We start from the raw sequence: 114714 nt of genomic DNA on the forward strand, positions 1-114714 counted from the left end.
GCCTCGTTGCGCAGCATGTCGGCCTGGCTTTCCATATTGTCGGCGCGATTGTCGGCGGCGTCCTCCACGCGGTCGGCCAGCTTGTCGGTGCCCTTGCTGTTGCACGCCGACAGCGACACCAGCGCGGTGGCCAGCAGCAGGCCGATACGGATCTTCATCGTCAGTCTCCCTGTTCGTTTCGGTCGCAATAACCGGGGTCGCCGCAATTCCGTTCCGCTTCGGTAACGGCGACACATGGCCCCGACCGTCCGAAATTCCTTGAACCCCGCCCCCCGGACCGGCAAATGGACGGCCATGAAGCGCAAGACTGGCCAGGACCGTTCGATCACCACCAAGTGGCGCCCCGCGACGCAGGCCGTGCGCGGCGGCACCGCGCGGTCGGAATATGGCGAGACGTCGGAGGCGCTCTTCCTGACCTCGGGCTATTGCTACGACCGGGCGGGCGATGCGGCGGCGCGGTTCGCGGGCGAGCAGGAGGGGATGACCTATTCCCGCCTCCAGAATCCGACCGTCCAGATGCTTGAAGAGCGCATCGCCCTGCTCGAAGGCGCCGAGGCCTGCCGGACCATGGCGTCGGGCATGGCGGCGATGACCGCGGTGCTGCTCTGCCAGTTGCAGGCGGGCGACCATCTGGTCGGCGGTCGCGCGGCGTTCGGATCGTGCCGCTGGTTGACCGACACGCTGCTGCCCAAGTTCGGCATCGCCACCACCGTCGTCGATGCGCGCGACCCGCAGGCGTTCCTGGACGCGGTGCGCCCCGAAACGAAGGTCTTCTTCTTCGAGACGCCCGCCAACCCGACCATGGACGTGGCCGATCTTCAGGCGATCTGCGACATCGCGCGCGAGCGCGGGATCACCACGGTCGTCGACAATGCCTTCGCCACCCCCGCGCTCCAGCGTCCGATGGAGTTCGGCGCGGACGTGACCGCCTATTCCGCCACCAAGATGATGGACGGGCAGGGGCGCGTGCTGGCGGGCGCGGTGTGCGGGACCGAGGACTTCATCACCAACACGCTGCTGCCCTTCACCCGCAACACCGGCCCGACCCTGTCGGCGTTCAACGCCTGGGTGGTTCTGAAGGGGCTGGAGACGCTCGACCTGCGTATCCACCGCCAGTCGGAATCGGCGCTGAAGGTCGCGACCTTCCTGGAGGGGCGTGTCCCCCGCGTCCTGTGCCCGGCGCTGCCCAGCCACCCGCAGCATGAACTCGCCATGCGCCAGATGAAGGCGGGCGGCAGCATCTTCGCGCTCGAACTGGATGGCGGACGCGAACAGGCGCACGGCCTGCTCGACGCGCTGGAACTGATCGACATCTCGAACAATATCGGCGACTCGCGCTCGCTGATGACCCATCCCGCATCGACCACCCATGCGGGTGTCGCCGAGGACAAGCGGGTGGAAATGGGCATCGGCGAGGGGATGCTGCGCCTCAATGTCGGGCTGGAGGACGTAGACGACCTGATCGACGATCTCGACCAGGCGCTGCGCGTCGTGGGTCTGTGAAGGCGCTCTTCTCCCACGCATTGACCACCGGGCCGGTGACGGTCCGCGTGTCGGTCAGCTATCTGCCCGAACAGTCGGAGCCCGAGCGTGGGCGCTGGTTCTGGGCCTATCATGTCCGTATCGAGAATGACGGCGAGCAGCCGGTGCAGCTGCTCACCCGCCGCTGGATCATCACCGACGGGCGCGGCGCGCGCCATTCGGTCGAGGGCGAGGGCGTGGTCGGCGAGCAGCCGGTGATCCAGCCGGGTGGGGCCTATGACTATGTCTCAGGCTGCCCGCTGGCGACGACCAGCGGCGCGATGCAGGGCAGTTACCGGATGGTCGGCGCGGACGGCGTGACCTTCGACGCCGCCATCCCGCATTTCGCGCTGATCGCGCCGGCGGTGGAATCGTGAAGCGCACGCACCTGCCGCTGAACGGCCTGCGCGTGCTGGACGCCGCCGCGCGCCATCTGAGCTTCACCCGCGCCGCCGACGAGCTGGCCGTGACTCCGGCGGCGGTCGGTCAGCAGATCCGCGCGCTGGAGGATACGCTGGGCGTCGTCCTGTTCCGTAGGACCACGCGCGGGCTGGAGCTGACCCCGGAAGCCGAGGCGGGGCTTGCGCCGCTCCGTGCGGGTTTTCTGCAATTCGAAGACGCCGTGCGCGCGATGCAGGCGGGCCAGTCGTCCAAGTCACTGACCATCGCCGCCCCGCGCGACGTGACCGAGAAGTGGCTGATGCCGCGCCTGGCCGCGATCGCCGCCAGCGATCCCGACCTGCGCTTCTCGCTGATCGCATCGGACGAGGGGCTGGACTTCACCGAGGCCAATCTGGACCTCGCCATCCGCTGGGGTGATGGGCCCGGCGGTCTGGAGGGCGAGGCGATCGAGTCGGATGGGATGATCGCGATCGGTGCTCCTGGCGGGCCTGCCGATGCACCGCTGATCGCCTGGCCCGGCGCGCCGGAAGACGGCACGCCGCTTGTCCGCGTGACCGATGCGGGGCTGGCCATCGACGCGGTCGCGGCGGGGCTGGGTAGGGCGGTGGTGCCGCAACTGCTGGCCGAGCGCGACCTGGCCGAGGGGCGCGTGGTCGCCACGGGCGAGGCCGTGCCGTCGCGTATGGGCTATTGGCTGGTCGCCCCGCTGCCGCAATGGCGCCAGCAAAAGGTCAAGGCGCTGGTCGAGGCGCTGGGGGGCTAACCTCCAATATATCCCCCGTACCCCGGCGAAGGCCGGGGCCCAGTTGCGGTGCGGCCAGGGGAGTGGCGTGCGCCCCATAGAAGGCGAAAGCGAGTGGGTGGCGATGCCGCCCACGCAACGTATCGCGCCTTCTTACCCGACATCGAAGCTGGGCCCCGGCCTTCGCCGGGGAACGAAGAGTCTTCCCATTCCTCCACTGTAAGGGGAGGGGGATCATCCGAAGGATGGTGGAGGGGTGTCGCCCTCTCGATAGCGGGACACCCCTCCGTCAGGGCTTCGCCCTGCCACCTCCCCTTACAGGGGAGGTGGCAGGATTACGCCGCCGGTGCCGCGTCGAAGGGCACCGGGAATTTCTTCGCACAAAACGCGCAGTCCACCTGGATCAGCCCCTCGGCATCCGCCATCTCGCGCCGTTCCTCGACCGAGAATTTGGTGATGACGCTGGCGATATACTCCGCCGAGCAGCGGCAGCCGCGCACGATGGCGGGGCTTTCCGACACGCGGACATTCTGCTCCTCGTTGAACAGCCGCCACACCAACGTCTCCAGCGGCAGGGCGGCGTCGGCCAGTTCCTCGACCTGCATCGTCTGGCCGAGCGCCTGGACATGCTCCCATTCGGGATGGTCGAGCTTGACGTGCAGCCGCTCGCGGCCTTCCTCGCCCTCGGGCAGATGCTGGAGGAACAGGCCGCCCGCGACCGTGCGACCGTCCGGCCCCTTGGTGATCCCGACGCGCAGCAGGCTGGGGATCTGTTCCGACTGGATGAAATAGCTCTCGGCGGCGGCCGACAGCGTCTCGCCGTCGAGCGGCACGATACCCTGGTAACGCTCGCCGGTCACCGCCAGGTCGAAGGTGATCGCCAGATAGCCCTGGCCGAACAGCGCGAACAGCGTCGGGTCGGCGGGCAGCTCGGCCAGCCGGTCCTCGTCATACTGGATATAGCCACGCAACTCGCCACCGCGATAGTCGCAGACGAGCAGCCGGATCACGCCGCTGTCGCTGCGCGTCTGGATGGTCAGCTGGCCGTTCGTGTCCTTCAGGGTCGCGCCCATCAGCGCGGTCAGGGTCAGCGCTTCGGTCAGCAGCCGCTCGATCGCGGGGGGATAGGCGTGCGCCGCCAGGATCTCGTCCAGCACCGGGCCCAGCCGCACCAGTCGTCCGCGCGCATGTTGCTCGGGGATGGTGAACGCGATCGCGCGGTCGAGGTCGGGCAGGGTGATGTCGGTCATGCTCGTGCCTTTACGCACCGGATGATGTCCGGGCGATATGGTGCCGGTGCGGCAGGGGAAAGAGAAAAGGCCGACGAACCCGCCGGCCTTTCCATAGATAGGATGAGTCGTGCGGCGATCAACCGAGCCACTTTCACACTTGGCCGAAGCACCAACGCAGCACCGATTTCTGCGCATGGAGACGGTTTTCCGCCTCCGGCCAGATCAGCGACTGCGGGCCGTCGATCACTTGCCCGGTGACTTCCTCGTCGCGGTGGGCGGGGAGGCAGTGGAGGAACTTCGCATCCGGCTTGGCCAGCGCCATCAGTTCGGCATTGACCTGGAACGGCATCATCGCCGCCAGCTTTTCCTCGGCATGGGCCTGGCCCATCGAGATCCAGGTGTCGGTGACGACGATGTCCGCACCCTCGACCGCCGCACGCGGATCGGTGGTGCAGGTCGCGCGGCCCCGACCCAGCTCCAGCGTGCCTGGTTCCGGGTGATAGCCATCCGGGCAGGCGGCGACCACGTCGAAGCCGAGCAGCCCGCCCGCCTCGACGATCGAGTGCAGGACGTTGTTGCCGTCGCCCAGCCATGCGACCTTCAGGCCCGACAGGGTCTTGCCCGCCTCTGTCACGGTCAGCAGGTCGGCCATGATCTGGCACGGGTGCGACAGGTCGGTCAGGCCGTTGATGACCGGCACGCTGGCATAATGCGCCATCTCCTCGACCTTGGCATGGTCGTCGGTGCGGATCATGATCGCGTCAGTATAGCCCGACAGGATGCGCGCGGTGTCGGCGATCGTCTCGCCGCGACCCAGCTGCATGGTCCCGGCATCGAGCACGATCGAGGTGCCGCCGAGCTGGCGGATCGCCATGTCGAAGCTGACGCGGGTGCGGGTCGAGTTCTTCTCGAACACCATGGCGAGGACATGCCCGGCCAGCGGGGCATCGGCATCGACGCGGCCCTTGGTGAAACCCGCGCGCGCGGCCTTGCGGGCCTGTGCGTCGGTCAGAATGGCGGTCACACCCTCGGGACCGGCGTCGGCGAGGTTCAGGAAGTGGCGGATCGTCATGGGTCGGTACTCCGTCCCCCGGCGGTTTCATGCCGCCGGGGTGGCAGGGATTAATCGTCGGCGGCGGGGACATAGACGCGCGCGGCGTCCGACAGCTTCGTCGCGAACTCGGTGATGTGGCTCTCGTCGATGGTAAGCGGCGGCAGGATGCGGATCACATTCTCGCCCGCCGCGACCAGCAGCAGCCCGTGATTGTCGCGGCAATGCGCCACGAAACGACGGCTGTCGCTCTTCATCTTCAGACCCTGCATCAGGCCATGACCGCGCACTTCCTCGAACAGATGATCGAAGTTCGGGATCATCTGCTCCAGCGTCGAGCGCAGCCGCTGGCCCATCGCCTCGACATGTTCGAGGAAGCCCGGCTCCTGGATCACGTCGAGCACCGCTTCACCGGCGGCCATGGACAGCGGATTGCCGCCATAGGTCGACCCGTGCGTGCCGATCACCATGCCCTTGGCCGCTTCCTCGGAGGCGAGGCACGCGCCGAGCGGGAAGCCGCCGCCGATGCCCTTGGCCACGGCCATGATGTCGGGCGTCACGCCGTACAGTTCATGCGCGAAGAACTTGCCGGTGCGACCGTAACCGCACTGCACCTCGTCCAGCACCAGCAGCAGGCCATGCTCGTCGCACGCCTTGCGCAAGCCTTGGAGGAACTCCATGCTGGCGGGACGCAGACCGCCTTCGCCCTGGATCGGCTCGACAAGGAAACCGGCGGTGTTCTCGTCGATCAGCGCCAGCGCGGCCTCCAGATCGTCGAACGGCGCGTAAGCGAAGCCTGGCAGCAGCGGCTCGAACCCATCCCGCATCTTGGGCTGGTTGGTCGCCGAGATCGCGCCCAGCGTCCGGCCATGGAACGCGTTGTTGAACGTGATCAGCGTATGCTTCTGCGGATTGCCATTGGCGAAGTGATAGCGGCGCGCGGTCTTGATCGCGCACTCGACTGCTTCCGCGCCCGAATTGGTGAAGAACACCGTATCGGCAAAGGTCGAATCGACCAGCCGCTGGGCGAAATGCTCACCCTGCGGGCTGCCGTACAGGTTCGACACATGCATCAGCGTCGCGGCCTGTTTCGCGATCGCCTCGACCAGTTTGGGATGGCCATGGCCCAGCGCGTTCACCGCGATACCGGCGGCAAAGTCCAGATACTGCTCGCCATTTTCGCCGTACAGATAGACGCCTTCGCCTCGGACCGGACGCACCCCGCACCGTGGGTAAACGGGCATCAGGGCGGTGATGGTCACGGGACGTCTCCTTCAAACAGCAAAGGGCGGCTCTAGGGCCGCCCTTCCTCATCATACGGGCTATTGCTCGCCTGCGTCAACGCATTGGCCGACGTCAACTCGTGGTGTCGGCCGTCAGATCGAAGGTGTTGAGCTCCCAACTCGATGCGCGGCTGCGAACCCGCGAGCCTTTATAGGCGGCAAGGGGCGAAACGATGCTGAAACGTTCCAGACGCTGGCCCTTTCTGGGGTCGTGATCGTTGCGCGGCGTATAACGACGCAGTGCCAGTTTCTGGCTGATCACCTCGACCCATTGGGCCGGAAGCTTGTCGCTGATATTTTCGGGGGCGATGTCGACCACATGTCCATCCGGGGTGATCCGGTAGCTGAAATCAATGAAATTGGCTTTGGCCTGTCCGGGGGCGGAGCCGAAATGCAGTTCTTCCTGGCGGATCGACGGGGAGAAGACCAGCATCTGACGACCGTTCTGCCCCGGTTCCATTTCCGCGATCACGCGGTCCGCGACGGCGGCGCGGTCCTTCTCATCGGCCAGTTGGATCTGGATCGCCCGCGCGGCATTGCGATAGGGGAGCATCTCGGGCTCGGAACGCTTGAGAATTCGCTCCGCCATGTCGCGCGCGCGGGTCCGATATTCGGGGTAGAGCGAACCGAGTGCGCTCTGCAGAACCGCGGCGCGGAGATAGGCCTGGCCTACCAGATTGAAGTCGCCGACTTTGTCGGCCTCGCGTGCCACCCAGTCATAATGTTGGAACGCCCCTTCTGCACGCCCCTCCCGGGCCAGTTCGTCGCCCACCTCCAGCCGCTGGGCCAGAATGGCGGGATCGTTCGCCGGCAGTCCTGCGCGCAGGGCATAGACCGCATCGGCCGCATCGACGCGGGGGTTGATCGGAACCCCGTTCAGGCGGGCCAGGCGGCTGGTGGCGCGGTGGAGGTCGGCAACCTCCTTGGGCAGCACCGCGTCATAGCGGCCATTGCGGCCACGCGACGATAGCAGCGTGCGGTAGCTGGCCTGATAATCGCCGCTCAGAAACTGCATCTCTGCATAGGCCAGTGAGCGGGCGATGTCTTCCTTGGGCGGGCAATGATACGCCAGGCACTCGGCAAGCGCCTTCTTGGTCGCCGCCAGACTGTCCGCCGTGACGACGACGGTCGGTCCATTTTCGACCGGGATGGGCAAGCTAAGTTGCGATTGCAGAAGCAGTGTCAGCAGGATCATCAGCCGAATTCCTTCTCCCAGCGCGCCGACATGAGTCGGCCGCGTGATGAACGCCGGATGGGAGAAGAATATTCGTCCTAATATGACCGATCCTGCAAGTTACAAAATGTGAATCGTCGTGTCGGTCGTCACGCGTCGATCACCTCTTCGTCCAGTCGTGCCGCATTCTCCTGGATGAAGGCGAAGCGATGCGCCGGATTGTTGCCCATCAGCCGGTCGACCAGGTCCTTCACGCCGGCGCGTTCCTCATATTCCTGGGGCAGGGTGATACGGATCAGGCTGCGGGTCGCGGGGTCCATGGTGGTTTCGCGCAGCTGGCCGGGGTTCATCTCGCCCAGGCCCTTGAAGCGCGCGACGTCGACCTTCTTGCCCTTGAACGCGGTGCGCTCCAGCTCGGCACGATGGGCGTCGTCGCGGGCGTAGAGCGACTTGGCGCCGACCGTCAGGCGATAGAGCGGGGGCTGGGCGAGATAGAGATGCCCGCGACGGACCAAGTCGGGCATTTCCTGGAAGAAGAAAGTCATCAGCAGCGTGGCGATATGCGCGCCGTCCACGTCTGCGTCGGTCATGATGACGATCTTTTCGTAGCGCAACTGGGTCGGGTCGCAATCCTTGCGCGTACCGCAGCCCATCGCCAGCGTCAGGTCGGCGATCTCCTGATTCTGCAGGATCTTGGCCGAGGTGGCCGAGGCGACGTTCAGGATCTTGCCGCGGATCGGCAGGATCGCCTGGGTCTTGCGGTCGCGTGCCTGCTTGGCCGAGCCACCGGCCGAGTCGCCCTCGACGATGAACAGCTCGGTGCCCTCGGGGCTGTCCGCCGAACAGTCGGTCAGCTTGCCGGGCAGGCGCAGCTTGCGCGCAGAGGTGGCGGTCTTGCGCTTGACCTCGCGCTCGGCCTTGCGGCGCAGGCGCTCGTCCATCCGGTCGAGGACATAGCCGAGCAGCGCTTTGCCGCGATCCATGTTCGCCGACAGATAATGGTCGAAATGGTCGCGCACCGCCTTTTCGACCAGCCCGGCGGCTTCGGGGCTGGTCAGCCGGTCCTTGGTCTGGCTCTGGAATTGCGGTTCGCGGATGAAGACCGAGAGCATCAGTTCGGAGCCGACCATGACGTCGTCGGCGGTGATGTCCTTGGCCTTTTTCTGGTTTACCAGTTCGCCGAACGCGCGAAGCCCCCGGACCAGCGCCTGGCGCAGTCCCTGTTCGTGCGTGCCGCCATCGGGGGTCGGGATGGTGTTGCAATACCAGCTATAGCTGCCGTCGCTCCACAGCGGCCAGGCGACCGCCCATTCGACCCGGCCTTGCTCGGCCGGAAAGTCCTGATTGCCGGAGAAGAAATCGGCCGTCGCGCATTCGCGCCCGCCAATCTGTTCCTTCAGGTGATCGGCCAGGCCGCCGGGGAACTGGAACACCGCTTCGGCGGGCGTGTCATCGGAGATCAGCTCGGGCGCGCAGTGCCAGCGGATTTCGACGCCTGCGAACAGATAGGCCTTGGAGCGGACGAGCTTGTGCAGCCGGGCGGGCTTGAAGTGCAGCTCCGGTCCGAAAATCTCGGTATCGGGCGTGAAGGCGACGCTGGTGCCGCGCCGATTGGGGGCGGCGCCCACGGTTTCCAGCGGACCGAGCGTCGCGCCCTGCGCGAAACGCTGGCGATAGAGCACGCGCTCGCGCGCCACCTCGACCACCGTGTCCGACGACAATGCGTTGACCACCGAGATGCCGACGCCGTGCAGACCGCCCGAGGTCGCATAAGCCTTGCCGGTGAACTTGCCGCCCGAGTGAAGTGTGGAGAGAATGACCTCCAGCGCCGATTTGTCGGGGAATTTGGGGTGGGGGTCGACCGGGATGCCGCGGCCATTGTCGACGATGGTCAGGCGGTTGCCCGGCTCCAGCTTCACCTCGATCCGGGTGGCATGGCCCGCCACCGCCTCGTCCATCGCATTGTCGAGCACTTCGGCCGCGAGATGGTGCAGCGCGCGCTCGTCGGTGCCGCCGATATACATGCCCGGCCGGCGGCGAACCGGCTCCAGCCCTTCCAGCACCTCGATGGAGGAGGCGTCATAGGCGGGCTGGGGACGGGCACTGCCCGCGAACAGATCATTGGACATAACGGGAACTATAGGCGCTGCGGCGCGCTTGCGCCAGCTTCGTGGCGCGTGGCAGGATTGCAACAAAACTTTGCCGAAAATTTAACCTGGGATATTTCCACGGGCCCGGTCCGTTAGCCCGTTACCTTTATGCCAAGGGTACGGGAGTGATAATGATGAAATTCTGGAAGGCGGGGGCCATGGCCTCGGCGCTGATCGCCGCGCCGGCGATGGCGCAGGACACTGGTTATGCGGGTGCGGACGATGCGCCGTTCTCGGGGGCCTATATCGGCGGCAGCTTCGGCTATGACGTGCAGCCCAACGATGTCGGCTCGCGTTTCCTGTTCGATCGCAACCTGGACGGGCGGTTCGGCGATGTCGTGACGACCTCGACCGGCGCCAACGCCTTCTCGCCGGGTTTCTGCAACGGCCGCGCGCGCAGCACCCTGTCGCCGCAGAACGCCGCGACCGGATGCGGCAACGACAAAGACGGCATCGCCTATTATGGCCGGGTCGGGCTGGACCATCAGGCGGGCAACATCGTCTATGGCGTGGTCGGCGAGTTCGGCAAGTCGGAGATCACCGACAGCGTCTCCGCCTTCTCGACGACGCCCGCCTGGTACACCATGACCCGCAGCATCGATTGGGAAGGCTCGGTGCGCGGACGCCTGGGCTATGCGGCGAACACGACGCTGTTCTACGGCACGTTCGGCGGCGGCTATGCGCGGATCAAGCGCGAATTCGCGACCTCGAACGGCGCCAATGCCTTTGCGATCAACGGCAAGCGCGAACAGTTCGGCTTCCTCGGCGGCGGCGGCATCGAACAGAAGATCGGCCGCAACTTCTCGATCGGCATGGAATATATGTACCACCAGTATCGCGACGACGATACGCGCGTGCGGGTGACCCAAGGGTCCGCGCCTGCGACCAATCCGTTCGTGCTGGCGCCCAATACGACGGGCACGGATATTCGCCGGTCGGACGACAAGTTCCGCTGGCACTCCTTGCGCGCCACGGCGGCGTTCCGGTTCTGAGGTGACGCGTCCCGTCGCTCAGGGAGAGCGGCGGGGCGTGCACTTCGACTTCGCTCAGTGCGAACGGCTGTAGGGGAACCTGTCCCACCCTCCGTTCAGCCTGAGCGCAGTCGAAGGCCAAGGGATTCCGCTTGCCACGAAAAAGCCTGCCGGTCCCAAAACCGGCGGGCTTTTCCAATCCAACCCGAATCAGCGGACGCGCGGGCCGCCGAACGGCAGCGGCGGCGGCGGGCGACGGTCGCGGCGGGGCAGCTGCGCCTGATAGGCGTGGCCGCAATGCGCGACGCAGTAGGGGAAACCCGGATTCACCTTGTCGCCGCAAAAGTGGAAGTCCGGCTCGCCCGGATGGCCGATCGGCCATTTGCAGATGCGGTCGTTCAGGTCGAGCAGCGAGGTCTTGCCCGCCATCTCCGGGCTGGGCTTGGCCGGGACCAGGCGACGCGGCGGGGCGGGCGAGGGCGGGGGCTGCTGCTCGCCGGGCGACTGGCGGACGAAGCCGCCGGGGCCGACCGACCGCAGGATCGGCTGCGGCTCGCGCACCGGTGCGGCTTCGGCCTCGACCTCGGGTTCGTCATCGATCTCGGGCGCCGCGCGAACGGGCTCGGGAGCCGGTTCCGGCGCGGGGGGCGGCGGAGGCGGCGGTGCGGCCATGACCGGTTCGGCGGCGGCGGGTGCCGGGTCATTGGCCTTTACGGGCGACGGACGCGCCTGCAGCCCCAGCCTGTGCGCCTTGCCGATCACCGCGTTGCGGCTGACCCCGCCCAGTGCTTCGGCGATCTGGCTGGCGGTCTGCCCCGCCTCCCACATCGTCCTGAGCGTATCGATCCGCTCATCGGTCCACGACATTCGAAACCTTTCCTCATTCCAGTCATCGCACCGGCCAGTTATCGTACCGGGTTGCGGGCGGCCACGGCAACGGTTACGCGCTATGGCGATGAGCAGCCAGCCCCCTATCGGCGAAATTCCCTCGGCGGTGCGCGCCGCCCCCGGTGAGCCCGTAATCCGGAACATCAACTGGGGCGGCCTCAAGACCCTCTATATCAAGGAGGTGCGCCGGTTCTTCAAGGTGCAGCTCCAGACGATCTGGGCGCCGTCGGTCACGACGCTTCTTTATCTCATCATTTTCACCACCGCTCTGGGCGGGCGCCACGCCGTGCCCGTGGCCGGAATGCAGGTGCCGTTCGCCGATTTCATCGCGCCGGGCCTGATCGTGATGGGCATGATGAACAATGCCTTCGCCAATGCCAGCTTCTCGCTGCTGGTCGGCAAGATCCAGGGCACGATCGTCGATTATCTGATGCCGCCGCTGTCGACCGCGGAGCTGCTGGCGGCGCTGGTCGGCGGCGCGGTGACGCGCGCGGTGTTGGTCGGGGTGACCGTCTGGGCCGCGATGGCGATCTGGCCTGGGGTGCATGTGACTCCCCACGCGCTGTTCGCCGTGCTGTGGTTCGGCCTGCTGGGGTCGGTATTCCTGGCGTTGCTCGGCGTGCTGACCTCGATCTGGGCAGAAAAGTTCGACCACGCCGCCGCTGTCACCAATTTCGTCGTCGTGCCGCTGTCGCTGCTGTCGGGCACCTTCTATTCGGTCGATGGCCTAGCCCCGGCCTTCCGCGCGATCAGCCATGCCAACCCGTTCTTCTATGTCATTTCGGGCTTCCGCTATGGTTTCCTGGGCCTGGCCGACTCACCGGTGACGCTGGGCGGGTTCGTCGTGCTGGGCATCGACGTGGTGATGGCGATCCTCTGCTATGTCCTGCTGCGCAAGGGCTGGAAACTGAAAAATTGAGGCGGGTTTAACCCGGTCTTTACCAAGCTCGGACGATATCCGGCATTCTGCTTTAGCAGCGGAATCTCCCTCGACCGGTTATCAGCATGGCCGGTCAGGTCCTTGGGCGGGGCCGCTCATGCGGTCCTGCCCATTCTTTGCCGCGCATTCCCGGTCCGAATCATTCCCGGCCCGAATCATTCCCGGCCCGAATCATCCCGGCATTGCAACCGCGCGCCAATCGGCGTAGCGCGGGGGCCATCATGACATCTTCTGCTCCCATGGCGGTCGTGCTCGTTTCGGGCGGGCTGGACTCGATGATTTCCGCCGCCTCGGCCAAGGCCGCTGGCTATCGCATCCTCGCCCTCTCGGTGGACTATAACCAGCGCCACCAGATCGAACTCGCCGCCGCCCGGCGAGTCGCGCATGAGCTGGGCGCCGAACGGCACATCGTGCTGCCGCTCGACCTGTCCGCGTTCGGTGGCTCCGCGCTGACCGCCGATATCGACGTGCCCAAGGACGGCGTGCAGCCCGGCATTCCGGTCACCTATGTGCCCGCGCGCAACACCATTTTCCTCAGCCTGGCGCTGGGCTGGGCCGAGGCGGCGGGCGCGCGCGACTTGTTCATCGGGGTCAACGCACTCGACTATTCGGGCTATCCCGATTGCCGCCCGGAGTTCATCGCCGCCTTCGAGGGCTTGGCCGAGATTGCAACCAAGGCGGGCGTCGAGGGCCAGCCCTTCAAGATCCATGCGCCGCTCCAGCACATGACCAAGGCCGACATCGTGCGCGAAGGCGCGCGACTCGGCGTCGATATGGGGCTGAGCTGGTCCTGCTATGACCCCGCGCCCGGCGGTCTGCATTGCGGGCGCTGCGACAGCTGCCGCCTGCGCTCCAAGGGGTTCGAGGAAGCGGGCATTCCCGACCCCACCGCCTATGCGGTCAAGCCGCAGGACTGAGGCCATGAGCTACGCCGTCAAGGAGATGTTCCTGACGCTTCAGGGTGAGGGCGTACAGGCCGGGCGGCGTGCCGTGTTCGTGCGCTTTGCCGGGTGCAATCTCTGGTCGGGCCGCGAGCAGGACCGGGCAACCGCGATCTGCCGCTTCTGCGACACCGATTTCGTCGGGGTCGACGGCCTGGGTGGCGGGCGCTTTGCGGATGCGGCGGCGCTGGTCGCGGCGGTCGAAGGCTTTTGGGGCGTCGAGCGCGCCGAGCGCTTCGTGGTGCTGACCGGGGGCGAGCCGATGCTCCAAGTCGATGACGCGCTGGTCGATGCTTTGCATGACGCCGGGTTCTTCATCGCGATCGAGAGCAACGGGACGCTTCCGGCGCATCCGCGACTCGACTGGGTGTGCATCAGCCCCAAGGCGGGGTCGGAGGTCGTCCAGCGTTCGGGGCAGGAGTTGAAGCTGGTCTGGCCGCAGGCGGGAATCGACCCGGCCGAGGTGGAGGACTGGGACTTCGCCAACCACCTGCTCCAGCCGCTCGATGATCCGCGCGCGGAAAAAAATCGCGAGGCGTGCATCGCGGTGGTGATGGAGCGGCCGCGCTGGCGGCTGACGCTCCAGACGCACAAGATGCTGGGCTTGCGGTAATCCTCATTCCTCCCCTGTAAGGGGAGGTGGCAGGACATCAGGCCTGACGGAGGGGTGTCACCCTCTCGATAGCGGGACACCCCTCCACCAGCTTCGCTGGTCCCCCTCCCCTTACAGGGGAGGAACTTTTTTAGTGAACGAACCGCGCCACCACGTCGCGATAGCTGCGCGAGACCTTCACCTGCGCGCCCGATTCCAGCAACAGGAAGCATTCGCCATTGGTGTGTGGCTTCACCTGCTTGACCAAATCCAGGTTCACGATGGTCGAGCGGTGCACGCGCTGGAACCGGCGGGGATCGAGTCGCTTTTCCAGGTCCTTCATCGTCTCGCGCAGGACCAGCGAATTGTCGCCGGTGTTGATGACCATATAGTCGCCCGCCGCCTCGATCATCTCGATCGTGTCGACATCGACGCGGAAGATCTGGCCGCGATCCTTGATATTGATGAGCTTTTCGAAGCGGTTGGCGGCGACCTCACCACCCTCGTTCAGGTCGGTGACCGCGTCGGGCGCGTGTTCGGCGAGCACTTCCTTCAGCTTCTCGACCTCGCCCGCGCCGCGCTTTTCGGTCAGTCGCTGGCGCACGCGGTCCAGCGTGTCGGCCAGGCGCGCTTCCTCGACCGGCTTCATCAGATAATCGACCGCCTGTGCCTCGAACGCCCGCAAGGCGTGGTCGGAATAGGCGGTGACGAAGACGAACAAGGGCGGCTCGACCTCCATCAGGCCCTGGATCACCGAAAAGCCGTCGAAACCCGGCATCTGGACGTCGAGGAAGACGAGGTCGGGCTTGTGCGTCTTGATCGCGCGGATCGCCTCGCGCCCGTTCGAGCAGCGCTCGATGATCTCGACGTCTTCGTGCGCCTGGAGACGGATCTCCAGTCCCTGGATCGCCAGGGGCTCGTCGTCGACGAGGATGGTGCGGATGGTCATGCGGCCTCTCTGTTCACATTCTCAAGCTGGAAGGGGATCTCGATTTCCACCGAGAAGCCTCCAGCCGGCGCGGAGCGGGATTCGAAACGATGGTCCGGGCCATAAGCCTGGGCCAGCCGTTCGCGGATATTGGACAGTCCGACGCCGGTCGAAACGCTTGAGGAATGCCGGACCTCGTGCAAGCCGGGGCCGGTATCGGATACGGCGATCCGCACCCGTTGCCCGACCAGTCGCACATCGACGCGGATTTCCGCGCCTTCCTCCTGCGGCGTGACGGCGTATTTGATGGCGTTCTCGACCAACGGTTGCAGCAGCAGCGAGGGCAGTCGCGCGCGCTCGGCCCGGGGGTCGATCTCGAAGCTCGGGCGCAGGCGATCCTCAAATCGCATCTTTTCGATTTCGAGATAGAGTTTCAGGGTTTCAACCTCTTGCGCCACGGTCACATGCGCCGTGGGCTCGTTCGCCAGGGTATAGCGCAGGAAGGCTGACAGCCGGCTTAACATCGCATTCGCCCGCTCGGTCTGTTTCAGCAGCACCAGGGTCGAGATGGAATTGAGCGTGTTGAACAGGAAATGCGGGTTGAGCTGATAGCGCAGCATCGCCAGCTGCGCGGTCGAGGCCTGAAGCTCCAGCGCGCGCATCTCGTCGATCTGGCTCTCGACGATCAGATAATAGTTGATCGCGAAATACAGCGCCGACCAGCCCGCCAGCACCTCGAAGGTGATGAACAGATTGCCCAGCAGCAGCGAGACGGTGACCCCCGGCTGGGTCGTGGTGATGAACGAGAAGGAAAAGGCGTTGAGCGCGGCGTACAGGAACGTCGCCGCTGCCAGCGTCGCCAGCGTCAGGAACACGCCCATCAGACGCGGGATGCGGCGATAATAGCCGTAGAGCGTCGAGAGCAGCAGGGTGATGCAATAGCCCAGGATCGCCTCGATGATGATCGGGATGATCTTCTCGAGCGAAAAGCCGTTCGACACGCCCACCACCGAGCGCTGGACGAGATAGCCTGACCAGCCGACGGCCTGCAGCGTCCAGAAGGCACGCGCCTTGTTCTCGAAAAACGGCCGTACCGAGGGTTTGTCGGTGGCGGCGGAGGACGCGTGAGAGGGCGCGACGGGCGAGTTCATGGCCATGGCCGGGCGACATCTACACGCCCTGCGACCGGAGGGCAAAAAAGAAGGGCCGCCCTTCCCGAAGGAGGGGCGGCCCCGTCTCGTCCGTGACCGGCCGGGTGGCCGGGCCCGATCTTAGAACTGGGTGTTGAGCGACACGATCAGCGCGCGGGGCGAACCGATCTGCACGAAGGGCAGCGACGACACGACGTTCGCCGTCTGGCCCGCCTGACCCATGCCGCCGACATAGAAGGTGTTGAACACATTCTGCAGGTTCAGCTGGACATAGGTCTTGTTGGTGCCGATGCCGGTCCAGCCGAGCGCGATGCGCGCGTCCAGATCGACGGTCGTGTAACCCGGGGCATAGGCGCCATAGGTCTGGTACTGGATGCCGCGCGTACCGCTGAAGGAGGCGGGCACGTTGGACACCGTCGGGCAGACATTGTTCAGAAGCGCCACGGTGCAGGCGAACTGCGGCAGGTTCTGGTCGTTCAGGTAACGACGGCCGGTCCGCTTGGCCTGCACGCCGAAGTCGACCGGACCCAGGGTCGCCTGGACGCGGCCACCGAAGGTGTAGACCGGCGCACCCGATTCCCGCTTGCCGGCGGTCAGCGCATAGACCGGCGCGCCGGCGGCGGTGCAGTTGGTGGTGGTGTTCGCCGCCGTCAGCGTGGTCGGGCAGCGGCCCAGCACGACGTTGTTCTTGATCTCCGACTTCAGGTACGAACCGAAGACATAGAACGTGACCTCGTCGATCGGACGATAGGTGATCGAGCCGTCGATGCCGTACTTATCGACGCGGCCCAGGTTGCGATAGATCGTCTGCTGGGTGTCGACGTCATAGGCCGAGGCCAGACGGTTGGTGAACTTGGTGTACCACAGGCCCAGCTGCGCCTGCAGGCGGCTGGTCGTGTAGCGGGCGCCCATGTCGAAGTTGTCCGAAAATTCGGGCTTCGGGTTCGCCGCATCGGTCGCGGAGGGATAGTACAGGGTCTGGTACAGATTGTCGGTGCCCGGAACCTGGAAACCGCGCGAGTAATTGCCGAAGATCGAGGCGCGGCTGTCGAAGCGATAGGTGAAGCCCGCGCTCGGCAGCACGCGGTTATACTTCAGGATGCGCTGCTGCGGCACCGCATAGCCGGTCACCGTGTTGGTGGCGGCGTTGTACGAATAGGGGTTCGCAGCGGCATAGGCGGCGTTCGCGGCGGTGTTGCCACGACCCAGACAGTCGACATTGCCGCCGCCCGAGGTGGTGAAGCAGAAGTTGTTCAGGTCGCGCTTGAACCACGGCGCACGGACGCCCGCCTGCACGGTCAGCGCGTCGTCGAAGAACTTGCCGGTATATTCGCCCGACACCTGGTCCAGGATCGCGAAGGACTGGCGATCGCGCTTCTGCACGGCGAAGCCGTTGGCGGCCAGGATCGGATCATTGATCGGGAAGACGTCGAACGGCTTGCCGTTCAGCTGGAGATAGCCCAGCTCGCCGGTCTGACGGTGACGCGCATATTCGTGCGTGTAGGCGACGCGGATGCTCTGGCCCGGCATGAAGTCGTAACGCAGTGACGAGATCACGCCGTAACGATGGGTGACGGTCTGGCTGGGGGCAAGCAGGGTCACGCCGCCATTGGTGGTGGTGCCCGCAACGGTGGTGGTGCGATCCAGCACATCGCCGTCGCCGTTCAGGTCACGGCCGAAATAATAGTTGTTGCCGATATAGCCGTAGAAGCTCTGGCCGTTGCGGTTGACGAAGGCGCCTTCCTGGCCGCGCACGGTGCCGCCGCCATTGGCCTTGGTGTACTGATAATAGGGGTCGGCCGACAGGACGAGGTTATCGGCCAGCGTGAAGCGCGAGTTGATGCGGATGTTGGCGGTGTTCGACGGGTTGTACCGCTCGTCGAAGCTGGTGCCGCAGCTGTTGGGCACGTCCACGGTTCCGGTCGACGGTGTGTCGATCTGGCAGCGCGCGACGTTATAGGGCAGCTCGTCGCGGCTGTTGGGGAAGCGGTTGCTCGAACCGGTGCCCGCGGTGCGGACCGCGCCGGTCACCAGCGTCGGCGCTGCGGCGTTCGGGCCGGTGCCGCCGGTCGAGGAGAAGACGTTGGTGTCGCTGCGCAGCGGCGCCGAACCGAAGAAATTGTTGCGGTTCTGGTTGTAATGGCCCGACACGGCGATGAAGTCGCCATTGCTGCCGATCGGCTGATAGACCTTGGCGTTATACTGCTGCTTGGCGATCTTGCCGTAGTTGTTGAACACCACGTCGTTGGTCGCGCTGCTGCCCGCGACCCAGGCCTTGGTGCCCCAGGGCGTGAAGACGCCGGTGTTGACCACGCCGAACACGCGGAAGAAGCTGTAGTCGCCGACCGAGCCGACCATGCGCGCCCCGAAATTGTCGGTCGGCATCAGGCTGCGATAGTTGACGGTCGAACCGGTCGCGCCGGGGGTCGGCGAGTCGACGTCGGTGGTGCCCAGGTTGACGTTGACCTGCTCGATCAGCTCGGGGTCGAGCTGCTGGTTCGAATAGATCGCATAGTTGCCGGTGTCGTTCAGCGGAATGCCGTCGAAGGTCTGGCTGATGCGGGTCGAGTCGAAACCACGGATGGTCAGCGTGCCGCCGGCCGAACCGAACGGGTCGTTGTTCTGGAAGCTGACGCCCGGCAGGTTGTTGATGATCTCGTTGACGCTCTGGCCCGGCGTCTGGCGGCTGATGAACTGCTGCGTCAGCACGGCCTTGTTACGGGTCGTGTCGACGGTCTTCACGCCACCGATGCTGTCATTGCGATTGCCGGTGACGACGACGTCTTCGGCATCGACCGAGCCGGTCGACTGGGCCGAGGCGGCTGCCGGAATGGCGAGCGCAAGGATAGCCGCGCCCAGGAAAAGCGAATTACGCATAGATAATAGGTCCCCTTTTCGCGCGCGAAGCGGCGCGGTCCGGCCGATGTTCCGGCTCGGTTGAGCGTGCCCCTGCGCTACGAACATTGCCATTATGTTACAAAGTTCACGCTTGCGACAGAGGGGCCTTCACTCCGTTGGCGGGCGTTGCAGTTTGGCAACGGTAATCGCGCAGTAACGCCGCTACCTCGCTCTTTTGCAGGAGAAATCCCGACGAATGCCATTGAAGGGGAGGTGGCGTGCGGCGCCGTGCGGACGGGGGAGGCGCGGGCCGAACCGATGACGGAGGCGTCACGATCCGGCCATGCTCAGCTGGCCGCGACCAGATCGTTCCACGCGGCCTCGTCGATGACGCGGATGCCCAGATCCTGCGCCTTCTTGAGCTTGGAGCCCGCACCCGGCCCGGCGATGACCAGGTCGGTCTTGGCCGACACCGATCCCGATACGCGCGCGCCCAGCGCCTCGGCCTGCGCCTTGGCCTCGTCGCGCGACAGGGTTTCGAGGGTGCCGGTGAAGACCAGCGTCATGCCCGTCACCTCCGATTCGCGGGTCTGGTGGACCGTGTCGGCGGGCGTCACTTCGCTCAACAGGTCGTCGACGACCGCGCGGTTATGTTCCTCGGCGAAGAAGTCGAGCAGCGCGTCGGCGACCTCGGGCCCGATCTGCGGCGTGTCGATCGCGGCGACGATGGCGCGCTGGCGGCGCAGTTCGAACTTGCGATCGGGCTCGCCCAGCGCGGGCACCGTCTCGGCCCGGACCTTCAGCGCGGCGTCGATCATCGCGCGGAAACCCGCCATCGACACGAAGCGACGCGCCAGGTCGCGGGCGGTGATCTCGCCGACATGCCGGATACCGAGCGCGAACAGGAAACGGTCGAGCGATATGTCCCGCCGCGCGTCGATGGCCGCCAGCAGCTTGTCGACCACCAGTTCCGACATGCGCTCGCGCTGGATCAGCGCCTCGCGATGCTGGTGGAGCCGGAAGATGTCGGCGGGCGAGGCGATCAGGCCGTCGCGGAAGAACTCCTCGACGCGCACCAGGCCCAGGCCGGTGATGTCGAAGGCATGGCGCGAGACGAAATGGATCAGGCGCTCGACCCGCTGCGCCGGGCAGATCAGCCCGCCGGTGCAGCGGATGACGACCTCGCCCTCCTCGCGGGTCGCCAGGCTGCCGCATTCGGGGCAGTGGTCGGGGAAGACGAAGGCGTCCCGCAGCGTCTCGCGGGTCAGGTTCTCGACGATCTGCGGGATGACGTCGCCTGCGCGCTGCAGGACGACCCGGTCGCCGGGGCGGACGCCCAGCCGTTCGATCTCGTCGGCATTGTGCAACGTCGCATTGGTCACGACGACGCCGCCCACCGTCACGGCCTCCAGCCGGGCGACGGGAGTGAGCGCGCCGGTGCGGCCGACCTGGATGTCGATCCGCTCCAGTGTGGTCTGCGCACGCTCGGCCGGAAATTTGTGCGCAATCGCCCAGCGCGGGGTGCGCCCGACAATGCCGAGGCGGGCCTGCCAGTCGAGCCGGTCGACCTTGTAGACGACGCCGTCGATGTCGAAGGGCAGGTCGGCGCGCTGCGCCTCGATGGTGCGATAGATGGTCAGCGCCGCGGCCGCATCGGGCACGCGGGCAAAGGCGTCGGCGATGGGAAAGCCCCAGCGGCGCCACGTCTCGACCATGTCGAACTGGGTCTCGACCGGCACCGCGCTCGCCTCGCCCCAGCCATGCGCCAGGAAGCGCAGGGGACGCCCGGCGGTGATCGCGGGGTTCTTCTGGCGTAGCGATCCGGCGGCGGCGTTGCGCGGATTGGCAAACTGGCGCGCTTCCTTGCCGGTTTCGGCCGCTTCCTGTGCCAGCCGGGCGTTGAGCGCGGCGAAATCGACCTTGCTCATATAGACTTCGCCGCGCACCTCGAAGATGTTCGGCGCGTCGGCGGGCAGGGTCTGGGGAATGTCGGCGATGGTGCGGACATTCTCGGTCACGTCCTCACCGATCGCGCCATCGCCACGGGTCAGCGCCTGCACCAGCCGCCCGTCGACATAGCGCAGCGAGCAGGACAGGCCGTCGATCTTGGGTTCGGCGGTCATGGTGACGGGTTCGTCCTCGGGCAGCTTGAGATAGCGGCGGACGCGGCCGACAAACTCCTCGACCTCCTCATCGGTAAAGGCATTGTCCAGGCTGGTCATCGGCCGGGCATGGGCGACCTTGGCCAGATGCCCGGCGGGGGTGGCGCCGACCTGGACATTGGGGGAATCGGGGCGGATCAGATGCGGGAACGCCGCCTCGATCGCGTTGTTGCGGCGAACGAGCGCGTCATAGTCGGCGTCCGAAATCTCGGGCGCATCCTCGGTATGATAGAGGCGGTTGTGATGGGCGATCTCGACGGCCAGGCGGCCGAGTTCGGCCCCCGCTTCGAGGTCGGTCTGGGGCAGGGGGAGCTGTGGCGTCACGCCGCCCCTGCTAGTCCAGCCGCGCCGCGCGGATCAAGCCGCACGGATCAAGATCTCGGGCATCGCGACGCGGTCATGCGTCGCGACGGACCGGTCAGGATGTCGGGGTGGTCCGGGGCTCGCTGCGCCCGGGGGCAAAGGACTTCGGCGCCGTGCCGGGCAGGGCCGCACCCTCGCCGCCCAGTTCCAGCAACTGGCAGCGCGCCTGGTCGATCTGGATCGCGACCCGCGTAAGATCGAGCTTATCCGCCAGCGCCAGACACGAATCCAGACCTGCGAGCAGCGCGGTCAAATCGTTTGCATTTGGCGGCGATGGCAGGGCGGTCAGTCGACTGAGCATGCAACTACGTCCTTGGGAGGAGCGAGAACGTCTTTAACGTCGGCCTCCTATCACAGACGCGTGTCAGATATGAAATTAATTTCTGTAATTGTCAGTGGGTTTCCAGCAGACGTCCGGCCTGGGCCCGGGCTTCGTCGGTGATCGTGGCGCCCGACAGCATCCGGGCGATCTCCTCGCGCCGTTCGGCGTCGCTCAAGCGCCGGACGCCGGTGCGGGTGACCGTGCCGTCATGGCTCTTGGCGATCAGCAGATGCGCGGCCCCCCGCGCCGCGACCTGCGGGCTGTGGGTGACGACGAGCAGCTGGGTCCGTCCCGCCAGCCGGTGCAGGCGGTCGCCGATCGCCGAGGCCACCGCGCCGCCCACGCCGCGGTCGATCTCGTCGAAGATCATCGTGGTCGCGCCGCCTTCTTCCGCCAGTGCGACCTTCAGCGCGAGGATGAAGCGCGACAATTCGCCGCCGCTGGCGATCTTCATCAGCGGGGCGAAGGGCGCGCCGGGATTGGTCGAAATCTCGAACTCGACCCGGTCCTTGCCCGCCGCCGACCAGCCGCCGGCGTCCAGCGGGGCCACCACGGTGCGGAAACGGGCGGCGTCCAGTTTCAACGGCGCGAGTTCGCTCTTCACCGCCTGGTCCAGCCGCTCGGCAGCGGCGGTGCGCGCCTTGGACACCTGGGTTGCGGCCTTGTCATAGGTGGCCTGCGCCGTGGCGACTGCCGCCTCCAGCCGCCCGATGCCTTCCTCGCCCGCGTCGAGCCGTTCGAGGCGGCCGCGCAGCTGCTCGGTCAGGTCGGCGAGGTCGTCGGGCTGGACGCGGTGCTTGCGGGCCATGCCGCGCAGCTCGAACAGGCGCGCCTCGTCCTCCTCCAGCGCGCGCGGGTCATAGGCCAGTTCGCGCTGCGCCTCGATCAGCCGCTCTTCGGCCAGCGACGCCTCGATGACCGCGCGGTCGATCGCGGCCAGCGCCTCGGCGAGCGCGGGGTGATCCTCGCCGATCCGCTCCAGCACCCGCGCCGCCTGGCGAAGCCCCGCCAGCGCGCCGTCCGAGCCCTGAAGATGCTCGTCGATCGCGCCCAACTCGCCCGCGATCTTCTCCGAGCGCTGCATGGTGCGGCGGCGATCGGCCAGCGCCTCTTCCTCGCCGGGTTCGGGGGCGAGCTTGGTCAGCTCGGCAACCGCATGCTCCAGCCATTCGCGGTCGCGCGCCGCCGTCTCGATCTCGTCGCGCGCCGTGGCCAGCGCGGCTTCCGCCTCGCGCAAACGGGCCCAGGCGGTGGCGACGGCGCCGGTGTCGATCCGTCCGAAGCTGTCGAGCATCATCCGATGGCCGCGCGGGTTCAGCAGGCCGCGATCGTCATGCTGGCCGTGAATCTCGACCAGATGGGGGGCGATCTCGCGGAGCAGCGCGGCGGAGGCGGGCTGGCTGTTGACGAAGCCTCGGCTGCCGCCATCGGCCTTGACCTGACGGCGGACGATCAGGGGTTCGCCCGGCTCGACCTCGATCCCCGCTTCGTCCAGGATCGTCGTCAGGCGGCTGTCGGTGGCGGGGGGCTCGAAGCTGGCGGTGACGACGGCCTGCCCTGCGCCGTGGCGGACCAGCCCGCTGTCGCCGCGCTCGCCCAGCGCCAGGCCCAGCGCGTCGAGCAGGATGGATTTGCCTGCCCCCGTCTCGCCCGTCAGGACACCCAGGCCCCGGCCGAAATCGAGGTCCAGCGCCTCGATCAGGACGACATCACGAATGGACAGCGCGGTCAGCATGGCGCGCGATATAAAGCGAAACGCCGCGCGATGTTATCCCCCGCGGCAAAAATGATCCCGATTTGTTCGGGTGGGCGACGCTGATCGGCATTCACTCCATTCCTCCCCTGCAAGGGGAGGTGGCAGGCCGAAGGCCTGACGGAGGGGTGTCATGCTATCGAGAGGGGGACACCCCTCCGACGCGCTGCGCGCGCCACCTCCCCTTGCAGGGGAGGAATAGCGGTGTGTCGCTCCGACCTTAACGGCTGCGGCTTCAACCCGTGGGCGAGCTATTGTTGCCGGTCGGGGTCGGGCGGCCCGGCGCGGCGGCGCTGGGGGTGGCGGTGTTGCCGCTGCCCGGCAGGCCGATATTGACCGAACCCGGCGTGCCGGTCGGCACCACGGGCTGGCCCGGCTGGATCGCGGGGATCGGCTCGACCGGATATTCGCGCATCAGCTTATAGGCGCGGTTATACCAGTCGCTGCCGGGGAAGTTCGCGCCCAGCACGGCGGCGGACCGCTCGGCCTCGGGACGGACGCCTAGCGCCAGATAGGTCTCGGTCAGCCGCAGCAGCGCCTCGGGCGTGTGGCTGGTCGTCTGATATTTGTCGACCACGGTGCGGAACCGCATCGAGGCCGCCAGCCACTGGTGGCGATCCTCATAGAAGCGGCCGATCTCCATTTCCTTGCCCGCCAGGTGATCGTTGACCAGATCGACCTTCAACCGCGCATCGGCGGCATAGCGGCTGTTGGGATAGCGGCGCATCAGCTCGCCCAGCGCATCGAGCGCCTGACGGGTGATCTTCTGGTCGCGGGTGACGTCCTGGATCTGCTCGTAATAGCCGAGCGCGATCAGATAATAGGCATAGGGCGCGTCGCGATTGCCCGGATGGACCGAGATGAAACGCTGCGCCGACTGGATCGACTGGGTATAGTCGCGGCCCAGATAATAGCTGAACGCGCTCATCAGCTGCGCACGGCGGGCCCAGATCGAATAGGGGTGCTGACGCTCCACCTCGTCGAAGAGCAGCGCGGCCTCCTTGTAACGGTGCTGGTCCAGCCGGTTTTTGGCGGTGGTGTACAGCGTGCCGACGTCGCGCGCGACGTAAGGCAGGTCGGTGCGGGTACGGTTGCGGGCGCAACCCGCGATCGGAAGGGCCACAGCGGCGATCAGCGCCAGCGACAGCGCACGGGAACGGGGGTTACGCATCGCGCATGTCCTTAGCGCAGCCGAACGGCGGGGAACAGTCCCCGCGCGCATAAGCCTGCAAGACGCCAGTCACGCGTTGCGAAGCCGGAACGGCTTGCCTTCGACCGCTGCATCGCGGCATGAAAAGCACCAAGGATCACCGGGCGGAACGGCCCGGCGTACCGACGGTTTCACCGTCGCCCGATTGGAAGGAATACAGGTCGATGCCCGCCACGATGCTCCATACCCACCGCGTCGAAAAGCCCTGGGGCCGTCATACGCTCTATCCCGGTTTCGAGGATGTGGCGCCCGGCGGCGCGCCCGTTGGCGAGGTCTGGTTCCAGGAGCCGGGCGACACCTCGCCCGACCTGCTGATCAAATATCTGTTCACCAGCGAGAAGCTGTCGGTGCAGGTCCATCCCGATGACGAACAGGCCCATGCCCGCGGCCTGCCGCGTGGCAAGGACGAATGCTGGACGATCCTGACCGCCGAGCCCGATTCGACCATCGCGCTGGGCCCCAAGGCGCCGATCACCAAGGAACAGCTGCGCGCCGACGCGCTGGACGGCTCGGTCGAGGCGGACCTGGACTGGGTGCCCGTGAAGGAGGGTGACTTTTATTACGCCCCCTCGGGCACCATCCATGCGATCGGCGCGGGCCTGACCGTGATCGAGGTGCAGCAGAATAGCGAGACGACCTATCGCCTCTACGACTATGGCAGCGACCGCGAACTGCATCTGGAGGACGGGGTCGATGTCGCGCACCTGACGCCGTACCAGCCGATCGTCTCGCCCGGCCCGGCGGGCGAAGGGCGCGACATCCTGGTCGAGGGACCGAAATTCGTGCTGGAGCGCTGGGCGGCGGGCGATCATGCGGTCGCCATGCCCGAGGGGCGGACGGGCTGGCTGATCCCGATCACCGGGTCTGGCGAGGTGGCGGGCGTCGCCTTCAAGGCCGGACAGTGCCTGACCGTGACCGGCGCCGAGACGATCAGCCTGTCGTCGGACGGCGACGCGTTGTTCGCCTATGCGGGAACCCAGCGGCTGTAAGCCAATTTCTCAACCCTCTCCCCTGGATAGGGGAGAGGGAGGGTTGCGGAATGTCGATCCGCCTCAGAACATCCCCGGCACGTCGCGCTGCGCCGCCGAAGGCGCCAGAGGCTGGAGCAGTTTGCGCGGGGCTGCGTCAGCCGACTGAGCACTGGCCGAGGCGCTGATTGGCGTGCAGCTCTTGCCCTGCAGGAAGTTCAGCGCGGCGCGGGTCGAGGCTTCCTGCGGATCGCCCATCTTGCGGGTCAGGTCGTCGCCCGCCTGGCAGCTGGCGGGCACGACGCTCGCCAGACCGTTATAATAGCCGCCCTGCCGGTTGGCGTTCTGCAAGGATATGGCGATCACGCGCAGGCGATCGTCGCACTGCGCATTGTCCAGCGCGATCTGGCCCACCGGCTTGCCATAGGTATTGGCGCCGATCAGCCCGGTATTGCTGCCCATATAGGGCAGGGTACGGTTGAGCACGAGTTCGCTGGCCGATGCGGTGCCGCCGGTACCGATAAAGGCGATTCGCGTCGGCGTGATCGATTCGGCCTGGGGCGCGAAATAGGTCGTCGTGTTGTTCGCCGCCTTGCTCTCGCGGAAGCTGGTATAGCCCATCACGTCCGAAGTCTGACGCGCCCCGCCCAGCAGGTTGTTGAACAGGTCGGCGATGCTGATCGCGCCGCCGCCATTATAGCGCAGGTCGACGATCACCTGGGTGATCCCCTGCTGCTTGAAGGTCGAGAAGGCGGCGCGCAGTTGTGGATCGGCGGTGCTGATGAAGGTGCGCAGGTTGATATAGCCATAGCGCTGGCCGTTGTCGGAGATGATCTGCGCCCCGTAATTGGGCGACACCGGCTGCAGCGTATAGGTCGACTTTGTCAGCGATACGGTCCGCACATTGCCCGACGGATCGGAGACGCTGAAATAGCGCACCGTGCCCGCCGTATCGGGGCCCAGCGCGTTGGACAGGCCGTTATTGGGATCGGCGCTGACGATCGCCTGGATCGTCTGGATATTCGACGCGGTGGTGCCGATGCCCAGGATCGTCGTGCCGCGGTCGACCCCGGCGGCCAGCGCCGAACCGCTTTCGAACGACTCGGCGATCTGCAGCTTGGTCTGCGTCGAATCGGTCGTCAGGCGAAAGCCGAAGCCCGCCGACGCGCCCGAATTATAATAGGCATTCTCCTCCGCGATGGAGGTGATGTAGGTGAAATAGCGATCCTTGCGCTGCGCCCGTGCGGTCGCGGTCAGCGCGTCGATATAGTCGCTGACCGTCGTATAGGGCGAAGGGTCGAGCGCATTGGGCAGCGTGTCGGGGAAAAGATACCATTCGTTCATCTGGGCCGCGACCCAGTTCTGGCGGCTGCGCAGCGAACAGGCCGATGTCGTCGTGCCGCTCGGGGAACTGCCGCCGCCGCCGGTCGATCCGCTCGTAATGCTGCCCCCATCGCCGCCGCCGCACCCGGCCAGCGTCGCGCTCAGGGCCAAAATCGTACCCAGCCGTCCGAAACGAATCATCGAAACCCCCAACCCCTGATGGCCGACGATCGAATAGCCGGCCGCGACGACTGTGTCAGGCGTGATCTGTCGCGCGGATGAACGAAAAACTACTTTGCCGACATTTGAGTAGACATTTGCCTTGTCTTGATCGGCCAAGATATGGCCAGATGACGTCGAACGATCGAAATCTTAACGGAATTGTTGCGGAAACGGCGTCAATCGGACCGGGCGTATCGTGTCCGGCGGGAGTATGGGACGTCATGCTGAACATACTGACCCTGTCGAGCCTGTTCCCCGACGCGACGCGGCCCAATTTCGGGATCTTCGTCGAGCGCCAGACCGCGGCGCTCGCCGCGCGGCCCGGCGTGGCGGTGCGGGTGGTCGCGCCGGTCGGCCTGCCTGTCTGGCCGCTCGCGCGATCGGCCATGTTTCGGGCGCAGGCGGCATTGCCGCTGAGGGAAGAATGGGGCGGGCTCGACGTGTCGCGGCCGCGCTTCACCACGCTACCGGGTACCGGTGGGCGGTTCCATGTCGCCGCCCTGCGCCATGCGCTGGTGCCCGTGCTCGACCGGCTGCGTGACGAACAGCGCTTCGACGTGATCGACGCCTCCTTCTTCTTTCCCGATGGCCCGGCGGCGGTGGCGCTCGGGCGGCGATACGGCGTGCCCGTCTCGATCAAGGCGCGGGGGGCCGATATCCATTATTGGGGACATCGGCCCGCCACCCGTCATCAGGTCGCACGCGCCGCGAGCCTGGCAGACGGGCTGCTGGCGGTCAGCGATGCGATGGCGGACGATGTCGCCGCGCTCGGGATCGCGCGGCACCGCATCCGCGTGCACCATACCGGTGTCGACCAGGCGCGGTTCCAGCCGATCGACCGCGTCGCGGCCAAGCGGGACCTGGGCGTGGTCGGGCCGCTGGTCTTGTCGCTCGGTGCGCTCATCCCGCGCAAGGGGCATGGCGTGGTCATCGACGCCGTCGCCCGGCTGCCCGGCGTCACGCTGATGATCGTCGGCGAAGGACCGGAGCGCGCGGCGCTCGCCGCCCGGGCCGAGCGGGCGGGCGTGGCGGATCGGGTGCGGATGATGGGCGCCATGCCCCATGCAGCCCTGCCCGGTTTGCTGGGCGCGGCGGATGTGATGGCGCTGGCCTCCGCATCGGAAGGGCTGGCCAATGCCTGGGTCGAGTCGCTCGCCTGCGGCACCCCGATCGTCATCACCCCCGCTGGCGGCGCGGCCGATGTCGTAACCAGCCGCGCGGCGGGGCGCATCGCGCAACCCGCCCCCGAAGCCTTCGCCACCGCGATTCAGGAGGTGTTGCGCCAGTCGCCCGATCCCTGGACGACGCGGGCCGCGGTGCGTGACTTCACTTGGCCCGCCAATGCGGCGGCGCTGCACTCGCATCTGGCGGAGCTGGTCGGGCGATGTCGGTAAGGCAATCCCCCTCGAAACGGGGAGGGGGGGCGCGGAGGGAGTCCTATGAGGAAGGCCCCCTCCGTCAGGGCTTCGCCCAGCCACCTCCCCGCGCGCGGGGAGGATCGTTTACGCGTCGAGGGGGTAGAGGGCGGCGACGATCTTGCGGCCCTCGCCACGCAACACGCCCCAGGCGCGCGCGGCGGCGCGGCTGTCCATGACCTCGACGCCCAGGCCACGCGCCTCTAGCGCCGCGACCAGTGCGGCAGGCGCGCGGCGCAGCGTCGCGCCGGTGCCCAGCAACAGGAATTCGGGATTTTCGTCGACCAGCGAGGCCACCGCCGCGCCGTTCAGCGCATCGAAGGGCGGGGGGTTCCAGGGTTCGTGCCAGTCGGGCGCGAGCAGCAGCGCAGGGTAGGCGATCTCGCCGACCCGATAGCCCGTGGCGGCAAAGCCACGGACGATCGGGCCGGGCGCGGTCGGTTCGCGCGTGATGCGGATCGAGTCGCTCATCCTTCCCGCGGCGTGATCCGCTCGGCATCCGCCACCTTGCGCTTGTCGGCGGTGCCGGGCTTTTCGCGGTTCGGCTCGGCGCGCAGGCCCAGGGTGATGAGCAGCGACGACGAGACGTAGATCGACGAATAGGTGCCGACCACGATGCCCAGGATCATCGCCGCGGTGAAGGCGCGCAGCACATGGCCGCCCAGCAGCAGCAGCGCGATCAGCGCCAGCAGGATCGTGACCGAGGTCATGACCGTGCGCGGCAGCGTCTCGTTGACCGACAGGTTGATGATCTCGCGCATGTCCATCTTGCGGTAGCGGCGCATATTCTCGCGGATGCGGTCGTCGATGACGATCTTGTCGTTGATCGAATAGCCGATGATGGTCAGGAACGCCGCGATGATCGTCAGGTCCAGCTCGAACCGGGTGACCGCGAAGAAGCCCAGCGTGACCAGAAGGTCATGGACGATCGCGACGATGGTCGACACGCCGAACTGCCATTCGAAGCGGAAGATGGCAAACAGGCCGATGCCCAGGATCGCCAGCACCACCGCCAGCACGCCGTGCTTGATCAGCTCGTCGGACACCTTGCCCGACACCGTGTCGTAACGGCTGAAGGTCGCGCCGGGGAATTGCTGGGCGAGCGCCGCCTCGACCTTGCGGACCACGGCATTGGTGGCGCCCTCGTCGGTCGAGTTGGGCAGGGGCAGGCGGATGCTGACGGTGCGGCCGTCGCCGACCGCCTGGAGATTGGCTTCGCCGATGCCCAGACCGTCGACGACCGAGCGCACCTGGTCGGTTGAGGGCGGGGTGGGGAACTTCTCCTCGATCATCAGGCCGCCGACAAAGTCGACGCCCAAATTGAGCCCGCGGGCGAAGGTGACGCCGACCGCAAGCACGGTCAGCAACAGGGTCAGCCCGAACGCCCAGCCGCGCAGGCGGACGAAGTCGATGTTCGTATTGTCGGGGACGAGTTTCAGGAGGCGCATGATCTGTTCTCCTGCCTCAAATATTGATGGTCTTGGGCTTTTCGCGGCGCAACCACAGCGCCACGAGCATCCGCGTGAAGGTAACGGCGGTGAACACGCTGGTCACGATGCCGATCAGCAGCACGACCGCGAAGCCCTTGACGGGCCCCGAGCCGAGCACGAGCATGATCAGGCCCGAGATCGCGTGGGTCACGTTCGCCTCGAAGATCGTGCGGCTGGCTTCCTTATAGCCCAGCTCGACCGACTGGACGACGCTCCGCCCACGCCGCCGCTCTTCGCGGATGCGCTCGTTGATCAGCACGTTGGCGTCGACCGCGGTGCCGATGGTCAGGATGAAGCCCGCGATACCCGGCAGGGTCAGCGTGGCGTTCAGCATCGCCATGACGGCCAGGATGACCAGCACGTTGATGATGACCGCGATGTTCGCATAGATGCCGAACCGGCCATAGGTGACCGCCATGAAGACGATGACCGCGATGGCGGCGATGGCGGAGGCCAGAATGCCGTGGCGGATCGAATCGGCGCCTAGGTCGGGGCCGACGGTGCGTTCCTCGACGATCTTCAGGTCGACCGGCAGCTTGCCCGAGCGCAGCGCGATCGCCAGCTCATTGGCCGACTGCGCGGTGAAACTGCCGGTGATCGTGCCGCGCCCGCCCAGGATCGGCGTCTCGATATTGGGGGCTGAGATCACCTTGCCGTCGATGATGATGGCAAAGGGCTTGCCGACATTTTCCTGGGTGATGCGCGCGAACTTGCGGCCGCCGGCGCTGTCGAAGGTGAAGGCGACCTGCGGCACGTTGGTCTGCGGCTCGAACACCTGCTGCGCATCGACCAGCTGGTCGCCCGAGATGACGACCGGGCGCTTTACCGCGATCACCGGCAGGCCCAGCGGATTGTTCGGATAGGGCAGGACCTGGCTGCCTGGGGGCGCATTGCCCTTCAGCAGTTCGGCGGCATTGTTCGCGCTGGTATCGACCAGCTTGAACTCCAGCTTGGCGGTCTTGCCGAGCAGGTCCTTGAGCGCCTGCGGATTCTGGAGGCCGGGCACTTGGACGACGATGCGGTTGCTGCCCTGGCGGACGATGGTGGGCTCCTTGGTGCCCAGTTCGTCGATACGGCGACGCACGACCTCGGTCGCATCCTTCATCGCCGTGTCGATCGCCTGGTCGATGCCCGCCTGGGTGGGCTTCAGGACCAGGCGCGAGGTGTCGACGACTGAAATGTCCCATTCGCGCTGGCCGGTCAGGCCCGCGCCGCCGCCGGTGATCGACAGCAGCCGCTCGCGCGCCGCATCGACCTGCGAGGGGTCGCGCAGCATGAAGCTGAGCTGGCCGTTGCGGGTCGAGATGTCCCCGATGTCGATGCGCGGATTGCCGCGCCGCATCTCGGTCGACACCTGGTCGCGCATCGTCTCCAGCCGCGAATTGGCGAGGCCGGCGGTGTCCGCCTCCAGCAGCAGATAGCTGCCGCCTGCCAGGTCGAGGCCCTTGTTGACGCGCGGATGGGGGATCGCCCCCCATTTGTCCGTCATGCTCTCGGGCAGGAAGCTCGGGATCGCCAGCAGGCACAGGGCCGCCAGCAGCGCGACGATGGAAGCGACCTTCCAGCGGGGGAAATCCAGCATCGGATCAGTCGTTCGCGGGCTTGGCGGTGGGGTCGAGCACGTCGGTCAGCGTCGCCTTGACCACGCGGACGCGGACATTGGGGGCGATCTCGACCTCGACCAGCTGGTCCTCGACGCGCGTCACCTTGCCGACGATGCCGCCCGCGGTAGTGACCTGATCGCCCTTCTTGACCGCCTGGATCGACGCCTGCAGCGTCTTCATCCGGCGCTGTTGCGGGCGGATCATCAGGAAATAGAAGACGACGAAGACGAGGAGCAGCGGCGCGAGGCTGAGGAACGAGGCGACGCCGCTGGACGCGGTGGCCCCGGTGGCGGCAGCCATCACGGCGACTGGGGCGGTGAAGGGAATGAACATTCGGACCCGTCTATGCTGAATGGGCACGGGCACCGGTCGACCGATTGACGATCGACTAGCCCCCATGTCGGATAGCCTGCCCGCTACCATCGCAGGCGGACAGGCGCAATGGACAGGGAGATGTGGGGTGCGCACTATCTGCACATCAAGGCTTGCATGTCCCGAACAACCCGCCTAAAGGCCGCCGCTCGGTCGGGGCGTAGCGCAGCCTGGTAGCGCATCACACTGGGGGTGTGGGGGTCGCAGGTTCGAATCCTGTCGCCCCGACCAAAATAATCGAGCAAAACAACCACTCGGCAGGGGTCACTTAGGTCACTCTTGCTGTGATCGGCCGGGGTTCTAACGGATTTCTAACGCAACGTTGTTCGAGCAACGTTGGCATGGCGTTCTCCGATTCTGATCACTAGATACGAAGTATGTGCCTGCGGACGTGGGCGGATAGGCATCTAGTAGGGAGCAGGCCGTGGAGTCGTACGCGATTTGGAACAATAAGGGCGGTACGGGCAAAAGCACCATCACCTTCCACATTGCGTCGCGCTTTGCTGAGACGCATCCTGATCGCAATGTTCTCGTGATAGACATGTGCCCCCAAGCCAATAGCTCTATGCTGCTGCTGGGAGGTGGCATTGCAGGCGAGAATCACCTTCTGTCCCTATGCTCTTTAGCGACACCTAAGAGCGTGGTCGGTTATATCAGCGATGCGATCTTAAATCGGACAACACCGAACCTAGCCACCTATTCAGTTCAGGTCTCGACCATCAACGACAAGATTTCGCCAAATCTCTTTCTGCTTAGCGGCGACGGCAATCTGGAACTCATGGCTCCTGCCATAAGTGACGAAGCTGGGCGTACTCCTTTTCCAGGATTGGCAGATCCGTGGGCTTGGGTGCATCAGATCTTCAAGAGGTTGGTAGATGGACTTGATAAAGATAAGTGGACAGTATTTTTCGACACTAATCCCTCTTTTGCCATCTATACAGAACTTGCGATTTGCGGCGCAAGTCGTATTTTAGTGCCGGTAAATGCCGATGATTCGTCGCGTGTAGCGGTGAAAGCGCTCTTTGCTCTATTGCACGGTACTAACCCGCCTCATCCGTTCTTCGGTAACTACACCTTCGCTGCGAAAGCTGCACAGAGGCAAATGAGCATACCGCAGGTGCATTTGGCGATAGGCAACAGGTTCACCCAATTTAAAGGAGCGGCAGCGGCGTTTGCTGCGTTTTCGGAGGCTACTGCTGAGCAGCTATATTCTGAGTACACCCGGAATCCTGGCCGCTTCACTGCGCGTCCTCATGCCGCAGCTAGCCGTGCTGAGTTTTTGAGCATGTACGTTGGTGAACTTCGCGACTTCAACACTGCTGGTGTTGTTGCTGCTCATCATGGAACGCCGCTGTCGAAGATGCGTCAGGACTACTATCCCGTACACAACGACCCCGATGTAAAAGTGAATAAAAGCCAGCTGAACGTGGGGTTGAGCGCGGTAGATAGCGTGGTCGCGCAGATCGTCCCTTAGACGTATCTGTCGCCATCGACGCGGCAGTCGCCACACAGGCGTTGACCCGCTACGTCTTGGCTGAAGAATGGTCGGCTGCACCGCAGGCAGCTATGCCAGCCGACGCGGCGGACGACCCTGGGCGGCCTGTGGTCGGTGTCCAGCACCGCCTTCCGCCGCACGCCGCCGTCGTAGTCCCGTTGCCGCGGCTCACCGGCAGCGAGCGCAACGCGGGGGGCGGCGTCGGGCGCGGTGCTGGCGTACTGGGCACCTAGGCAGGCGCTAAACACCTAGTCTCCCGAACCGCATGATGCGTGACTTGCCCAAACGTCGGCAAGTGGGCGAGAGCGGAAGCTGCCGCTTCTACCGCACCGTCATCCCCGCCGCCGCGATTTGCGACAGCAGGTTCGCCCGCACCGCATCCGAAACCGGAGGCAATGGCCGTGCCGCCTTGCCGTGGCGCAGGCGTTCGCGGTCCTTTTCATCGGGCTCGACCCGCCGTACCCGTACCGCCGCCTTGCCGACCGCGCGCAGGCCCAGCTGCTCGGCGGCGCCGCGCGACAGGTCGATGATCCGCGACGATCCCGCGAACGGCCCACGATCGTTGATCCGCACGATGATCCGCCGCCCGGTGTCCAGCGCCGTCACCTCGACATAGCTGGGCAAGGGCAGGGTGGTGTGCGCCGCCGTCGCCCAGCCGGGGCGGAAGCGTTCGCCGTTCGCGGTGCGCTTGCCCGATTCGCCGCCATACCAGCTGGCATAGCCCAGCATGTCATAGGTCGCGTCCTCGGCGGGGACATAGGTGACGCCGCGCACCGTATAGGGCTTGCCGATCCGTACCGGAACATCGCTGACCGGCCGGTAATTCCCGCCCGAACAAGCCGCGACCAGACAGGCCGCCGCGGGTGTCCATCGGCGCATCGCTTTCCAAACCACCATGCGCTTCGATTAGGCGTGCCGGGCGACGGGATAAAGCCGTTTGCGCCTCCGTCCGGCGCAGACTATCCCCATGCCGACCGGCAAAGGCTTTGAGCCATGCGCCGGGCTATCGCATCGGTGCCCTTCGGGGCTTCAAACGGGAATATGGTGCAAATCCATAGCTGTCCCTGCAACTGTAAGCGGTGAGCGCGGGATGCCGGTTCCTGAAACAGGGAACAGCCACTGGAGCGATCCGGGAAGGCCGCATCCTCGACGCTTCGACCCGCAAGCCAGGAGACCTGCCGATGCGAGTCGCTCTTTGCCGGGGTCCAGGGGATGGTCATGGCCAGGATATATTATATCATGCGAGCGACGCCTCATGGCCGACCCGAATCGGAACCCTGCCCGGCGTGCGCCCGTCCGAGCCGGGGAACCACCGCGAATGCGGAAGGGACGGCCCTAGTCGCAACGGCGCAGTGCAAGGCGTGATCCGCCCATGTCCGAAGTTTCCGCCCGACCTCCCCTGAAGCGCCGCGTCGCGCTGTTGATGGGCGCGCTGGTCGTCATCAATATCGTCGTCTGGGGCTGGGCGCTCAGCGTCTTTGCGGGCAACAGCCTGATGCTGGGCACCGCGCTTCTCGCCTATAGCCTGGGGCTGCGCCATGCGGTCGATGCCGATCACATCGCGGCGATCGACAATGTCACCCGCAAGCTGATGCAGGATGGCCAGCGGCCGATCGCGGTCGGCCTGTGGTTCGCGATCGGCCATTCCGCCATCGTCCTGATCGCGGCGACCACGATCGCGCTCGCCGCCAGCACTCTGTCCGATTTCGAGGCCTTCGGGCAGAGCGGCGGGACGATCGCCACCATCGTCTCGGCCAGCTTCCTGTTCGCCATCGCGATCATGAACCTGATCATCCTGCGCGACGTCTGGACCCGCTTCCGCCGCGTCGCGCGTGGCGAGCCGATGGCGGAGGCGGATGCCGATATGCTGTTTTCGGGGCAGGGGCCCTTGTCGCGACTGTTCCGCCCGCTGTTCCGGCTGATCCGGCGCAGCTGGCATATGGCGCCGCTGGGGTTCCTGTTCGGGCTGGGCTTCGACACCGCCACCGAGGTGGCGATCCTGGGGCTGTCGGGATCGCATGCGGCGGACGGCGTGTCGCTGGCGACGATCCTGGTCTTCCCCGTCCTGTTCGCGGTCGGCATGGCGTTGATCGACACCGCCGACGGTTTGGTGATGCTGGGCGCGTATGAGTGGGCGTTCGTGCATCCGCTTCGCAAGCTCTACTATAATATGACGATCACGCTGGTTTCCGCGCTGGTCGCGCTGGTGATCGGGGGTATCCAGGCGACCGCGTTGCTCGCGGAGCGGTTCGGCTGGACCGCGGGGCCGTTCCGTTATGCGGGCGCGCTGTCCGAGCATTTCAACATACTGGGCTTCGCCATCGTCGGACTGTTCGTTCTCTGCTGGGGCGCGAGCTTCCTCCTCTATCGCTGGCGCGGGTTCGCCGCGATGGAGGCGCGAATTGCCAAGCCCGGCGCGGCGGGATAAATGCCGCCTGTCGGGGCCGAAAATCCCCGAAGATCGCGCCGGTGCCCGCAAGGGCTTGATACGGGAATGGGGTGCAAATCCCCGGCTGTCCCTGCAACTGTAAGCGGTGAGCGAGCGATGCTGGTGCCCCATCGGAGGCACGGCCACTGGAGCGATCCGGGAAGGCGCATCCCCTCGCTTCGACCCGCGAGCCAGGAGACCTGCCGGCGTCATGGTCGCTCTTGCCTGGACCCAGGGGGTGGTCGGGGCACGGTTCTCCGTCGGGGAGCGACGAAGCCATGCGGCCGGGGCCGCATCGGTCGCCGGTCAGCGGGGCGGACGCAATCGACTGCGCCCGTCCGTCTCCGCTTTCGGCGATGGGCCCCGAACCGCGCTCGCTCGTCCGGCGCGTCGGAGAATTACCATGCGTGACCTCTCCAAGGTCCCCGTCACCATCGTCACCGGCTTTCTGGGCGCCGGCAAGACCACGCTTATCAGCCATCTGATCCGCAATTCAGGGAATCGTCGCCTGGCGGTGGTGGTCAACGAGTTCGGCACCTTGGGCGTCGACGGCGACATCCTGCAAAGCTGCGCCATCCCCGACTGCCCGGCGGAGAATATCGTCGAGCTGGCAAACGGCTGCATCTGCTGCACCGTCGCCGACGACTTCATTCCCACGGTCGAGCGGCTGCTGGCGATGGAGCCGCGCCCGGATCACATCCTGATCGAGACCTCCGGTCTGGCGCTGCCCAAGCCGCTGTTGAAGGCGTTCGACTGGCCCGCCATCCGCTCGCGCATCACGGTGGACGGCGTCGTCGCCCTGGCCGATGCGGAGGCCGTCGCGGCGGGCCGCTTCGCCCCCGATCTCGACGCAGTTGAGGCACAGCGTGCCGCCGATCCCAGCCTCGACCACGAAACCCCGCTGGCGGAGGTGTTCGAGGACCAGTTGGCCTGTGCCGACCTCGTCCTGCTGACCAAGGCCGACCTCGCCGGGCCGGAGGGCGTCGCCCAGGCGCGCGCGATCATCGCTGCCGAGGCCCCGCGCCCGCTGCCCATGGTCGAGGCGGTCGACGGCATCGTCTCCGCCGAGATCGTGCTGGGCCTGGAGGCCGCCGCCGAGGATGACATCGCCGCGCGCCCGTCGCATCATGACGGCGCGGACGATCACGAGCATGACGATTTCGACAGCATCTCGGTGATGCTGGGCGAGGTGGAGAGCCCCGAGGCGATCGCCGCGCGCATCGTCACGCTCGCCGAGCAGCAGGACATATTGCGCGTGAAGGGCTATGCCGCCGTTGCAGGCAAGCCGATGCGGCTGCTGGTCCAGGCGGTCGGTCGCCGGGTCCGTACCAGCTACGACCGCCCCTGGGGTGCGGGCGAGCCGCGCGGCACGCAGCTGGTCGTCATCGCCGAGCATGACCGCATCGACCGTGCCGCCATCGAGGCCGTGCTGAAGGGCTGACGCCGGTGCATCTCGTCTTTCGCGAGAGCCATGGGCTGGAGGAACAGGCGGTTCCACAGGATCTGGGGCAGCGCCCCGGTGATGTGGTCGTGCTGTCCTTCTCCGACAGCGACCTCAGCGCCTTTGCGGCGGGCTGGCGGGCCGGGGGATTCCCCTGGTCGCTGCGGCTCGCCAATCTGGCGGCGCTGGTTCATCCGCTGTCGGTCGACACCTATGTCGAGCAGACCCTGGTTCATGCGAAGGCGATCCTGATCCGGTTGATCGGTGGGGCGGCGTACTGGGAATACGGCCTGCGCGAGGTCGAGCGTCTGGCGCGCGAACGGGGCATCGCGCTGGCGGTGCTGGCGGCGGATGGGCGCGAGGACCGGCGGCTGGCGGCAGCGTCGACGGTGGGTGAGGGGGTGGTTCGGCGGCTGACGGCGTTGTGCGATGCGGGTGGAGCGCAGGCTGCGGCGGTGGCTCTGGAGGCGCTTGCGGCAGCCGTATCGCCCGTGGCCCTTGCCCCTCCCCAACCCCTCCCCCTGCCGGGAGAGGGGCTAGATGGACCGACGTTGGCCCCAAGCACGCCCCTCCTGCAAGCGGGAGGGGATGGGGGAGGGCCCTATCCAAAGGCGACACTGCCCGCGGCCTCGCCCCTCCCCAACCCCTCCACCTGCCGTGAGAGGGGCTTTCAAGTCGCATCCGTCGGAGGCTGGTCCCCGGAGGGCATAACCTGCCCCGCCGCAATCCTGCTCACCGCAACCCGCCCCCGCGTCCTGATCACCTTCTACCGCGCCTATCTCGCCGCCGCCGACCTCGAGCCCATCGCCGCCCTCCACGCCGCTCTGACCGCGCGAGGCTTCGACCCCGTCGCCCTCTTCGTCCCCTCGCTGAAGGCCGAGGGCGCGGGCCCCTGGATCGCGCGCTGGGTGGAGGCCCTCGCTCCCGCCGCGATCGTCAACGCCACCGCCTTCTCGGCACGCGGCGAGGACGACACCACCCCGCTCGACGGCGCGGGCGTGCCGGTGTTTCAGGTCGCGCTATCGACCAGCGATCGGCAGGGCTGGGAGGGTTCGGCGCGTGGCCTGTCGCCCGCCGACCTCGCCATGCATGTCGTCCTGCCCGAGATCGACGGTCGGCTGTTCGCAGGCGTGGTCAGCTTCAAGCAGCCGGGGGAGCGCGACCCCGATTTCGACATTTCCTTACGCCTCCACCGTGCGGAGCCCGAGCGGATCGCCGCGGTGGCGGACAAGGTGGCGGGCTGGGCGAGGCTGGCCACGACCCCGACGGCGGAGCGGCGGCTGGCGATCCTGCTGTCCACCTATCCGGGCAAGGACTGGCAGGCGGCCCATGCGGTGGGGCTGGACGGCTTTGCCTCGACCGAGGCGATCCTCGGCGATCTGCGCGAGGCCGGTTATGATGTGAAGGCCCCGTCGGACCTGCCCGCCGCGTTGCTTGCCAACCGGATCGCATGGCCCTTGTCCGCCTATCACGAAGCGCTGGCCGCTCTTCCCGAAGCCTTGCGGGCCGACCTGCTCGAAAGCTGGGGCGCCGTCGAGGACGATCCGCTGGTGGAGGGCAATGCCTTCCACTTCCCCGCGCTCACGCTCGGCAAGGCCATCGTCGCGCTCCAGCCCGAGCGCGGGCGGCGGAGCGCGCGGGCGGACGATTATCACGACCTCTCGCGCTGTCCGCGTCATTCCTATGTCGCCTTCTATCTGTGGCTGCGCGCGCAGGGCATCGACGCGCTGGTCCATGTCGGCGCGCATGGTACGCTGGAGTGGCTGCCCGGCAAGGCGGTCGCGCTGTCCGACGCCTGCTGGCCCGAGGCGCTGACCCGCGACTGGCCGGTCCTTTATCCCTTCATCGTCAACGATCCGGGTGAGGCGGCACAGGCCAAGCGGCGGCTGGGCGCGGTGACGATCGGCCATGTCCCCCCGGCGCTCGTGCAGGCGGGGACAGGGGCGGGGCTTGGGCGGCTGGAGGCGCTGCTCGACGAATATGCCAATGCCGATGGTCTCGACCCGGCGCGCCGCGACCGGCTGCGCGGCCTGATCGCGGAGGAGGCGGAGAGCGTCGGATTGGGCGAGACGCTGGGTCTGGCGGGGGCGGAGGATCCGCTCGCCCGGATCGACGCATTCGTCTGCGACGTGAAGGATAGCCAGTTCGGCAAGGGGCTGCACGTTTTCGGGCGCGGCGAGCAGGGCGCGGCCGAGCGCGCGGGGCTGCTCGCTGGACTGGATGGTAAGCGTGTTGCACCGGGGCCATCGGGCTCTCCCTATCGCGGGCGTGCCGATGTGTTGCCTACGGGTCGCAATCTCTACGCGATCGACCCACGCGCGGTGCCGAGCCGCGCTGCGCAGACGCAAGGGATCAAACTCGCCGAGGAACTGATCCGCCGGCACATGCAGGAGGAAGGCGACCACCTCCGCACCCTGATCGTCGATCTCTGGGGCTCGGCGACGATGCGCACGGCGGGCGAGGAATTCGCCATGGCGCTTCACCTGATCGGGGTCGAGCCGGTGTGGGACCATCGCTCCGAACGGGTGACGGGGTTCGAGGTGATGCCGCTGATGCGCTTCGACCGGCCGCGCGTCGATGTGACGCTGCGCGTGTCCGGGCTGTTCCGCGATGCCTTCCCGCATCTGGTCGCCCTGTTCGGGCAAGCGGTGCGCGCGCTCGGCCAGCGTGACGAGGCGGCGGAGTGGAACCCCTATGTCGGGCAGGCGAGCCCACGTGTCTATGGCCCGGCGCCGGGGCGCTACGGCATCGGGCTGGACCCGAATGCGGGCTATGACGAGGCGGCGCGGATCGAGGCGGGACAGAGCTGGCTGGCGGCGTCCTCCACCGCGCTGGACGATGGCGACCGGCGCGATGTGGAAGGGATCGCGGCGCGGGTGGCTGGGGCGCAGGCCTTCGTCCACCTCCACGACCTGCCCGAAAGCGACCTGCTGCTCGCCGCCGATTATGCCGCGCATCAGGCCGGGTTCGCGGCGGCGCGGGCGGCCTTGGGGGAGGGGGCCGCGTCGCTCTATCATCTCGACACGCGCGATCCCGCCAACCCCAAAGCGCGGACGCTGGCCGAGGAGATCGCCCGCACCGTCCATGCCCGTGCCGCAAACCCGCGCTGGGTCGAGGGGATGATGGCGCATGGCTTCCGGGGCGCGGCGGAGATCGCCGCGACGCTCGACCATCTGGGCAGCTTCGCGCATCTGGCCGACGCGGTGCCCGCCGCGCTGATCGACCTGTATTGGGACGCGACGCTGGCGCAGGACGCGGTGCGCGACTTCATGGCACAGGCGAACCCGGCCGCGTTGAAGGCGATGGAGGCGCGCTTTGCCGCGCTCCATGCGGCGGGGCTGTGGCGGACGCGGCGCAACTCGGTGCTGGCGATGCTGGACGGCGCGGCATGAGCGGGTTCGTGGTCAAGGGCTGGTGCCCCGATGCGTGGCGGCCGATGATGGCGGGCGACGGATTGCTCGTGCGTGTTCGGCCGCCGCTGGGACGGTTGACGGCGGAACAGGCTCAGGGGCTGTGCGAGGGCGCGATCCGGTACGGCAGTGGCCAGATCGACCTGACCAGCCGTGCGAACCTGCAGATTCGTGGCGCGACCGAGCAAAGCTGGCCCGTGCTGCTGGAGGAATTGCAGGCGCTGGGGTTGGTCGATTCCGATCCGGTACGGGAGGGGCGGGGCGCGATCCTCGCCAACCCCGACTGGTGCGAAGGCGACGACACCCATTGCATCGCGATCGAACTCCGCGCGCGTCTGGCCGAGTTGCCCGACCTGCCCGGCAAGGTCGGGTTCGCGATCGATGCCGGGGCCGCGCCGCTATTGACGCAGATCCCCGGCGATTTTCGGATCGAGCGAGCCGGGACGGGCGAATTGCTGGTGCGCGCCGATGGGTGGGCGAGGGGTGTGGCTGTCACACGCGCGAACGCTGTCGACGCCCTGATCCGGCTCGCGCACTGGTTCGTCGAAAGCGACGGCCGCATCGCCGGTCGGATGGCGCGCCATCAGGCCGCTTTGCCCGATTGGGCGGACGGCGACGCCATCCCCGCCGAGCCCGCCGCGCCGATCCGGCCGGGCGCGCGACCGGGGGGCGCGGCCTATGGCCTGCCCTTCGGCCGGATCGACGCCCCGACGCTGGCGACCTTTGCCCGTATGCAGGGTTGCGCCATCCGGCTGACGCCATGGCGGATGCTGATCGCGGAAGGCATCGCACCGGCACCCGCCGCTGGAATGCTGCTGACCGACAGCACCATCCTTCATGTCGACGCCTGTGTCGGTGCCCCGGCCTGTCCGCAGGCGAGCGTCGAAACCCGCGATCTCGCCGCCCGTCTCGCGCCCCTGATCGACGGCCGCCTGCACGTCTCGGGTTGCGCGAAGGGCTGCGCGCGGGCACGGGCGGCGGACTGGGTGCTGACCGGGCGGGAGGGGGCTTTCGATCTGGCCCGCAACGCCCGCGCCGGGGCCACGCCCCTTCACACCGGATTGACGCCCGAGCGGGCGGTCGCGCTTCTCGGAGCCTGTTGATGCCCTATAGTTACGAAACCGATGGCGCGGCGATCTATCGCCAGTCCTTCGCCATCATCCGCGCCGAGGCGGAGCTGGCCCGCTTCGATGCGGAGGAGGAGCCGGTCGCGGTCCGCATGATCCATGCCGCCGGGCTGGTCGAACTGGCGCCGTCGATCCATTTCTCAAGCGGTTGCGCGGTGGCCGGGCGGCAGGCGCTGGCGAATGGTGCGGCGATCCTGTGCGACGCGCATATGGTCAGCGAAGGGGTCACGCGCGCACGCCTGCCCGCCGACAATCCGGTGATCTGCACGCTTCGCGATCCCGCGGTGCCTGCGCTGGCGAAGGAGATGGGCACGACCCGCTCCGCCGCCGCGCTGGAGCTGTGGCGGCCGCATCTGGCGGGGTCGCTGGTCGCGATCGGCAATGCGCCGACCGCGCTCTTCCATCTGCTGACCATGCTGGAAGACCCCGACTGCCCACGCCCGGCGGCGATCATCGGCTGTCCGGTCGGCTTTGTCGGCGCGATGGAGTCGAAGGACGCGCTGTGGGAGGCGCAGCCGGTCCCCTGCGCCATCGTGAAGGGCCGCCCCGGCGGTAGCGCGATCACCGTCGCGGCGATCAATGCGCTGGCGAGCCGCGCCGAATGACGGGGATCGTTCACGGCGTCGGGCTGGGGCCGGGCGCGGCGGACCTGATGAGCGTGCGCGCCGACCGGCTGGTCCGGGGCGCCCGGCACGTCGCCTATTTCCGCAAGGCCGGACGGCGCGGCCATGCGCGCACCATCGTCGACGGAATGCTGCGGGGCGACGTGGTCGAATATCCCATGGACTATCCGGTCACGACAGAGATCGCCTTTACCGATCCGCGCTACAACGAATTGCTGTCCGACTTTTACGTCGAGTGCACCGCGCATATCCTGTCGCTGGTGCAGGGCGGCGAGGATGTGGTGGTGCTGTGCGAGGGCGATCCGTTCTTCTACGGCTCGTTCATGCACCTGCACAGCCGGTTGCGGCCCCACGTGCTCGTCGCGGTCGTGCCCGGCATCACCGGCATGTCGGGCGCTTGGACCGCCAGCGGCGCGCCGATCACTTGGGGCGACGATGTCCTGACCGTGGCGATGGCGACCTTGCCCGAGGCGGAACTGACCCGCCGCATCGCCGAGACCGATGCGCTGGTCGTCATGAAGATCGGTCGCCACCTGCCCAAGCTACGCCGCGCCATCGCCGCGGCGGGGCGGTCGGACCAGGCGTGGCTGATCGAACATGCCGCCCAGGCTGGCGAGCGCGTGCGGCGTCTGGTGGAGGTGGAGGTGGAGGATGCACCCGCCCCCTATTTCTCGATCGCGCTGATCCATGGCCAGGGGCGGCGGCCATGAGCGGCTGGCTGATCGTCGCGGGGCTGGGGCCGGGCGCGGAAGCGATGGTGACGCCCGAGGTGTCGGCGGCATTGGCCGAGGCGACCGATGTGGTCGGCTATATCCCCTATGTCGCGCGTGTGCCCGAGCGGCCCGGCCTGACCCGCCATGCCAGCGACAATCGGGTCGAACGCGACCGGGCGCTCCATGCACTGGAGATGGCCGAGGCGGGGCAGCGCGTCGTTGTCGTATCTTCGGGCGATCCGGGGGTGTTCGCGATGGCGGCGGCGATCTTCGAGCGGGTGGAGGAGGACCCGGCGCGGTGGCACGACCTGGACATCCGCGTCCTGCCCGGCATCACCGCGATGCTGGCGGCGAGCGCGCGGGCGGGGGCGCCGCTGGGCCATGATTTCTGCGCGATCAACCTATCGGATAACCTCAAGCCGCAGGCGCTGATAGAGCGGCGGCTTGTGCTGGCGGCGGAGGCGGATTTCGCCATCGCGCTCTACAATCCCCGGTCCAAGGCGCGTCCCGATTCGCTGGATGCGGCCTTTGCGCTGCTCCGTGAGACATGCGACGACGACCGCCCGGTGCTGTTCGCCCGCGCGGTGTCCACGCCGGAGGAGCATCTGCGTATCGTGCCGCTTCCGCAAGCGCGCGGAGATATGGCCGATATGCGCACCGTCGTCATCATCGGCTCCAGCCGCACGCGGATGATCCCGCATGCGGGCCGGCCGATCCTCTACACCCCCCGGACGACGCCGTGATCCAGCCAGTCCAGCACCTGCGCGACGCTCTCCACCTTCGGGCGATCGGGGATGAAGGGCCGGTCGATCATCACCACCCGCAGCCCGAGTTCGCGCGCCGCCTCCAGCTTGGCCCGTGCGCCCGAACCGCCCGCATTCTTGGCGACCACCATCTGGATGCGATGCGCGCGCAACAAAACCAGTTCGCCCGCCAGCGTGAAGGGACCGCGATCCACGACCAGATGATGGTGCGGCAGTGCGGGCGGATCGGCGGCATCGACGAAGCGCAGCAGGTAGAAATGCTGCGCAGCATCCGCGAAGTCCCCGATGGTCTGACGACCGAGCGCCAGAAAGACCCGCGCCGCCTCACCGCCCAACGCAGCCCCCGCCCCCGCCGTATCCGCGACGCGAATCCAGCGGTCGCCGGGACCCGCCTCCCAAGCCGGTCGGGTCAGTGCGAGCAACTCCACGCCCGCCAACTCCGCCGCCGCGATGGCGTTGGTGCTGATCCGCGCGGCGAAGGGATGGGTGGCGTCGACCAAATGCGTCACGCCCTCGCGGGTCATGTGATCGGCCAGGCCCTCGATGCCGCCAAACCCGCCCACACGCGTCGGGATCGCCTGCGCGCGCGGATGGTCGGTGCGGCCCGCATAGCTCAGCACTGCGCGCTCCCCGCGCGCCGCCAGCGCGGTGGCCAGTGCGCTCGCTTCGGTCGTGCCGCCGAGCAGAAGGATATGGCGCATGGCTGACTCCCAGGCGTGGCTGACGATCGTCGGGATCGGCGAGGATGGCTGGGACGGCCTGACCACCCCCGCGCGTGCCGCGATACTGGCGGCCGATAGCGTGATCGGCGCGCCCCGTCACCTGTCGCTGCTGGCCGATCAGCGCCGGGCCGAGCGGATCGTCTGGCCGGTGCCCTTTGCCGATGGCGTGCCGATGCTGCTCGAACGGCGAGGGCAGCGGGTGGTTATGCTGGCCTCGGGCGATCCCTTCTGGTTCGGGGCGGGGTCGGTCGTGACGCGGCATCTGCAGCCGGGCGAGTGGGTGGCCTATCCGGCACCGTCCACCCTGTCGCTGGCGGCGGCGCGGCTGGGCTGGCCGGTCGAGACGATCCAGAGCGTCGGGCTCCATGCCCGACCGGTCGAGACGCTGCGCCCGTTTCTCGCGCCGGGACAGCGAGTGCTGGCGCTGATGCGCGACGGGGCGTCGGTGACGGGGCTGGCGGCGTGGCTGGCCGAGCAGGGCTTCGGCGATAGCGCGCTGACCGTGCTGGAGGCGCTGGGCGGGCCGCGCGAGCGGGTGCGGGCCTGCACGGCGAACACGCTCGACTGGACTGACATCGTGCATCCCGTGGCGGTGGCGATCGAGCCCCTCGGCGATGGCCGCGTGCTTCCCCGCGCGAGTGGGCTGGACGATGACTGGTTCGATCATGACGGACAGATCACCAAACGCCCCGTCCGTGCGCTGGCGCTGTCGGCGCTGGCTCCGCGACCGGGCGAGTTGTTGTGGGACATCGGCACGGGATCGGGATCGGTCGCGATCGAATGGCTGCTGAGCGATCCGACCACCCGCGCCATCGGCTTCGAGCGCGATCTCGCCCGCCTGGCCCGCGCCGCCGACAATGCGGCTAGGCTGGGGTTGACGCGGCTGGAACTAGTCGAGGGTCATGCCGTGGCCGAGCTGGCCGAGCGCCCGCACCCAGACGCGGTGTTCGTCGGCGGCGGCCTGTCGCGGCCGCTGGTCGAGGCGTTGCGGACGCTGCCGCGCTGTCGCCTGGTCGCGCATGCCGTCACGCTGGAGACCGAGGCGCTGCTGGCCGAATGCCATGCCCGTCATGGCGGCGAGTTGCTGCGCATCGAACTGGCGCGCGCGCGACCGCTGGGCACCAAGCGGGGGTGGAAATCGAGCTATCCCATCGTGCAATGGCGGGTCGCATGGTGATCGCCGGGTTCGGATGCCGGGCGGAGGCGAGCATGGATTCGTTCCGCAGCGCGCTGGCGGCCACCGGCACGCGCCCCGACGCGCTGGCCGTACCGGTCGACCGGGCGGCGGTGATCGCGCCCTTCGCCGAGGCGGAGCGGCTCGCCGTCCACACCATCGGTGCCGATCTGTTGCAGGACATCGACACCCCGACCCGCTCGACCGTCAGCATGGACGCGCGCGGCGTCGGCAGCGTCGCCGAAGCCGCAGCCCTCGCCGCCGCCGGGCCGGGCGCGCGGATCGTCGTGGCCCGTGTAATTTCCTCCGACCGCATGGCCACCTGCGCCATCGCCCAGGGACCTGAATCATGACCGTCCATTTCATCGGCGCCGGACCCGGCGCACCCGACCTGCTGACCCTGCGCGGGCGCGACCTGATCGCCGCCTGTCCGGTCTGCCTCTATGCCGGATCGCTGGTGCCAGAGGCGGTGCTGGCGCACTGCCCGCCGGGTGCCAGAATCGTGAACACCGCGCCGATGACGCTGGACGAGATCATGGCCGAGATCGCGGACGCGCACGCCAAGGGGCAGGACGTCGCGCGGCTGCATTCGGGCGACCTGTCGGTCTGGTCGGCGATGGGCGAGCAGGTGCGGCGGTTGCGCGAAATGGGCATCCCCGTCTCGGTGACGCCGGGTGTGCCGTCCTTCGCGGCGGCGGCGGCGGTGCTGGAGAGCGAGCTGACGCTGCCCGGCATCGCCCAGTCGGTGATCCTGACCCGCACCCCCGGTCGCGCCAGCGCCATGCCGGAGGGGGAGTCGCTCTCCGCCTTCGCCGCGACCGGCGCGACGCTGGCCATTCATCTGTCGATCCACAATCTGGCGACAGTCGTCGCCGACCTGACACCGCATTACGGCGCGGACTGTCCGGTCGCGATCGTCTGGCGCGCGAGTTGGCCCGAGCAGCGGATCGTCCGCGCGACCTTGTCCACCATCGAGGCGGCCGCCGCCGACGGCCCGGAGCGCACCGCGCTGATCCTGGTCGGCCGCGTTCTCGACCAGAGCGATTTCGCCGAGAGCCGGTTATACGCCGAAGGCTATGACCGCCGCTATCGCCCCGGGAATAGCCTCGCATGACCCCGGGCTTGATGATCGCTGCGCCCGCTTCGGGCACCGGCAAGACGACGGTGATGCTGGGCCTGCTCCGCGCGTTCCGCGATGCGGGATTAGCGGTGCAGCCGTTCAAGAGCGGCCCCGACTATATCGACCCCGCCTTTCACCGCGCGGCGTGCGGGCGCGCGTCGTTCAACCTCGACGGCTGGGCGATGCCCGCTGCGCTGCTCGACACGCTGGGGCAGTGCGGGGCGGGGGCCGACCTCGTACTGGCGGAAGGCTCGATGGGCCTGTTCGACGGTGTGGCGAAACCCGGCGCGACCGGCTTGGGGAGCAGCGCGGAGACGGCCAGGAGGATGGGCTGGCCGGTGATCCTCGTCATCGACGTGTCGGGTCAGGCCCAGTCGGCGGCGGCGACCGCGCTCGGTTTCGCGCGCTACGATCCCGAATTGCGGGTGGCGGGCGTGATCCTGAACCGCGTGGCCAGCCCGCGTCACGAACGGCTGGCGAAGCTGGGGTTCGAGGAGATCGGCCTGCCGGTCTTCGGTGCGCTCCCCCGACGCGGTGATCTGGTTCTGCCCGAGCGGCATCTGGGGCTGGTGCAGGCGGTGGAGCATCCCGAACTCGACCGGCTGATCGGCGACTATGCGGCGTTCCTGGCGGCGCATGTCGACTTGGAGGCAGTGCGCGCGGCGGCCTATGCCAAGTCCGCCACGCCTGCGCCCGGCACGCTCCCGCCACCGCCCGCCCAGCGGATCGCGCTGGCGCAGGATGCGGCCTTTTCCTTCGTCTATCCGCACATGCTGGAGGGCTGGCGCGCGGGCGGGGCGGAGATACTGCCCTTCTCGCCGCTCGCCGACGAAGCGCCAGATGCGTCGGCCGATCTGGTCTGGCTGCCGGGCGGCTATCCCGAGCTTCATGCCGGGCGGCTGGCGGCGGCGGAGCGGTTCCGCGCCGGGTTGGCCACCCACGCCGCGACCAAGCCGATCCATGGCGAGTGCGGCGGCTATATGGCGCTGGGCGCGGCGCTGATCGACGCCGAGGGCAACAGCCACCGTATGGCGGGGCTGCTCGGCCTCGTCACCAGCTATGCCAAGCGCAAGATGCATCTCGGTTATCGCCGCGCGACCCTGCTGGGCGAGGTGGCGGGGATGCCCGAGGGCGCGGTGCTGGGCGGGCATGAGTTTCATTACTCGACCGTCCTCGAACAGCCCGATGCCCCGCTTGCGCACGTCGTCGATGCGCAAGGAGATGCCGTGCCCGAAACCGGGTCGCGGCGTGGCGGCGTGACGGGGACCTTCTTCCATCTGGTGGCGCGCTGGTGGTGAGCGGTTTCGTCTCTCTCGTGGGCGCGGGGCCGGGCGATCCCGAGCTGTTGACGCTGAAGGCGGTGCGCTGTCTGGGCGCGGCGGATGTCGTGTTGTTCGACGACCTCGCCGCCGGGCCGATGCTGAGCCATGCCCGTGCGGATGCCGAGCTGATCGCGGTCGGCAAGCGCGCGGGTCGTGCCTCGCCGAAGCAGGGCGAGATCGACAGGTTGCTGGTCGACCATGCGCTTGGCGGCAAGCGGGTGGTGCGGCTGAAGTCGGGCGATCCCGGCATCTTCGGGCGGCTGGAGGAAGAAATCCTTGCCCTGAAGGCCGCCGCCATCCCCTTCGAGATCGTCCCCGGCGTCAGCACCGCGAGTGCGGCAGCGGCGGCGGCTGGACTGCCGCTGACCCGGCGGGCCGAGGCGCGGCGGGTGCAGTTCGTGACCGGCCATGACGTGACCGGCGCGCTGCCCGCCGACCGCAACATGGCGGCGCTGGCCGATGCGAGTGCCACTACCGTGGTGTTCATGCCAAAGCGCACCTTTCCCGCGCTGGCCGAGACACTGATCGCGCATGGCCTGTCGCCCGAAACCCCGGCGCTGATGGCCGAGCATGTCGGCTGCCCCGACCAGCGGCTGACCCGGTCGACCGTGGCTGGGCTGGCGGCGCAACTGGCGGCAGGCATGTCGGACAAGGCCGCGTTGATCCTCTATGGCCCGCTCATGGAGGATCTGTGATCCATCTCGACCTGATCGGCATCGGCACGGGCAATCCCGATCACCTGACCCGCGCCGCCGAGGCCGCGATGCGCGCCGCCGACCTGATCCTGCTGCCACGCAAAGGTGACAAGGTCGAGTTGATCGACCTGCGCCGCGACCTTTGTGCGCAGGTGCTGGCGGGCGCGGCGACACGGGTGGCCGAGTTCGACCTGCCGGTACGGGCGGGCGAGGGCGATTATCTGGACAATGTCGAACGCTGGCATGACGCGATCGCCGGATGCTGGGCGGCGGAGATTGCGCGGGGGCTTCCCCAGGGGGGGCGGGTCGCGTTGCTCGTCTGGGGCGATCCGTCGCTCTACGACAGCACGATCCGCATCGCCCGGCGGCTGATCGCTGTGGAGGGGGTGACGGTGGTGCCGGGGATCACCAGCTTGCAGCTGCTCTGTGCGGCGCATGCCATCCCGTTCAATGCGGTCGGTGCGCCGGTGATGGTGACGACAGGGCGACGGTTGCGTGAGGGCGGTTGGCCCGAGGGGGCGGACAGCGTGGCGGTAATGCTGGATGGCGGCTGTGCGTTCGCAACGCTGGATCAGCCGGATGCGGCGATCTGGTGGGGGGCGTATCTTGGCATGGCCCAGGAGGCGATCGAGGCCGGTCGGCTGGCGGATGTGGCCGAGCGGATCGTCGCGCGCCGGGCGGAATTGCGGCGGGCGCATGGGTGGATCATGGATGTGTATCTGCTGCGGCGGGGTGGGGATTTTGTGGGGGAGCGAGACCCAAGCGGTGTCGCTCGTGGCCTGGCCCCCACCCCAAACCCCTCCCCCCTGCCGGGAGGAGGGGCTTAATGGCTATCGCGTTGCCACACGCTTCTCCCCTCCCGCAGGCGGGAGGGGATGGGGGAGGGTGGAGCCGCAAGCTACGTCGCCCGTGGCCTGGCCCCCACCCCAAACCCGTCCCCCCTGCCGGGGAGAGGGGCCTAAAACTCGATACCCTTTTGCGCCTTCACGCCCTGTTCGCGGAAGGGGTGTTTCACCTGTGTCATGTCCGTGACCAGGTCCGCCGCGGCGATCAGCGCCTCGGGCGCATTGCGCCCGGTAATGATCACATGCGTCATCGCCCCCTTGGTGCTCAGCACCTCCAGCACCTCGTCGACGGGCAGATAGTCATAGCGCAGCACGATATTCAGCTCGTCCGCGACGATCAGGTCGTAGGACGGATCGGCGATCATCCGCTTCACCTCGTCCCACGCGCCCCGCGCGGTGGCGATGTCGCGGGTGCGGTCCTGGGTGTTCCAGGTGAAGCCTTCGCCCATCGCGTGGAAGTCGACCTCGGGAATGCGCGCCAATACCGCCGCCTCGCCGGTGGTCATCGCGCCCTTCACGAACTGGACCATGCCGACACGCATCCCGTGGCCCACGGCACGGATCACCATGCCCAGCGCGGCGGTCGTCTTGCCCTTGCCCTTGCCGGTATGGACGATGATCAGGCCCTTTTCGGCGTCGCGCGCGGCGACCTTGCTGTCCTGCGCGGCCTTTTTCTTGGCCATGCGCTCGGCATGTTCGGCATCGGTTCGCATCATCTCTCTCCTGAAAGCCCCGAAGACAGACGGAGCGGCAGGCCCGCCACCACCAGATCGGTCGCGTCGCACACCCGCGCCAGCCGCTGGTTGAGCGACCCTTGCGCATCCCGAAACCGCCGGGCGAGCGCATTGTCGGGGACGATGCCGAAGCCGACCTCGTTGCTGACCAGCACCACCGGGCCGGGCGCGTTTTCCAGCGCGGCGACCAGTGCTTCCCCCGCTGCCGCCAGATCGGCCTCGCCGAGCAGCAAATTGGTGAGCCAGAGCGTCAGGCAGTCGACCAGCAACACCCGGTCGGCGCGGCTATGCGCCGCAACGGCCGCTGGCAGAGCCAATGGCGCCTCGACCGTCGTCCAGCGCGCGTCGCGATCCGCCTGGTGTCGCGCGATGCGCTCGCGCATTTCGTCGTCCCAGGCTTGCGCGGTCGCGATGAAGCAGCCGGTGGGCGTCATCGCCTCGGCCAGCGTCTGCGCATGGCGGCTCTTGCCCGACCGGGCACCGCCCAGCACCAATATCGTTCGGGGCTTCGTCATGCCCGTCCGCATCGCGGGAGCGCAGCCGTGACGCAAGCGGAAATGGGGGCGCTGACCCATCATGGCGGCCGGATCGACGCGGCGAGGACATTGTTTCCCGACGCGCCGACCCCGTGGCTGGACCTGTCGACGGGGATCAATCCGGTGCCCTGGACCCCGCCGCAAGGGCTGGCGGTCGACGCCGCGCCCTTGCCGGATCGCACCGCGCTCGCGAGTCTGGAGGCGCTGGCGGCGGCGCATTTCGGCGTTGCGGCGGAACGGGTCGCGGCGGTGCCCGGCAGCGAGATGGCGCTGCGCCTGCTGCCGCAGCTGGGCGTGCCGCAGCCGATCGTCGCGGTCCGCCCGAGCTATGGGACGCATGGCGCGGTCGCCTCTTCGCGAGTCGATCAGTCCGGACTGGACGATTGGGCAGGGCAGGCGGGAAGCCTGCTGATCGCCAATCCCAACAACCCCGACGGCGTCCATCGCTCGCCCGAGCAACTGGCGCGGCTGGCGGCGGTACAAGCGAAGGCCGGCGGCTGGCTGATCCTGGACGAAGCCTTTGCCGATGCGATGTCGGAATTGGGGCCGGGTTTCGGCGGCGGGGAGCGGGTCGTGGTGCTGCGCTCGTTCGGCAAGTTCTTCGGGCTGGCGGGGGTGCGGCTGGGTTTCGTGATCGCGGCCCCCGACATCCTGGCGCGGCTGCGCGACCTGCTGGGCGACTGGCCGGTATCGGCGCACGCCATCGCCTGGGGCCGGGCGGCCTATGCCGATCGCGCATGGATCGCCGCGACCCGGACCGCGCTGGTCGAGCGGGCGGCTGCGCTGGATGCATTGTTGGCGCAGCATGGCCTGAATGCGCAGGGCGCCTGTCCGCTGTTCCGCATGGTCGAGACGCCGGCGGCGCCTGCGATCTTCTGGCGGCTGGCGGCGGCGGGCATTCTCGTCCGCCCCTTTGCCGATGCGCCGGAGCGGCTGCGTTTCGGCGTGCCCGCGGCGGCGGCGGAGCTTGAACGATTGGACGAGGCGTTGCGGCATGGCTGATCCCGTCGCTCTGGTGGCCTTGGCGCTCGATGCGGCGATCGGCTGGCCCGACCGTCTCTATGCGCGCATCGGCCATCCCGTGGGGGCGTTTGCGCGCTTTTTGAATCGCGCCGAGCGGCTGGGCAACGCCACTGACCGGCCCGAGGGCGTGCGGCGGGGACTGGGTGTCCTGACCATGGTCCTGTTGATTGCGCTGACCGGTGGGGTGGCATGGTGGCTCGACCGGGAAGCGCACCTGTTGTTCGGCCGCTGGGGCTGGATCGCGAGTGCGGTCCTTGCCTGGCCCGCCCTCGCGCAGCGCAGCCTGTACGTGCATGTCCGCCCGGTCGCTGACGCCCTGTTGCGCGGCGACCTGCCAGCCGCGCGGTCGCTCGTCGCTCGGGTCGTGGGGCGCGATACCGAGCGGCTGGACCAGGCCGGCGTGTCGCGCGCGGCGATCGAGACGTTGGCGGAGAGCTTTTGCGACGGGATCGTGGCGCCCCTGTTCTGGCTGTTGCTGCTCGGCCTGCCGGGTGTGTGGATATACAAGGCGATCAATACCGCGGACAGCATCATCGGGCATAAGGAACCGCGCTGGCGGGCGTATGGCTGGGCGGCGGCGCGGATCGACGATGCGGCCAACTGGGTACCCGCACGGATCGCCGGGGTGCTGGTGTGCGCGGCGGGGGCAGGCGGCTGGGCGGTGATGAAGCGCGATGCCCGGGCCCATGCCTCGCCCAATGCGGGGTGGCCCGAAGCGGCGATGGCGGGCGCGTTGGGCGTCGCGCTGGCCGGGCCGGTCGCCTATGACGGGGTGACCCAGATCAAGCCGTGGATCGGGCGCGAAGGGCGGGCCGCGTCGCCCAGGGACATCGTGACCGCCCTGCAAATCTATGCGCGGGCCTGCCTATTGCTCTGGGTGATCGCCGGGAGTGTCGCATGGCTGGCGTGATGATCCAGGGCACCGGCTCGGATGTCGGCAAGTCGGTGCTGGTCGCGGGGCTGTGCCGCCTGTTCGCCAATCGCGGCCTGTCCGTTCGCCCCTTCAAGCCGCAGAATATGAGCAACAATGCCGCTGCCACCCCGGACGGCGGCGAGATCGGGCGGGCGCAGGCGACCCAGGCGATGGCGGCGCGGGTGCCCCCCCATGTCGACATGAACCCGGTGCTGCTGAAACCGCAGGGGGATCGCACCTCACAGCTGATCGTGCGCGGACAGGTGCGCGGGATGCTGCCCGCTGCGAAATGGCGCGAGGGGCGGATCGGGCTGCTGCCTGAAGTGGTCGACTGCTATCGCCGGTTGGAGGCGGAGTGCGACCTGGTCATCGTCGAAGGCGCGGGTTCGCCCGCCGAGGTCAATCTGCGTAGCGGCGACATCGCCAATATGGGCTTCGCACGCGCCGCGAACGTGCCGGTGGTGCTGGCGGGCGACATCGACCGGGGCGGGGTGATCGCCTCGCTGGTCGGCACCAAGGCGGTGATTGACCCGCAGGACGCCGCGATGATCCGCGGCTTTCTGGTCAACAAGTTTCGCGGCGATCCGGCGCTGTTCGCCGATGGCCTGGGCATTATCGCCGAGCATACCGGCTGGCCTTCGCTGGGTCTCATCCCCTGGCTGGCCGACGCCGCGCGGCTGCCGAGCGAGGATGCGGTGGTGCTCGAACGGGGCCGTGCGGACACCGGCGGGCGGGTGGTGATCGCCTGTCCGGTCACGCCACGCATCGCCAATTTCGACGATCTCGATCCGTTGAGGCTGGAGCCGCAGGTCGACCTCGTCATGGTCCGTCCGGGCGAGCCCATTCCCGATGCGGCGATGATCGTGCTAGCGGGATCGAAGGCTACCATCGCCGACCTGGCGTTCCTGCGCGCGCAAGGCTGGGACATCGACATTGCCGCGCATGTCCGGCGCGGGCGGCCGGTGCTGGGCTTGTGCGGCGGCTATCAGATGCTGGGGCGTGTCGTCGCCGATCCCGATGGACTCGAGGGGCCGGCGGGCAGCGTCGCGGGGTTGGGGCTGCTCGACATCGAGACGGTGCTGACGGCTGAGAAGACGGTGCGGCCGGTCACCGGCGAGGCGCTGGGGGCATCCTTTTCGGGCTATGAAATCCATCTCGGGCGGACGAGCGGCCCGGATACCGCCCGCCCGGTCGGGCATCTCGCCGATGGCCGGGCGGAGGGCGCGATGCGCGCGGATGGTCTTGTCGCGGGGAGCTATGTCCATGGCCTGCTCGGCGAGGCTGGGCAGCGCGCGGCGTGGCTGGCGCGGATCAGTGTGGCGGGGCAGGGCCCCGATCACCGCGCCGATGTCGATGCCGCGCTCGATGCCATCGCCGCCGTGCTGGAGGCGCATGTCGATTGCGATGCGCTGCTCCGGATCGCTCAGGACGCCCAATAGGCGAGGGTGACGATCAGCAGCCCGGTTTCGGTCAGCTCGATCCCGGCGCCATGCACATCGCCGGTCACGCCGCCCAGCTTGCGCCGGAACCAGGTTAGCAGGCTGAGCGCCAGGATCGGCGTCATCGCAAGCGGCGGATAGACGCACCCGATGGCCAGCACCGCGACGATCCAGGCCACCATATCGAACGGGCGCACGGCGCGCGACACCAACGCGCCCAGCCCGCCCTCCCGCAACGGCGGCAGGAAACGCGCCCAGACCAGCGGCCCGATCCGCGCCGCCGCCGGGATCAGCGCCAGGATCGGCCAAGCCGTGGCGGGCAGGCCGTGGAGCAGCACGAGCTTGGCCAGCAACTGGATCACCAGCGCGACCACGCCGAAACTGCCGATATGCGGGTCGGCCATCACCGCCAGCAGGCGCGTGCGATCGCCATGCGCGGCGCCCAGCCCGTCGGACAGGTCGGCGAGCCCGTCGAGGTGCAACGCCCCCGTGATCCAGACCCAGGCGACCAGTGCCGCCAGCGCCCCCGCCCAGGGGTCGATATGTCCGCCCGCCCAGCCTGCGCCCGCGACCACCGCTCCGATGACCAGCCCGGCGACGGGATAGAGGCGGATCGCTGCGGCGAAATCCGCCTCATCCGCCGCGACGCGGGGCATGGGCAGTCGGGTCAGGAAACTCAGGGCGAGGATCAGGGGCTTCATGCCGTGACCAGTCCCGTCACCTGCGCTGTCCGGGGCGCGCCGTCCCACACCGCCAGCGTGACCAGGCTGGCATAGGGCAGCGCGAAGGACCACACGGCGCGGGCATCGAACCCGCACAGGGCATGAAGCACCGCCCGCATCGCGCCGCCATGGGTGACGATCAGCGTCGGTTCGGGCGGCAGATCGGCGATGGCCGCCGCGACCCGTGCGACCAGCGCCGACCAGCGTTCGCCCCCAGGCGGCGGTGCGCCGTCGGGATCGTCCCAGAAGCGACCGAGTGCGCCCGCGTCGATCTCCGCCGCCGCCAGCCCGTCCCAGGCCCCGAAATCGAGTTCGCGCCAGCGGGGATCGACGTCCGTCGGGCCGATCGCCTCGGCACAGGCGCGAGCGCGCGACAGGTCGGAGGAGATGCGGCGCGTCACCGCCAACCCGGCCGCGCGGGCGACACAGGCGGCGATCCCCTGCGGCGTCGCCGGGCTGTCGGTCCGCCCTAGCATCCGCCCCGTCAGCTCGGGCTCGCCGTGCCGGAGCAGATGGAGCGGAAAGCCGGTCACGCGTTCGCCACGCCCGCTTCGGCGAAGGTCGCCATGCCGTCATGCGCGGCCAGCGCCGAACGGATGACCTGCACCGCCACCGCCGCGCCGCTGCCCTCGCCCAGTCGCATCGTCAGCGACAGGATCGGTTCCAGCCCCAGACGCGCGAGGAGCAGGCTGTGCCCCGGTTCGGCCGAGCAGTGGCCCGCCAGGCAATGGGCGGTGATGGCGGGATCGGCCATCGCCAGCGGCGCGACCGCCGCCGTGCCGATAAAACCGTCAAGGACCACGGATATCCGCTTCGTCCGCGCGGCAACCACGGCGCCGGCCATGGCGGCGATCTCGCGCCCGCCCAGACGGCGCAGGATCTCGAACGCGCTGGTCAGATGGTCGCGGTGCAGGGCCAACCCCTCGGCCACCACCGCCGCCTTGCGCTGGAGGCCCAGCGCATCGACCCCGGTGCCGGGACCGACCCACAGGTCGGCGGCCCCGCCGAAACTGGCCGCGGCCAGTGCGGCCGCCGGCGTGGTGTTGCCGATCCCCATCTCGCCCAGCACCAGCAGGTCGGCATCGCCCACCGCCTCGGCCCCGGCGGACAAGGCGGCCAGGCATTCCGCCTCGCTCATCGCCGGGCCGGTGGTGAAGTCGGCGGTCGGCCGGTCGAGGTCGAGCGGCACCACGGCCAGCTCCAGCCCGGCCGCCGCCGCCAGCGCATTGATCGCGGCGCCTCCGGCGGCGAAATTGGCGACCATCTGCGCGGTCACTTCCGGGGGAAAGGCGCTGACGCCGCGCGCGACGACACCGTGATTCCCGGCAAAGATGATCGCCCGGCCGCGCGCGATGCGAGGCCGTTCGACCCCCTGCCACCCGGCCATGAAGATCGCGATCTCTTCCAGACGGCCGAGCGAACCCGGCGGCTTGGTCAGCTGGCCCTGTCGTGCGGTGGCGGCATCGCGGGCGGCTTGGTCAGGCTGGCTCAGGCTGGCCAGCGCCGCCTCGAAGGCGGCGACGGTCGGGAAGAGGCTCATTCGACGACGAATCCTTCGGGGGGCGTGCGGGTGAGGAAGTGACCCTTCACCCCTTGCGGCCATTGCTTGTAGGGCACCTGCCCCCAGTCGCTGTCGGCATAGGCGCGGGCATAGTCCAATATGGCGCGCGCGGCGTCCTCGTCGGGGGCGAACTTGCCCAGGACATAGCCGACCTTGCCCGGGCAGCGCAGATGCACGGCGCTGAAGGACTGGCAGGCGAAGAGGCAGGGCATCTCCTGAACTTCTATATCGGCATAGGCCGGATCGGATGACTGGACGCGCCGCAGCGCCGCGACCAGCAATGCGCCGCCGCGCTGGCCTTCGTCATTCTCGCGCGCGTCTTCGGACAGGCGACAAGTGTTGCAGGCAACCACGGCGGGGCCGTTCGCGGCGGGTTTCAGCATAGGGTCGACTCGGTCATTCGGGGCATATCTCCAACGGCGCTGTCGTCGCGCGCGGGGGAAAGCCCCGTTTCGGCCGGCACACCCTGACCGGTCGAAGGACGACTGCGACGGGCAGGTCTCCTGGCTCGCGGGTCGGGGCCAGTTCGCCGCCTTCTCGGGGGTTTCCCCAATGGCGTCGTGGCGAACGGCTCGCCGCTTACAGTTGCAGGGGCAGCCGGGGCGTTCCACCCCATTCCCTTTTGATCCCCGAAGGGAACCTGTCGCGGGATGGGCGATAGGCGCGGGGAGGGCGGGAGGCAACACCGCTATGCCCTTCCACCTCCCGCCGTCCGCCCCGGCGGAGGCCGGGGCCCAGTTGCCGTGACGTTCGTGGCGCGCCTCATGGGACGGCGAAACTGGACCCCGGCCTCCGCCGGGGTGGGCAAATATTGTTGAGGGAAGCGCTATTCCTCCCCGCGCAACGCTTTCAGGAAAAAGGCATATTGCCGCCGCATCGCGTACGCCACCGGGCCGGTGCTGCGCCCCGCCGTATGTTCGCCACCGGGGATGACCAGCAGGTCGAAATCCTTGTCCGCCTTGATGAGGGCATCGACCACCTGCGTCGTGCTGGCGGGATCGACGTTCGAATCCTGCTCGCCGACGACCAGCATCAGCTTGCCCTGCAACTGGTGCGCATGGACCACGCCCGAGGCGTCGAGGTAACTCCGGTCGACCGGATAGCCGAGCCATTGTTCGTTCCAGTCGATCTTGTCCATCCGGTTGTCGAAGCACCCGGCATAGGCCACCCCGGCCTTGTAGAAGTCGGGGTGGAAGAGCAGCGCGTTCAGCGTGCTCTGCCCGCCTGCCGAGCCGCCATAGATGCCGACGCGGCTGATATCGGCGGCGGGGTCTTTCGCGTTCAGCGCCTTCATCCAGGCGATCCGGTCGGGAAAGCCGCTATCGGCAAGGTTCTTCCAGGCGACGTCGTGAAAGGCCTTGGAACGGTTGGTGGTGCCCATGCCGTCGATCATCACCACGATGAAGCCCAGATCGGCGAGCTGCTGCATCCCCATGACCTTGTCGCCGCCGGAGAAACCGCCGAACGGCCAGAAGGCCTTGGGCACGAAACTGTCATGCGGCCCGGCATAGATATTCTCGATCACCGGGTAACGCTTGGCCGGGTCGTAATCGCGCGGGCGGACGACCAGGCCGTAAATATCGGTCTTTCCGTCGCGGCCCTTGGCGGTGAAGCGCTCCGGCGGGCGGAACCCGGCGGCGGTCAGCGCGGTGATGTCGCCCTTTTCCAGCGTCTGGATCAGGCGGCCATCGCGTGCGTCGTGCAGTTCCATGGTCTCGGGGCTGTCGGTGCGCGAATAGACGTCGACATAGGTCGCCATGTCGGGGGCGAAGCGGACCTCGTGCGTCGCGTTCTCGCGGGTCAGGCGGGTCAGGTTGCGGCCGTCGAAATCGACCCGGAACCACTGCTTGTAATAGGGGTCCTCGCCGGGAACGAAGCCGCTGGCCGAGAACCAGATCTGCCGCTTCTCGTCATCGACATGCGCAATGTCGCGGACCAGCCAGTTGCCCTTGGTGATCTGGCGCACGATTCGGCCGGTGGTGCCGTCGACCAGATAGAGATGCCGCCAGCCGTCCCGCTCCGAGGTCCAGAGGATTTCGCGGCCCAGTCCCTTCACGTCGTGCGACCAGATGCGGTCGCGGAAGACGAAGGTCTTCGCCGTCTCGGTCACGGCGGCATGGGCTGCGCCGGTATCGGCATCGACGGCGATGATCTTCGCCTCGCCGAAACCGCGTTTCAGGTCGTCAAAGGCGAAACTTTTGCTGTCGGCCCGCCATTCGGGGGCGGACAGGGTATAGGCATTTGCGAACAGGCTGGGGTCGATCTCGGTCCGCTGGCCGTCCGACGCACGGAATAGAACCGGCGCTTCCTGGTCCACCGCGTCGCCGGGCTTGGGATAGAGTTGCTGGACGACCTCGGGCTGGACCTTGCCCGGTGGCGCGGCGAGGACGCGCGTGACCATGCGGGCATAGCCGGGACGGACGCGTTGGAGCGCGATATGCCGGCCGTCGGGACTCCAAGCGATGGTTTCGGGATCGTAGAAATTGGCGGGGCTGCCGTCCTGCGAGCGCCAGACCTCCTTCCCGCCACCGGCCGCACGCACGACCAGATTGTCGTCGAGGACCAGCGCCTCCAACCGGCCATCGGGCGACAGGCGTGGGTGGTTGTCGGCGGGCACGCGCAGGTCGCGCACCACGCCGAAGCCGCGCGGGCGGCTGGGGTTATCGGGCGGGACGACGGCGCAGACCGGCTGGACAAGGGTGCAGCGATAGACGGTCTCGTCATACCCTATCGAAAATCGGATCGCCGAACGGTCGGGCGTATAGCTGAAATGCTCGAAGGGCAGACGCAAGGGCGCGATGGTCTCGCCCATCACCTTGCCCAGCGCCGGGGCGAGCGTGGCGGCGTCGACGGCGGGGGCCTTGGCGCGGGTGGCGGCGTCGACATCGACGAAGGCGAAGCCGCCCTCGACCGTCTTGCGATAATGGAAATGCCGCCCGTCCGCATCCCATTCGGCGGGCGAGGCGATGTCGCGGGTCAGCCATTGCCACTGGTCGCGCAAGACCAGCGACTGCGCGATACGCTGGGGCACGGTCTGTGCCGCCAGCGGCGTGGTGGTCAGCAGGAGCGAGAGGGCCAGCAGGCGCTTCATTGCGCGGCTCCGATCGTGAAGCTGTAGGTCAGCGGCTGGAGCGTGATGCGATAGGGCATGTGCGCCCGGCCATCGAGATTCCAGCCGGTATCGCCGCCGACCCCCGCCTGCGCGGTGTCGATCAGCAGCGTCCCGTCGCCGTGCGGATAGATGTCCGAGCTATGCGCCTGCGACGGCGGCTTCATCGCCAGGTCGGCATAGGGGAAGGGCAGCGCGTTGACCGACAAAGGCTGCGCCCCCGTCACGCGCAGGCCGACGCTGGTGCCGGTCAGCTGAATCCAGCGGACATCGGTCTCGTTGCCGCTCTCCTGCGGTCGGGCATAATCGTGATACTGATCGGCCAGCGCGCCGTCCCAGCGGGCGATCATCGCACCGGTCTTGCGGTCGGCATAATTCTCCCATGGTCCGCGCCCGAACCAGCTTACCCGCGTGAATTGCTGCCCCGGCGTCGCGAAGGCCAGGCCGACGCGCAACGGATCGGGCAATGTCGCGCGCAGCGGCGTGAAGCGGACGGTCGCGGTCGCGCTGCCGTCCGGCGCCATGGTCCAGCGCGTCTCCATCTTGACCGATCCGACGCCCATGTCGTGATCGACCAGGATCGCATCGCCGTCGCGCCGAATAGCGTCGAGGCGGCGATGCTCGGAGAAATATTGCCACATCGCATGGCTCTTGGGCACGCCCGACCCGATGTCGTTGTCGGTCGGTGCGCGATAGAAATTGGGCGCGCCGCCGGTCAGCAGCGTCTTGCCGTCGCGGGCATAGCGGCGGACCAGGCCGGTTCCCCGATCGATCTCGAGCACCGCATTCCCGGCCTTCAGCGTCATCGCATCGGCGCTTTCCTCCGGCGTGACCGAGCCTGCCGGGGCGGCAGCGAAGACGGGTGCGGACAGCGCGAACTGTTCCCAGCCGACGACATGACCCGCAGGCAGCGGCGGGATCGCTCCCGTCTTCGTCCGGGCGCGCAGGATCAGCGAGCGTTCGGCCGTGGCGTCCCTGGCCGGGGGCAGGGCGAAGGCGAGGGGGGCGCTTTGCCCCGGTGCGACGGACGGCGTGGCGATGCTGCCCCGCGCGGTCTCGACGCCGTTCTCCAGCACCGTCCAGTCCAGCGTGAAACGCGACAGGTCGATATGGTCGTGGCGATTGACCACCTGCCACCCGCCGCCGTCATGGGTGAAGGCGATCGGCGACTGGACATGCGCCATCTCATAATATTCGGGATCGGGCGTCCGGTCCGACTGGATCACGCCGTCGCCTACGGGGCTGTCGTCGCCGTGCAGCCCGGCATCCTTGGGATCGGGATCGTAATCCAGCCCCTGGCCCCAATAGGGGCGCCCGGCCTTGTCCTTCAGGATCATCGTCTGGTCGACCCAGTCCCAGACGAAGCCGCCCTGCAGCTTGGGATATTTGCGGAAGGTGTCCCAATAGCCCTGGAAGTCGCCCAGGCTGTTGCCCATCGAATGGGCATATTCGCACAGGATCAGCGGTTGGGTGAATTCGGGCCGCGTGGCATAATCGGCCAGCTTCTCGACATCGTCGTACATGGGCGCGAAGATGTCGACATAGGCGTTGGTCGGATGCCGCCAGCCGCTCATGCTATAGCCGAGGAAGTTGATGAGCCGCGTCTTGTCGTGCGCGCGCACCCATTTGGCCGCCGCCTCGAAATTGGGGCCGACGCCGCTTTCATTGCCCAGCGACCAGAAAATGACCGAGGGGTGGTTGCGATCCCGCTCGACCATGCGCTGCACGCGGTCGAGATGCGCGGCGGCCCATTCGGGCTTGTGGCCCAGGTTCAGCGTCGGGTCGTTCTTTTCCTGGGTAAGGCTGAGATAGCCGTGGCTCTCGATATTGGCCTCGTCCATCACGTACAGGCCGTACTCGTCGGCCAGGTCGTACCAGCGCGGATCATTGGGATAGTGCGAGGTGCGAACCGCATTGATATTGGCGGCCTTCATCAGCTCGATATCCTTGCGCATCGTCGCCTCGGAGACGACGTGGAAGGTATAAGGGTCATGCTCGTGCCGGTTGACGCCGCGGATCATGATCCGCTTGCCGTTCACCCGCACCTCGCCCCCTGCGATCTCGACGGTGCGGAAGCCGATGCGGCGGCTGGTCGCCTCGATCAGCCTGCCCTTCGCATCGAGCAGTTCGACCAGCAGCGTGTAGAGGTTCGGGTCCTCCGCGCTCCACGTCTTCACGCCCGGCACCTCGGCGGTGATCGTCGCGTTCGTACCGGCGGGCGTCGCGCTACGGGTCAGGACCGTGCGCTTGCCGTCGAGCAGGGTAACGCGAACGCTGGTGCCCGCCGCCGCGCCCGCCAGGTCGATCTGCGCCGACAGCGTGCCGTCGCGATAGTCATGGGTCAGCCCGGCGTCGACACCCAAGTCGCGGATATGCGTCTGCGGCGCGGCGTAGAGGGTGATCGACCGCTCGATCCCGTTGACCCGCCAGAAATCCTGATCCTCCAGATAGCTGCCGTCGGAAAAGCGGTAGAGTTCGATCGCGATCGTGTTCTTGCCCGGCCGGGCGGCGCGGCTGATGTCGAATTCGGTGGGGAGCTTGGAATCCTCCGAATAGCCGATCTTCTGGCCGTTGACCCAGAGATAATAGGCCGCCCCCGCCGCGCCGATATTCAGCAACAGGCGGCGCCCGGCGAAATGGGCGGGTACGGTGAAGTCGCGGCGATAGGAGGCGACCTCGTTCAGCCGGTGCTCGATGAACGGTTCGTTGCGGGGGAAGGGATAGCCGCTGCCGACAAAGACCGGGCGGCTCAGCCCCTCGGCCTGGAGGATGCCCGGCACCTTCACGTCATGCCAGGTCGAGACATCGCGCGACGGATCCTCGAAGCCGATCGGCCGCGCCTCCGGATTGGGGGACATGTGCACCTTCCACGTGCCGTCGAGCGAGAGGTGATAGCGCGATTTCGTCACGTCGCCCGCCAGCGCGCCGCCGCGCGTCTCGAACCCGGCGAAGCTGGTGTGCATCGGCTCCGCGCCGATATGGTCGACCGCCGGATTTTCCCAGTCCGGCCGTGCGGGGGGCTGGGGCGGGGTCTGGGCGAAGGCGCCCCCTGCGATCAGCGCGGACAGGCCTGCGCATAACAACAGCCGGGTGCTTGCCATTTCGTCATCCTCTACTCGATACGCCTGCAGCGTAGATTATACGGAATACAATTTAAAGAGGTCTGCGCCATGGGTTGAAATCAATGATACAATATCACACATGCGCGTTCCGGGGGCGATCGAAAGGCAGATATTCATGATCCATCGCCGTGGCACACGGCCTTCCGCGCCCTTTGCCGGGGCTCGACCCACCCGGTCATGGGGGTTCGATCACATGGCCATGTCCGCCTCCGCCCTGTGCCTGGTCCATTGCCTGCTGTTGCCGGTCGCGATCGCCTTTCTGCCGGCACTGGCCGCGTGGACGGATAGCGGCGAGGTCTTTCATCTGGTGATGCTCGCCATCGCGCTGCCGCTCAGCGGGGGCACGTTGCTGCTGGGGTGGCGACGCCATGGTTCCATCGGCCCGCTTGTCCTGGGCGTGCCGGGGTTGGCGCTGCTGATGCTGGGGCTGGCGTTCGAGGGGCGCGTCCTTGGCACCGCGCTGACCGTCGCGGGCGGCGTGGCCCTGGCCATCGCCCATGTCTGCAACCTGCGGGCGACCAATTTGGCACGGCTGGCGGCCCGCTGAATCTGCCATTTTCCTACGCCCGCCCTTGACCGGGACAGGCGGTTTCGCGCAGGCGCGGACCGAACATATCCCAAAAAACGGGCGGAGACAGAAATGAGCGGGGCAGAGGATCGCATCGTCGCGGGTGTCGAGCTGGGCGGTACGAAATCGATTGTATTGATCGGGCGCGGGCGGGACATCCTTGTGTCCGAGCGCCTGCCGACCACGACCCCGGCGGTGACGCTTGCCGCGCTCCGCCAGCGCCTGGCCGAATGGCGCGATCAATATCAGCCCGAGGCGCTGGGCATCGGCAGCTTCGGTCCGATCGCGCTGGACAAGAGCGGCATGGACTATGGCCATATGCTCGCCACCCCCAAGCCCGGCTGGGCGGGCGCGGACGTGGTCGGTGCGCTGGGCGAGGGCTTTGGCGAGCGCGTGGCGATCCATACCGACGTGACCGGCGCCGCGCTGGCCGAGGGGCAGTGGGGCGCGGCGCGGGGCTTGGCCGACCATGTCTATGTGACCGTCGGCACCGGCGTCGGCATGGGCATCATCGTCAATGGCCAGCCCATTTCGGGCCGGATGCACCCCGAGGCGGGCCATGTCCGCGTCCGCCGCGTCGCGGGCGACACGTTCGCGGGCGCCTGTCCCTTCCATGGCGACTGTCTGGAAGGGCTGGTCGCCGGTCCCGCCATCGCCGCCCGCACCGGTCGCCCCGCGCAGGAGCTGGCCCAGGACGATCCCGCCTGGGCGTTCGTCGCGGACGCGCTGGCGGAGAGCTTTGCCGGACTGTTCCTGACGCTCGCCTGCGGTCGTATCGTGATCGGCGGCGGCGTGGGCGTCGGCCAGCCCCAGCTGCTCGAGATGATCCGCGCCGGTGTCGTCGAGAAGCTGTCGGGGTATCTTCCCTTCGTTACGACCGCCGATGTCGCCAACCGCATCGTCCATGCGCAACTGGGCGACCAGGCCGGGCCGCTCGGTACGCTGGCGCTGGCGCGGACCGTGCTGGACTGAGGATATAGTCCTCCCCGGCACGGGGCGGTGGCAGGGCGAAGCGCTGACGGGGGCTTCCACACGGGGGCGTCCCTTGCGGCGCGCCCCCTCCACCCCCGCTTCGCGGCGGTCCCCCTCCCCGTGCCGGGGAGGAGCGAGAAAATCCTGTCCTACAGCGAACCGATATGGTTCGTATTCTCCCGTGAAGGGGGAGAGCGACATGGTGCAGGACATGACGGGAGTCGACGCGCTGATCGCGCAGGTGATCGCGCGCGAGGGGGATTATAGCGACCATCCCGCCGATCGCGGCGGTGCCACGCGGTTCGGGATCAGCGAGGCGGTGGCGCGGGCGGACGGCTATGCCGGGCCGATGCGCCGCCTGCCGCTGGCCCGCGCCGAATCGATCTATCGCCGCCTTTATTGGACTTCACCCGGTCTCGACCAGGTGGCGAAGCGCGCACCCCGTCTGGCCGGAGAGCTGTTCGACACCGGCGTGAATATGGGGACGGGCGTGGCGGCGGGTTTTCTGCAGCGCGCGCTCAATGCGCTCAATCGCGGCGCACACGACTATCCCGACCTGACGGCGGACGGGCGGATCGGTCCGGCGACGCTGGCCGCGCTCGACGCCTTTCTGCGCCATCGCGGTCCCGCGGGCGAGGTCGTGTTGCTCAAGGCGGTCGAGGCGCTCCAGGGCGAACGGTACCTCGAACTGGCCGAGCGGCGACCCGCCAATGAGGCGTTCCTCTATGGCTGGCTGGCGGACCGGCTGTCATGAGCGGGGAGAGCGATGTCTGGACCCGGCGAGCGCGGCCGAGCTTCCTCTATGTCATGTACGCGCTGCTGCTCTGGAGCATCCCGATGGGGGTGCTCGCCGGATGGCGGCCTGCGATGGCGGCGGCGATGATCCGCGGCATGGGCAGCTATCTGGCCGCGATTCCGGAGCCGCTCTACGCGCTCTTCGGCACCGGCTATCTGGGCTACACCGCCGCGCGCGAATGGGGGAAGCGGCGTCAGTAGAAGCGCGTGAGGGTCAGCTTGCGGTCCTGCCCGTCGCAGGTGCGCAGCGTCACGACCGTGCCGGGTTTGCCGATCGTCCAGCGCGCGATCGGGCTGTCGACATAGTCGCGGGGGATGGGCTGCCCGTCGATCGCGCAGATCGTGTCGCCTTCGTGCCAGCCGCTCGCTTCCGCCGGGCCGCCGCGCATGACGTGCAGGATGCGCAGCCGGTCACTCGCCACGCCCAGCAGCAGCCCGGCGGTCGAGCGTTGTGCGGGCGAATCGGCATGGGGGCCAGGCTTCAGGATCATCCGCCCCGCGCCGGGATCGAGCAGCACGCGATAGCGTTGCAGGAAGCCTGACCCGATCCGACCCGCCGCGCCGACCGATTCGCTGAAGCCCTGGGGCGGCTCGATCCGTACCTCCACCTCATGCGCGGTCAGCGTCCCCAGCCGGACGGTGGGCGCGATCGCTAGGTCGCTGACCGTGGCCCCCGCCAGGCCGAAGCCGATCGCGCTGGTCGTGGGCAGCCCGGTCAACCGCGCCGCACGCCACCCGGCCTGCGTTACGGTCAGCGCCGACCCGTCGCCGGTATCGACGATGATCGGCGACAGCCGCGCCGCACCCAGCCCGACGGCGCTTTCATAGACCCGCCGCTCGGCCGAAACCGTCAGCGGCGCGGTCGCCCCGGTAAACGGCATCCGGCCCGACGGGATCAGCCGGAAGCGCTTGGCCGCATAGTCGATGTCGAGCGCATGGGGGGCCAGCAGGTCGCGACCGACCAGCAGGTCGACCGCCGTCGTCTCCCCCGTCGCCAGCGCAGGCAACGGGGCGACGACCACGCCGCCGCCCTTGCGCGTCAGGCCACCCAGGCTGAGGGTGCGGGTCGGCATCCACCCGATCGCGACCGCCCCGCCGATCGCGCTCGCTTCGCCGCCGGGGCGCACCTTCGCCTTGCTGGCCAGGGGAGAGCTTTTCGACAACAGGCTGAAGCTCACGCCGGTGTCGAGGATCGCGGTGACGCTGCGCCCGTCGACGGTCATGGTAAAGCGGATCTGGTTGCCGGGCGTGAGTTGGAAAGGGATCCAGCGCGCCTCCGCGTCCGGCGCCAGCGTCGCGACGCCGGGATCGCGCGTGGCGGCGGCGATGACGTCCTCCTGCACCGCCGGAGTGGTCTTTGGCTCCCGTTGTGCCCTGGGCGCGATCATCGCAGCGGTCAGCAACAGGGGGATGGGGAGCAGATAGAGCAGACGACGCATCACGCCCCAACGCGTAGCGGATCGGGAAGCTGCGCGCGAGCCGGTCCCTTTGCGAAGGCGAGGCTGCTCCCGGGCATCGGGGAAATTTACCCATATCAAGGCTAGGATAGATATTAACCCGTTTTTGGGATAATAGAAAAATTAGCCCTATATTGGGTGAAAGCCATGGAGTGGATCCAATCTATGCCGTTCCTCGCCGTTCTCATGGGCGATCTTGTCGATAGCGAGAGGCACGATGATCCGCAGCGCCTCCATGCCGATTTCAACGAGGCCATCGACCGCCAGAACGCCTTGCTCGCCGCCGCGATCGCATCGCCGCTGACGGTCACATTGGGGGACGAATTCCAGGGGCTGCTACAGTCGCTGGTCGCTGCGGCGCGGGCGGCGCGAGAGATCCGGTTCGATCTGATGCGGCGGGCGGTCGATTGCCGGTTCGTGATCGGCCTGGTCGACCTCAAGACCGCCCTGAATCAGGAACGTGCCTGGAACATGATGGGGCCGGGCTTTGCGGCGGCGCGCGAACGGCTCGGCGAGAAGCGATCGGGGAACCGCTATCGCTTCTCCGTGCCCCAGGATGCGCTGCTCGAAACTCTGCTGGAAGCCATCGGCGCCAGTCTGACCGCCATCGAGCGCAACTGGTCGCAGGCCCAGCGCGACGTCGTCATCGCTCTTCTGGAGGGGGCCTCGATCGCGGAGGTGGCCCGGGCGCGCGATGTCGGCATTCCCAATGTCTATAAAGTGCGCAGCGCCGGCGATTATGATCTGTACACGACCGAATGGAATGCGGTTCAACAGGCGCTGGGAGCACTCGATCATCGCTACGGACTGCCGGGAGCAGACACTTGGTCCACATATTCCTTTACACCGGCATAGCGGTGTTCGCGCTGATCTGGGTCGGCAACGGCCTCTGCCGCGGGATTTTCAGCCTGGCGGGTCTGAAGGATTCGATCGCCCATCTGCCGGCGCCGGTGCATAGTGCGGGGCGCTGGATCGGGGCGTTCGAACGACTGATCCTGGCCGTGGGGATCATCGTGCACAGCTGGGAAATCCTGGCCGCAGTCATTGCGCTCAAGACGGTCGCGCGCTTCAAGGACATGGATGACCGCGCCTTTGCCGAATATTTCCTCGTCGGTTCGCTGTTCAGCATCTTCTGGACGATGATCGTGACCAGCGCCTGGCTGGCCTATGACCACCAGGTCGGCGGCGACGTCCGAAAGCACGCCGAACAATGGATGGGTATCGCGGCCGGGAAGGACTGATCCTTACAGACACGCCTCCAGCAGCGCCTTGTCGAACCCGAACTGCTTGGCCTTGTCCAGCGTATAGGGGCGCAGGCCCGCCGAGCGGTATTCGCCGATGATCTTCCCGTCCGTGCCCTCGTCCTGATATTCGAAGCTGAACAGCTCCTGGGTGACGATCACCGGGCCTTCCATGCCGATCACCTCGGTGATGTTGGTCACGCGGCGGCTGCCGTCGCGCAGGCGCTTGACCTGGATGACCATGTCGACCGAGTCGGCGATCTGGCGGCTGATCGCGTCCTTGGGGACCTTGATGTCGGACATCATCACCATATTCTCCATGCGGGCCAGCGCCTCGCGTGGGGAATTGGAGTGGAGCGTGCACATCGAGCCGTCATGGCCGGTGTTCATCGCCGCCAGCATGTCGAAACATTCGGCGCCGCGAATTTCGCCCAGGATGATCCGGTCGGGCCGCATACGCAGCGCATTGCGCACGAGGTCGCGGATGCTGATCTCGCCCTGGCCCTCGAGGTTGGCGGGGCGGGTTTCCAGCGGCAGCCAGTGTGGCTGTTGCAGGCGGAGTTCGGCCGCGTCTTCGATGGTCAGCACGCGCTCGCCCGGGTCGATCATCTTGGACAGGGCGTTCAGCATCGTCGTCTTGCCCGAGCCGGTGCCGCCCGAAATCACGACGTTGAACCGGCACGCGCCCGCGATCTTCAGGAGGGTCGCCATGTCATTGCTCATCGACCCGCCCGCCGCCATCATGTCGAGCGTGATCGGTTTCGCCGAGAATTTGCGGATCGAGATGGCGGTGCCGCGAAGCGACAGCGGCGGCACGATCACGTTGACGCGGCTGCCGTCCTTCAGGCGCGCATCGGCCAGCGGCGTGGTCTGGTCGACGCGGCGGCCGACCGAATTGACGATGCGCTGCGCGACCTGGAACAGATGCTCCTCGTCGCGGAAGCGGATATTGGCGAGTTCCAGCTTGCCCTTGCGCTCGACATAGGTCTGCTCGGGGCCATTGATCATGATGTCGGTGATGTCGGCATCGGCGAGCAGCTCCTCGAGCGGGCCCAGGCCCAGCAGCTCGTCGACCAGCACCTTTTCCAGCGCGAACTGCTCGCGCCGGTTGAGCGTCAGCTTCAGCTCGGCCAGCACTTCGCCGATGATCGGGCGGAATTCCTCGGCCAGCTCGTCCTTGCCCAGGGTCGCGGCGGCTTCCGGGTCGACGCGCTCCAGCAGGCGGGGGAGCACCTGTTCCTTGATCCGGTGGATCGACGCCTCGAATCCCTCGCCACGCGCGGGGGTGGGGTCGGCGGACGCGGCCTGGCGTTCGGCCAAGCGCTGCATCGCATCGGCGGCGGTGCCGGGCGGCGCATTGGGGGCAAGCGCGCTCAGCGGCGGGAATTGCTGCCCGCCCGTCGGCGGCGACTCGGCTTCGGGGCGTGGTGCCGGGCCCGGGCCGTGCATGGGCCGCGCCACGCCGAAGGCCGGGCGCCCACCCGGCGCACTACCCAAACCCTGACGGCGACCGAACGCGCTCATGCCCATTTTTCCCATGACATGGCATCGGGCTATAAATGGCAAGATTTACCAGATGCCTAACCGATCCCGGTTGCGGGGGGCGGAGCGGCCGGGATATGGCCCGATCCCGATGCTAAGCCGGTTCGTCTCCGTTTGCCTGTTGTCGGCCCTGCTGATGCTGGTCGGCCTGTGGCCCGTCGCGGCGCGCGCCGACGATATCGCCGCCACCGCGCGCGGCGTGGTGCGGGTCGTGACCATCGCGATGGTCGACGATCAGGTCGCCGGATTCGGCCATGGATCGGGCTTTGCCGTCGCGCCCAACCGGATCGTCACCAACGCGCATGTCGTCGAACTGGCCGAGCGCTATCCCGACAATGTCGTGATCGGGGTCGTGCCCTCGGAAGGCAGCAAATCCTATCAGGGGCGGGTCATCGCCTATGATGCGCGCCGCGACCTGGCGTTGATCGAGGTGAGCGAGGCCAAGCTGCCCCCCGCCGCGCTGTTCACCGGCCCGGTGACGGAGGGGGACCAGGTGATCGCGCTGGGCTATCCCGGCAATGTCGACCTGGCGACGGCGCAGTCGGCGGCGGACTATATCCGCCCGCTATCGCCCGTCCGGTCGCAGGGTGTTGCCTCGGGCCGCCGCGCGCTGACGGGGATCGAGGTGCTGCTCCATACCGCCAGCATCGCGCGCGGCAATTCGGGCGGGCCGCTGCTCGATCCGTGCGGGCGGGTGATCGGGGTCAATTCGGCGCTGACCCGCGCCGATGACGGCGATTCGACCTTCGGCTTCGCGATCGCCGATACCGAGCTGATGGCGTTCCTGCGCGCCGCCAAGCAGCCTTATACGTCGGTCGGCGTGCCATGCACCTCGATCGAGGAGCGGCTGCGCGAGGATAGCGCGGCCGATGCCAAGGCGGTCGCCGATGCCGCCGCCGCCAAGCGGGACGAGGCCAATGCCGCCGCCTTTCGCCGCGAAGAGGCGCTGAACGCCGCGCGCGCCCAGGCGGAACGGCTGCGCGAGAATGTCATGGCGGTCGCCGCCCTGCTGCTGGTCGCGGGTGCGCTGGTGATCGGCGGCGCGGGGCTGCTCGAAACGCGCGGGCGCCGGCGTCACGCGGTCATCGCGGTCTCGATCGGCGGCGTCGCGGTCGTCGCGGCGGTCGTCGTCTTCCTGCTGCGCCCCTCGGCGGAGGTCAGCCTGCCGCGCGAGGTGATGGCGACGACGCCCGGCATGGCCGCGCCGGGAGCGGCGATCGGGCCGCTGCTGTGTACGCTTCAGCCCGACCGCAGCCGGATCACCGTGTCCTCGACCGCCGAAACGCGGCTCGACTGGGGTGCCAATGGCTGCGCCGATGGCCATGTCCAGTATCTGGAGGGCGAGGGCGGCTGGCAGCGGATCATCGTGCCCGACGAGGAGCCGACGGTGACGGTCGCGCGCTTCGATCCGGTCACGCGCACCTATACCCAGACGCGCTACATGATGCCCGCCGCGTCGATGGAGGCGATCCGCAAGCTGGAACAGCCGACCACGCCCAAGGGCTGTGTGAAGACCGACAAGGCGCTGCAAAATCTGGAAGGCGTACAGGCCCAGATCCGCCAGCAGCTGCCGCCGCTGCCCAATGAGAAGCTCGTCTATAGCTGCCGGTCGGGTCGCTGAGCGAATGGGGCTTGCCCCGGCTCCGCCGATCCGGTGAGATGCGACGGTGCTTGAAGCGGCTTGGGAGGGCCGGGTGATGACGAAGGGGGGACTGCGCGTCCGTCGCTGGATGGCGGCCGCGATGACGATGCTGGGCATGGGCGTGTCGGCGGCGCCCGCCCAGGCCGAGTGGCGCGAGGCCCATGCGCGGCACTTCATCCTCTATGGCAACATGTCCGAAGAGGCGATCCGCGCGATGGCGACGCGGCTGGAGCAGTTCGACGGCGTCCTGCGCTATTTCTACAGGATTCCGGAGGTCGAGGGCGCGGAAAGCAATCCCGTTACCGTCTATGTCGTGCCGAACGAGGCGGCGGTCCGGCGGCTCTACGGCAAGGGTGGCGACCACATCGCGGGCTTCTATAACGGCCGGGTGTCAGGATCGGTCGCTTTCACCCCGATCCGTGGCGAGGGTGAGGGGCTGAATGCGTTGCAGCCCCAAACCGTGCTGTTCCACGAATATGCCCATCATTTCCTGCTGGGCAATACGGCCCAGGCTTATCCGGCCTGGTTCTCGGAGGGGTTTGCCGAGTTCGCCGGTACCGCGCGATTCGACCGCACTGGGGTTATGGTCGGCGTCGCGGCACAGCACCGCGCCTTCGGCCTGTTGGACAGCAGCAAGCTGCCGATCGAAACGCTGTTCGATTCCTCGCGTCGCAAGCTCAGCCCCGAGGAAACCGACCAGGTCTATGGCCGGGGTTGGCTGCTCACCCATTTCACGATGTTCAATGCCGCCAACATGGCGAAGTTCAACACCTATCTGAGACTGCTCAACACCGGCACGCCCAGCATCGCGGCGGGGAACCAGGCCTATGGCTCGCTAAAGGATCTGGATCGCGATCTCGGCAAATATCTGGGACGCAGCACTATTCCCGGCGTCCTCGTCCCCTTCGAGCGGTTGCCCAAGCCGAGTGTCGCCGTGCGCGTGCTGAGCCCGGGCGAGCAGGCGATGATCGGGTTTCGGATGCAGTCCGACCGGGGCGTGGACGACAAGAGCGGCAAGGATCTCTATGCCCGGGCCGCCCCCGTCGCGGCGGCCCATCCGCAGGATGCGGTCGTTCAGGGCTGGCTGGCCGAGATGGCCTATGATGCTGGCGAGGACGCAGCCGCCGAGGCGGCGGTGGACCGGGCGCTGGTGGCGGACCCGAAGTCGCAACAGGCTCTGCTCTATAAGGGATTGATCCACCTCCGCCGTGCCGAGGCCGGGCACAGCCATGACCCGAAGGTCTGGGAGGAGGCCCGCAGCTGGGTCGTCAAGGCGAACCGCGCCGACCCTAATGCGGCCGAGCCGCTGGCGGTCTTTTATCGCAGCTTCCGGATGGCGGGAGAGAAGCCGCGCCAGTCGGCTGTACTGGGGCTGGAACGCGCCTTTCAGCTGGTGCCCCAGGACCAGGGGCTGCGCTTCATGCTGGCGATGCAGAATATCGAGACCAAGGACATCGACATGGCAAAGGCCTTGCTGCGGCCGCTGGCTTTCGATCCGCATATGCCGCCCGACAATCCCGCGGCGCAGCTGCTGGCGTCGCTGGACAAGGGCGATGGCGGCGATGTGCAAAAGGCGATGGCCAAGATGTCGGGGCCGGGCGCCAGCGAATAAGGCGCGTCAGGCGGTCGTTCGCCAGGCCCGCGACACCGCTTCGATAAAGGCGGTGCGGCGGGCGGGCTCGGCGAGCAGCGGGTCGGGCAGGGGTGTCGCGGCGATAAGGTCCGCCAGACGATCGCCGGCCGCGACGTTGGCGGGGCGCAGCGTGGCGGCGGGAAACAGCGCCTCCAGGCGACCCGCATCCTCCCCGAACGCGATCCGCGCCAGCCCGCGCGCCGTCGCCGCGATCAGCAGCGGTCCGAGCGGGGAGGCGGCGATGCACCATTCGATCGTCTCACCCTCGCCACCGCGCCGCCACCGGCCCGGCGCCATGCCCAGCCGTTGTTCGCTGTCGGCATAAAAGCGGCTCGGCCCGGCATAGCCCGCCTCGTACAGCGCCCGCGTCACGCTCGACTCGCCCGCCAGCGCCCGTTCGGCCCGCCCGGCGCGCAGGGCGCGGGCATAGGCGGCGGGGGTGACGCCGGTCGCGCGCTTGAACAGGCGGTGGAAATGATGGGCGGCATAACCGACCCGTGCGGCGAGGTCGGCGAGTGGCGGGGCCTCGTCCGCCGCCTCCAGGATCGCGATCGCCGCCGCCACTGCCTGCCGGTCGCGGGCAACCGCATCGGGCTGGCACCGCAGACAGGCGCGAAAGCCCGCCGCCCGCGCGCCCTCGGCCGAGGCATGGAAGCGGACATGGTCGCGCCGGGGGCGCCGGGCGGCACAGCTGGGGCGGCAATAGATGCCGGTCGTCTCGACCGCGACGACGAACTGCCCATCCGCCGACCGGTCGCGGCGGGCAAAGGCGTCCCAGGCGGCATCCTCGTCGATGGGCAAAGGGCTATGGGCGTTCATGGCGGCGATCCTGCCAGAAGCCGCTGTGGCATTCATCCCACGGCTTGCGGCCAAAGCCGTTAAATTGGCGTCACCGACCTGTCACAAGTTGCGCCACGCAGCTTGCATCCCATGGTTCCCGATGCTAACCGCCCGCCAACCCATCGGAGGCGCGTTTTTCGCGCCCCGTTTCCCATGGGGCCAACCCGTTCGTTGTTCGAGGAATTCGCATCCGTGGAGATGTCCGGCGGTACTATAAGCGGCACAGGCGGCATCCAGGCGAGCCTGGGTGGTCGTTATGCGCTCGCGCTGTTCGAAACGGCTGAGCAGAGCCGTTCGATCGACACGATCGAGGCGAGCCTCGTGACCCTGCGCGATGCGCTGGCCACGAACAAGGACCTGGTCGCGCTGACCAAGAGCCCGGTCGTGGCGCGCGGGGCCGCCGTCAAGGCGATCCTGGCGGTCGCCGACACGCTGGGCCTGGACGGGGTGACCAAGAATTTCCTCGGCGTCCTTGCCGAGAATCGGCGCCTCTCGGCGCTGCCGCAGATCATCCGTGCCTTCCGCCAGCTGGCCAGCCGCCATCGCGGCGAGGTCGCGGCCGAAGTGACGAGCGCCCACCCGCTGACCGAGAGCCAGGTCGCCGAGCTGAAGCAGCAGCTGCGCACCCGCGTCGGGCGCGAAGTGTCGGTCGACCTGTCGGTCGATCCCGACCTGCTCGGCGGGCTTGTCGTCCGCATCGGTTCCCAGATGATCGATAGCTCGATCCGCACCCGTTTGAATGCGCTCGCCAGCGCGATGAAAGGCTGACGTTCCCATGGATATCCGCGCCGCAGAAATCTCCAAGGTCATCAAGGACCAGATCGCCAATTTCGGCACCGAGGCCCAGGTCAGCGAGACCGGCCAGGTGCTGAGCGTCGGTGACGGCATCGCGCGCATCTACGGCCTCGACAATGTTCAGGCGGGCGAGATGGTCGAGTTCGCCAATGGCGTGCAGGGCATGGCCCTGAACCTCGAGGCCGACAATGTCGGCGTCGTGATCTTCGGCTCGGACGCCGAGATCAAGGAAGGCGACACCGTCAAGCGCACCGGCACCATCGTCGACGTGCCGGTCGGCCGTGGCCTGCTGGGCCGCGTCGTGGACGGTCTGGGCAACCCGATCGACGGCAAGGGCCCGATCGAGGCGACCGAGCGTCGCCGCGTCGAGGTGAAGGCGCCGGGCATCATCCCGCGCAAGGGCGTGCATGAGCCGGTCCAGACCGGCCTGAAGGCGATCGACGCCCTCGTCCCCGTCGGTCGTGGCCAGCGCGAGCTGATCATCGGCGACCGTCAGACCGGCAAGTCGGCCGTCGCGATCGACGCCTTCATCAACCAGAAGACGGTCAACGCGGGCACCGACGAATCGAAGAAGCTCTACTGCATCTACGTCGCCGTGGGTCAGAAGCGCTCGACCGTGGCGCAGCTCGTCAAGACGCTCGAAGAGAATGGCGCGATGGAATATTCCATCGTCGTCGCCGCGACCGCTTCGGAGCCCGCGCCGCTGCAGTTCCTGGCGCCCTATACCGGCACCGCGATGGGCGAGTATTTCCGCGACAACGCGATGCACGCGCTGATCGTGTTCGACGATCTGTCGAAGCAGGCCGTTGCGTACCGCCAGATGTCGCTGCTGCTGCGCCGTCCGCCGGGCCGTGAAGCGTACCCTGGCGACGTCTTCTATCTGCACAGCCGTCTGCTCGAGCGTGCGGCTAAGATGAACGATGCCAACGGCGCCGGTTCGCTGACCGCGCTGCCGATCATCGAGACCCAGGCGGGCGACGTGTCGGCCTACATCCCGACCAACGTGATCTCGATCACCGACGGCCAGATCTTCCTCGAAACCGACCTGTTCTTCGCGGGCATCCGCCCGGCGATCAACGTCGGCCTGTCGGTCAGCCGCGTCGGCTCGGCCGCGCAGACCAAGGCGATGAAGAAGGTGTCGGGCTCGATCAAGCTCGAGCTGGCCCAGTATCGCGAAATGGCCGCCTTCGCGCAGTTCGGCTCGGACCTCGACGCCTCGACGCAGAAGCTGCTGAACCGCGGTGCGCGCCTGACCGAGCTGCTCAAGCAGCCGCAGTTCAACCCGCTGCCCTTCGAAGAGCAGACGGCGTCGATCTTCGCGGGCACCAACGGCTATATCGACAATGTGCCGGTGGCGCAGGTCGTCCGCTACGAAGCGGCGATGCTGGCTTACCTGCGCAACGATCACGCCGATGTGCTGGCGATGATCCGCGACACCAAGGATCTGGGCGACGAGGCCAAGGGCAAGCTCAAGGCCGCGCTCGACCAGTTCGCGAAGATCTTCGCGTAAGACGGCATTCTAGCCCTCTCCCCCCCGGGGAGAGGGTTGGGTGAGGGGCGCCACAGAGGCCGTCTCACCCGTGGCAGCCCCTCACCCCGGCCCTCTCCCCAGTGGGGAGAGGGAGAAGAAGGACTAAGATGGCGTCCCTCAAGGCCCTCAAGATCCGGATCAACTCGGTCAAGTCGACCCAGAAGATCACCAAGGCGATGAAGATGGTCGCCGCCGCCAAGCTGCGCCGGGCGCAGGACGCGGCGCAGAACGGCCGTCCCTATGCCGAGCGTCTCGAAGCGGTGATGGCCGGCATGGCCGCGCGCGTGGGCGGCGTCGGTGCGTCGCCGCTGCTGGCGGGCACCGGTAAGGACGATGTCCAGCTGCTGGTCGTCGCCACCTCGGAGCGTGGCCTGGCGGGTGCGTTCAACACCAACATCGTCCGCGCCGCACGCCGCAAGGCCGAAGAGCTGCAGGCGCAGGGCAAGACGGTGAAGTTCTACCTCGCGGGCAAGAAGGGGCGCGTGCTGAAGCGCTTCTTCCCGGGCGCGATCCTCGCCGACCATGACATGAGCGCGATCAAGGCGCCCAAGTTCGACGACGCGCGCGTGATCGCCGACGACCTGATCGCCCGCTTCGAGCGTGGCGAGTTCGACGTGGCGCATCTGTTCTACTCGAAGTTCGTCTCGGCGCTGGTGCAGGACCCGGTCGCGCAGCAGCTGATCCCGGTGCCGATGCCCGCGCCGAGCAAGGCCGAGACCTCGGTCGAGGCGGTCGCCGAGTTCGAGCCGAGCGAAGAGGACATCCTCGACGCGCTGTTGCCACGCAACGTCGCTGTGCAGATTTTCCGCGCGCTGCTGGAGAACCAGGCCGGTTTCTACGGCTCGCAGATGAACGCGATGGACAATGCCACGCGCAATGCGGGCGACATGATCCGCCGTCTGTCGATCCAGTATAACCGCACGCGTCAGGCCGCGATCACCACCGAGCTGGTCGAGATCATCTCGGGCGCCGAGGCGCTCTGATGAAGCGCGCGCTCCTTCTGGGCCTCACGGTCGCTCTGGCCGGATGCGGCCAGGCGTCCGACCAGAAGGAGACGCCCAAGGCTTCGCCGACGCCGTTCGTGAAGGGCGGCTGGGCGACCGTGTTGGGCAATGCGCTCGAGACGGTCAGCCTGCTCGACCGGATGGGCTTTCGCATGAGCGGTTATGCGCCGGTCGATGGCGTTACCCGCGCGATCGCACAGGCTACGCCGATGGCCGATCCGTCGGTGACGCCGATCAACATGGCCAATCTGCTCGTCGAGGGCGACGCGAAGACGCTGAACACGCTTCGCTTCTCGCTCGACATCGTCAATCTCGACACCAGCCCGTTCGCCAAGACGCAGTTCATCCGCTGGGTGACCAAGCCGATGGATCAGCTGGGTCTGGACGGCAAGGATGCGGTTGCGGCCGCGATCCAGACCGAAAGCGCCACCACCGGCCATCTGACCGGCGCCGATTACCGTGTTACCCGTGACAAGATCGACGGTGGCCGCCGTCTGGTCGTGACCTTTACCCGCCCCGAAGCTATGTCGGGCTCTACCGAACCAAGGAAGCAATGATGGCAACCGCCGCTGAGGACATCCGGCCGACCACGGCCACCAACAATGTCGGCACGATCGCCCAGGTCATCGGCGCGGTCGTCGACGTTCACTTCCCCGAGAACCTGCCCGCGATTCTGTCGGCGCTGGAGACGGATAACAACGGCACCCGTCTGGTGCTCGAAGTCGCGCAGCATCTGGGCGAGAACACCGTCCGCACGATCGCGATGGACACGACCGAGGGCCTGACCCGCGGCCAGACCGTGACCGACACCGGCGCGCAGATCCGCGTGCCCGTCGGCCCCGCGACGCTCGGCCGCATCCTGAACGTCGTCGGCGAGCCGATCGACGAGCGCGGCCCGGTCGCCACCGACCTGCGCGCCCCGATCCACGCCAAGGCGCCCGAGTTCATCGAGCAGTCGACCGAGAGCGCGATCCTGGTCACCGGCATCAAGGTCATCGACCTTCTCGCGCCGTACGCCAAGGGCGGCAAGATCGGCCTGTTCGGCGGCGCGGGCGTCGGCAAGACGGTTCTGATTCAGGAACTGATCAACAACATCGCCAAGGGCCATGGCGGCACCTCGGTGTTCGCGGGCGTCGGTGAGCGGACCCGCGAGGGCAACGACCTGTATCACGAATTCCTCGACGCGGGCGTCATCGCCAAGGACGCCGAGGGCAACGCGATCAGCGAGGGCTCGAAGGTCGCGCTGGTGTATGGCCAGATGAACGAGCCGCCGGGCGCCCGCGCCCGCGTCGCGCTGTCGGGTCTGACCATCGCGGAATATTTCCGCGACCAGGAAGGCCAGGACGTGCTGTTCTTCGTCGACAACATCTTCCGCTTCACCCAGGCGGGTGCGGAAGTGTCGGCGCTGCTCGGCCGCATTCCCTCGGCCGTGGGCTATCAGCCGACCCTGTCGACCGACATGGGCGCGCTGCAGGAGCGCATCACCTCGACCAACAAGGGCTCGATCACCTCGGTGCAGGCCGTGTACGTGCCTGCCGACGACTTGACCGACCCGGCGCCGGCCACCTCGTTCGCGCACTTGGACGCGACGACCGTGCTCAACCGCGCCATCTCGGAGCTGGGCATCTACCCGGCCGTCGACCCGCTCGACTCGACCAGCCGCGTGCTGGAGCCGCGCATCGTCGGTCAGGAGCATTATGAGACGGCGCGTGCGGTCCAGTCGCTGCTCCAGCGCTACAAGGCGCTGCAGGACATCATCGCGATCCTGGGCATGGACGAGCTGTCCGAAGAGGACAAGCTGACCGTGACCCGCGCCCGCAAGATCCAGCGCTTCCTGTCGCAGCCCTTCCACGTCGCGGAAGTCTTCACCGGCATCTCGGGCAAGTTCGTCCAGATCGAAGACACGATCCGTTCGTTCAAGGCGGTGGTCGACGGCGAGTATGACCATCTGCCGGAAGCGGCCTTCTACATGGTCGGCGGCATCGACGAAGCCGTCGCCAAGGCCGAGAAGCTGGCGCAGGACGCGTGATCCTCGCTGCGGCATTCGCGGTAATGGCGCAGGCGTCGCAGCCTGTCGCCGTTCCCGCAGATGCCGCAACGACGGGAATTGCCGCCGCGTTACAGACCTGTGAAGTATGGCTGATGCGTCCGGCGACCTGGGCTGGGTCGATCGACGGCTTTCCTGACAAGGCAGGCCTTACCGGCAGGATCGTTGCACGCCCGTCCATACCGGACGCCGTTACGCCACCTGCCGGTTGGCTGCCCGCACCGCATTATTGGTATGCGGGGGCCGGACCGGGTGGTTTGTTCGTCACAGTTTCGGATACCCGCCCACTCTGCCACGTGATTGGCGGATCGAGCGAGGACCTGCAACCTGCCGTCGAAGCCGTCCTGGCACAGTCTGGTTTCAAGACCAGTTGGTCGGCGCGCGAAGACAAGAGCAATGGCGACATGCGCACGACACGTTATGTGAGTACGGTCGATCCGCATGTGTGGATGATGGTTTCACGGGCCGCAAAGCCTGGTGAGCGCAGGGATCGCCCGCAGATCGCCATTACGGCGCAAATGGACGTTGAGAGATAATATGCTGCACTTCGAACTCGTCACGCCCGAAAAGCTCCTCCGCTCGGAGGAGGTGCATATGGTGGTCGTCCCCGGCACCGAGGGCGATTTCGGCGTGCTGGAGGGCCATGCGCCCTTCATGTCGACCATCCGCGACGGCGCGATCCAGGTGTACCGCACCGACAAGGGCGAGCCGGAATCGATCCAGATCCGTGGCGGTTTCGCCGAGGTGGGGCCGAAGGGCCTGACCGTGCTGGCGGAACATGCGGGGTAAGGGGTTTTCCTTGCCTGGGTTTTGAAACGGTCGCGGTGGAAGCCGCGGCCGTTTTTGTTTGTGGTGGGGCGAAGGCCAAGGGAAAAGCTCGACCCCATGCACGCCCCTCCCGCAGGCGGGAGGGGATGGGGGAGGGAAGGCCGCAAGCGAAGGTCTCGGTGAGACTCCATGCCCTCCCCCAACCCCTCCCGCTTGCGGGAGGGGCGTAAGAACACATTTCCTCCCGCAGGCGGAGGGGAGGAAGAAGGATCGGGAGTTACAAAAAGCTATACGGATCCACATCCACGGCGACCCGCACCTTCGCGGACCATTCCAACCCGCCCAGCCACTCCCGGATCACATCCTGCACCGCCAGCGCGCGCCTGGCATGGATCAGCAACCGAAACCGATGCCGTCCGCGCAGCATCGCCAGCGGGGCGGGGGCGGGGCCGAAGACGTGCATCCCGTCCACCTTGGGCGCCGCGCGTGCGATCAGTCCGGCGGTGGATTGCGCCGCGCCTTGATCCTCCGACGACACGATGATCGCGGCATAGCGGCCGAAAGGCGGCGCATCCGCATCCCGCCTTGCTTCCGTCTCCGCCGCGTAGAAAGCCTCGGCATCGCCCGTGACCAGGGCCTGCATCACCTGCGCCTTGGGGCTGTGCGTCTGGATGAAGACATGCCCCGGCTTGGCTCCGCGCCCCGCGCGCCCCGAGACCTGGCGGATCTGCTGAAAGGTCCGCTCCGCCGCGCGCAGGTCGCCGCCGTCCAGCCCCAGATCGGCGTCGATCACCCCGACCAGGGTCAGATTGGGGAAGTGATAGCCCTTGGTAATCAGCTGCGTGCCGACGACGATGTCGATATCGCCCGCCTCCATCCGCCCGACGAACTCGGCCGCTTTGGCGGGGGACCAGATGGTGTCGGAGGTGACGACCGCGATCTTCGCCTCGGGGAACAGCGCGGTGGCCTCGTCCGCGATCCGCTCGACGCCGGGGCCGCAGGCGACCAGCGTGTCCTCGCCATCGCATTCGGGGCAGGCGCGCGGGGTGGGCAGGACATGGCCGCAATGATGACAGGCCAGCCGCCGGACCAGCCGATGCTCGACCATCCAGGCGGTGCAGTTGGGGCATTGGAACCGGTGCCCGCAGGTCCGGCACAGGGTCAGCGGGGCATAGCCGCGCCGGTTAAGATAGAGCAGCGACTGTTCGCGCTTCTCCAGCACCGCCTTCATCGCGGCGACCAGCTTGGGCGCGATCCAGCGGCCGCGCTCGGGCGGGTCCTGGATCAGGTCGATCGCCTCGATCGTCGGCATCTGGGCGGGCCCGAAGCGGCCGGGCAGCTTGACCTCGGTATAGCGGCCCAGCGCCACCTGCTGGCGCGTTTCGATGGCGGGGGTGGCGGAGGCGAGGATGACCGGGCAGGGCTCGAACTTGCCGCGCATCACCGCCACGTCGCGGGCATGGTAATGGACGCCGTCTTCCTGCTTGAAGCTGGTCTCATGCGCTTCGTCGACGACGATCAGGCCGAGATTGCGATAGGGCAGGAACAGCGCCGAGCGCGCGCCGACCGTCACCAGCCCCTGGCCGCTGGCGATGGCCCGCCAGGCGCGCCGCCGCTGCGAGGAACGCAGGCCCGAATGCCACGCCACCGGCTCGCAGCCGAAGCGGTCGTGGAAGCGCTTCAGGAACGGCTCGGTCAGCGCGATTTCGGGGAGCAGGACCAGAACCTGTCGCCCCTCTGCAACGGCCTGAGCCACCGCCTCGAAATAGACCTCGGTCTTGCCCGATCCGGTCACGCCATCGAGTAGCACCGGCTGAAAGCTGTGCGATGCGACGCCCGCGACCAATATGTCCGCCGCCGCGCGCTGGTCGTTCGACAGGACGGGGCGGTGATGGTCCGGGTCGGGCAGGGGGAAGGGGCTGTCGATATCGACTTCGACGCCTTCGATCGCGCCGTTCTTCACCAGGCCCCGTATGACGGCGTCGGAGACATCGGCCATCGTCGCCAACTCGCGGATCAGGCCCTGGCGGTCGCCGATCCGCTCCAGCGCCTGCGCGCGCTGCGGCGTAAGACGGTCGGGGACATGGCCGGTGACGCGATATTCGGTGACGGTCCGCGCGCCCTCCAGCGCGGAGGTGGAGGACAGCGCCATCCGCACCACCGCGGCGGGCGGCGCGAGATAATAGTCCGCCGTCCACTCGATCAGCCGCCGGAGCGCATCGGGAAGGGGCGGCGCGTCGGCCACGCCGAGCAGCGGGCGCAGGCGATTGTCGCCGACCTCGGCATCGGAGGGCATCCGCTCGGGCTCCCACACCACGCCTAGCAGCTGGCGGGGACCGAGCGGCGCGACGACGATCGACCCCGGCTCGACCGTCATCCCATGGGGCACACGATAGTCGAGGGGGCCGAGCGCAGAGTTCAGGACAAGGACGCGGGCGCGCGAGGACATGTCCCCGCTATATGGGGCCGTGGGCCGGGTAGGGAAGGGCCGGTGTCGTCGCGCGCGGGTGCGTCAGCGGAACGGATTGTGCCGGGGCGCGGGCGTCTTGCCGTCGAACATACGGAACAGCGTCCATTCCTCGACGATCTTCTTGCCCGGCAGGTAACACAGGCCGATCGTCCCGCCATCGGCCAGCCTGGCGGGGACCGATCGACCGCCCATCTTCGTGCAGAAGACCGAGGCCGGGTTGGCTATGGTCGCAGCGGCAGCGGGCATGGCCAGCCCCGCGACAGCGATCCCGAGAGCGACGAAAACGGCCTTATGCACCATCACGATCTCCCTTGATGAGATCCGGCTGGTGAACCGACGCGGCTGAACGCGGGATGACGCCGCACGGGCGCTGGTTCACTTCTTCGCCCGGCGTCGGTCGCCCTGGCGTCGCTCGCCCACCCGGTCGCGTTTGGCGGCGTAGAGGCGGCTATCGGCATGATGCATGAAATCGCGCACCGTCCGGCATTCTTCGGGGCGCAGGGTCACGCAGACGGTGCCCGCGCAACTCATCGTCAGCCCGTCGACCGTGATCGAGACGGCGAGCAATGCCTCGATTCGTTCGCGAAGCCCATCCGGCTCGGCAAGCAGCGCGGGGTCCCCGACGATCACGCCGAACTCGTCCCCGCCCAGCCGCGCGACGAAGCACCCTTCCAGCCAATCGGAGCGCAGCCGCTCGCCGACGATGCGCAGCACCTCGTCCCCCGCCAGATGCCCCAGCGTGTCGTTGACCAGCTTGAACCCGTCCAGGTCGATCAGCACCAGGCCCAGCGGCGTCGCCGCGTCGATCGACCGGGCGATCGCGGCCTCCAGCGCGCGGTCATAGGCGGCGCGGTTGGACAGGGCGGTGAGCATGTCGGTGTCGGCATTGCGGCGCAACTGGGTCTCCAGCGCATGGCGCTCGGTCACGTCCTGGAACATGCCGACCAGGCCGTGGGGCTGGCCGTTCTGCATCTCGCGCTCGCCCATCACCCGGACGCGACGCTTGCGGCCGAGCGCAGTGACGAAATCAAGCTCGATGTCGAACGGGTCGCCGGTGCGGATCGTGTCCTGGATCGTCGTGCGCAGGATGGTGCGGGACTGGGGCGGGTAATAGGACAGCCCCTGTTCGACCGAGAAGGTCTGGCCCGGCGGCAGTTCGTGGATGCGATAGACGCCCTCCGACCACATCGCTTCGTTGGTTTGCAGCACGATTCGCCAGGATCCGATCAGCGCCAGCCGTTCCACCTGGCGGACGGTGCGCTCCTTGGCGCGCAGATCCTCGGCCTGGCGTTCGCTGAGCTCGGCCATGCTGTTCGCCCGCTTGGCGATGGCCCGCGCGGCGATCAGCGCCTCGGCCAGCCGGGCGAGGTGGCGCAGCGTCTGCTCGCCGACGGGGTTCAGCGACCGGGGGTTAGCATCCATGACGCACAGCGAGCCGATCGCCTGGGGCGATCCGTCCAGATCGGGCACCCGGATCGGCATTCCGGCATAGAATCGCGTTCCCGGTTCGCCGACGACGAAGGGATTGACCGCGAAGCGCGGGTCGTGGGCCAGATCGGGGACGATCATCAGGTCGGGCGATCGGATGGTCTGGTCGCAAAAGGCGACGTCGCGCGGCATCTGGCGGGGCAGATCGCCGACCGCCGATTTGACCCAGAAGCGGTCGCGATCGGCCAGGGTCAGCGCCGCGACCGGACAGCCCAGCATGTCGGCCGCCAGCGAGACGAGCGCGTCGAATTCCGCCTCCGGCTCGCTGTCGAGCAGCGCATGGGCCTGGAGCGTGGCCAGGCGGCGCTCCTCATCGAATGACGGGGCGAAGGGGAAAGGGGCGGCCATCATGATACCCGCAGCCATAACCTGGATAGTTGTAGAAATCCTAAAAATGGATTGAAACGGCGCGCTTTTTTCATCCGCTATCGGTTCGATCACGGAGGTGCGGCGCGCGCGGCGGGCGACCGAGGAGCGGATGACGTATTTGTCACATTATGGTCACCCCGGGGTAGGCCGGTTGAATGTAGCGCTTGGACCACGGAGTTCAGAGAGCTCGGCGCCCGACACTCCCGGGGGTGCCGTCGGGGCCGGCGGAGAGCGCGCTTTCCGCCGGCCTTTTCATGACGGCCGGGACGGCGCGGCGGGCTCATCCGACCTGAACATCCTTTTAAGAATGACAGTCGCCCAATGAGGGAGCAGACGAGCCGATGAGCCGCAAGATCCTGATCGTCGAAGATGATGCCTCCACTGCGGCCTATGTCGCCAAGGGGCTGGCCGAGGCGGGTTATGCCGTGGAGCAATGCGGAGACGGCCGCGACGGCCTGTTCCTGGCGAGCGAAGGCATTTTCGACCTGATCATCGCCGACCGGATGCTGCCCCGCCTGGACGGCTTGGCGATGGTCAGCGCGATCCGCGCGGCGGGCATCTCGACGCCCGTGCTGATCCTGTCGGCGCTGGCGACGGTGGACGACCGGGTCGACGGGCTGAAGGCGGGGGCCGACGATTATCTATGCAAGCCCTTCTCCTTCGCCGAGCTGTCGGCGCGGATCGAGGCGCTGGTCCGCCGCTCGGACCGTTCCGCCTCGGAGCCGACGCGGACCAAGCTGAGCGTTGGCGATCTGGAAATCGACCTGCTGGCGCGTACCGTCACCCGCGCGGGCAAGATCATCCCGGTCGGCGCGCGCGAGTTCAACCTCCTCGAATTCCTCGCCCGCCATGCCGGGCAGGTCGTGACCCGCACCATGATGCTGGAGAAGATCTGGAATTATCATTTCGACCCAGGTTCGAACGTGGTCGACGTTCATATCGGGCGGCTCCGGCGCAAGCTGGAGGAGGGATTCGGCAGCCCGATCCTGCATACGGTGCGCGGCGCGGGCTATAGGCTGGCCGTCGAAGGGTGAGGGCACGACTGACGATTTCGGCGCGGATCGCGCTGCTGTCGGTCGCATTGGCCCTGCTGTCCAATCTGGTGCTGGTGGGGTTCATCTGGAAACAGACCAGCGCCGACGCGGTCGCGGCCCTGCACCGCGAGATCGTGGAACAGGCCGATGCGTTGCGCGCGGTCTGGCGCACGGGCGCGCTGCCCGCCCTGGCCGATGCGATCAAGGAAGCGCGCGAGCCGGGCGACGTCACGCTGGTCCTGGCCATTTTCGATCCCCAGGGGCACCGCATCGCGGGCTATGCGCCGCGTCATCTGGCGGTGCCGCTGGCCGATACGCCGTTCCGGATCGCGGTGCTGGGCCGCGACGGCGTCTGGGCATCGCGCGAGGCGGGATACACGCTCCACCCGATCGGACCCGACTGGCTGCTGGTCGGACGGCCGCTCGACCTGATCGAGGCGCAGCAGGTGGCGATCGAGCGCGCGCTGGCGCTTGCGGTGGCCCTGTCGCTGATGCTCGGGATCGGGACCGGGTTGTTGCTCGCCCATTATGTCGCGGGGCGGCTCAACACGATCGTGTCGGTGATCGACGCCGCGGGCGAGGGCGACCTGTCGCGGCGCGTCTCGCTGGTGCGGGCGGGGAACGACGCCAATAACAGCGGGGGCGATGCGTTCGACCGGCTGGCCGAGCGGCTGAACGCCATGCTGGGCAAGATCGAGCAGCTGATGGCCGAGCTGCGCGTCGTCACCGACAGCCTGGCACACGACCTTCGCTCGCCGCTCGCGCGCCTGCGGACCAAGACCGAGCAGGCGGTGCTGATCGCCGATCCCCACCAGCGCGAGGCGGCGCTGGGCGGCCTGCTGGTCGAAACTGACCTCATCATGCGCATGTTGACCATGGTGATCGAGATCAGCCGGTCCGAGTCGGTGACGCGCGACCGCTTCACCCTGGCCTCGCCTGCCGAACTGGTCGAGGAGATCGGCGAACTCTATGCGCCGCTCGCCGAGGAGGCGGGCATCCGCTTCCTGATCGAGATAGAGGTGCGGCCCGCGCCGCTGCCGCTCCACCGCGAACTGATGAGCCAGGCGCTGTCGAACCTGATCGACAATGCGCTGAAACATGGCGGATCGGGCGGGCAGGTGACGCTTCGGCTGAGCGAGGCGGTCGACGGCATCATCTTCCAGGTCGAGGATCGCGGCCCCGGCATCGCCCAGGCGGACCGGGCGCAGGCGCTGAAGCGCTTCGGGCGACTCGATGCGGCCCGCACGACGCCGGGGGCGGGGCTGGGCATGGCGCTGATCGAGGCGGTGGCGCGGCTGCATGGCGGCCGATTCGAGCTGGGCGACAATGCGCCGGGCCTGATCGCGCGGCTGGTGATTCCGTAACGGCGCTTTTCCTCCCCTGGAAGGGGAGGTGGCAGGCCGAAGGCCTGACGGAGGGGTGTCCCGCTCTCGATATGGTGACACCCCTCCGACGCGCTGCGCGCGCCACCTCCCCTTGCAGGGGAGGAAGTACAAGCACTTGCCCCCCTGCGCCAGCGCTTTACACCCCGCGACATGGACGCCCTCTCCCTGTTCGGTCTTGCCGCCGTCTCCTTCACCCTGGTCTGCTATGCAAAGGAATCAGGGGCGCATTGGTGGACGCTGGGCTTCGTGCTCGGGTGTCTGGCCGGATCGGCTTATGGTTTTCTGCAGGGGGCGTGGCCGTTCGGCGTGGTGGAGCTGGTCTGGGCGGTGGTGTCGTTTCGCCGATGGTTGAAATTGCGGACGATTCCGGAACCGATCGCTTGACAGTGGGTTGCGCGGGCCCTAACTGACCGTCCTTCCAACACCCCCGATGGACGACGTGCGATTTGCGTGCGTCGCGATCGTGCGTGGTGGAACCATCGCGTTGAGATGGAGCATGTGCGGCCATGCCATGCTTCGTGGAGCTAGGAGAACAAGTTTCATGGCACGTATTGCGGGTGTCAACCTCCCGACCAACAAGCGCGTATTGATCGCGCTGACCTATATCCACGGCATCGGTCCGGCCAAGGCGAAGCAGATCGCCGAGAAGCTGAACATCGCGGCCGACCGTCGCGTCCAGGACCTGTCGGATCAGGAAGTGCTCCAGATCCGTGAGACCATCGACGCCGATCACACGGTGGAAGGCGATCTTCGTCGCGAGACCGCGATGAACATCAAGCGCCTGATGGACCTGGCCTGCTATCGCGGCCTGCGTCACCGCAAGGGCCTGCCGGTCCGCGGCCAGCGCACGCACACCAACGCGCGCACCCGCAAGGGCAAGGCTAAGCCGATCGCGGGCAAGAAGAAGTAAGAATTTCGCCCTGGGGGCGAAATTCACTTCTTCTCCGCCGGAGGGCGGCGCGAGGCAGATTGCTTCCCGCTCTCCGTATCAGAGATACAGGTCAGGATAGAATTCAATGGCACGTGAACCGCAGCGCATTCGCCGTCGCGAGCGCAAGAACATCACCGCCGGCGTCGCCCATGTGAACGCCAGCTTCAACAACACCATGATCACCATCACCGACGCGCAGGGCAACGCCATCTCGTGGTCGTCGGCCGGCATGATGGGCTTCAAGGGCTCGCGCAAGTCGACCCCGTATGCGGCCCAGGTCGCAGCCGAGGACGCGGGCAAGAAGGCCGCCGAGCACGGCGTGCGCACCCTGGAAGTCGAAGTGAAGGGCCCGGGTTCGGGCCGCGAGTCGGCGCTGCGCGCGCTGCAGGCGGTCGGTTTCCAGATCACCTCGATCCGCGACGTCACCTCGATCCCGCACAACGGCGTGCGGCCTTCCAAGCGTCGCCGCGTCTGATGCTTCCCATGGCCGGCTGACGAGTCGGCCATGCCTCTCTCCACGGCTGGAACCGTCCCCGTTCCGGCCCATAACTCAGGGGAACCACGTGTCTGTCAACGCAAAGAACTGGCAGGAACTCAAGAAGCCCAACGCGCTCGAGAAAAAGGGCGGCGATGGCAAGCGGAAGGCGACGTTTGTTGCCGAACCGCTGGAGCGTGGCTTCGGCCTGACGCTGGGCAACGCGCTGCGCCGCGTTCTCCTGTCGTCGCTCCAGGGCGCGGCGGTCACCTCGATCAAGATCGAAAACGTGCTGCACGAGTTCTCGTCGCTGGCCGGTGTGCGTGAAGACGTCACCGACATCGTCCTGAACGTGAAGCAGCTGGCGATCCGCATGCAGGGCGAAGGCCCCAAGCGGCTTCAGCTGTCCGCGACCGGCCCCGCCACCGTCAAGGCCGGCGACATCGCCGTGTCGGGCGATATCGAGGTCATGAACAAGGATCTGGTGATCTGCCATCTCGACGAAGGCGCGACGCTCAACATGGAGCTGACCGCCGATATCGGGAAGGGCTATGTCCCCGCCGCGTCCAACCGTCCGGCCGATGCGCCGATCGGTCTGATCCCGGTCGATGCGCTCTACTCGCCGGTTCGCCAGGTGTCGTACAAGGTCGACCCGACCCGCGTCGGTCAGGACCTGGACTATGACAAGCTGACGCTCTCGATCGAGACCGACGGCACCGTGACCCCGGAAGACGCCGTGGCCTATGCCGCGCGCATCCTCCAGGACCAGCTGGCGCTGTTCGTGCACTTCGACGACTCGGCGCTCACCCGCGCGGCCCCCGTGGGCCAGGCGGCGATCCCGGTCGCCGGTGGCGAGCCGCAGAGCGACGCGCAGCAGATCAACCGTTACCTTCTCAAGAAGGTCGACGAGCTGGAACTGTCGGTGCGTTCGGCGAACTGCCTCAAGAACGACAACATCATCTATATCGGCGATCTGGTCGGCAAGACCGAAGCCGAGATGCTGCGCACCCCGAATTTCGGCCGCAAGTCGCTGAACGAGATCAAGGAAGTGCTGTCGTCCATGGGTCTGCGCCTAGGCATGGAAATCCCCGGCTGGCCGCCCGAGAATATCGAGGAAATGGCCAAGAAGCTGGAACAGGAGATCATGGGCTGATTTCGCACCGGCGCAAGGAATTGCGCCGGAGACGAAAACAGCCCGGCCGGCGGGTCGCCCATGGGCGACCCGTTCGACGTCAGGATCGCGGCTTCGCCGTGATCCGGTGCTTCGGCCCGGCCTCTCCACCATCGCTTCGCGAAGGTCCCCCTCCCCATCGGTGATGGGGAGGATTTGAATAGGCGAAGGTGACGGCCTTAACGGTCACCAGGTCTGGGGTACCGTGACACGGCCCCTTAACGAACGAAGGAACTACCCATGCGTCATCGCGTCGGCGGCCGTAAGCTGCAGCGTACCTCGGCCCATCGTATCGCGCTCTTCCGCAACATGGCGGCTGCGCTGATCAAGCACGAGCAGATCACCACCACCGTCGCCAAGGCGAAGGAACTGCGTCCCTACGTCGAAAAGCTGGTGACGCTGGCCAAGAAGGGCGGTCTCTCGAACCGTCGTCTGGCCCATGCCCGCCTGCTCGACGATGCGCAGCTGGTGAAGCTGTTCGACGTTCTGGCGTCGCGCTATGCGGACCGCAACGGCGGCTATACCCGCATCATCAAGGCTGGCATCCGCGCGTCGGACGCCTCGCCGATGGCGATCATCGAGTTCGTCGACCGCGACGTCTCGGCGAAGGGCCAGGATTCGGGTCCGGTCATGAACGAGGAAGATTTCGACGAAGCCGCGTAATCCCGCGCTTCTCGAAGACCTTCGAGGAAGGGCCGCTCCAGCGATGGGGCGGCCCTTTTTTCGTGGCGACGCGTCGGTTTTCGCGCGCGGGCATTGAACATCGCCGCGCTGGGATGCGATACGCAGGACCTCAGGGGGAGAGGTTGGATGCGGGGCTTGGTGGGAACGGTGTTGCTGGCGGTGGTGGCGGTATCGCCCGCCATGGCGCAGAACGACACGACGCCGGCGCCAGAGGCCAAGGCGAAAACCAGGACGGAATTCGTCCCCATGCTGCCCAGCCAGACCAATCGGCCGTGGCAGGGCGCACCGACACAGGGACAGGATGATGGGGCGGTCGCCGGTTTCGCGGCCGGAGCCTTGCTGTCCACGGCGGCGACGCTGGTGAAGGGGCGTAAGCCTGCGACCATGGGGCCCATCGACCCGTCGCGTCCGGTGCGCGCGACCGAAGCGCCATCCGCCTATCGTGCCGAAACGGACAGCGAGGCGGCCGTCCATGCCTGCGCCAAGGCGATCGAGGCCGAAGGCCATCGCAGCTTCGCGCTCGCGCAGGTCGGGCAGGTGCACACCGCCAGCCCGCTGGGCAATGGCTTTGACGTGCAGGGCGACGTGCTGTTGCGCACCAGTTACCGCGAAGCGGGCGTGGCGCACGGATTTCGCTGCCGCGTCGATGCGCAGGCGGTCCGGATGGTTTCGATCGACCCGCTCCAAACCCTCCCGCCGCGGTAGCTTTTCGCCCAAGACATCGTTATCGGACCGCCATGGAGCACCCGGACAGCATTCTCATCGTCGATTTCGGCAGCCAGGTCACTCAGCTCATCGCGCGCCGCGTGCGCGAGGCGGGGGTCTATAGCGAGATCGTGCCTTTCCAATCGGCCGAAGCGGCGTTCGCGCGGATCAACCCCGCCGCGGTCATCCTTTCCGGCGGCCCGGCGTCCGTGGTGGACGAGACGTCCCCCCGCATCCCGCAGGCGATCCTCGACAGCGGCCTGCCGATGCTGGGCATCTGCTATGGCCAGCAGGCGCTGACCCAGCAGCTGGGCGGCAAGGTCGAGAAGGGCGATAGCGGCGAATTCGGCGAGGCCTTCATCACCGTCGAGGGCGAATGCACCCTGTTCGACGGCCTGTGGACGACCGGCGAGCGGCACCAGGTGTGGATGAGCCATGGCGACAAGGTGACCGCGCTGGCCCCGGGCTTCCAGGTCGTCGCGATCAGCCCCGGTGCGCCCTATGCGATCATCGCGAACGAGGAACGCCGCATCTACGCGATGCAGTTCCACCCGGAGGTCGTCCACACGCCCGACGGCGCCAAGCTGATCGCCAATTTCGTGCGGCACGTTGCCGGTCTCTCCGGCGACTGGACGATGGCCGAGTTCCGCGCCGCCAAGATCGCCGAGATCCGCGAGCAGGTGGGCAGCGGCCGGGTAATCTGCGGCCTGTCGGGCGGGGTCGACTCGTCGGTCGCCGCGCTGCTGATCCACGAGGCGATCGGCGACCAGCTGACCTGCGTCTTCGTCGACGGCGGCATCCTGCGCCAGGGCGAGGCCGAGCAGGTCGTCAGCCTGTTCCGCGGTCATTACAACATCCCGCTCGTCCATGTGGATGCGCAGGACCTGTTCATGGACGGCTTGGCGGGCGTCACCGACCCCGAGGCCAAGCGCAAGTTCATCGGCAAGACCTTCATCGATGTGTTCGAGGCGGAGGCCAAGAAGATCGGCGGCGCCGAATTCCTGGCGCAAGGTACGCTCTACCCCGACGTGATCGAGAGCGTCAGCTTTACCGGCGGTCCGTCGGTGACGATCAAGAGCCACCACAATGTCGGCGGCCTGCCCGAGCGCATGAACATGAAGCTGGTCGAGCCGCTTCGCGAGCTGTTCAAGGACGAGGTCCGCGTACTCGGCCGTGAGCTGGGTCTGCCCGACGTGTTCGTCGGCCGTCACCCGTTCCCCGGACCGGGCCTCGCGATCCGCATCCCCGGCGAGGTGACGCGCGAGCGCTGCGACATCCTGCGCAAGGCCGACGCCATCTATCTGGAAGAGATCCGCAAGGCGGGGCTCTACGACGCCATCTGGCAGGCGTTCGCGGTCCTTCTGCCGGTGCGTTCGGTCGGCGTGATGGGCGATGGCCGTACTTATGACTCGGTGCTGGCGCTGCGCGCGGTGACGTCGGTGGACGGCATGACCGCCCAGGCCTTCGACTTCCCCGGTGACTTCCTGCCGCGCGTGACGACCCGGATCATCAACGAGGTGAAGGGCATCAACCGCGTCGTCTACGACTATACGAGCAAGCCGCCCGGCACGATCGAGTGGGAATGATCGCCGCCGCCATCGCGCGGATATGAAAAGGCCGGGCCGCGTAAAGACGTGGCCCGGCCTTTTTCGTGATGTCGCCGATCATCTCGTCGTCTATCGTCAGATGTGGTCACACCTACGCGCGAATAGCCTGAACGATTTGGCCCATCCGATCAGTCGAGAAGCCCGAACATCTTGACACGTCATCTGTCAGCCGGACGGTGCATGAACGTGACGGCCCCGCGCATCCTGGCGAGCCGCCGCTATTTTTCATCGCACGCGATACACGACCGTCTTGTGCCCATCGGGTGCCGTCATCTTGTACCGGCCGAACTGGTCGCGGGTAATCGTGACCGACATATTCGCCTGGACCCGCCCCTTCGGGCTGCCTGCTGCCCGCCAAGCTGTGCCATTCGCCAGGGTGATGATCCACGATCCGTCGGACTCGGGTGATAACGCGCTGATCTGGGAAGATATTTCGCGCAGCCTATCATCCGTATCGGCGGCGCCTGCAATACCCATCAGGCCGAAAGTCTTCTGATCCGTTTCCCGCTTTGACTTCTGGTCGACGATCTTGATCGACCCGTCTTCGAGAGCCGCGCGAATGCTGTCGGTGATCATGTCATAACAGGCAAGGCGCTGATTTGGTTCGGTGATTTTCCGGCATTCGGTCAGCTTTCCAGACGTTTCGGCGCTGCGATCCCTTGCCAGAGCCGTAACTGGCATCGCAACGCAAGATGAAATGTAAAGGAAAACCGAAAGGCGCAGGATCGTTGTCCTTTTTAGCATGATTGGACAAGATGTCTTACCCATCTGCGCTCCTCCCAATGTGTCATTTTCGCAACAAGTTGAAGACATATTGCGGACTCCTCTTCGCGAATGTTGCTCAGCACCATGGCAGAAGCAATACATGGGTTAGGCAATGCCCGAAAAAGGGGGGCGGCGCTCAATAAAATTCATAAACAACTAATAAAAAAGGGGTTTTCGATGGCGAGCTTCAGGGTAGGTAGCCTTTTGGCGACGACGTTCCTGGCCAGCGCGACACTGGTGAGCACCGGCGCGGCGGCGCAGACGGCGCCATCTTCGGACCAGCAGGCGGCGGCCGCCGATCTTACGTCGGGGTCCGACGTCGTCGTGACGGGTTCGCGCGTCGCGCGTCCGAACGCGACCTCGCCGAGCCCGATCACCACGGTCGGCAGCGAGGAAATCAAGGAATTCGGCGCGACGAAGATCGAGGATCTGACGAACTCGCTGCCGCAGGTCTCGGTGGGCCAGAGCAGCGCCGTGTCGAACGGCGCGGACGGCACCGCGACGGTCGACCTGCGCGGCCTGGGGCCGAGCCGTACCCTGGTGCTGATCGACGGCCGGCGCCTGATGCCGGGTAATATCGGCGGCGGTGCGGGGGCCGACCTCAACTTCATCCCGGCCGCGCTGGTGCAGAGCGTCGACATCATGACCGGCGGTGCATCGTCGACTTACGGTGCGGACGCGGTCGCGGGCGTCGTCAACTTCAAGATGAACCGCTCGTTCCGTGGCCTGCGCGTCGACGGGCAGTACAGCTTCCAGGATCACAATAACGCCAACTCGATCGACAGCATCGTCAACCAGCGCTTTACCGCGCCGACGGGCCATACCGCGACGGGTGGGGCTTACGATGTAACCGTGGCACTGGGTAGCGGCATTAACGACGATCGTGGCAGCTTCGTCTCCTATGCGGGCTATCGCGAAGAATCGGCGATCACCCAGGCCAATTACGATTACTCGGTCTGTACTTTCAACCCGACATATGACGCCAACGGGGTCGCCAATGGCATCGCCTGCGGCGGCTCGGGCACGCCCGCAGTCGCACGTTTCGGCGGCTTCACGACGGCGAACCGCACCCTCGCCGGTCTGCCTGCGGCGGGTAGCTACACGCTGACGAACAGCGGTCTGCGCGCCTATAGCGGTCTGACCGACGCTTACAATTACGGCCCGCTGAACTATTTCCGCCGTCCGTCGAAGCGTTACACCGCCGGTGCGTTCGCCGACTATGAAATCAGCAAGGAAATCCATCCATATCTGGATGTGATGTTCGCCGATTACAGCACGCAGGCCCAGATCGCACCGTCGGGCGTCTTCTATGGCACGCGCACGGTGAACTGCGACAACCCGCTGCTGGCACAGAATTCGCAGCTGGCGATCGCGACCTGCGGCGCCAATGTCGGCGTGGCGGGTACCTCGGCGCAGATCCTGATCGGCAAGCGTAATACCGAAGGCGGTCCGCGCTTCAATGACATCGGCTACAACCAGTTCCGCGTCGTCACGGGCGTTCGCGGCGACCTGGGCGATGTCTGGTCCTATGACGCCTATTATCAGTACGGTCAGATCAAGGTCGCCGACGTCTATCGTAACGACGTCTCCAACGCGCGCATCAACAACGCGCTGAATGTCGTCAATCGCAACGGGACGCCGACCTGCGTGTCGGTGATCAACGGTAGCGATCCGAACTGCGTCCCCTACAACGTCTTCGTACCGAACGGTATCACTTCGGCTGCGGCGAACTATCTCAACGTCCCGCTGGTCCAGACCGGCACGACGAAGGAGCAGGTCCTGAGCGGCGTCGTGACGGGCAATCTGGGCGCCTATGGCATCCAGTCGCCGTTCGCCGATGACGGCCTGCGCATTGCAGGTGGTCTGGAATGGCGCAAGGAGTCGCTCGCGACGCAGCCGGACCAGGCCTACATCAATGGCGACGGCGCCGGTCAGGGTGGTCCGACCCTGCCGATCTCGGGTTCGTACACGGTGTTCGATCTGTACGCCGAAGCAGGTGTGCCGCTGGTCACCGACAAGCCCTTCTTCCACGACCTGTCGTTGACGCTCGGTTATCGTCACTCGAAGTACAACGTGCCCGGCGCCGCGACGCAGAATCAGGCCGATACATACAAGATCGCGGGCAACTGGTCGCCGATCCCGGACGTCACCTTCCGTGGTTCGTACAACCGTGCGGTGCGTTCGCCCAATATCGGCGAGCTGTTCCTGGCCCAGTCGCCGGGCCTGTTCGCGGGTGCCGATCCCTGCGCCGGTCCCGCGACCAACGGCCGCGTAAATAATTATACCGCCCAGCAGTGCGCCCTGACGGGTGTGACCGCGGCACAGTTCGGTAACATCGCCGAGAACTCGGCGCAGCAGTACAACCAGTATAGCGGTGGCAACATTAACCTGCTGCCCGAAAAGGCGGACACGCTGTCGGCTGGTATCCTGCTTACGCCGAAGAGCTTCCTGCGCAACTTGGTGCTGTCGGTCGACTATTACCGGATCAAGGTAAACAATGCGATCGGCACGGTCGGCTCACCAGTTATCCTGAGTCAGTGTCTTGCGACCGGCGATGTCCAGTATTGCAACAAGATCAACCGTGCCCCGGCATCGGCGGGTCCGGCAGCGGGGTCGCTGTGGCTGTCGCCGACTGGATATGTCAGCAATCTGACCTTGAATACGGGTTCGCTGACCACGTCGGGTATCGAAGTGAACGGTGACTATCGCACGACCTTCGGCAGCGGCTGGAAAGGGCGTTGGCAGTTCGTGGGCGTCTATCTCGACAAGTTTGTCACCCAGCCTGTTACGGCCGGTCCCACCTATGACTGCGCCGGGCTGTACGGCCTGAAATGTGGCAACCCGAATCCGCACTTCCGGTTCAACACCAACTTCAAGATCACGACCCCGAATGACTTCGGCGTGACCTTCCGTTGGCGCTTCCTGTCGCACACCTATGTCGACAGCATTAACCCGAACCTGCTGCTGACCGACCCGGTTGCGGCACCGCCCAGCGATCACCGGATCGGCGACTATAGCTACTTCGACCTGCTGTTCAGCCTGCCGGTCAAGGACTCGATCACCTTCCGCGTCGGCATCAACAATGTGTTCGACAAGGATCCGCCCATCATCAGCCAGGCGTCGCTGGGTGGTTTCGGCAACGGCAACACCTTCCCGGGCACCTATGACGCCCTGGGCCGGACCGTCTTCGTCAACCTGACGGCCGACTTCTAACAACCCCCGATGGTCCCGGCCTTCCCGTTCGCACGAGAAGGCCGTGGTCATCCCGCTGGCGGCAGGGCTATGGTCCTGCCGCCATTCTTTTATGGCGAGGGCGCATGAGCATGAATGACGACCAACGCGCCGATCGGGCGGCTGCAAAGGGCGATTACCGCGCCGCGCTCGATCACCTGCACCGCGCCCGCGCCGCCGATCCGGAACCCAGCCTGCCGCGCGCGCTGAAGATGGCCGCGATGGCCCGCGCGCTGGGCGATGCGGACGCCGCCGCGCGGCATGTGCACGAAGCGCTGGTGCTCGACCCGCTCGACCTGTCGGCGCTGCTGCTGAAGGCGACGATGCTGCACAATGCGGGAAATCCCGATGCGGGCGAGATCTATGGCCGCGCTTTGGCCCAGGTCGAGGAACCCGCGCCACCGCATCTGGCCCCCGTGCTACAGGTCGCGCGACAGCGTTACGCTGCCTGGCAGGCAGAGACGCGCGATCGCCTGCTCGACCGCGCTGGCGCCGTGGCCCCGATCACACCCGCCTTGCGCGCGTTCGTCGACGCCTCGCTCCATCTGGCCAGCCCGGAGCGGGAGGGGCCGACCCATTATTGCTATCCCGGCCTGACCACCGCCGGGTTTCACGACCGCGCGAATTTCCCTTGGCTCGCCCGGCTGGAGGCGATGAGCGCGACGATCGAGCGAGAGCTCGCCGCGATCCTGCAGGTGTCGACCGGCCGACCCTATATCCAATATCCCGATCATGTGCCCGTCGATCAGTGGCAGGTGCTGAACGGCAGCGCGGACTGGTCGGCGATCCACCTGATCGAACGCGGCGTGGTGTCGGACCTGGCCCGCCGCCACTGTCCGGAGACGCTCGCGCTGCTCGAGACGCTGCCCCAACCCGGCGTAGCGGGGATTGGGCCCAATGCGATGTTCTCGCTCCTGGCGCCGCACACGCATATCCCGCCGCACACCGGCATCACCAACACGCGGCTGATCTGCCATCTGCCGCTCGTCACGCCGCCGGGATGCTGGTTCCGGGTCGGCGACGAAACCCGGCCGTGGCAGATGGGCGAGGCCATGGTCTTCGACGACACGATCGAGCATGAGGCGATGAACCCGACCGACCATATGCGCGCGGTCCTGATCTTCGATATCTGGCACCCGGATATGGACGAAGACGCTCGCCGCGGGGTCGGTGCCGTCATGGCCGCGAGCGGCGTGCTGCACGCGCTATGACCGGTCCGATGACGGCAGGACGGGCGAGTGATCCCAAGGCACGCTGTTTCGACCTGATCGTGGCGGATCGCGGGCATGAAGCGATTCCCCTGCTGCGGGCGTGGCTGCGCCAGGCGCCGCAGGACGCGGTCGCGTGGCAATTGCTGGGCAATGCGTGTCGCCAGGAACAGGATGGGGAGGGGGCGTGGCAGGCCTTTGACCGGATGGTCGCCCTGCGGCCCGCCGATCCGAAGGCGATGCTGGGTCTGGCGACGACCGCGCTGGACAGCGGCCGACCGGCGGCCCGGTTGTTCGGGCAACTCGTGGCCCGAGGACAGGGGACGGCCGACATCCTCCTGTCGGCGGTGACGGCGCTGACCGCCGAGGGAGAGGTTGCGGTCGCCGAGCAACTGCTGGAGCGGGCGCTGGGCGAACGGCCCGATTGGGTGGACGGGCATGACGCGCTGGTGTCGCTGCGCTGGCGCTATGGCGATCCGGCGCGACTGGACGCGAGCTTTGCGGTGGCGACGCAGCGTGTGGCGGCGCCCGCGCTTTGGTCCGCCTGGATCCGGACCCTCAGCCAGGCCGAGCGGTATGACGCCGCGGCGCAGGTGCTCGGCCAGGCGCGGGCGTTGCTTGGCGATCGTCTGGAGTTCGACGCCGCCGAGGCGTCGATGGCGATGAGGGCGGGCGATCATCGCCGGGCCGATGCGCTGTTCCACGCGACCAGCGGCCTGAACGACATCGGCACGACGATCGCGCATATCCGCCACGCGATCCGCACCGGGCAGCTCGACCGGGCGCAGGCGCTGATCGATCCGATGCTCGCCGGGCCGGGGGCGAGCATGGTCTGGCCCTATCAGTCGATCCTATGGCGATTGCGCGGGGACGATCGCGCCGCCTGGCTGGACGGCGATCCGCCTTTCCACCGCACCGCGCCGCTGGGCCTGGCGAAAGGCGAATTGGCGGCGGTCGCCGACCTGCTCCGCGCGCGCGAGGCGCAGCGCCGCTATCCGCTCGGCCAGTCGCCACGCGGCGGAACCCAGACCGAGGGGGAGCTTTTCCTGCATCATGCGCCCGCCATCCGGCGGTTGCGCGGGGCGGTCGTTCAGGCCGTGCGCGACTATGCCCGCGACCTGCCCCAGGACGCCACGCATCCGTTTCTGGGAACGCCGCGCACCGATATCCGCTTTTCGGGAAGCTGGTCGATCACGCTGCGCGGCGGCGGCTATCACACCTGTCATACCCATCCCAAGGGGTGGATGAGCGGCGTCCTGTATCTGGCCGTTCCCTCGCGCGGCGAATTGGGGGAGGAAACCAACGGCGCGCTGGAACTCGGCCGCCCGCCCGAGGATCTGGAAACAGGCCTGTCGCGCTATACCCATGTCGCGCCGCAGGAGGGACGGGTCGTCCTGTTCCCCTCGACCATGTGGCATTCGACCATCCCGTTCGAGACGGGCACCCGCCTGACCGTCGCGTTCGACGTGATGACACCGCGCTTCTGAACCTAGCGCCCTATCGGCAGGCGCATCCGGAACGTCGTCAGTATTTCGGTCAGCAGCGCGGGGGCGCCGGCTTTCGCGGCGGCGTCGATCACGCCGTCGTCGGACAACAGCACCGCCCGCTCGATCGCCGCCGCCAGGCCGCGCACCTCGTCCGGCCAGTCGGTCGCAGCCACAAGCGCCTCGGCGGCGGGCGTCAGCATGACCGAGGCGCGGCCATAGGTCTCGCCCGCGACCTGGGCGAAGTGGCGCGCTAGGATCACCGCATCCTCGCGCCGGGCGGTCAGCGGCGGCACGGCGATCTCCAGCGTGCACAGACGACGGCGCAACGCTGGGGACAGCGCGTCCATGCGATCGGCGATGCTGATGCAGCGCAGGCCGGGCAACAGCCGGTCGGGATGGCGCAGCAGCACCGTGCCGTGCGCCCGGTCCAGCGCGGCCCACTGATCGGCGTCGGGCATGAGGCTTTGAAGCATATCAGCATGGTCGGTCACGACCGGGCGCTGGATGACGGTGTCGCGACCTGCGGCAAGCAGGGCCTGACGCTGGACGTGGGCGTGGGCGTGGGCCAGCCGACCATCCGCATCGACGGCATGATGGTCGGCGGCCGTGGCGGACCATGAATTTCCGGGAGAGGCGATGTGAGTAGCGTAAGGGTGGCCACGGCCGATACGTTCGACGACCTGGTGTTGGCGGCGGATGTGCCGGTGCTGGTCGATTTCTGGGCGCCGTGGTGTGCCCCCTTGCCGGGGCCGGATGCCGACGCTGGAGGATCTGGCCCAGGATCGTGGCGAAGAGGCGCGGGTCGTGAAGGTCAATGTCGAGGAGGAGCCCGGCCTGCGGGATCGCTTCGCCGTCTCCACCCTGCCGACGCTGCTGCTCTTCTCCGGGGGGGAAATGCGCGATCGCATGATCGGCGTCCAATCGCGGACGCGTTTGTCGACCTTGCTGGACGGAGCGGCGTGACCGGCGCGTTCCACGGCGATCCGGCGGTCAAGGCGGCGTTGCTCGAGGACAAGGCGCCGCCAACCGATGCGCAAGCGCTGGCGTCACGCGCCGGCTTGCCGTTGCCCGTTGCGGCGCTGTTGCTGGCGCTGGCCGAGCAGGTGCGGACGATGGGGGACGGAGAGCCCTTTCTCCACGCCGCGCTGAAGACGATTCCGGTCGGTGCGGACCTGTCGCGCGTGGCGAACGGCGCGGCGCTCGCCCTGCTGGATGCTCCGGAGATCGCGGATGGTCCGGGCCAGGCGATCGCGCTTCTCGACGAAATGCGCGCGCTGCATCGGCGTAGCCATGACGGGGATGTTCCCGACCGGGCGCGCTGGAAGGCCGTCCGGTCGGCCGTGCTGGCATTGCCGCCCGGCGCGAATCGCCAGGATCGGTTGGCGGTCCGGATGTGCGAGGCGGCCTGTTGGCCTGCCGATCATGGCCAATCCACGCTACCCGCTATCTTGGGCCAGTGGATCGACCTTGCGGAGATCGAAGCGACACCGGACTGGTCGGCGAAGGACGATCGCCGGGCCCAGGAGGTGTTGGATCGCCTATGGGAGGAAACCGCAGGCGCGCGCGAGGCGGTTCGCTATCCCGCCCTGTTCCAGGGGGCGGAACCCGATCTGTGTCGCCGCTACGAAGTGCATCTCGCTTATACCAATCGCCGGGCGGGCGTTCGCCGCCCTCTTCCTGCGGATGCTGGCCGACGCGCCGGTCCGCTGACATCGGATGCGGCACGGGGGATAATGGCATGATAGAGAGCATGACGATGACATCCACGACCCTTTGCCGTCTGGCCATGCTGGCGCTTGTCCTGCCCCAGCCGGTCCTCGCCCAGTCCACCAGCGTAGCGCCAAAGGCCATGCCCTCCGTCGCGGAGCGTTATGCGTTGGCCGACAAGTTCCTGGCCCCGGCCTTCGATACGCTGATCGCCGATGCGATGCCGCGCCCGCAATTCACCTTCGACAGCAAGGGCGTGCTCTATCGCGCCGGGACGGTCGGCGCGCGCATCTTCACCTATTACGATCTCGCCAGCGGGACATCGCGCCGGATCATCGACGAAGGCGCGCTCGCCGCGCAGCTTGCCCGGGCGACGGGCAAGGAGGTGGACCCCAAGCAGATGGTCCTCGATGGGCTCGACTATTCGGGCGGTACGCTGGCGTTCGACTTTGTCGGGCGGCGCTGGACCCTGGGCGGGGATGGCCAGGTCGTGGCCGCGCCGGTCGGACCGCCGCAGGGCACAGGGGCGATCTCGCCCGATGGACGGTTCGAGGTGCTGGCCCGCCACGACAATCTCGTCGCGCGCGACCGGAAGAGCGGGCGCGAAGTCGCGCTGACCAGCGATGGCACGCCCGAGCAATCCTATGGCCTGACCATTCCCCAGCTCAGCGACATATTGGAACAGGGGACCGAGGATCCCAAGCGGCCCGTACAGGTCCGCTGGTCCCCCGACAGCCGTTATGTCGTCACCTGGCGGCTCGACACGCGTGGTGTCGTCCCCCTGACCATCACCCAGGAAAATCCCCCTGGCAGCTTCTATCCGCGCAGCTTCCGCTACATCTATCCGCTCGCGGGTGCGGAGAAGGTGCCGCTGAGCACGCTCTACACCGTCAATGTCGAGGATGCGTTGAAGCGGCGCCGGGCGCGTCCGGTCCCGATCCAGGTGCCGCCCGAAGCGCGCCTCTATCCCGACGAGATCGACAGCTATTGGCTGGGCGGGCGCTTGCGCTTCCAGCGGACCGAGCGCGGCTATTCGAAGATCGAATCCTTTTCGGCCGATCCCGATACCGGCGTCGCGACGCTGCTCGCGCGTGAGGCGGTCAAGCCGCTGGTGACGGTGACCGCCACCGCCTTCCGCGGCGCGCCCGACCTTGGGGGCGAACTGATCGTGTCGGAACGCTCGGGCTGGGCGCAGCTCTATCTGGTCCAGCCCGACGATCCCGATGGCGGCCATGCGCTGACCCGCGGCGATTGGGAGGTGACGGGCATCGTCGACTATCGACCGCAGGAAAAGACGCTGCTGCTGACGGGCATCGGGCGTGAGCCGGATCGCAATCCCTATTATCGGCAACTCTATCGCGTGGTGCTGGATGGCAGCCAGCCGGTGCTGCTGACGCCCGAACCGCTGGATCACGTCACCAGCATTTCGTTCGATGGCCGCTATGTCCTCGACAGTATGTCGAGCCCGACCGATCCGACCGTGACCGTCATCCGCTCCGCGGTCGACGGTCATATCCTGACCACGCTGGCCAAGGCCGATGCCCGGCCGCTATTCGCCAGCGGCTTCGTACCGCCGGAGCCCTTTACCGGCGTCGCGGCGGATGGTCATACGCGGCTATACGGCATGATCTGGCGGCCCGCGAATTTCGATCCGAACCGCCGCTATCCGGTGATCGACTATGTCTATACCGGCCCGACCACCCATGTCGTACCGCAGGACTGGACCTCTGCCGTGCGGCTGAACACCAACAGCGTCGCACAGCTCGGCGCGATCGTCGTCGCGATCGACGGGCGCGGCACGTCGCAGCGCGGCCAGGCCTTCCGCCTTCCCGCCTATCAGAATCTGGGCGAGGTCGGCATCGACGATCATGTCGCGATGATGCGCCAGATGGCGGCGCGCTATCCCTATATGGATCTGGACCGGGTCGGGGTCTATGGCTTCTCGGCGGGCGGCTATGATGCGGCGCGTTTCATCCTGCGGCGCCCCGCCTTCTTCAAGGTGTCCGTCGCGGGCGCCGGCAACCATGATCTGCGGCTCGACAAGGCCTGGTGGCCGGAGGTGTCGATGGGCCTGGCCTCGCCCGACATCTGGGAGCGCAATTCGAACATGGCGGTGGCGGGCAATCTGGTCGGCAAGTTGCTGCTGGTGCACGGCGATATCGACGACAATGTGCCCGTGACGGAGAGCTTCCGCCTCGCCAACACGCTGATCGCCAAGGGGCGTGACGTGGACGTGGTCATCCTCCCCAATACGCGGCACTTCGTGTACCAGCCATTCTTCTGGCGAAAGCTGCGCGACTATTTCGTGCGCAACCTGATGGACGAGAACCCGCCGCCACTGCCCCTGCCGTCAGGCAAGGGCATGGACCCGGTCGCACCCGATCCCAAGCCTCAGCCGACGATAGCGGTCCCGGCGGCGCGGCGCTGACCTATCGGCGTCGCCGCGACGCGGTTCGCAAGTTCATTTGTGATTGGCGCACCCGAGGTGAAAGCGATGGGCACTCGGATTGCTGGGAAATTCTCATTTCCGGGGCGACCAGCCGCCATGATCAAAGTATTCTGGTACGGACATCCTGATCGCCGGCCACCGCCGTGCCAGCCGTACCCGATCTATGGGTATAATCGACATTCAGCATTGCTTTTTTCTTCCCTCTCCTCTCCTGAAAAGGGGGGATTGCGCGAACTCAGGCTTCGCGTGGCAAAAGGCCTAACCGGATCTCGGTGAGGGGCGGGCGCGGATGCGAGCGTCGTTCTGCTCGCCGCGTCATTCTCCATTTTCTACTGGGATGAAGCATCACCCAAATGGGATCTGATTTCATCTTTTAATGAGGAAAATGATTGTCTAGCCTTGTCACCGGCAAGGAGGCTCCATGCAAGATTCTGACTCGGGCAATTTCGACGAATCGAGCATGGATCGGCCTCAGGAGAAACGCCCGACACTCGTCGCGGACATCTCCCATAGTTTTACCTATGCATCATATCAGAATGCCATACCTGTCGTTCGCGGGATTAACATTGAAAACGCCGAGGGGCAGCATCACGAGAATATTCGGCTCGATCTCTCGTCTTCACCGTCTTTCTTGAGAGCGAAATCCTGGAGCATCGATCGGCTGCTGCCTGGCGACAGCCTGTCCGTCAGCGACCGGAAGGTCGAACTCGATGCCGCGTATCTGGCTGGTCTGAACGAAGCGGAACGAGGAGAAATCACGCTTCGTCTGACGGCGGGCGACCAGCTGCTCGATGAACAGCGTTTCCCTGTCCGCTTGCTGGCAAGGGATGAATGGGGCGGTGTCGCCGACATGGCGCAGCTGCTGCCCGCATTCGTGATGCCGAACGATCCCGCCATCGCCCGCATCCTGCGTAGCGCGGCGGACCGTCTTGCCGAGCATGGCCACCCCAGCGGTCTCGACGGCTATCAGTCGGGCGATCCGCAGCGGGCCTATATGCTGACGGCCGCGATCTATTCCGCGATCGCCGCGCTGGCGGTGCATTACGCCGAGCCGCCAGCCAGTTTCGAGGCGCGCGGGCAGAAGGTGCGCCGTCCCGCCACGATTGCCGACGAACGGCTGGGTACGTGCCTGGATACCACTTTGCTGTTCGCAGCCGCATTGGAAGGCGCGGGCCTATATCCCGTCATCCTGCTGTTCGATGGCCATGCTGCCGTCGGCGTCTGGCTGACCAAGCGGACGTTCGGTAACACCGTCGAAACCGATCAGATGGATGTTCGCAAGGCGCTGGCCTCGCGCGAGCTGATCGTGTTTGAAACGACGGGCGTCACCCATCGACCGGCCATGGCCATGGACGTGGCGCAACGTGCGCTCGATCACCGCATGAGTGAAGACGAAGCGGCGGCATTCGTCGCCGCGATCGACGTACGACGTGCGCGAAGCGGCGGTATCACGCCGCTCGCCTCGCACGACGCCAAGCCAGCCAGTGACCCGGGGCAAGACGGAGACGCAATCCCGGCCGCCCCTCTGTCGCTGCCGTCCGCGCCATCGTTCAACGACCTGCCCGACATGCAGATAGAGGAAAAGCCGACCACGGCGGCGGGACGGATCGATCGCTGGCAGAAGAAACTGCTCGATCTCACCCTGCGCAACCGGCTGCTGAACTTTCCGGACTCGAAGAAGACGATCCCGTTCCTCTGCACCGATGTCGCCTATCTGGAAGACAGGCTGTCGGATGGTGCGGCGATCCAGATCGTATCCCTCCCGCAACAGAACCCGCTCGGCGAGCGCGATGCGGCGCTATATCGTGAGGTGCATGGCCGCGACCTGCACCGCGGTTTTGCCGCCGAGGCGCTGGCACGGGACGAGCTGCCGTCACTGCTTGATGGCCGCCAGCTCGAATCGCGGTTGATCGATCTTCACCGGCAGGTGCGCAACGATTTCGCGGAGGGTGGCGCGAACACGCTGTTCCTCGCGGTCGGCTTTCTACGCTGGAAGAAGAAGCCGGAGGATCAGCGCAGCTATCGCGCACCACTATTGCTGATCCCCGTCAAGCTGGAGCGGCGCAGTGCCACCGCACCGTTCCGCCTTCGCTTTCATGAGGATGAGCCGCGCTTCAATGCGACGCTGCTGCAATTTCTGGAGCGTGACTTCGACCTGAAGCTGCCGCAGTTCGGCGGCGAACTGCCACGGGACGATAGCGGCATTGATGTGCCGCGCGTGCTGGCCGCGATGCGGCAGGCGGTCCGGGACGTGCCCGGTATGGAGGTCGTTGACGAGACGGCGCTGTCGACCTTCAGTTTTGCCAAGTTCCTGATGTGGAAGGATCTTGTTGAGCGGACCGAAGCGCTGCGGGAAAATCGGGTTGTCCGCCATCTGATCGATACGCCGGACAAGCCGTTCGGCGACGGCCAGCCCGCCATCCGCGACGAGGGCGAGCTCGATCGCGCCTATGCCCCGGCGGATATCATCTGCCTGCTGCCATCGGACTCGTCCCAGACCGCCGCCAGCCTGGCGGCAGCGGAAGGCCGCGATTTCGTGATCGTCGGACCGCCGGGTACGGGCAAGAGCCAGACGATCGCCAACATGATCGCGAACTGCCTCGGCGTGGGCAAGACGGTGCTGTTCGTCGCGGAAAAGACGGCGGCGCTGGACGTGGTGTATCGCCGCCTGCGCGAACATGGGCTGGGCGACCATTGTATCGAGCTTCATTCGAACAAGGCCGATCGTCGACACTTTCTGGCACAGCTGAAGGCAGCGTGGGAGCATCAGGGGCGAGTCGATCCGGCGGAATGGATCACGGTCAATGACCGGCTGAAGCTGCGTCGCGATACACTGAATGCGTATGTCGAGGCGCTTCACAAAAGCTATCCAAGTGGCTGGACGCCTTATCTGGCGCTCGGGGTGGCTCTGCGGGGAGCAGCGGAGCCCGCGCCGGATTTCGGTTGGCCCAAGGGGCAGGTTCATGACACCGTCACTTTGGCCGCACTCGAAGAACTGGCGGGCGAGATTGGGCTGGTCTTCGCCTCGATTGAGCGTCGTCCGGCGCTGGATCTGGTCGATATCGATGAGCCGGGCACGGCGCGGCAGGACGAACTGCTCGCCGCTGGGCAATCCCTGCGCAACGCTGCCGACCTGCTGGGCGGGGCGCTGGATGCCTATCGCGGTGTGCTTGGCCTGGCCGTTTCCGACCAGCCCGTGACATCGAGGGTAGCGACGCTAGGCGGTCTGGCTGCCGCGTTGGAAGCGGCGCGTGATCACGACCTGTCGATCGCGTTCCATCCTGATTTCGTGCGAACGAGCGACGATGTGGTCGCGCTGACGGCCGCCATAGAGCTGTACCGGGATGCCGAACGACAATTGAGCGCCCCCTTTGCGGCCGCCAGCGTGCGGACCATGGATCTGACCGCGCTGGATCATCAGTGGCGTGAAGCGAGCGCCTCGATCTGGCCGCTTTCGGCTTTGGGGCGGCGCAAGGTCGCCAACATGCTGCAAGGTTATGCTGACGGTGGGACGGTGGAGCCGGACCAGGATCTGCCCCTGCTCCTGCGGATGAGGGAGCAACTGGCGGCGATCGACCATACGCCGCTGAAGGACCGGCAACTTCCGGTCGCGGGCCTCGACACCGATCCGACGGCGCTGCGCGCGATTCTGGAGGGTGCGAATGCGTTACGGGCGGCGTTGCGGACGGATGGCTGGGGTCCGGGCGAAGCGGAGATCATCGCCAGGCGGGTCGCCGCCACCATGCAAGAACGCGACGGCAGCAACGGCCTCTGGCAGAGCGGCTCCCGATTACTCGCCGCACGGCAGGGTTTCGACACGGCGCGCTCGCGCTTCGCCAAGGCCGCGGGACGGGACGTCTCGTTGGGTGAGGGCCCGGCGGCGCTGTCGGATCTGGCGGCAAGCCTGACGGCGTTGGCCGATGCACGCCACTTGCTGCGGGATTGGTCGGCCTGGTGCCGCATCCGCAACCGAGCGGTGGCCTCAGGGTTGGGCGCGTTGGTCGAACAGATCGAGGGCGGCGTCGTTCCCGCCGGTCAGGCGCGCGCGGCGTTCCGTCTTGGCTATGCCCGGTGGTGGTTGCCGACGGTGCTCGACAGCGAGCCGGTGCTGCGCGATTTCCGACGCTTCCAGCATGAAAATGCGATCGGCGAATTTCGTGAGATCGACGATCTGGTCCGCACCCACGCGACCGGCCGCGTCGTGGGGGCTCTGGCGCATGGCTTGCCGGCCGTGCAGAGCGTGCCGCGCAATTCCGAACTGGGTCTGCTGCGCTACCAGATGGAATTGCAGCGTCCGAGCCAGTCGATCCGCGACTTGATCGGCAAGATGCCGGAGAACTTCTCGAAGCTGGCACCCTGCATGTTGATGTCGCCCTTGTCGATCGCGCAGTATCTGCCGCCCAACCAGGCCCTGTTCGACGTGGTCATCTTCGACGAGGCATCGCAGATCACGACATGGGACGCGGTCGGCGCGATCGCGCGCGGCCGTCAGACGATCATCGTCGGCGATCCCAAGCAGTTGCCGCCGACCAACTTCTTCGGCAGCAATGAGGAGGACGAGGAGGTCGCCGATCATGAAAAGGACATGGAAAGCATCCTGGACGAAGCCAAGGCATCGGGCATTCCCGTGCGCGACCTGCGCTGGCATTATCGCAGCCGCAGCGAATCGCTGATCGCCTTCTCCAACCACCATTATTATCACAACCGTCTCGTCACGTTCCCGTCGCCCCAGGTGGATGACCGGGCGGTGCGGCTGCGCAAGGTGCCGAACGGCATCTATGATCGCGGCAAGACCCGCACCAATCGGATCGAGGCGCAGGCGGTGGCGGACGAGGCGGTCGCGCGGATGCGCGCGTGGCTGGATCTGCCGGAAAAGAGCCGCCCCACCTTGGGGATCATCACGTTCAATGCGCAGCAGCAGTCTTTGATCCTCGACCTGCTGGACCTGGCGCGCCGGGACGAACCCGCGCTCGAATGGTTCTTCGCGGATGACCGGGTCGAAGCGACGATCGTCAAGAATCTGGAAAATGTGCAAGGCGACGAACGCGACGTCATCCTCTTCTCGATCACCTTCTGGAAGGATGCAGCGGGCAAGCTGACCATGGATTTCGGCGCCCTCAACCGGGACGGGGGCGAGCGACGGCTGAACGTGGCGGTAACGCGCGCGCGCCAGGAACTGATCGTCTTCTCCGGCTTCACCGCCGATCAGATCGATCCCACGCGCACCAAGGCGCTGGCGGTCCACCACCTCAAGACCTTCCTGGATTATGCGGAGCGTGGGGCCATCGCCCTGCCAGCCGAGACGGCGGGTTCGGTCGGCGGGTTCGATTCTCCCTTCGAGGAAGCGGTGGCGGCGCAACTGGAGCAACGCGGCTGGGTCGTCGTGCCGCAGGTCGGCATTTCGGGCTTCCGTATCGACCTGGGTATCCGCCATCCCGATTTGGCGGGCGCCTATCTGGCGGGCGTCGAATGCGACGGCGCCACCTATCACAGCGCGGCGACGGCGCGGGACCGCGACAAGGTTCGCGAACAGGTGCTGACCGGGCTCGGCTGGAATATGCTGCGCGTGTGGTCGACCGACTGGTGGTACGATAGCACCGGGTGCGCCGAGCGGTTGCACGCGGCGCTCGAGGCATTGCTCGCGCAGAGCCGCACCAACCGCGCCGATACCGTGGTCGAAGCGCATTGGAACATGGGCCACGAGGTCGAGGGGATTGAGGGCATTCGCGACGACGCAGCCGTTCTCCAGATCGAAGCGGTGGCGTCTGCCCCTGGCCCCATCGAGGTCGAACTCGTCGCCACCGAGGTCGCGTCTCCCGCCATTGAGGTGCAGTTTGCCAGTGCCCATCCGGTTCCGGCGATCACGCCGCCTTCGGTACAGGCTGACGACCGCTATCGTCTCACGGACCTGGGTAGTTTTCCCGTCGATCCCGCCCGATTCTTCGACTTCGCCTATCGCGATACCCTGCGCGACATGATCGTCGCCGTCATGGATGCGGAGAGTCCTTTGCGAACCGATATCCTGTACCAGCGCATTGCCAGGGCCCATGGCTGGTTGCGCACCGGTGGAAAGATCCGCGAGCGCATCGACATGCATCTTCATGATTTCGAGCGGACGCACGAATCGACCGGCGAGTTCATCTGGAAGCCGGGCGAGGTGTTCGACTTCCGCCCCTATCGCGCGCCAAGTGGAGACGACTCACGGCGGGCCATCCCGGATATCCCATTGGCGGAATTGGCCGCGGTGGGGCGGGCGCATCCCGCATTGCTCGACGAACCCGATCCGGCGCGCGAGCTGGCGCGATTGCTGGGCGTCGAACGACTGGCCGCCGGATCGCGGACCCGGTTGGAAGAGGCGCTTGCGCGGTGCCGCGAAGCTGTCATGCCCTCAACCATGACTGCCACACCGCCAGGAATGGCATGACCGTGACGCGCTTTCTGCATTCGAGCGATCTGCACCTCGGCAAGCGGTTCGGAAATTTCTCCGGAGACTTGCCCAGCCGTCTCCGCGAGGCGCGCCATGCGGTCCTCGGCACCCTTGCACGGCACGCCCGCGAACAGGGCGTCGACACGATCCTGTTGGCGGGGGACACGTTCGACACGGAAACACCAGCGGCCGATGTGCGGCGGCAGGCGCTGACCGAGATGGCGCATCATGTGCCGATCCGGTGGATAATTCTGCCCGGCAATCACGATTCGCTGCAGGCAACCGAGCTTTGGGCACAGTTGGCGCGCGAGGCGCCGGCCAATGTCGTCCTTGCGACCACGGCGCATCCGATCCCCTTGGCGGACGGCGCAGTGCTGTTGCCCGCGCCGTGCACATTTCGACGACCGGGCAAGGATCTGAGCGACTGGATGGACAGTGCTCCCACGCCGGAGGGGGCCATCCGCATCGGGCTGGCGCACGGTGCCATCCAGAGCTTCTCCGAGGAGGCCGTGAGCGACGACGTGATCGCGCCGGATCGGGTGCGCCGAGCCGGTCTCGACTATCTGGCGCTGGGGGACTGGCATGGTGCCATGGCTGTCGATCCTCGCACCCATTACAGCGGCGCGCCGGAACAGGATCGGTTCAAGCACGAGCGACCGGGCACTGCCTTGCTGGTCGACATCGCGGGCGCGGGTGCCGTTCCCACCGTGACTTCGCTTCCGACCGGAACATTCACTTGGCGCACATTCAACCTGCATCTATTGGCGGGGGACGATCCAGAAGCGGGCTTGGCGGCCTTGTTGCCCGAAATGCGGGATCGGCGGCAGACGCTGGCCCGGATCAGGATGGACGGACGGGCCAGGCTGGCCGCGCGGACGGCCCTGCTGTCCGCCTATGAGCAGGTCGTCCCCGATTTCGCGTGGCTCGATCTGGACGAAGCCGGTCTGGTGACCGAATGCGATGTGGACGATCTGGACCAGATCGACCGCGCCGGCGCCCTGCGAGAAGCCGCCGACATGCTGCTCGCCGAGAGCACCGATACTGCCCAGTCGGCCGAAGCCCGCGCGGTGGCCAGTGCCGCCCTGTCGCGTCTGTACGAGTATGCCCAGCGAGTGACATCATGAAGATCGACGCGCTCCGGTTTCACAACGTAAAGCGCTTCGGCGGGCGTGGTGTCGCGATCGAGGGGATCGGCGACGGCGTCAACGTGCTGTGCGCCGCCAACGAATTCGGCAAGTCGACCAGCTTCGAGGCGCTGCACGGCCTGTTCTTCCTGCCGCATTCCAGCACGGCGGGCGGTGTCAGGAACCTGCGTCCCTATAGCGGCGGCAACCCCTTGGTCGAAACGGATATCGCGGTCGGCGGGGCGCGGTATCGACTCACCAAGAAATATTACAGCGGCGGCTTCGCCAAGGTTGTCGACCTTGCATCGGGGCAGTTGATCGCCCAGGCCGACGAGGCGGAGAACTTTATCAGCCGATTGATCCAGGGCGGCGCTGGCGGCCCGGCCGGGCTGCTCTGGGTGCGCCAGGGCGTGACGGGTATCGAAACGCGTAGCCGGACGGAGGAAGAGAGCGATCGTCAGGTCCGCACCAGCTTGCTCGAATCCGTGCAGGGCGAGGTCGAGGCGATGACGGGCGGTCGCCGCATGGCCGGTGTCATCGCCGCCGCGACGCAAGCCGCCGCCGAACTGGTCACCGCAACCGGCAAGCCCAAGGCGGGTGGGCGTTACGCGACCGCGATGGCATTGCGTGACCGGCTGGTGCAAGAGGCGCTGCAACTGGAGAAGGAGGTCGCGGCGCTACGGAGCGAGCTCGACCAGCGCAGCCTCGCCCAGCGCAGGCTGGCCGAGCTGGAGCAGTCCGATGCGCGCGACAGCCGGAAGCGGGATATCGAGAAAGCCGAGGCGGCATTCGAAGCTGCCAAGTCGCAGGCCGATCGCCTCAAGACCCTGCTCGCCGAACTGGGGTTGGCGCGGGAGCGGCGGGACGTTGCTCTGCGAGACCTTCGTCAGTTCGATGGCGCATTGGCGGATGCCCATGCCCTGGCCGAGGACAATCGCGACGCGCATCGCCGCCGGGATGAGGCCGTTGAACGGCGGCGCTCGACCAGCGACATCATCGCCAGGGCGCAAGCCGATGTCGAAGCGGCCGAACAGGAAGAGCTTGCCGCCCGCGCCCTGCTCGAATGCCTCGATGCAGCGAGCAAGGCGCACGAAGCGGCGGAACGCCGCGCCGAATGGGAAGAGCGACTGCGGCATGGCGAGCAGCTGCGTGGTACGATCGAGGAGTGCGAAGCGCAGCTTTCCAGCCTTCGCTTGCCGAAGGGCGCCGTCGACGAACTGGCCGAGCTCGACATCGAGATCGTTCGCCTTCGCGCGATGCAGGATGCGGCGCGTCCATCGGTCCAAATGACGTATGAGCCCGGCGCGACCGCCCGTGTGACGATGGCCGGTGTTGCCTTGGGCGATGGTGAAGAGCGTGGCTATGACGTCCAGGCGCAACTGATCGCGCCGGGTTTGGGCACCATCACGCTGCGCTCCAACAGGGCGGAGCGAGACGACACGCGCCTGATCCAGGCGGAGGGACAGCGCCAGACGCTGCTGGCCTCCATGGGGGTCGCCGATCTGGCCGCCGCACGCGCCCAGGAGGTACGGGTGCAGGGCATTGAGGCGCAGGCCAATGAAGCCAGGGCGCGGCTGTCGATCGTGGCGCCCGATGGGGTCGATGCCTTGCGCCAAGCAGTGGCCGCGCTAGCCGACATCGACCTTGTGGACGGCGATCTGGAAGTGGACCCGGCCGAAGTGCGCGCGCAGCGCGAGGCCGCTGAGCACCGCCGCCGCGAAGCGATGCAGGTCATACGCACGACCGAACCTGCGCGCGTCCACGCCGATGAGGCCTTTGTCGCCGCCGAAACGCGACTGGCTGGTCTGCGCACACGCGAGGAACAGGTCGTCGCGATCCTCGGTCCGGCTGAAGGGCGTGAAGCGCGTCAGCAGGAACTGGCCGAGCGTTTGGCGGATCGTGAAGCCGTACTGACGAAAGCGCAGCAGGCGCATGACGAACATGCCGCCGTTGCGATCGACCTCGACGCGGCGGATGCTGCCCTTCGACGCGTTCGCTCGGTGGAACAGGCTGCCGCCGCCGAGGCCCAGCAGCTCCGGGAAAATATCGCGGGATGGAGTGCACGCATTGCCACGAAATCCGACGAGGCTGTCGAGGAACGCTGGCGCGAGACGCTGGAAGCGCGAGATGCCGCTCAGAGCCGGGTGACGGCTTTCGAGCAGGAGGTCGCCGTCCTGTCGCGGCTCACCCAGGCACTGGAAGCGGCGCGTGCCGATGCCAGCGAACTCTATCTGAAGCCGGTGATGAACGAACTGCGCCCGCTTCTCGGTCTGCTGTTCGATGACGTCGCCATCACCTTCGACGATCGCACATTACTGCCGCACAAGATCACGCGGAGCGGTCAGGAAGAGGATGTCGATCGCCTCAGCGGGGGTATGCGCGAGCAATTGTCGGTCCTGACCCGTCTTGCTTTTGCCCGCCTGCTGGCGCGAGACGGGCGTCCGGCGCCCGTGATCCTTGACGATGCGCTGGTCTATTCAGACGACGACCGCATCGAGCGCATGTTCGATGCGCTTCACAGGCAGGCTCGCGACCAGCAGATCATCGTCTTCTCGTGCCGTCAGCGGGCTTTCCAGAAATTGGGTGGAAACGTCCTGCAGATGATCGATTGGGAGCCTTGAGGCGCGCGATCGACCGCTGGCTTGAAAGGCGAAACCTTCGAAACCGGATGGCCTGCCCACCGCCGGACGCAAGGTCGAGCGACAGCTGGTCTCCGGCGACAACCATCTGCTGCCGGATCGCTAGTTTTTCGGGGGCGGTGCGCCAGTCGGCACCGGGGCCATCGGCATAGATGGTCGCCTCGTACCGGGCGCCCTTGTCCAGAAAGTCGAGCGGCACCGTCAGCACACGCGCCGTGTCGTTGGTGATCGCGCCCAGATACCAGTCGGGGCTGTTCCGATCCCGCCGCGCGACGACGGCATATTCGCCGATCTTTCCCTGCAGCGTGCGGCTGTCCTCCCAGTCGGTCGGAACGTCGCGGATGAAGCGGAAGGCGTCGGCGTGCTCGTCATAATGTTCGGGCAGGTCGACGGCCATCTGCACCGGGCTGTACAGCACGACATACAGCGCCAACTGGTTGGCGATGGTCGAGGGCACACGGTTGTTCGGCCGCGTCGCGCGATAATCGAAATGCACGACGCCTGGCGTATAGTCGAACGGCCCCGACAACAGCCGGGTGAAGGGCAGGATGGTCGTGTGGTCGGGCGCGTTGCCGCTGTCCGGGCTACCGCCATTATATTCCTGCCCGCGCGCGCCTTCGCGGCTCATCAGATTGGGCCAGGTGCGACGCAGGCCGGTATCCTTGACCGGCTCGTGCGGGAAGATGGCGATATGATGCCGCGCCGCCGCCTCGACGACTTTTTGCAGGCTCTGCACGGCATATTGGCCATCGGGCCATTCCGTTTCATCCAGCCGCGTGCCGACATAGCCGAGCTTGATCGAGCGCACGCCGTAGCGGTCATAATAGTCGAGCGCCGGTTCCAGCTGGCCGAGATAATCCTTCACCTGTCCGCCGGTCTCGTGATGGCCGATCAGGTCCACGCCCTTTGCGCGGGCATAGGCAGACACTTCGGCCATGTCGAAGGCAGGCTGCGCACGGTCGAAAACGAAGCGTGAATGGCCGTTCTTCCACCATTCGGGCACGTCCCAGCCGATATTCCACCCTTCGACCAGCACACCCGGAATGCCGTGCCTTGCTGCCCAGTCGATATAGGATTTGGCGCGCGCGGTCGTGGCGCCCAGCTTCGGCCCCGGCTCCCAGGTCAGCAGGCCGGTATGCATCGCCCAGAAGATGCCGATATATTTCTCCGGCTTCACCCACGACACGTCGCTTAGCCGATTGGGCTCGTTGAGGTTCAGGACGATGGTCGAATCCGCCAGATGCGCGGCGTCGGGGGCGACCATCACGACGCGCCACGGCGTCACCGCGCCGCCATGCGTCCGCGCCCGGTCGCCATTGGACCAGGGCGAAAGATCGGCCTTCAGCGTGCGGCTATTCTCCTCGGGCATGTGCAGGTTCATCGACGGGAAGTCGACCAGCGCCGCCTCGTGCACCGCCATCGCCACGCCGTCGCCCTCCAGCGTCAGCGGGGTCTGCGCGGTCTGGATCGCCGACAG

98 protein-coding genes, 1 tRNA gene, 1 pseudogene and 3 riboswitches (2 of these 103 running past the window's edge) are annotated in these 114714 nt (G+C 67.1%); of the genes and pseudogenes, 62 read left to right on the forward strand and 38 right to left on the reverse strand.

What is annotated here, in order from left to right; translation table 11 throughout:
- On the reverse strand, positions 1-158 hold the 5' portion of the coding sequence (locus QZ546_RS02285; protein WP_294234075.1) for a hypothetical protein. Its footprint begins 148 nt before the window's first position; 158 of the gene's 306 nt are visible here — the first part of the coding sequence; it begins with the start codon at positions 156-158; its stop codon lies beyond the left edge, outside the window.
- Between the two features lie 136 nt (positions 159-294).
- Here QZ546_RS02285 and QZ546_RS02290 point away from each other — a divergent pair, with 136 nt between their 5' ends.
- Genes QZ546_RS02290 through QZ546_RS02300 form a run of 3 tightly spaced genes read left to right on the forward strand, consistent with a single transcriptional unit; the run spans position 295 to position 2686 of the window.
- Positions 295-1503: an aminotransferase class I/II-fold pyridoxal phosphate-dependent enzyme gene (locus tag QZ546_RS02290; RefSeq protein ID WP_294234078.1), complete on the forward strand. Its 1209-nt coding sequence runs from the start codon at positions 295-297 to the stop codon at positions 1501-1503.
- Positions 1500-1898 carry a Co2+/Mg2+ efflux protein ApaG gene (gene apaG / locus QZ546_RS02295; protein ID WP_294234081.1) on the forward strand — a complete coding sequence of 133 codons (399 nt, stop codon included), beginning with the start codon at positions 1500-1502 and terminating at the stop codon, positions 1896-1898. The genes QZ546_RS02290 and apaG overlap by 4 nt, the downstream gene beginning before the upstream one ends.
- The gene (locus QZ546_RS02300) at positions 1895-2686 is read left to right on the forward strand and encodes a LysR family transcriptional regulator (protein WP_294234084.1); all 792 of its coding nucleotides are present in this window, start codon (positions 1895-1897) and stop codon (positions 2684-2686) included. Before apaG ends, QZ546_RS02300 begins: the two co-directional genes overlap by 4 nt.
- 314 nt (positions 2687-3000) lie before the next feature.
- On the opposite strand, the gene QZ546_RS02305 is transcribed toward QZ546_RS02300, so the two are convergent.
- The 5 genes from QZ546_RS02305 to parE all read right to left on the reverse strand — a co-directional run bounded on the left by QZ546_RS02305 (position 3001) and on the right by parE (position 9534).
- Positions 3001-3915 (reverse strand): Hsp33 family molecular chaperone HslO, encoded by a 915-nt coding sequence (locus QZ546_RS02305; protein WP_294234087.1) that lies wholly within the window; start codon positions 3913-3915, stop codon positions 3001-3003.
- A 133-nt stretch (positions 3916-4048) separates the two neighbouring features.
- Positions 4049-4969 carry an ornithine carbamoyltransferase gene (gene argF / locus QZ546_RS02310; protein ID WP_294234090.1) on the reverse strand — a complete coding sequence of 307 codons (921 nt, stop codon included), beginning with the start codon at positions 4967-4969 and terminating at the stop codon, positions 4049-4051.
- 50 nt (positions 4970-5019) lie between these two features.
- On the reverse strand, positions 5020-6210 hold the full coding sequence (locus QZ546_RS02315; protein ID WP_294234093.1) for an aspartate aminotransferase family protein: 1191 nt from the start codon (positions 6208-6210) through the stop codon (positions 5020-5022).
- Positions 6211-6304: 94 nt separating this feature from the next.
- Positions 6305-7426 carry a hypothetical protein gene (locus tag QZ546_RS02320; protein ID WP_294234096.1) on the reverse strand — a complete coding sequence of 374 codons (1122 nt, stop codon included), beginning with the start codon at positions 7424-7426 and terminating at the stop codon, positions 6305-6307.
- A 128-nt stretch (positions 7427-7554) separates the two neighbouring features.
- Positions 7555-9534: a DNA topoisomerase IV subunit B gene (gene parE / locus QZ546_RS02325; protein ID WP_294234099.1), complete on the reverse strand. Its 1980-nt coding sequence runs from the start codon at positions 9532-9534 to the stop codon at positions 7555-7557.
- Positions 9535-9686: 152 nt separating this feature from the next.
- Here parE and QZ546_RS02330 point away from each other — a divergent pair, with 152 nt between their 5' ends.
- Positions 9687-10547, forward strand: a complete 861-nt coding sequence (locus QZ546_RS02330) for a hypothetical protein (protein WP_294234102.1) — start codon at positions 9687-9689, stop codon at positions 10545-10547.
- A gap of 189 nt (positions 10548-10736) precedes the next feature.
- Here the strand turns inward: QZ546_RS02330 and QZ546_RS02335 are convergent, their stop codons facing one another.
- Positions 10737-11393: a GcrA family cell cycle regulator gene (locus QZ546_RS02335; RefSeq protein WP_294234105.1), complete on the reverse strand. Its 657-nt coding sequence runs from the start codon at positions 11391-11393 to the stop codon at positions 10737-10739.
- A gap of 88 nt (positions 11394-11481) precedes the next feature.
- Here QZ546_RS02335 and QZ546_RS02340 point away from each other — a divergent pair, with 88 nt between their 5' ends.
- From QZ546_RS02340 to queE, 3 genes are all read left to right on the forward strand, one after another.
- Positions 11482-12333, forward strand: a complete 852-nt coding sequence (locus QZ546_RS02340; RefSeq protein WP_294234108.1) for an ABC transporter permease — start codon at positions 11482-11484, stop codon at positions 12331-12333.
- Positions 12334-12575: 242 nt separating this feature from the next.
- Complete coding sequence (gene queC, locus QZ546_RS02345; protein ID WP_294234110.1) at positions 12576-13271, forward strand: 7-cyano-7-deazaguanine synthase QueC; 696 nt, start codon at positions 12576-12578, stop codon at positions 13269-13271.
- A gap of 4 nt (positions 13272-13275) precedes the next feature.
- Positions 13276-13908, forward strand: a complete 633-nt coding sequence (queE, locus tag QZ546_RS02350; protein ID WP_294234113.1) for a 7-carboxy-7-deazaguanine synthase — start codon at positions 13276-13278, stop codon at positions 13906-13908.
- Positions 13909-14038: 130 nt separating this feature from the next.
- On the opposite strand, the gene QZ546_RS02355 is transcribed toward queE, so the two are convergent.
- From QZ546_RS02355 to QZ546_RS02385, 7 genes are all read right to left on the reverse strand, one after another.
- Positions 14039-14836: a LytTR family DNA-binding domain-containing protein gene (locus tag QZ546_RS02355; protein WP_294234116.1), complete on the reverse strand. Its 798-nt coding sequence runs from the start codon at positions 14834-14836 to the stop codon at positions 14039-14041.
- The gene (locus tag QZ546_RS02360; protein WP_294234119.1) at positions 14833-15972 is read right to left on the reverse strand and encodes a sensor histidine kinase; all 1140 of its coding nucleotides are present in this window, start codon (positions 15970-15972) and stop codon (positions 14833-14835) included. The genes QZ546_RS02355 and QZ546_RS02360 overlap by 4 nt, the downstream gene beginning before the upstream one ends.
- Before the next feature lie 114 nt (positions 15973-16086).
- Positions 16087-18843 (reverse strand): TonB-dependent receptor, encoded by a 2757-nt coding sequence (locus tag QZ546_RS02365; protein ID WP_294234122.1) that lies wholly within the window; start codon positions 18841-18843, stop codon positions 16087-16089.
- Between the two features lie 308 nt (positions 18844-19151).
- A complete protein-coding gene (ligA, locus tag QZ546_RS02370) occupies positions 19152-21290 on the reverse strand; it encodes an NAD-dependent DNA ligase LigA (protein ID WP_294234126.1) in 2139 nt (712 codons plus the stop codon).
- Positions 21291-21384: 94 nt separating this feature from the next.
- On the reverse strand, positions 21385-21630 hold the full coding sequence (locus QZ546_RS02375) for a hypothetical protein (RefSeq protein ID WP_294234129.1): 246 nt from the start codon (positions 21628-21630) through the stop codon (positions 21385-21387).
- A gap of 91 nt (positions 21631-21721) precedes the next feature.
- Positions 21722-23386, reverse strand: a complete 1665-nt coding sequence (gene recN / locus QZ546_RS02380; protein WP_294234132.1) for a DNA repair protein RecN — start codon at positions 23384-23386, stop codon at positions 21722-21724.
- Positions 23387-23639: 253 nt separating this feature from the next.
- Complete coding sequence (locus QZ546_RS02385) at positions 23640-24575, reverse strand: outer membrane protein assembly factor BamD (RefSeq protein ID WP_294234135.1); 936 nt, start codon at positions 24573-24575, stop codon at positions 23640-23642.
- Between the two features lie 203 nt (positions 24576-24778).
- On the opposite strand from QZ546_RS02385, the gene QZ546_RS02390 reads away from it, so the two are divergent.
- Positions 24779-25603, forward strand: coding sequence for a class I mannose-6-phosphate isomerase (locus QZ546_RS02390; RefSeq protein WP_294234138.1), 825 nt, complete (start codon positions 24779-24781; stop codon positions 25601-25603).
- A gap of 63 nt (positions 25604-25666) precedes the next feature.
- On the opposite strand, the gene QZ546_RS02395 is transcribed toward QZ546_RS02390, so the two are convergent.
- Positions 25667-27106, reverse strand: coding sequence for a S41 family peptidase (locus tag QZ546_RS02395; RefSeq protein ID WP_294234141.1), 1440 nt, complete (start codon positions 27104-27106; stop codon positions 25667-25669).
- A 242-nt stretch (positions 27107-27348) separates the two neighbouring features.
- Here QZ546_RS02395 and QZ546_RS02400 point away from each other — a divergent pair, with 242 nt between their 5' ends.
- Positions 27349-28521, forward strand: coding sequence for a glycosyltransferase (locus QZ546_RS02400; protein ID WP_294234146.1), 1173 nt, complete (start codon positions 27349-27351; stop codon positions 28519-28521).
- Positions 28522-28629: 108 nt separating this feature from the next.
- On the opposite strand, the gene QZ546_RS02405 is transcribed toward QZ546_RS02400, so the two are convergent.
- The 4 genes from QZ546_RS02405 to yajC are packed head-to-tail and all read right to left on the reverse strand — an operon-like array spanning position 28630 to position 31936.
- Entirely contained in the window at positions 28630-29013 is a 384-nt protein-coding gene (locus QZ546_RS02405; RefSeq protein WP_294234149.1) for an MTH938/NDUFAF3 family protein, read from the reverse strand.
- A complete protein-coding gene (secF, locus tag QZ546_RS02410) occupies positions 29010-29990 on the reverse strand; it encodes a protein translocase subunit SecF (protein WP_294234152.1) in 981 nt (326 codons plus the stop codon). The genes QZ546_RS02405 and secF overlap by 4 nt, the downstream gene beginning before the upstream one ends.
- Before the next feature lie 16 nt (positions 29991-30006).
- Positions 30007-31614 (reverse strand): protein translocase subunit SecD, encoded by a 1608-nt coding sequence (secD, locus tag QZ546_RS02415; RefSeq protein ID WP_294234154.1) that lies wholly within the window; start codon positions 31612-31614, stop codon positions 30007-30009.
- Positions 31615-31618: 4 nt separating this feature from the next.
- Positions 31619-31936 carry a preprotein translocase subunit YajC gene (gene yajC / locus QZ546_RS02420; protein WP_294234642.1) on the reverse strand — a complete coding sequence of 106 codons (318 nt, stop codon included), beginning with the start codon at positions 31934-31936 and terminating at the stop codon, positions 31619-31621.
- A 226-nt stretch (positions 31937-32162) separates the two neighbouring features.
- Here yajC and QZ546_RS02425 point away from each other — a divergent pair.
- Together QZ546_RS02425 and QZ546_RS02430 are read left to right on the forward strand one after the other, a co-directional pair.
- A tRNA-Pro gene (locus tag QZ546_RS02425) sits at positions 32163-32239 on the forward strand.
- Positions 32240-32432: 193 nt separating this feature from the next.
- Positions 32433-33482 (forward strand): AAA family ATPase, encoded by a 1050-nt coding sequence (locus QZ546_RS02430; protein WP_294234156.1) that lies wholly within the window; start codon positions 32433-32435, stop codon positions 33480-33482.
- 342 nt (positions 33483-33824) lie between these two features.
- Here the strand turns inward: QZ546_RS02430 and QZ546_RS02435 are convergent, their stop codons facing one another.
- Positions 33825-34382 (reverse strand): septal ring lytic transglycosylase RlpA family protein, encoded by a 558-nt coding sequence (locus QZ546_RS02435; RefSeq protein WP_294234160.1) that lies wholly within the window; start codon positions 34380-34382, stop codon positions 33825-33827.
- Between the two features lie 116 nt (positions 34383-34498).
- Positions 34499-34701, forward strand: a riboswitch (cobalamin riboswitch).
- 174 nt (positions 34702-34875) lie between these two features.
- On the opposite strand from QZ546_RS02435, the gene QZ546_RS02440 reads away from it, so the two are divergent.
- The 7 genes from QZ546_RS02440 (at position 34876) to cobJ (ending at position 43988) form a co-directional block, all read left to right on the forward strand.
- Positions 34876-35931, forward strand: a complete 1056-nt coding sequence (locus tag QZ546_RS02440; protein ID WP_294234162.1) for a HoxN/HupN/NixA family nickel/cobalt transporter — start codon at positions 34876-34878, stop codon at positions 35929-35931.
- A gap of 22 nt (positions 35932-35953) precedes the next feature.
- A riboswitch (cobalamin riboswitch) is annotated at positions 35954-36154 on the forward strand.
- Positions 36155-36334: 180 nt separating this feature from the next.
- Positions 36335-37372, forward strand: a complete 1038-nt coding sequence (gene cobW, locus QZ546_RS02445) for a cobalamin biosynthesis protein CobW (protein ID WP_294234167.1) — start codon at positions 36335-36337, stop codon at positions 37370-37372.
- A gap of 5 nt (positions 37373-37377) precedes the next feature.
- Positions 37378-40764 (forward strand): cobaltochelatase subunit CobN, encoded by a 3387-nt coding sequence (gene cobN / locus QZ546_RS02450; protein WP_294234169.1) that lies wholly within the window; start codon positions 37378-37380, stop codon positions 40762-40764.
- A complete protein-coding gene (locus QZ546_RS02455; protein WP_294234172.1) occupies positions 40761-41885 on the forward strand; it encodes a cobalamin biosynthesis protein CobG in 1125 nt (374 codons plus the stop codon). Before cobN ends, QZ546_RS02455 begins: the two co-directional genes overlap by 4 nt.
- A complete protein-coding gene (locus tag QZ546_RS02460; RefSeq protein WP_294234175.1) occupies positions 41885-42514 on the forward strand; it encodes a precorrin-8X methylmutase in 630 nt (209 codons plus the stop codon). The genes QZ546_RS02455 and QZ546_RS02460 overlap by 1 nt, the downstream gene beginning before the upstream one ends.
- Positions 42511-43242 (forward strand): precorrin-2 C(20)-methyltransferase, encoded by a 732-nt coding sequence (gene cobI, locus QZ546_RS02465; protein WP_294234178.1) that lies wholly within the window; start codon positions 42511-42513, stop codon positions 43240-43242. Before QZ546_RS02460 ends, cobI begins: the two co-directional genes overlap by 4 nt.
- Entirely contained in the window at positions 43239-43988 is a 750-nt protein-coding gene (gene cobJ, locus QZ546_RS02470; protein WP_294234181.1) for a precorrin-3B C(17)-methyltransferase, read from the forward strand. Before cobI ends, cobJ begins: the two co-directional genes overlap by 4 nt.
- Here the strand turns inward: cobJ and QZ546_RS02475 are convergent.
- A complete protein-coding gene (locus QZ546_RS02475) occupies positions 43964-44710 on the reverse strand; it encodes a cobalt-precorrin-6A reductase (protein ID WP_294234185.1) in 747 nt (248 codons plus the stop codon). The genes cobJ and QZ546_RS02475 overlap by 25 nt on opposite strands.
- On the opposite strand from QZ546_RS02475, the gene cbiE reads away from it, so the two are divergent.
- Genes cbiE through cobF form a run of 6 tightly spaced genes read left to right on the forward strand, consistent with a single transcriptional unit; the run spans position 44709 to position 49869 of the window.
- Positions 44709-45908, forward strand: a complete 1200-nt coding sequence (gene cbiE, locus QZ546_RS02480; RefSeq protein WP_294234189.1) for a precorrin-6y C5,15-methyltransferase (decarboxylating) subunit CbiE — start codon at positions 44709-44711, stop codon at positions 45906-45908. The two genes, QZ546_RS02475 and cbiE, sit on opposite strands and share 2 nt — an antisense overlap.
- A gap of 32 nt (positions 45909-45940) precedes the next feature.
- On the forward strand, positions 45941-46258 hold the full coding sequence (locus QZ546_RS02485) for a cobalamin biosynthesis protein (RefSeq protein WP_367113500.1): 318 nt from the start codon (positions 45941-45943) through the stop codon (positions 46256-46258).
- Positions 46255-47019, forward strand: a complete 765-nt coding sequence (gene cobM, locus QZ546_RS02490) for a precorrin-4 C(11)-methyltransferase (RefSeq protein WP_294234194.1) — start codon at positions 46255-46257, stop codon at positions 47017-47019. Before QZ546_RS02485 ends, cobM begins: the two co-directional genes overlap by 4 nt.
- Positions 47016-48323 carry a cobyrinate a,c-diamide synthase gene (locus QZ546_RS02495; RefSeq protein WP_294234196.1) on the forward strand — a complete coding sequence of 436 codons (1308 nt, stop codon included), beginning with the start codon at positions 47016-47018 and terminating at the stop codon, positions 48321-48323. Before cobM ends, QZ546_RS02495 begins: the two co-directional genes overlap by 4 nt.
- The gene (cobA, locus tag QZ546_RS02500; protein WP_294234199.1) at positions 48320-49042 is read left to right on the forward strand and encodes a uroporphyrinogen-III C-methyltransferase; all 723 of its coding nucleotides are present in this window, start codon (positions 48320-48322) and stop codon (positions 49040-49042) included. The genes QZ546_RS02495 and cobA overlap by 4 nt, the downstream gene beginning before the upstream one ends.
- Positions 49039-49869 carry a precorrin-6A synthase (deacetylating) gene (gene cobF, locus QZ546_RS02505; RefSeq protein WP_294234202.1) on the forward strand — a complete coding sequence of 277 codons (831 nt, stop codon included), beginning with the start codon at positions 49039-49041 and terminating at the stop codon, positions 49867-49869. Before cobA ends, cobF begins: the two co-directional genes overlap by 4 nt.
- 131 nt (positions 49870-50000) lie before the next feature.
- On the opposite strand, the gene cobO is transcribed toward cobF, so the two are convergent.
- Together cobO and cobU are read right to left on the reverse strand one after the other, a co-directional pair.
- Positions 50001-50603: a cob(I)yrinic acid a,c-diamide adenosyltransferase gene (gene cobO, locus QZ546_RS02510; RefSeq protein WP_294234205.1), complete on the reverse strand. Its 603-nt coding sequence runs from the start codon at positions 50601-50603 to the stop codon at positions 50001-50003.
- Positions 50600-51136, reverse strand: a complete 537-nt coding sequence (gene cobU, locus QZ546_RS02515) for a bifunctional adenosylcobinamide kinase/adenosylcobinamide-phosphate guanylyltransferase (RefSeq protein ID WP_294234207.1) — start codon at positions 51134-51136, stop codon at positions 50600-50602. The genes cobO and cobU overlap by 4 nt, the downstream gene beginning before the upstream one ends.
- A gap of 27 nt (positions 51137-51163) precedes the next feature.
- Between cobU and QZ546_RS02520 the strand changes: the two genes are divergently transcribed.
- The 3 genes from QZ546_RS02520 to QZ546_RS02530 are packed head-to-tail and all read left to right on the forward strand — an operon-like array spanning position 51164 to position 54532.
- Positions 51164-52159, forward strand: coding sequence for an aminotransferase class I/II-fold pyridoxal phosphate-dependent enzyme (locus QZ546_RS02520; protein ID WP_367113501.1), 996 nt, complete (start codon positions 51164-51166; stop codon positions 52157-52159).
- Positions 52152-53090, forward strand: a complete 939-nt coding sequence (gene cbiB, locus QZ546_RS02525; RefSeq protein ID WP_294234210.1) for an adenosylcobinamide-phosphate synthase CbiB — start codon at positions 52152-52154, stop codon at positions 53088-53090. The genes QZ546_RS02520 and cbiB overlap by 8 nt, the downstream gene beginning before the upstream one ends.
- Entirely contained in the window at positions 53078-54532 is a 1455-nt protein-coding gene (locus tag QZ546_RS02530; protein WP_294234212.1) for a cobyric acid synthase, read from the forward strand. The genes cbiB and QZ546_RS02530 overlap by 13 nt, the downstream gene beginning before the upstream one ends.
- Here the strand turns inward: QZ546_RS02530 and cobS are convergent.
- The 6 genes from cobS to QZ546_RS02560 all read right to left on the reverse strand — a co-directional run bounded on the left by cobS (position 54517) and on the right by QZ546_RS02560 (position 63025).
- Positions 54517-55233 (reverse strand): adenosylcobinamide-GDP ribazoletransferase, encoded by a 717-nt coding sequence (gene cobS, locus QZ546_RS02535; protein WP_294234215.1) that lies wholly within the window; start codon positions 55231-55233, stop codon positions 54517-54519. The two genes, QZ546_RS02530 and cobS, sit on opposite strands and share 16 nt — an antisense overlap.
- Complete coding sequence (locus QZ546_RS02540) at positions 55230-55787, reverse strand: histidine phosphatase family protein (RefSeq protein WP_294234218.1); 558 nt, start codon at positions 55785-55787, stop codon at positions 55230-55232. Before QZ546_RS02540 ends, cobS begins: the two co-directional genes overlap by 4 nt.
- The gene (gene cobT, locus QZ546_RS02545; protein ID WP_294234221.1) at positions 55784-56794 is read right to left on the reverse strand and encodes a nicotinate-nucleotide--dimethylbenzimidazole phosphoribosyltransferase; all 1011 of its coding nucleotides are present in this window, start codon (positions 56792-56794) and stop codon (positions 55784-55786) included. The genes QZ546_RS02540 and cobT overlap by 4 nt, the downstream gene beginning before the upstream one ends.
- Entirely contained in the window at positions 56791-57198 is a 408-nt protein-coding gene (locus QZ546_RS02550; RefSeq protein WP_294234224.1) for a DUF1636 domain-containing protein, read from the reverse strand. The genes cobT and QZ546_RS02550 overlap by 4 nt, the downstream gene beginning before the upstream one ends.
- Before the next feature lie 92 nt (positions 57199-57290).
- Positions 57291-57474, reverse strand: a riboswitch (cobalamin riboswitch).
- Between the two features lie 167 nt (positions 57475-57641).
- Positions 57642-59906: a S9 family peptidase gene (locus tag QZ546_RS02555; protein WP_294234227.1), complete on the reverse strand. Its 2265-nt coding sequence runs from the start codon at positions 59904-59906 to the stop codon at positions 57642-57644.
- A complete protein-coding gene (locus QZ546_RS02560) occupies positions 59903-63025 on the reverse strand; it encodes a glycoside hydrolase family 2 TIM barrel-domain containing protein (RefSeq protein WP_294234228.1) in 3123 nt (1040 codons plus the stop codon). Before QZ546_RS02560 ends, QZ546_RS02555 begins: the two co-directional genes overlap by 4 nt.
- Before the next feature lie 214 nt (positions 63026-63239).
- Here QZ546_RS02560 and QZ546_RS02565 point away from each other — a divergent pair, with 214 nt between their 5' ends.
- The 4 genes from QZ546_RS02565 to QZ546_RS02580 all read left to right on the forward strand — a co-directional run bounded on the left by QZ546_RS02565 (position 63240) and on the right by QZ546_RS02580 (position 65582).
- On the forward strand, positions 63240-63593 hold the full coding sequence (locus tag QZ546_RS02565; protein WP_294234231.1) for a MerC domain-containing protein: 354 nt from the start codon (positions 63240-63242) through the stop codon (positions 63591-63593).
- Positions 63594-63686: 93 nt separating this feature from the next.
- Positions 63687-64586, forward strand: coding sequence for an ROK family protein (locus tag QZ546_RS02570; protein WP_294234234.1), 900 nt, complete (start codon positions 63687-63689; stop codon positions 64584-64586).
- A 211-nt stretch (positions 64587-64797) separates the two neighbouring features.
- Entirely contained in the window at positions 64798-65340 is a 543-nt protein-coding gene (locus tag QZ546_RS02575; protein ID WP_294234236.1) for a glycosyl hydrolase 108 family protein, read from the forward strand.
- Complete coding sequence (locus tag QZ546_RS02580; RefSeq protein ID WP_294234239.1) at positions 65337-65582, forward strand: 3TM-type holin; 246 nt, start codon at positions 65337-65339, stop codon at positions 65580-65582. The genes QZ546_RS02575 and QZ546_RS02580 overlap by 4 nt, the downstream gene beginning before the upstream one ends.
- On the opposite strand, the gene QZ546_RS02585 is transcribed toward QZ546_RS02580, so the two are convergent.
- Positions 65576-66820 (reverse strand): aspartyl protease family protein, encoded by a 1245-nt coding sequence (locus QZ546_RS02585; RefSeq protein ID WP_294234650.1) that lies wholly within the window; start codon positions 66818-66820, stop codon positions 65576-65578. The genes QZ546_RS02580 and QZ546_RS02585 overlap by 7 nt on opposite strands.
- A gap of 183 nt (positions 66821-67003) precedes the next feature.
- Here QZ546_RS02585 and QZ546_RS02590 point away from each other — a divergent pair, with 183 nt between their 5' ends.
- Positions 67004-67693 carry a SatD family protein gene (locus QZ546_RS02590; RefSeq protein ID WP_294234242.1) on the forward strand — a complete coding sequence of 230 codons (690 nt, stop codon included), beginning with the start codon at positions 67004-67006 and terminating at the stop codon, positions 67691-67693.
- Positions 67663-68079, forward strand: coding sequence for a hypothetical protein (locus QZ546_RS02595; protein ID WP_294234245.1), 417 nt, complete (start codon positions 67663-67665; stop codon positions 68077-68079). The genes QZ546_RS02590 and QZ546_RS02595 overlap by 31 nt, the downstream gene beginning before the upstream one ends.
- A gap of 3 nt (positions 68080-68082) precedes the next feature.
- Here the strand turns inward: QZ546_RS02595 and QZ546_RS02600 are convergent, their stop codons facing one another.
- On the reverse strand, positions 68083-69603 hold the full coding sequence (locus QZ546_RS02600; protein WP_294234249.1) for an ATPase, T2SS/T4P/T4SS family: 1521 nt from the start codon (positions 69601-69603) through the stop codon (positions 68083-68085).
- Positions 69604-69712: 109 nt separating this feature from the next.
- Between QZ546_RS02600 and QZ546_RS02605 the strand changes: the two genes are divergently transcribed.
- Together QZ546_RS02605 and QZ546_RS02610 are read left to right on the forward strand one after the other, a co-directional pair.
- Positions 69713-71242 carry a trypsin-like peptidase domain-containing protein gene (locus QZ546_RS02605; RefSeq protein ID WP_294234653.1) on the forward strand — a complete coding sequence of 510 codons (1530 nt, stop codon included), beginning with the start codon at positions 69713-69715 and terminating at the stop codon, positions 71240-71242.
- Positions 71243-71318: 76 nt separating this feature from the next.
- On the forward strand, positions 71319-72875 hold the full coding sequence (locus tag QZ546_RS02610; protein ID WP_294234252.1) for a hypothetical protein: 1557 nt from the start codon (positions 71319-71321) through the stop codon (positions 72873-72875).
- A 6-nt stretch (positions 72876-72881) separates the two neighbouring features.
- Here the strand turns inward: QZ546_RS02610 and QZ546_RS02615 are convergent, their stop codons facing one another.
- Complete coding sequence (locus tag QZ546_RS02615; RefSeq protein WP_294234254.1) at positions 72882-73715, reverse strand: Ada metal-binding domain-containing protein; 834 nt, start codon at positions 73713-73715, stop codon at positions 72882-72884.
- A gap of 219 nt (positions 73716-73934) precedes the next feature.
- Between QZ546_RS02615 and QZ546_RS02620 the strand changes: the two genes are divergently transcribed.
- The 7 genes from QZ546_RS02620 to QZ546_RS02650 all read left to right on the forward strand — a co-directional run bounded on the left by QZ546_RS02620 (position 73935) and on the right by QZ546_RS02650 (position 79902).
- On the forward strand, positions 73935-74504 hold the full coding sequence (locus QZ546_RS02620) for a F0F1 ATP synthase subunit delta (protein ID WP_294234655.1): 570 nt from the start codon (positions 73935-73937) through the stop codon (positions 74502-74504).
- Between the two features lie 7 nt (positions 74505-74511).
- Positions 74512-76041, forward strand: a complete 1530-nt coding sequence (gene atpA, locus QZ546_RS02625) for a F0F1 ATP synthase subunit alpha (RefSeq protein WP_007406897.1) — start codon at positions 74512-74514, stop codon at positions 76039-76041.
- 128 nt (positions 76042-76169) lie between these two features.
- The gene (locus QZ546_RS02630; protein ID WP_294234260.1) at positions 76170-77045 is read left to right on the forward strand and encodes a F0F1 ATP synthase subunit gamma; all 876 of its coding nucleotides are present in this window, start codon (positions 76170-76172) and stop codon (positions 77043-77045) included.
- A complete protein-coding gene (locus QZ546_RS02635; protein ID WP_294234263.1) occupies positions 77045-77623 on the forward strand; it encodes a hypothetical protein in 579 nt (192 codons plus the stop codon). Before QZ546_RS02630 ends, QZ546_RS02635 begins: the two co-directional genes overlap by 1 nt.
- Positions 77623-79095 carry a F0F1 ATP synthase subunit beta gene (gene atpD, locus QZ546_RS02640; RefSeq protein ID WP_294234266.1) on the forward strand — a complete coding sequence of 491 codons (1473 nt, stop codon included), beginning with the start codon at positions 77623-77625 and terminating at the stop codon, positions 79093-79095. The genes QZ546_RS02635 and atpD overlap by 1 nt, the downstream gene beginning before the upstream one ends.
- Positions 79092-79649, forward strand: coding sequence for a hypothetical protein (locus tag QZ546_RS02645; RefSeq protein WP_294234268.1), 558 nt, complete (start codon positions 79092-79094; stop codon positions 79647-79649). The genes atpD and QZ546_RS02645 overlap by 4 nt, the downstream gene beginning before the upstream one ends.
- Before the next feature lies 1 nt (position 79650).
- Entirely contained in the window at positions 79651-79902 is a 252-nt protein-coding gene (locus QZ546_RS02650) for an ATP synthase F1 subunit epsilon (protein WP_007405041.1), read from the forward strand.
- Between the two features lie 256 nt (positions 79903-80158).
- On the opposite strand, the gene QZ546_RS02655 is transcribed toward QZ546_RS02650, so the two are convergent.
- From QZ546_RS02655 to QZ546_RS02665, 3 genes are all read right to left on the reverse strand, one after another.
- Positions 80159-82330, reverse strand: coding sequence for a primosomal protein N' (locus tag QZ546_RS02655; protein ID WP_294234275.1), 2172 nt, complete (start codon positions 82328-82330; stop codon positions 80159-80161).
- Positions 82331-82393: 63 nt separating this feature from the next.
- Positions 82394-82651 (reverse strand): DUF333 domain-containing protein, encoded by a 258-nt coding sequence (locus QZ546_RS02660; RefSeq protein WP_294234277.1) that lies wholly within the window; start codon positions 82649-82651, stop codon positions 82394-82396.
- A 75-nt stretch (positions 82652-82726) separates the two neighbouring features.
- The gene (locus QZ546_RS02665) at positions 82727-84190 is read right to left on the reverse strand and encodes a diguanylate cyclase (protein ID WP_294234280.1); all 1464 of its coding nucleotides are present in this window, start codon (positions 84188-84190) and stop codon (positions 82727-82729) included.
- A 359-nt stretch (positions 84191-84549) separates the two neighbouring features.
- On the opposite strand from QZ546_RS02665, the gene QZ546_RS02670 reads away from it, so the two are divergent.
- The 9 genes from QZ546_RS02670 (at position 84550) to guaA (ending at position 92179) form a co-directional block, all read left to right on the forward strand.
- A complete protein-coding gene (locus QZ546_RS02670; RefSeq protein WP_294234283.1) occupies positions 84550-85242 on the forward strand; it encodes a response regulator transcription factor in 693 nt (230 codons plus the stop codon).
- Positions 85239-86606, forward strand: a complete 1368-nt coding sequence (locus QZ546_RS02675) for a HAMP domain-containing sensor histidine kinase (RefSeq protein ID WP_294234285.1) — start codon at positions 85239-85241, stop codon at positions 86604-86606. Before QZ546_RS02670 ends, QZ546_RS02675 begins: the two co-directional genes overlap by 4 nt.
- Positions 86607-86777: 171 nt before the next feature.
- Entirely contained in the window at positions 86778-87011 is a 234-nt protein-coding gene (locus QZ546_RS02680) for a hypothetical protein (protein WP_294234288.1), read from the forward strand.
- A gap of 157 nt (positions 87012-87168) precedes the next feature.
- Positions 87169-87537, forward strand: coding sequence for a 30S ribosomal protein S13 (gene rpsM, locus QZ546_RS02685; RefSeq protein ID WP_261269881.1), 369 nt, complete (start codon positions 87169-87171; stop codon positions 87535-87537).
- A 106-nt stretch (positions 87538-87643) separates the two neighbouring features.
- Positions 87644-88033, forward strand: a complete 390-nt coding sequence (gene rpsK, locus QZ546_RS02690; RefSeq protein WP_007405180.1) for a 30S ribosomal protein S11 — start codon at positions 87644-87646, stop codon at positions 88031-88033.
- Between the two features lie 88 nt (positions 88034-88121).
- A complete protein-coding gene (locus QZ546_RS02695) occupies positions 88122-89186 on the forward strand; it encodes a DNA-directed RNA polymerase subunit alpha (protein ID WP_294234294.1) in 1065 nt (354 codons plus the stop codon).
- A 258-nt stretch (positions 89187-89444) separates the two neighbouring features.
- Entirely contained in the window at positions 89445-89867 is a 423-nt protein-coding gene (rplQ, locus tag QZ546_RS02700) for a 50S ribosomal protein L17 (RefSeq protein ID WP_175313933.1), read from the forward strand.
- 147 nt (positions 89868-90014) lie between these two features.
- A complete protein-coding gene (locus QZ546_RS02705; protein WP_294234302.1) occupies positions 90015-90593 on the forward strand; it encodes a hypothetical protein in 579 nt (192 codons plus the stop codon).
- A gap of 32 nt (positions 90594-90625) precedes the next feature.
- Complete coding sequence (gene guaA / locus QZ546_RS02710) at positions 90626-92179, forward strand: glutamine-hydrolyzing GMP synthase (protein WP_294234304.1); 1554 nt, start codon at positions 90626-90628, stop codon at positions 92177-92179.
- A 246-nt stretch (positions 92180-92425) separates the two neighbouring features.
- On the opposite strand, the gene QZ546_RS02715 is transcribed toward guaA, so the two are convergent.
- Positions 92426-92968 (reverse strand): hypothetical protein, encoded by a 543-nt coding sequence (locus QZ546_RS02715; protein ID WP_294234307.1) that lies wholly within the window; start codon positions 92966-92968, stop codon positions 92426-92428.
- Positions 92969-93169: 201 nt separating this feature from the next.
- Between QZ546_RS02715 and QZ546_RS02720 the strand changes: the two genes are divergently transcribed.
- From QZ546_RS02720 to QZ546_RS02730, 3 genes are all read left to right on the forward strand, one after another.
- Positions 93170-96178 (forward strand): TonB-dependent receptor, encoded by a 3009-nt coding sequence (locus QZ546_RS02720; RefSeq protein WP_294234310.1) that lies wholly within the window; start codon positions 93170-93172, stop codon positions 96176-96178.
- Between the two features lie 110 nt (positions 96179-96288).
- The gene (locus QZ546_RS02725; RefSeq protein WP_294234313.1) at positions 96289-97407 is read left to right on the forward strand and encodes an aspartyl/asparaginyl beta-hydroxylase domain-containing protein; all 1119 of its coding nucleotides are present in this window, start codon (positions 96289-96291) and stop codon (positions 97405-97407) included.
- Positions 97408-97415: 8 nt separating this feature from the next.
- Complete coding sequence (locus tag QZ546_RS02730) at positions 97416-98891, forward strand: putative 2OG-Fe(II) oxygenase (protein WP_294234316.1); 1476 nt, start codon at positions 97416-97418, stop codon at positions 98889-98891.
- A 2-nt stretch (positions 98892-98893) separates the two neighbouring features.
- Here the strand turns inward: QZ546_RS02730 and QZ546_RS02735 are convergent, their stop codons facing one another.
- Entirely contained in the window at positions 98894-99349 is a 456-nt protein-coding gene (locus tag QZ546_RS02735) for a hypothetical protein (protein WP_294234319.1), read from the reverse strand.
- A 6-nt stretch (positions 99350-99355) separates the two neighbouring features.
- On the opposite strand from QZ546_RS02735, the gene QZ546_RS02740 reads away from it, so the two are divergent.
- The 8 genes and pseudogenes from QZ546_RS02740 (at position 99356) to QZ546_RS02770 (ending at position 113219) form a co-directional block, all read left to right on the forward strand.
- Positions 99356-99511, forward strand: coding sequence for a hypothetical protein (locus QZ546_RS02740; protein WP_294234321.1), 156 nt, complete (start codon positions 99356-99358; stop codon positions 99509-99511).
- Between the two features lie 33 nt (positions 99512-99544).
- Positions 99545-99616: pseudogene (locus QZ546_RS17650) on the forward strand (hypothetical protein); the annotation flags it as partial.
- A complete protein-coding gene (locus QZ546_RS02745; RefSeq protein WP_294234325.1) occupies positions 99588-99854 on the forward strand; it encodes a thioredoxin domain-containing protein in 267 nt (88 codons plus the stop codon). The pseudogene QZ546_RS17650 and the gene QZ546_RS02745, both read left to right, overlap by 29 nt.
- Positions 99851-100633 (forward strand): hypothetical protein, encoded by a 783-nt coding sequence (locus tag QZ546_RS02750; protein ID WP_294234328.1) that lies wholly within the window; start codon positions 99851-99853, stop codon positions 100631-100633. The genes QZ546_RS02745 and QZ546_RS02750 overlap by 4 nt, the downstream gene beginning before the upstream one ends.
- A gap of 14 nt (positions 100634-100647) precedes the next feature.
- On the forward strand, positions 100648-103026 hold the full coding sequence (locus tag QZ546_RS02755; RefSeq protein WP_294234331.1) for a prolyl oligopeptidase family serine peptidase: 2379 nt from the start codon (positions 100648-100650) through the stop codon (positions 103024-103026).
- A 652-nt stretch (positions 103027-103678) separates the two neighbouring features.
- Complete coding sequence (locus QZ546_RS02760; protein ID WP_294234333.1) at positions 103679-109471, forward strand: DUF3320 domain-containing protein; 5793 nt, start codon at positions 103679-103681, stop codon at positions 109469-109471.
- Complete coding sequence (locus QZ546_RS02765; protein ID WP_294234336.1) at positions 109468-110598, forward strand: DNA repair exonuclease; 1131 nt, start codon at positions 109468-109470, stop codon at positions 110596-110598. The genes QZ546_RS02760 and QZ546_RS02765 overlap by 4 nt, the downstream gene beginning before the upstream one ends.
- On the forward strand, positions 110595-113219 hold the full coding sequence (locus QZ546_RS02770; protein WP_294234338.1) for a DNA-binding protein: 2625 nt from the start codon (positions 110595-110597) through the stop codon (positions 113217-113219). Before QZ546_RS02765 ends, QZ546_RS02770 begins: the two co-directional genes overlap by 4 nt.
- Here QZ546_RS02770 and QZ546_RS02775 read toward each other — a convergent pair.
- A protein-coding gene (locus QZ546_RS02775) for a glycoside hydrolase family 97 protein (protein ID WP_294234341.1) crosses the window boundary here: on the reverse strand, positions 113140-114714 show its 3' portion. 525 nt of this gene lie beyond the right edge of the window; 1575 of the gene's 2100 nt are visible here — the last part of the coding sequence; the start codon falls outside the window, past its right edge; the stop codon is at positions 113140-113142. The genes QZ546_RS02770 and QZ546_RS02775 overlap by 80 nt on opposite strands.

The sequence above is a fragment of the uncultured Sphingomonas sp. genome (assembly GCF_913062585.1).
Lineage (GTDB): Bacteria > Pseudomonadota > Alphaproteobacteria > Sphingomonadales > Sphingomonadaceae > Sphingomonas.

What these genes read in the sequence shown, in the direction of transcription:
- QZ546_RS02705 (WP_294234302.1), top strand. Translation starts at nt 90,015, where the DNA reads ATGCGGGGCTTGGTGGGAACGGTGTTGCTGGCGGTGGTGGCGGTATCG.
- QZ546_RS02335 (WP_294234105.1), bottom strand. Translation starts at nt 11,393, where the DNA reads ATGTCGTGGACCGATGAGCGGATCGATACGCTCAGGACGATGTGGGAG.
- QZ546_RS02330 (WP_294234102.1), top strand. Translation starts at nt 9,687, where the DNA reads ATGATGAAATTCTGGAAGGCGGGGGCCATGGCCTCGGCGCTGATCGCC.
- QZ546_RS02570 (WP_294234234.1), top strand. Translation starts at nt 63,687, where the DNA reads ATGAGCGGGGCAGAGGATCGCATCGTCGCGGGTGTCGAGCTGGGCGGT.
- QZ546_RS02725 (WP_294234313.1), top strand. Translation starts at nt 96,289, where the DNA reads ATGAATGACGACCAACGCGCCGATCGGGCGGCTGCAAAGGGCGATTAC.
- QZ546_RS02630 (WP_294234260.1), top strand. Translation starts at nt 76,170, where the DNA reads ATGGCGTCCCTCAAGGCCCTCAAGATCCGGATCAACTCGGTCAAGTCG.
- QZ546_RS02385 (WP_294234135.1), bottom strand. Translation starts at nt 24,575, where the DNA reads ATGCGTAACCCCCGTTCCCGTGCGCTGTCGCTGGCGCTGATCGCCGCT.
- QZ546_RS02390 (WP_294234138.1), top strand. Translation starts at nt 24,779, where the DNA reads ATGCCCGCCACGATGCTCCATACCCACCGCGTCGAAAAGCCCTGGGGC.
- QZ546_RS02530 (WP_294234212.1), top strand. Translation starts at nt 53,078, where the DNA reads ATGGCTGGCGTGATGATCCAGGGCACCGGCTCGGATGTCGGCAAGTCG.
- atpD (WP_294234266.1), top strand. Translation starts at nt 77,623, where the DNA reads ATGGCAACCGCCGCTGAGGACATCCGGCCGACCACGGCCACCAACAAT.
- QZ546_RS02355 (WP_294234116.1), bottom strand. Translation starts at nt 14,836, where the DNA reads ATGACCATCCGCACCATCCTCGTCGACGACGAGCCCCTGGCGATCCAG.
- QZ546_RS02375 (WP_294234129.1), bottom strand. Translation starts at nt 21,630, where the DNA reads ATGCTCAGTCGACTGACCGCCCTGCCATCGCCGCCAAATGCAAACGAT.
- QZ546_RS02600 (WP_294234249.1), bottom strand. Translation starts at nt 69,603, where the DNA reads ATGAGCGCGTTCGGTCGCCGTCAGGGTTTGGGTAGTGCGCCGGGTGGG.
- QZ546_RS02715 (WP_294234307.1), bottom strand. Translation starts at nt 92,968, where the DNA reads ATGGGTAAGACATCTTGTCCAATCATGCTAAAAAGGACAACGATCCTG.
- queE (WP_294234113.1), top strand. Translation starts at nt 13,276, where the DNA reads ATGAGCTACGCCGTCAAGGAGATGTTCCTGACGCTTCAGGGTGAGGGC.
- cobW (WP_294234167.1), top strand. Translation starts at nt 36,335, where the DNA reads ATGCGTGACCTCTCCAAGGTCCCCGTCACCATCGTCACCGGCTTTCTG.
- cobJ (WP_294234181.1), top strand. Translation starts at nt 43,239, where the DNA reads ATGAGCGGCTGGCTGATCGTCGCGGGGCTGGGGCCGGGCGCGGAAGCG.
- QZ546_RS02745 (WP_294234325.1), top strand. Translation starts at nt 99,588, where the DNA reads ATGTGCCGGTGCTGGTCGATTTCTGGGCGCCGTGGTGTGCCCCCTTGC.
- QZ546_RS02580 (WP_294234239.1), top strand. Translation starts at nt 65,337, where the DNA reads ATGAGCGGGGAGAGCGATGTCTGGACCCGGCGAGCGCGGCCGAGCTTC.
- QZ546_RS02665 (WP_294234280.1), bottom strand. Translation starts at nt 84,190, where the DNA reads ATGATGGCCGCCCCTTTCCCCTTCGCCCCGTCATTCGATGAGGAGCGC.
- secD (WP_294234154.1), bottom strand. Translation starts at nt 31,614, where the DNA reads ATGCTGGATTTCCCCCGCTGGAAGGTCGCTTCCATCGTCGCGCTGCTG.
- QZ546_RS02550 (WP_294234224.1), bottom strand. Translation starts at nt 57,198, where the DNA reads ATGCTGAAACCCGCCGCGAACGGCCCCGCCGTGGTTGCCTGCAACACT.
- QZ546_RS02555 (WP_294234227.1), bottom strand. Translation starts at nt 59,906, where the DNA reads ATGAAGCGCCTGCTGGCCCTCTCGCTCCTGCTGACCACCACGCCGCTG.
- QZ546_RS02770 (WP_294234338.1), top strand. Translation starts at nt 110,595, where the DNA reads ATGAAGATCGACGCGCTCCGGTTTCACAACGTAAAGCGCTTCGGCGGG.
- cobI (WP_294234178.1), top strand. Translation starts at nt 42,511, where the DNA reads ATGACGGGGATCGTTCACGGCGTCGGGCTGGGGCCGGGCGCGGCGGAC.
- QZ546_RS02400 (WP_294234146.1), top strand. Translation starts at nt 27,349, where the DNA reads ATGCTGAACATACTGACCCTGTCGAGCCTGTTCCCCGACGCGACGCGG.
- QZ546_RS02560 (WP_294234228.1), bottom strand. Translation starts at nt 63,025, where the DNA reads ATGGCAAGCACCCGGCTGTTGTTATGCGCAGGCCTGTCCGCGCTGATC.
- QZ546_RS02660 (WP_294234277.1), bottom strand. Translation starts at nt 82,651, where the DNA reads ATGGTGCATAAGGCCGTTTTCGTCGCTCTCGGGATCGCTGTCGCGGGG.
- QZ546_RS02455 (WP_294234172.1), top strand. Translation starts at nt 40,761, where the DNA reads ATGAGCGGGTTCGTGGTCAAGGGCTGGTGCCCCGATGCGTGGCGGCCG.
- QZ546_RS02435 (WP_294234160.1), bottom strand. Translation starts at nt 34,382, where the DNA reads ATGCGCCGATGGACACCCGCGGCGGCCTGTCTGGTCGCGGCTTGTTCG.
- queC (WP_294234110.1), top strand. Translation starts at nt 12,576, where the DNA reads ATGACATCTTCTGCTCCCATGGCGGTCGTGCTCGTTTCGGGCGGGCTG.
- secF (WP_294234152.1), bottom strand. Translation starts at nt 29,990, where the DNA reads ATGCGCCTCCTGAAACTCGTCCCCGACAATACGAACATCGACTTCGTC.
- QZ546_RS02650 (WP_007405041.1), top strand. Translation starts at nt 79,651, where the DNA reads ATGCTGCACTTCGAACTCGTCACGCCCGAAAAGCTCCTCCGCTCGGAG.
- atpA (WP_007406897.1), top strand. Translation starts at nt 74,512, where the DNA reads ATGGATATCCGCGCCGCAGAAATCTCCAAGGTCATCAAGGACCAGATC.
- QZ546_RS02475 (WP_294234185.1), bottom strand. Translation starts at nt 44,710, where the DNA reads ATGCGCCATATCCTTCTGCTCGGCGGCACGACCGAAGCGAGCGCACTG.
- QZ546_RS02405 (WP_294234149.1), bottom strand. Translation starts at nt 29,013, where the DNA reads ATGAGCGACTCGATCCGCATCACGCGCGAACCGACCGCGCCCGGCCCG.
- QZ546_RS02620 (WP_294234655.1), top strand. Translation starts at nt 73,935, where the DNA reads ATGTCCGGCGGTACTATAAGCGGCACAGGCGGCATCCAGGCGAGCCTG.
- QZ546_RS02755 (WP_294234331.1), top strand. Translation starts at nt 100,648, where the DNA reads ATGACATCCACGACCCTTTGCCGTCTGGCCATGCTGGCGCTTGTCCTG.
- cobT (WP_294234221.1), bottom strand. Translation starts at nt 56,794, where the DNA reads ATGAGCCTCTTCCCGACCGTCGCCGCCTTCGAGGCGGCGCTGGCCAGC.
- QZ546_RS02585 (WP_294234650.1), bottom strand. Translation starts at nt 66,820, where the DNA reads ATGCGTCGTCTGCTCTATCTGCTCCCCATCCCCCTGTTGCTGACCGCT.
- QZ546_RS02635 (WP_294234263.1), top strand. Translation starts at nt 77,045, where the DNA reads ATGAAGCGCGCGCTCCTTCTGGGCCTCACGGTCGCTCTGGCCGGATGC.
- QZ546_RS02655 (WP_294234275.1), bottom strand. Translation starts at nt 82,330, where the DNA reads ATGTCCTCGCGCGCCCGCGTCCTTGTCCTGAACTCTGCGCTCGGCCCC.
- rplQ (WP_175313933.1), top strand. Translation starts at nt 89,445, where the DNA reads ATGCGTCATCGCGTCGGCGGCCGTAAGCTGCAGCGTACCTCGGCCCAT.
- QZ546_RS02360 (WP_294234119.1), bottom strand. Translation starts at nt 15,972, where the DNA reads ATGGCCATGAACTCGCCCGTCGCGCCCTCTCACGCGTCCTCCGCCGCC.
- argF (WP_294234090.1), bottom strand. Translation starts at nt 4,969, where the DNA reads ATGACGATCCGCCACTTCCTGAACCTCGCCGACGCCGGTCCCGAGGGT.
- cobS (WP_294234215.1), bottom strand. Translation starts at nt 55,233, where the DNA reads ATGAAGCCCCTGATCCTCGCCCTGAGTTTCCTGACCCGACTGCCCATG.
- cobM (WP_294234194.1), top strand. Translation starts at nt 46,255, where the DNA reads ATGACCGTCCATTTCATCGGCGCCGGACCCGGCGCACCCGACCTGCTG.
- QZ546_RS02495 (WP_294234196.1), top strand. Translation starts at nt 47,016, where the DNA reads ATGACCCCGGGCTTGATGATCGCTGCGCCCGCTTCGGGCACCGGCAAG.
- QZ546_RS02565 (WP_294234231.1), top strand. Translation starts at nt 63,240, where the DNA reads ATGGCCATGTCCGCCTCCGCCCTGTGCCTGGTCCATTGCCTGCTGTTG.
- QZ546_RS02590 (WP_294234242.1), top strand. Translation starts at nt 67,004, where the DNA reads ATGCCGTTCCTCGCCGTTCTCATGGGCGATCTTGTCGATAGCGAGAGG.
- recN (WP_294234132.1), bottom strand. Translation starts at nt 23,386, where the DNA reads ATGCTGACCGCGCTGTCCATTCGTGATGTCGTCCTGATCGAGGCGCTG.
- cbiE (WP_294234189.1), top strand. Translation starts at nt 44,709, where the DNA reads ATGGCTGACTCCCAGGCGTGGCTGACGATCGTCGGGATCGGCGAGGAT.
- rpsK (WP_007405180.1), top strand. Translation starts at nt 87,644, where the DNA reads ATGGCACGTGAACCGCAGCGCATTCGCCGTCGCGAGCGCAAGAACATC.
- QZ546_RS02605 (WP_294234653.1), top strand. Translation starts at nt 69,713, where the DNA reads ATGCTAAGCCGGTTCGTCTCCGTTTGCCTGTTGTCGGCCCTGCTGATG.
- cbiB (WP_294234210.1), top strand. Translation starts at nt 52,152, where the DNA reads ATGGCTGATCCCGTCGCTCTGGTGGCCTTGGCGCTCGATGCGGCGATC.
- QZ546_RS02735 (WP_294234319.1), bottom strand. Translation starts at nt 99,349, where the DNA reads ATGCCCGACGCCGATCAGTGGGCCGCGCTGGACCGGGCGCACGGCACG.
- cobU (WP_294234207.1), bottom strand. Translation starts at nt 51,136, where the DNA reads ATGACGAAGCCCCGAACGATATTGGTGCTGGGCGGTGCCCGGTCGGGC.
- yajC (WP_294234642.1), bottom strand. Translation starts at nt 31,936, where the DNA reads ATGGCTGCCGCCACCGGGGCCACCGCGTCCAGCGGCGTCGCCTCGTTC.
- QZ546_RS02485 (WP_367113500.1), top strand. Translation starts at nt 45,941, where the DNA reads ATGGATTCGTTCCGCAGCGCGCTGGCGGCCACCGGCACGCGCCCCGAC.
- QZ546_RS02460 (WP_294234175.1), top strand. Translation starts at nt 41,885, where the DNA reads ATGCCCTATAGTTACGAAACCGATGGCGCGGCGATCTATCGCCAGTCC.
- parE (WP_294234099.1), bottom strand. Translation starts at nt 9,534, where the DNA reads ATGTCCAATGATCTGTTCGCGGGCAGTGCCCGTCCCCAGCCCGCCTAT.
- QZ546_RS02680 (WP_294234288.1), top strand. Translation starts at nt 86,778, where the DNA reads ATGGACGCCCTCTCCCTGTTCGGTCTTGCCGCCGTCTCCTTCACCCTG.
- QZ546_RS02290 (WP_294234078.1), top strand. Translation starts at nt 295, where the DNA reads ATGAAGCGCAAGACTGGCCAGGACCGTTCGATCACCACCAAGTGGCGC.
- QZ546_RS02610 (WP_294234252.1), top strand. Translation starts at nt 71,319, where the DNA reads ATGACGAAGGGGGGACTGCGCGTCCGTCGCTGGATGGCGGCCGCGATG.
- QZ546_RS02365 (WP_294234122.1), bottom strand. Translation starts at nt 18,843, where the DNA reads ATGCGTAATTCGCTTTTCCTGGGCGCGGCTATCCTTGCGCTCGCCATT.
- rpsM (WP_261269881.1), top strand. Translation starts at nt 87,169, where the DNA reads ATGGCACGTATTGCGGGTGTCAACCTCCCGACCAACAAGCGCGTATTG.
- QZ546_RS02305 (WP_294234087.1), bottom strand. Translation starts at nt 3,915, where the DNA reads ATGACCGACATCACCCTGCCCGACCTCGACCGCGCGATCGCGTTCACC.
- QZ546_RS02575 (WP_294234236.1), top strand. Translation starts at nt 64,798, where the DNA reads ATGACGGGAGTCGACGCGCTGATCGCGCAGGTGATCGCGCGCGAGGGG.
- guaA (WP_294234304.1), top strand. Translation starts at nt 90,626, where the DNA reads ATGGAGCACCCGGACAGCATTCTCATCGTCGATTTCGGCAGCCAGGTC.
- QZ546_RS02615 (WP_294234254.1), bottom strand. Translation starts at nt 73,715, where the DNA reads ATGAACGCCCATAGCCCTTTGCCCATCGACGAGGATGCCGCCTGGGAC.
- QZ546_RS02730 (WP_294234316.1), top strand. Translation starts at nt 97,416, where the DNA reads ATGACGGCAGGACGGGCGAGTGATCCCAAGGCACGCTGTTTCGACCTG.
- QZ546_RS02440 (WP_294234162.1), top strand. Translation starts at nt 34,876, where the DNA reads ATGTCCGAAGTTTCCGCCCGACCTCCCCTGAAGCGCCGCGTCGCGCTG.
- cobO (WP_294234205.1), bottom strand. Translation starts at nt 50,603, where the DNA reads ATGATGCGAACCGATGCCGAACATGCCGAGCGCATGGCCAAGAAAAAG.
- QZ546_RS02765 (WP_294234336.1), top strand. Translation starts at nt 109,468, where the DNA reads ATGACCGTGACGCGCTTTCTGCATTCGAGCGATCTGCACCTCGGCAAG.
- QZ546_RS02395 (WP_294234141.1), bottom strand. Translation starts at nt 27,106, where the DNA reads ATGATTCGTTTCGGACGGCTGGGTACGATTTTGGCCCTGAGCGCGACG.
- QZ546_RS02340 (WP_294234108.1), top strand. Translation starts at nt 11,482, where the DNA reads ATGAGCAGCCAGCCCCCTATCGGCGAAATTCCCTCGGCGGTGCGCGCC.
- QZ546_RS02320 (WP_294234096.1), bottom strand. Translation starts at nt 7,426, where the DNA reads ATGATCCTGCTGACACTGCTTCTGCAATCGCAACTTAGCTTGCCCATC.
- QZ546_RS02670 (WP_294234283.1), top strand. Translation starts at nt 84,550, where the DNA reads ATGAGCCGCAAGATCCTGATCGTCGAAGATGATGCCTCCACTGCGGCC.